Here is a 113,251-nt window from a genome sequence, read left to right on the forward strand (position 1 = left end):
GGGGGTCTCGTCTAGCTGGGGGGGGGGCCTCGGGGGGGGGGGGCGGGCCGCGGTGGGGGGGCCCCGGGGGGGGTGGGGGGGGGGGCCACAAAACCCCCCCCCCCCCCACCTCTTGAGAGAGAGCCCTGCCTTGCCCCACGCACGTATGCCCCGCCGACGACTCGCCCTCGCCGTCACCGCCGCCCTCGCCGTCACGGTGGGCACCCTGACGGCCGTCCCCGCCGTCGCGGCGACCGGGGCCGTCGCGGCCGCGGAGCAGACGCAGGCACAGCAGACCGCGCTGACGCTACTGCCCGGCTCCCTGGTCCTCGGCAACGGCCCGTCCGGCTTCCTGACCCGCCGGACCGAGGGCACCCAGTACGCCTACGCCTGGACGCGGTACGCGGACGGCGTCACGACCACGCTGCCGGCCACCGCGCCCACCAGCAGGTACGCGGGGACCCTCGGGAGCGACCACGTCGTGAAGTCGGAAGGCGCCGTCCACACGCTGTACGACATGGCCACCGGCGCCGACCCGGTCGTGATCGACACCAGTTCCCTCGGCACGTCCGCCCAGTTCGTCAGGCTGGCCGGCACCACCCTCGTCATGCGCGTCACCCGACCCGACGGCCGCGCCGACGTCCATCTCGTCACCAAGGCGGCGGGCGCCCTCGTGGACCGCGTGGTGACCGGGCTCCCCGCCGACGCCTCGGTCCGCCGCTACGAGATGAGCACGCCCGACACCCTCGCCCTCCTGTACACCGGCACGGTGGACGGCGTGACGGGGAGCCGCGTGGCCCTCGTCAACGTCGCCACCGCCACGATCGTCGAGGACCGCGCCGCCCCCGGCGCCGGTCTGAGCGGAGACGTCAGCGTGTCGGCCACACATCTGGCGTGGGCCGAGAAGTCCTCGTCCGACAGCTCCGCGACCCTCGCGGTGGCCCGCCGGGGCCAGCCCGAGGTCCAGCGCATCCCGCTCGGAACCGGGACGATGGTCACCGAACTGATGGGCGACTGGGTCACGTACGCGGTGGCCGGCGGGACCACGGCCTCCGTGCCCAACCCCCTCCACGCCCTGACGGCCCGCTCACTGGCCGACGGGCGGACGGTCAAGCTCATCGACACCGTGGACAGCGCCCCCCGCGCCGAGGCCGACGGCAGCCTCCTCGTCCAGGGCGGCACGGTCGAGCACGGCCAGGGCCTCTACCGGATCGCCCCCGGCGCCGACGGCACCCCGACCGCCACCCTCGTGGCGGGCACCGGCCTGCCGATCGTGCTCCAGCTGACGGGCCAGACGGTCCCCGACACCTTCGACTTCCGTACGAGCGACGGCGACGGCTACCTGACGTGGCAGTTCGCCGCACACACCGGCGCCAAGGTGGCGGTCGAACTGACCCACACCGCGACCGGCAAGCAGTGGACCAGCACGGCCACCGTGAACAGCGCCGGACGCGGCCTCGCGTACTGGACGGGCCTGTTCGACGACCACACCACCGCCACCAACGGCGCGTACACCTGGAAGATGACGGCGACGCCGACCAACGGCATCGGCGCCCCCGTCGAGCGGTCCGGCACGCTCACGGTCGACAGCGGGCAGGCCCCGCACGGCTTCTCGGACACCGGCTCCCCCGACCTGATCGTCCGTGAGGGCAGCTTCCTGTTCGTCTACGACGGCCGCCAGGCCCTCCAGCACGGCGCCCAGACCGAGCTGAAGGAGACGATCATCGGGGCGGGCTGGGACGCGTACGACCAGATCGTCACGCCCGGGAACGTCGCCGGCGCCCGGTACGCGGACCTCGTCGCCCGCGACAAGAACGGTGCGCTCTGGCTCCACACGGGCACCGGCAAGACGGCCTTCTCCGAGCGGACGAAGATCGGTGGCGGCTGGCAGATCTACAACAAACTCACCGCCGGCGGCGACCTCGACGGCGACGCCCGCCCCGACCTCGTCGCCACGGACACGGCCGGCGACCTGTGGCTCTACAAGGGCACCGGCTCCGCCACCGCGCCCTTCGCGCCGCGCGTCAAGATCGGCAACGGCTGGGGCATCTACAACAAGATCGTCGCCACCGGCAACATCGGCGGCGGCACGGCCGGCGACCTCGTCGCCCGCGACACCGCGGGCGACCTCTGGCTCTACCTCGGCAACGGCGACGGCACCTTCGCCGCCCGCACCCGAATCGGCGGCGGCTGGAACACGTACGACGAGATCATCGCCATCGGCGACGCCGACCGCGACGGCCGCCCGGACCTCCTCGCCAACGGCCCGGACGGCAGGAACGACGAGCTCGCCCTGTACTCGGGCACCGGCGACTGGAAGGTGCCCTTCGCCGCCCGGTCCTGGCTCTATGCCGCGCCGCCGCTGACCGGCTCGCAAAAGACCCTGTTCTGATCCCGACCTGATCCCCCCTCTCCTCGAACTCCCAGGAACGAGCGCGACCTTGATCCACGCACGTACGCCCCGACGGCGGCTCGCCGCATCGATCACCGTCGCGCTCGCCGTCACGGCCGGCGCCCTCATGGCGGGCCCGGCCGTGGCGCCAGCGGCCGCGGAGCAGGCGCAGACACAGCAGGCCGCGCCGACGCTGCCGCCCGGCTCCTTGGTCATCGGCAACGGCCCGTCGGGATTCCTGAGCCGCGGGAGCGAGGGCAGCCAGTACGTCCACCGCTGGACGCGGTACGCGGACGGCGTCACGACCACCCTGCCCGCGGGCACGTACGCGGGCAGCGTCGGGTCGGACATGATCGTGAAGTCCGAGGGGGCCGTCCACAAGCTGTACGACATGGCGACGGGCGCCGAGCCCGTCGTGATCGACACCGGCTCCCTCGGCGCCACCGCCACCTTCCACAGGCTGGCCGGCAGCACCCTGGTGATGTCGACCAAGAGAGCCGGCGGCGCCGACCTGCACCTCCTCGGCAAGCCGGCGGGCACGCTCGTGGAGCGCAAGGTTTCCGGCCTGGCCTCGGACGCCACCTTCCACTGGGTCAACATGACGTCACCCGACACCGTCATCCTCCTGTACTCGGGGACGGTGGGCGGGGTGTCCGGCATCCGCGTGGCCCTGGTGGACACCGCCACCGCGACGGTCGTGGAGGACCGCGCCATGCCGAGGGCCCAGACCTACTTCGACGTCACCGTGACCGCCGGCCACCTCGCCTGGGCCGAACGGGACTCCTCGACGGGTGCCCTCACCCTGGCCGTGGCGCGACGCGGCGAGCCCGACGTCACACGGACTCCCCTCGGCTCCGGATCCGAGCCCGGGTCCCGGCTCGTGCTCGAGTCGGCGGGAGGCGAGTGGGTGACCTACGGCGTGACCGGTGCGGCCACGGCCTCCGGCCCCAACCCCCTCCACTCGCTCACCGCCCGCTCGCTGAAGGACGGCCGGACGGTCAAGCTCCTCGACACCGTCCACACCCTGCGCGGTGGCGCTCGCGGCGAGCAGCTCGCGCAGGGCGGCACGCTCGAACACGGCGAGGGCGTCTTCCGGATCGCCCCCGGAGCCGACGGCACCCCGGCCGCCACGTTCGTGGCGACCACCGGCGTACCCCTCAGGCTCGACGTCGTGGAACAACGGGTGCCCTCGACCGTCGACTTCAGCAGCGGCGACGCGGACATGTGGTGGACGCTCAACCGCACCTCCCGCCTGACGTCGTACGTCGAACTGACCCACACCGCCTCCGGGAAGCGCTGGGCCTCGTACTCCGACGGGGAATCACGGCTCGCCTCAGCCACCTGGAAGGGCCTGTTCCGCGACTACACCGCCGCCTACAACGGCGCGTACACCTGGCGGCTGACCGTGAAGGCCACCAACGGCATCAGCCCCGGCGTCGTGCGGACCGGCACACTCACGGTCGCGAGCAAGCCACACCCGCACGACTTCTCCGACAGCGGCTCCCCGGACCTTCTGCTCCGGAGCGGCGGCAGCCTCCTCGCCGTCGACGGCCGCCGTGCCCTGCACTTCGGCCACTACTCGAACCCGTTGGAGAAGACGGTCATCGGCACCGGCTGGGACGCGTACGACCAGATCGTCACCCCCGGGAACGTCGCGGGTACCCGATACCCCGATGTCGTCGCCCGCGACAGGACCGGCGCCCTCTGGCTCCACACGGGCACCGGCAAGACGGCCTTCGCACCGCGCACCAAGATCAGCGGCGGCTGGCAGATCTACAACAAGCTCACCGGCGGCAGCGACCTCGACGGCGACACCCGCCCCGACCTCGTCGCCACCGACAAAGCCGGCGACCTGTGGCTCTACAAGGGCACCGGCTCCGCCACCGCGCCCTTCGCGCCGCGCGTCAAGATCGGCAACGGCTGGGGCATCTACAACAAGATCGTCGCCACCGGCAACATGGGCGGCGGCACGGCCGGCGACCTCGTCGCCCGTGACACCGCAGGCGTCCTCTGGCTCTACCTCGGCACTGGTAACGGCACCTTCGCCCCGCGCACCAGGATCGGCGGCGGCTGGGACCGGTACGCCGAGATCGTCGGAATCGGTGACGCCAACCGCGACGGCCGCCCCGACGTGGTGGTCAACGGGCGCTCGGGCGGCACGTACGACAGCCTCGCCCTCTACGGGGGCACCGGCGACTGGAAGGTCCCGTTCACGGGCCGCGTCGGCGTCTACACCCCGTACGACCTGACCAGGATGCCGTTCACCCTCTTCTGACCGACGCCGTCGGGACGGTCGCCCAGACCGTCTTGCCGACGCACCGGTCCTTCACGCCCCACGCCGTCGCGAGGGCGGCCACGAGCAGCAGCCCGTAGCCGCCCTCGTCCGGCTCCCGTGCCGGTGAGGGTCTCCGCTCCCCGCGTGCGTCGGACAGCTCGATCCGTACGTGGTCGTCGCCGCGCTCCATCCGCACCTCGAAGTCCCGGCCGGGCACCCGCCCATGCAGGGCCGCGTTGTTGGCGAGCTCGGCGACGACCAACTCGGCCGCCTCGGCGGCGGAGCCGGTCACGCCCCAGTCGTGGAGCTGCTGCACGGCGAGCAGCCGGGCCAGGCGTGCGCCCCGGCGCGTGGCCGAGAGCCGGAGCGTGAACTCACTGGTCGGGGTGATGGGTTCGGACTTCATGCCCCAGAGCCTGCTGGGTGCGACCTACCCTGAACAGCAGCGACGCGACGACGCTGAGTCACTGTGCGGGTGCGCCAAGAAGGCGGTACGGATGTCGGGGAACGTGGAGGAGAGGCCGGAACGGCCCTCCGAGGTGGACGGTACGGCGCACCTGTTTCGTGCGCTCGGGAAGATCATCAAGGTGCTGCGGAAGAACGCGGGCCTGAGCCAGGCGGAGCTGGCGGAGATCACGCATTGCGGCGAGGACCTGATCTCGGCGATGGAGCGGGGTGTACGGACACCCCAGCCGGACTTTCTGATCCGGGCGGACCCCGTGCTGAACGCGGGGGGCGTGCTGATCGCGGCGGTGGACGACGTCCGGGAGGCGCTGGCGAAGGTACGGGTGAGGCATCCGGACTGGTTCCGGAGCTTCGCGGGGGCGGAAGCGGAGGCGGTGGCCTTGCACTATTACGAAGTGCAGGCGGTGCCGGGCTTGCTGCAGACGGAGGCGTATGCCCGAGCCGTGATGCGCCACCGGCGGCCCGTCTGGGACGAGCAGACGATCGAGAAGTGGGTGGCCGACCGCCTGGCCCGTCAGTCGGTTTTCGACAAGTGGCCGCCGACGACGATCAGCTTCGTCCTGGAAGAGGCCATCCTGCGCCGCCCCACCGGCGGGCGGAGCGTCCATCGTGAACAGCTCCGTCGCATCATGGAGATCGCCAGTCGACGGACGGTCCACCTCCAGGTAATGCCGCTCAGTTGGGAGGAACACCCCTCGCTCGACGGTGCGTTCACGCTCCTCACGCCCAAGGGGCGACGGGAGGTCGCGTACACCGAAATCTACGGGCATCCCCGGCTGATCACCGACCCGGAAGAAGTACGCACGTACACCGAGCGCTATGGGATCATCCGGGCGCAGGCACTCACGCCCCAAGAGCCCCTGGAGTTGATCGAGAAGATGCTGGGAGAGCTATGAGCACCGTGGAACTGGCCTGGTTCAAGAGCAGCTACAGCAGCGGTGAGGGCGGCAACTGCATCGAAGTCGCCTATGACTGGCGGAAGTCCAGCTACAGCAGCGGCGAGGGCGGCAACTGCGTCGAGGTAGCCGCTCACCCCACCACCATCCACGTCCGCGACTCAAAGAACCCCGACGGCCCCCAGCTCGCCGTCTCCCCGACGGCATGGGCCGCTTTCGTGGACGTAGCATCGGGCGCATGACCAGCGGAAAGTTCGTTCTCTTCGACGTCGACGGCACCCTCATCGACGCCGTCGCCAACCAGCGGCGCGTCTGGCACGAGTGGGCCGCGCGGTACGGGCTCGACGGGGACGACGTGTACGCCGTCGCGCTGCGGACGCGGCCCGTGGAGACGTTCGCGGCCGTCGTGCCGGGCGCGGACCCGGACGAGTGCATCGCCCTCCTGCACGCGCTGGAGGACGAGGACGTCCGTACGGGTACGTACGCGGCCTTCGAAGGCGCGGTCGAGCTGCTGACCGCCCTGCCCGCCGACCGGTGGGCGCTGGTCACGTCGAACTACGAGCACCGGGTCCGGGGCCGGTTCGGGCGGACCGGGTTGCCGATGCCCGCGCTCGTCATCGACGCGGCCTCGGTGGCGGAAGGCAAGCCGTCGCCCGTCCCGTACCTGACGGCCGCCGAGAAACTGGGCGCGGACCCGGCGGAGTGTCTGGTGATCGAGGACGCGCCGTCGGGGGTCCGTTCGGGCCTGGCGGCCGGGATGACCGTCTGGACGGTCAACACCCCGGCCGCACACCCCGGGGAGCACCGCCACTTCCCGACCTTGGCGGAGGCGGCGCCGCACATCCTGGCGGAATTGGGGTAGGGCCGGTCTGGGTGACCGTGCCCGCACCAGCACCGCGCTCCTCGGAGGGCCTGCCCTCCCAGGTCAGCCGGCGGTGGAAGGTTCCGGCGCTGTACCACGCCTTCGCGTCCGGGGCGGTCGGAACCCAACCGCGGTTACGTCAAGCAAACTTGACCGCCATTCAGATCATCAGCCCCCTCAGCTACTGTGTGGCCCATGCAGGGGGAACCGGAAAACAACTCCAGTCCGGACGGTCTGAGCGGCAGCGGGGCCACCCCGCTCGAAGCGGGGGATCCTCGTCAGATCGGGGCGTTCAGGCTTCTCGGTGTGCTCGGATCCGGCGGTATGGGGCGGGTCTATCTCGGCGCCGTACCCGGCAAGTTCGCCGCGGTGAAGCGGGTCCTTCCCGTCCTCGCCGAGGACACGGACTTCCTGAACCACTTCGGGCACGAGCTCGACAACCTCGCCCGGCTGCCCGCCGGCGCCAACACCAGGCTCCTCGCCAGTGACCGCACGGCGAAGCCGCCCTGGTTCGCGACCGAGTTCATCCCCGGGATCACCCTCAACGAGGCCATCCGGCTGAACGGCGGCCCCCTGCCCGGCGAGGCCCTCTGGCGTCTCCTCCGCGACGCGGCCGCCGGGCTGCGTGTCGTCCACGGCGCCGACATGGTGCACCGCGACCTCAAGCCGTCCAACGTCATGCTCACCTCCTCCGGCCTCTCCCTCATCGACTTCGGCGTCGCCCGCGCCGCCGACCAGAGCCGCCTGACCAAGACCGGCATGGTCATCGGCACACCCGCCTACATGGCTCCCGAGCAGGCCGTCGCCGACCGGACGCTGACCGGCGCCGCCGACGTCTTCGCCCTCGCCAGCCTCCTCCTCTACGCCGCCAACGGCCGTCCCCCCTTCGGTGACGGCTCCGGGCCCGGCCTGCTCTACCGCGTCGTCCACGGCGAACCCGACTTCGGGCGCCTCGCCGAGACCGAGCCCGAGCTCGCGGAGCTCGTACAGAAGTGTTTCGCCAAGGACCCGGCGGACCGGCCGACCGCCGACGAACTCGTCGGGCTCGCCGGGGAACGCGCGGCGGGCGTTGTGTGGCCGGCGGCCGTCACCGAGCGGATCGACGAGCGGGCGACGTTCGCCGCCGGGGCTCCCACGGCCGAGCAGCTCGCCGAACTGGAGCGGACCGAGCCGGCCCAGGACGTGGCGACGACCCCCCTCACCCCGCAGGGCGACCGGGAGCCCGCGACCGCCTCGCCCGACCCCCTGGCCGTCACCGGAAAGGCCGGGCCCCGCAAGCCGCAGGGGCGCCGCAACCGGTTCGTCATGCTCGCCGTGCCCGTCGTCGTGGCGACCGGCACCACCCTGACCGTCGCCCTCGGCCCGTACGAGATAGGTCGCCTCGGCGCGGGCCCGGGGGCGTCCTCCGCGCCTCCGTCGACCGTGGCCTCGCAGCCGGCGGGCGTCCCTTCCTCGATCACGCCGGGCTCGCCGTCCGCGAAGTCCCCGGGTGCCACGCCCCCGGGTGCGAAGACGCCGTCGGCCAAGCCCCCGGGGGCCTCCCCCGGAGCCTCGCTCCCGCCCCTGCCCCCGCCCGCCGACAGCGGCGGTGGTGGCGGCGGTGGTGGTGGGGGTGACGTGGGCGGTACCGGAACCGTGCCTGGTGGCGGTGCCGGATCCGGCAGCGGGTCCGGAAGTGGCTCCGGCAGTGGGTCGGGAAGCGGCTCCGGTGGCGGAACGACCACCCGTCCCGCTCCCCGGCCGACGACCCAGAAGCCCGCGCCCCCGCCGTCCACCGGCGGTGCGGCGCCCTCGGGGACGTACTCCCTGCAGAACAGCTCCAACGGTCACTGTCTGGCGGAGAACGATGCCGGCTACGCCATCCTCGTCAACACGTACGAGTGCGGTTCCAAGCCCACCAACGGCGGCTACCTCGCCTACTCCTGGACCTACTCCCCCGCCGGGAACGGCACCTTCCGCCTGATCAGCAAGATCTCCGGCAAGTGCCTCCAGCCGTCGAGCTCCACCGTCACCGTCGCCGCCTGCAACGGCTCCGACGTCCAGTCCTGGAAGATCGGCACCTCGACGTCCTCCGGGCGGACCATCAAGAACGTGAACAGCGGCTACTGCCTGATCACCGGACCACCGTTCGTGATGACGTACACCTGCAACTCCGGTGACCGCGCCCATCTGTGGCGGAACATCCCAGCCCTCTGACAGCGGACGGAAGACCGGGACCGTCACCTCGCCGGAACGCGACCTCCAGCTCCCTCCCGATCCGGGGGCCGTCCTCGCTCCGGTGGATCGGCGTACGTGACCGATTCGCAACCGAAACCCCTCCCGGTCGAGACCCACTACGTGTACACGTCATTACGCTCAGCATTCATGGTCACCACCCCCCAGCAACCCTCCACCCACCCCGTGTACGTCATCGGCGCCGGTCCCGGCGGGCTCGCCGTCGCCGCCGCCCTGCGCGCGCGTGGCGTCCACCGGGTCGTCGTCCTGGAGAAGTCCGACGCCGTCGGCGCCTCCTGGCGCTCCCACTACGACCGGCTGCGGCTGCACACCACGCGGCGGCTCTCCGCCCTCCCCGGGCTGCGGATACCCCGTTCGTCCGGACGCTGGGTCGCCCGCGCGGACGTGGTGCGCTACCTGGAGAGGTACGCCGAGGAGCACGAGCTGGAGATCGTGACGGGCGTCGAGGTCTTCCGCGTCGAGCGGGCCGGTGCCGAGTGGATCCTCCACGCGACCGGCGGGCGGCGGCTGGTCGCGGGCGCGGTGGTCGTGGCCACGGGCTACAACCACACCCCGCACGTTCCCGATTGGCCCGGCCGTGACGCGTACGCGGGCGAGCTGAGCCATGCCCGCACCTACCGCAACCCGCAGCCGTACGCCGGGAAGGACGTCCTCGTCGTCGGCGTCGGCAACACCGGCGCCGAGATCGCCGCCGATCTCGCCGAGGGCGGCGCGAAGCGGGTACGGCTCGCGGTCCGGACCGTGCCGCACATCGTGCGCCGCACGACGGCCGGCTGGCCCGCCCAGCGCACCGGCATCCTGATCCGGCGCCTGCCGGTGCCCCTCGTCGACCGTCTCGGCCGCGTGCTCGCCCGGGTCGCGACGCCCGACCTCACGGCGTACGGCCTGCCCCGGCCCGACACGGGTGTGGCCACCCGCCAGCGCGAAGGCGCGGTCCCGGTGCAGGACGTGGGCCTGATCGACGCGATACGGGCCGGGAAGGTGGAGGTCGTCGCCGCCGTCGAGTCCTTCGAGGGCGACGAGGTGGTCCTCGCGGACGGGTCCCGCATCACCCCGGACGCCGTCATCGCCGCCACCGGCTACCGGCGGGCCCTCGAACCGCTGCTCGGGCACCTGGAAGGCGTCCTCGACGAGCGCGGACGCCCGGTGACGCACGGCCCGCGCAGCCCGCGCGAGGCGCCCGGCCTGTACTTCACGGGGTTCACGAACCCGATCAGCGGGATGCTCCGGGAGCTGGCGGTCGACGCGGAGAAGATCGCGCGGCGGGTGGCAAGGGCCGAACGAGCGGCGGCGAAATCGACGGCGAAATCGGGGGCCGCGTCAGGGTCGGGCGCGAAGTCGAGCACGAGATGACGACGGCGCCCCGCCCCCCAGGGGAGTGGGGCGGGGCGCCTGCTGATCCCGGGGGACGGGATCAGAACATGGAGAGGCCGTTCCAGCCCCAACCGCTCTTCACGCGCGTCTTCAGACCACCCGTGCCGTCCCCGTCGTACCGCCACAGCACACCAGCGCTGTCGCGGGCGAGGACGTCGGAGATCCCGTCGCCGGTGAGGTCGCCGACACCGGTCAGGGTGTAGCTCGACCAGCCCCAGCCGATCTTGTGGCGGCCACCCCGCTCGTAGCGGTAGAGGTCGCCGTTCGGGGCCACGCCGAGGTAGTTCTGGTAGCCGGACGCCGTGAACGCCCCGACGCCCGTCAGGCGGTAGCCGTTGTAGCCGTAACCGGCCTTCTGGCGGGCCTCAAGGCCTCCGCGACCGTCGCCCGCGTACTGCCAGAGGTTGCCCGAGGGGTCGATGGCCAGGACGTCCGGGTAGCCGTCGCCCGTCAGGTCGCCGACGCCGGTGAGCTTGAGGTCCTTCCAGCCACCGGTACCGATCCTCACCTTGCTCTCGAAACCGAACGTGTACCCGTCGAGCCGCCAGAGGTCGCCTGCGGCGTCCTGGACGAGCGCGTCGGGCCAGCCGCCCCTGTAGGGGAAAGCGTCGCCGTTGAGGTCGCCGACGGCGGTGAAGCGGTATCCCTTCCATCCCCAGTCACGCCTGATGCCGGCCTCTAGGGTGCCCGTGCCGGTGCCCTTGTAGGTCAGGACGTCGCCGGCGTGGTTCATGGCGAGGAGGTCGGCCTTTCCGTCGCCGGTGTAGTCGTGGCGGAAGGTGCCGTGGGGGCTCCAGCCGAACGGATTGGCCCAGGAGACCTGGTGGGCGCGCGTGCCGGGCGAGAGGACCGCGGGGGTGCTTCCGGGCACGGTGGCGCTGATGACGCGGGCTTCGCCGAGAGAGCCGCCGGAGTACGCGAGCTGGGAGCCCTCAGGGGACCAGTCGAGGAACGTGGCGTCCCCCTCGGCCAGGGTCTGCTCGCTGCTGCCGTCCAGGGCGCGGACCTTGACCGAGTCGCCGCTGTCGCCGGAGGCCGCGAAAGCGATCCGGTCGCCCTTCGGCGAGAACGCCGGGTACTGGCCCCGGGTGACCGGCTTCGGGTCGCCGCCCACGCGCGGGTCCCAGACGTGGATGACGCCGTCGCGGACGAAGGCGACGCGCCCGTCCCAGGCCACGTCGGCCTGGCTGTCCCGGGCGCCGTCCGGCGCGGGGAAGGCGGGGGCGAGACCGGGACCGTCGAGCTTGAGCCGCATGATCCGCGTCTCGGAGCCCGACCCGTTCGCGAAGCCCAGGTAGAGGGCCCTGCCATCGGAAGCCCAGTCGAGCGCGTCGAGCTTGCCGTCGGGCAAGTCGACGTCCATGAAGACGGAGCGCGCTTCGCTGCCGTCGGCGTAGGCGATCCAGACGTCGCCGAAGCCGCCCTCGTTGTTGATGAAGGCCATGCGCGTGCCGTCGGGCGAGAGGGCGACGTCGCCGATGTCGGCCCTGGGCAGGCCCACGCCGACGGGCACGATCTCACGCCGGTCGGTGCCGCTGGGGTGGGCGCTGACGATGGTCCTCATGCCGACGCCGTCGACGTTCTTGGACTCGGTGAAGACCACGCGGGGCTTCGGCGCGCCCTCGGCCGCCTGGGCCGGTGCCGTCGTGACCGCGGTGAGCGCGGCGGAGGACGCGAGCACGGCGAGCGCGGTGGCGAGGGCGCGGCGGCGGTCACGCGAGCCGGTGGTGCGGGTGGTGCTGTTCAAGGGGCCTCCTCGGACGGGGTCACAGGACTCCGTCGATTCGTGTCGTCCGAGGGGTGGGACAACCGGGTGACCCGAATGGTTGTGCAGAGGTCCGACGGACCGGTGGGTCACCGGTCGGAGTCCCGGCGGGGCCACCGGACCCCGATCGACACTTCCCGCTCCCCACTCATTTCTGACTGACCGTCAGTTCGGTGATTTGACTGGGCGTCGACTGTATACGGAGCGCACAGCGGGCGCCCGCTGACGTCCTGGTCGCCGAGGGCGGCGGTGACGCCGTGCACGACGACCGGGGCGCCTCGACGCAGGCGACCACGCGGGCGCGGACCTGCGGGGTGCGCCCGCGGCCGGTGCGGACCGGGTCGCGGGGGACGTGGCCCGGATGATCCGGCTGGGCGCGCAGCGGTTCGTCGGAGCGGTCATGGACTGCGAGAAGCCGGTGATCGCGACGGTGAACGGGACGGCGGCGGGATCGGGGCCGAGGGGGTGGCGAGCTTCGTGGAGCGGCGGGAGGCACGGTACGAGGGTCGGTAGCGGGGGCCTGCTCACCTGGGCCTTATGGTGTGCAGCGCATATGTCTGCCACTGCCGCTCCGGGGGGAACGGAATGCCCAACTCCGCGCGCTCGCGCAAAAAATCCCGAAGATCCGGAAGGCCCCTCCTTCTGGTTCCCGCCCTGCTGACGGCTCTGCTCAGCCCGCTGGTGCCGACGGGAACGGCGCTGGCGGTGACGCCGACGGTCCCGTCGACGGTCCCGTCGAGTGCCGCACCGGAACCGGCACTCGCACCGGAGCCCGCACCGGAACCGGAACTCGCCGCGACCGAGCCCGCGCCCGAGCCCTCCGCCACGACGGGCCCGACGCCGCAGCCGACGCCGACTCAGGACCCGACGCCGAACCCGACGCCGACGGCACCCACCGCCGCCCCCTGCCCCGCCCTGCCGCTCGCCCCGCTCGGCGGCCCCGGCGACGCGGTCGGACGCGTGGCGCTGGAGCCGAGCGGCACCGCCTGTTTCACGTTGACCGTGGAGAAGCCGGGCCTGCACCGGGTGCTCCTTGAGGGGCGACGCCCGTCCGTCACCCTCTCCTCCGGTGGGACGCCGGTCACGTGCGCCGTGGACTCCGGTCCCTGCGAGCTGGCCGCCGGCACGTACACACTGGGCCTCACCCTCGCCTCCTATCTGGCCGGCGGTGAGGCACGTGTCGCCGTCGTCCCGCTGATGGCGGGCCCCGGCTGCTCGGAGCCCATCAGTACCGACTTCGGCGCGGCCCCGGCGACGGGCACCTCCTCCGGCGAACTCGGCATCATCTGCCACGCGTTCACGGCCGCGCCGGGCGAGCTGATCAACACGCGCCTTCGCCCGGGTGCGTCCGCCAACATCCACGCATGGGTCACCGACGACACGGGCAAGCACCTCTGCAGCGTCGGCTTCGACTGCGTGCTGCCCCCCGGAGTAGGCGGCTACCGGGTCCTCGCGCACCTCAGCCCCTCGGGCGGCACCTACGCCGTCCCGTACACCCTGACGGTCCGGCAGCTCTCCCACCCGGTGGGCTGCGCGGTCGTGGGAGTGAACGCCTACGGCACGGCGCCGACGCAGCTGTCGCCCCCGGCCGAGTGCAAGGCGTTCACGCCGGCCACGACCGGCACGTACCAGGTGCAGGCCGTGACGGCGTCCGGCGCCGGGACCGCTCTCACGATGTACGCGCCGAGCGGACGGATCTGCGAGTACACGAACGGCTGCCCGCTGACCGCGGGCGTCACCTACACCCTGGTCACCGGCAGCACCGTACGGATCCTCGACCCGCGGTCGACGGACGGCTGCACGAACGACGTCGAGCTCGGGCACGCCCACCGGGGCGGCTTCTCCGCCGTCGGCGAGGTCGACTGCCTGAACCTGCCGGTACCGCGCGGCGCTCACCTGGCCGTCCTGAACGGAGACGTGCCGGGCGGGCCCGATACGGACCCGGACGTCACGCTCCTCGACGCGACCGGCGCCTCCCAGTGCGCCGGGGCGTCGGAGTACGTCCTGAGCACCTGCGTCCTCGGCGGAACCGCCCCGTACCGCGCGATCGTCAGGAACAGCACCAGCGACCCCGCCACCGGGGCCTACGCCCTCGCCTTCCACCGCACGGACGCGGCGAGCGGCTGCCGCACCTTTCAGGCCGGTGACTTCACCGCCACCTCCGCCCGGATGAGCGTGACGACCGGTGCGGACGCCTTCTCGGACTGCCTGACCATTCCGGCGGACGCGCACTCCGGGCGCGAACTGATCGACCTGCGGAACGTCTCCGGCGGCCCGGCGGGCTCGCTCAGCCTCTTCGACCAGAACGGCGCGCGGACCTGCTTCGACCCCGACGCCCCCGCCGACGTGCCCCAGGACGCCTGCGCCCTGACGCCCGGACTCACGTACACGGCCCTCGTCCACGGCGTGGACGCCCCCGCCGAATTCAGCCTCACGCGGCGGGATGTCACGGCCACCGCGCGTGGTTGCGTCGAGACCCCTGCCACGGCCGTCGGCCGTCCGTCCGCCGCCGGAGTCGCGGCGGCACCCGGCACCTTCGTGTGCCACCGGGTGACCACCCTCGACGCCCGGGACGTCCTGCACCTGGACTTCCGCGACGCCTCGTACCTCTCGGCCTGGCCGGTCGGCGTGTACAGGACGAACGGCTCGAAGGGCTGCGGCGACCTGTTCCCCGGCTGCGCGATCACCGGATCCACTCACTACCAGGCCGTCGTCGAGGTCCGGGACGGCACGAGCGCCGCGCCCGCCTACCGTGTCGACGCCCTGCGCATCGCCACGGCCGCCGGGCCCGCGCCCGAATGCGTCAAGGTCGCGAACGTCAGCTACGGCTTCGGACCTCTCGTCGCCACGCTGTCCGAGCAGAAGACCGCGGTCTGCGCCGCGCTGCCCACCGGCAACTTCGACCGCTTCGTGATGAGCCAGACTCCCGCCACGACCCTTCCGCAGACGCCGACTCCCCGGCTGTACGACCTGGCGAACCGCCAGGACGGCTGCGCCCGGCGGAGCAGCTCGTACTACGAGTGCGAGGTACCGCGGCGCGAGGACGACTGGTACCTGACGGCCCGGCCGACGGTCCTCGTGATCGGGATGCCTTCGGCGCCGGCGCAGTCCGCCGTGGCGCTGCAGGCGTCGTTCTCCTGCCGGCTGTCACTGTGCGGTACCGAGAAGCAGACCGTCGGCACCGTCACCCCCGGCACCGTCGGCGCCGGAAAGATCACGATGAAGGTCACCGGCACCGCACTGCACGAGAAGACCGCGGTGGAGGTCGTCGGCGGCACCTACCGTGCCCGGTCGACGACGGTCTCCGTCACGCCCGACCGCCGGAGCATGGACGTCTCGCTCGACCTGACGAGCGCGCCGCGCACCACGCTGAGCCTGACCGTGCTCACGCACGACGGCACGAAGTACGCGCGCGGCACCGTCACCGTCGTCGCCGCCCTCCGCGCCACCGTCGCCCCGTCCGTCACCGGCACCGCCGTCGTCGGCGGCACGGTGACGGCGAAGGCGGGGACCTGGACGCCGGTGCCGGACTCGTACGCGTACCAGTGGCGGGCGAACGGTGTCGCCATCGCCGGGGCCACGGCCGCCGCGTACACGGTCCCTGCCACGCTGCAGGGCAAGCAGCTGTCGGTGGCCGTGACCGCGCGGAAGGCCGGACATCCCGTCGTCACCGCGGCGACGGCCGCCGTGGTGGTGAAGGGCGTCGCACCCAAGCCGACCAAGGTGCCCTACTTCACCGGCGCCACCCGCGTCGGCGGCAAGCTGACGGCCGTGGTCGGCACCTGGTCGCCCGCGCCGACCTCGTACGCCTACCAGTGGCGGGCGAACGGCGTGGCGATCTCGGGCGCGACGGGGGCCACGTACGTCCCCGTCGCCGTGGTCCTCGGCAAGAAGCTGACGGTGACCGTGACGGCTCACCGCACCGGGCACCTGAGCGGGGGGTACACGACCGCCGGGTACACCGTCGCCACGGGCCTCGCGCCGAAGGCGACGGCGGCGCCGTACGTCACGGGCACGGTCCGGGTGGGGTGGACGCTGACCCTGAACCGGGGGACGTGGACGCCGGCGCCGACCTCGTACACGTACCAGTGGTACGCGAACGGGCGGGCGATCACCGGGGCGACGAGGACCACGTTCACGCCGACGAGCGCGCAGCGCGGTCTGCGGATCACCGTGAAGGTGACGGCCCAGCGGACCGGTCACTACTCCGGGGTCGCGTGGACGCCGTCCACGGTGGCGGTCGTCGGCTGACCCAGCGTTTCACGGCAGCCCCCGGGGCGGCGGTTCGCAGACCGCCCCCCGGGGCTTCCTGTCCGACGACCAGTCAACTGCAATACCTGACGTGATGGGACACGCGGGGATGGCGGCCACCGCCGTCCGACACCTGAGAGCGGCCGGTTCGCCGACGGCCGTGGAACCACTCCCCCGGCCGGTACTGCGCGCGGTACGGGAGGACGAGCGACCACCCGTCGATCGGGCCGCGTTCCGGCGCGTCCTCGGCCACTTCGCGAGCGGCGTCACGATCGTGACCGCCCTCGACGCGCCCGGCCCGACGGGCTTCGCCTGCCAGTCCTTCGCCTCGCTCTCCCTCGACCCGCCCCTGGTGGCCTTCATGGTCGCCCGCACGTCGACGACCTGGCCCCGGATCGCGGCGGCCGGCACCTTCTGCGTCAACGTCCTCGGCGCCGACCAGGGCGAACTGTGCCGGTCGTTCGCGGTGAGCGGCGCGGACAAGTTCGCGGGCGTGGACTGGACCCCGACCCCGGAGACCGGCTCCCCCCGCCTGCCGGGCGGGCCGGCCTGGATCGACTGCACGATCACCACCGTCCACGCGGGCGGCGACCACCTGATCGTGGTGGAGCGGGTCGAATGCCTCGGCACGACGGAGGACAGCGATCCGCTGCTCCTCCACCGGGGGCGGTTCGGGCGGTTCAGCTCCTAGCTTCCGGTCAGGGAGAGCCCCTGCGTCCGGGGGCGCCTGATCACCAGCGCCATCAGCGCCGCCGCCGCGCACAGCGCACCCGACGCGTACCAGACGACGTCGTACGAGCCGAAGACGTCTCGGGCCACGCCCCCCGCGAAGGCGACGACCGCCGCGCCCACCTGGTGGGAGGCGAGGACCCAGCCGAAGACGATCGCCGAGTCCTCGCCGTAGTGCTCGCGGCACAGGGCGATCGTCGGCGGGACCGTGGCCACCCAGTCCAGGCCGTAGAAGACGATGAAGAACAGCATCGGCGGGTGCACGGAGGGCGCGAGCAGCATCGGCAGGAAGAGGAGCGAGACGCCGCGGAGCGCGTAGTAGACGGCGAGCAGCCGCCGCGCGGAGAAGCGGTCGGTGAACCAGCCGGAGGCGATCGTGCCGACGACGTCGAAGACGCCGATCACCGCGAGGAGCCCGGCCGCCGCGGTGACGGGCATCCCGTGGTCGTGGGCGGCGGGCACGAAGTGCGTCTTGACGAGGCCGTTCGTGGAGGCGCCGCAGATCGCGAAGGTCCCGGCGAGGAGCCAGAAGGGCCCGGTGCGCGCCGCCTTGGACAGGACGGTGACCGCGCGGCGGGCCGCGCCCGGGACGGGGGCGGGCTTCTCGGCGTACTCCCCGCCGTACGGGGCGAGTCCGACGTCCGCCGGGTGGTCGCGGAGCAGCAGCCACACGAAGGGGACGACCGCGAGGGCGGCGAGGGACACCGTCACGGCGGCGGGCCGCCAGTCGTGGTGCTCGACCAGCCAGGAGAGCAGGGGCAGGAAGATCAGCTGTCCCGAGGCGCCGGCCGCGGTGAGGACGCCGGTCACCAGGCCCCGGCGGCCGACGAACCAGCGGTTGGTGACGGTCGCGGCGAACGCGAGGGCCATCGAGCCGCTGCCGAGCCCGACGAGGACGCCCCAGTAGAGGACGAGTTGCCAGGCGGCCGTCATCCCAACGGTGAGGAGCGAGCCGACGGAGATGATCGTCAGGGCGACGGCGACGACCCTGCGGATGCCGAAGCGGTCCATGAGGGCGGCGGCGAAGGGGGCCGTCAGGCCGTAGAGGGCCAGGTTCACCGAGACGGCGAAGCCGATGGTGCCCCGCGACCAGTCGAACTCCTGGTGCAGCGGCTCGATCAGCAGGCCGGGGAGGGAGGCGAAGGCCGCGGCGCCGATGATGGTGACGAAGGTGACCGCCGCGACGAACCAGGCGCGGTGGATCCGGGGGGTGAGGGGACCGGCCGGGCCTTCGGGCGTACGGGCGGGCGTCTCGGTTGTCTGGGCCATGCCACTGAGCCTTCCGTCTCCCCCACGTCCCGGCCATTGGCCCGGATGACAGGTTTGCAAAGGATCGGGACACCGCCCCTCGCGGACCGACCGACCGCCCGGACGCGATCCGGACACCGTCGCCACGCGGTCGGAACCCGTCGCCGACCGTCTTCACCCGGTCGGGACACCCGGCCGACCCGCCGTCTCCGCCCGCGGCAGCGTTCTGATCGGGCGTACCGCCAGGAGCGCCGCCACCACGAGCACCGCGATCCCCGCGCCCGCCGTCAGCACTGCCTCCGTGCCGACGGCCGCCGCCACCGGCCCCGACAGGGTGCGGCCGACGCCCATCATCAGGAGCGAGCCGGCCACGTCGTACGCGTGCATCCGGTTCAGGTCCTCCTGCGGTACGTGCGTCTGGACGGCCGTCGACCACATCACCAGCCAGAACGCGAAGGCCGCCCCGCCGGTGAACTGGCCCGCGCCGAGCAGGGCCACCGGTGCGCCGAGGCCCAGCAGGGCGAGGTTCACGGGAAGGCCGAGGAGCGCGACGGCGCCCGCCGCGAGGGGTGCGCGCGGGCGCAGCCGGAGGGCGAGCAGGCCTCCGGCGGCGCTGCCTGCGCCGTTGACGGCCATGAGCACGCCGTACGTGGCGGAGCCGTGGTCCGCGGTGACCAGGCTCGCGGTGAGCGGCACCATGGGTCCGGCGACGGTCAGCCCGTACACCGTCCAGATGCAGATGACTCCCCAGAGCCAGCTTCGGGCCTTGAACTCACGCCAGCCGCCGCGGAGTTCGGCTCTGAGCGTGTCGCGCCGCAGGGAGTCGGAGGGGAGGCGCGGGATACGCATGAGGGTGAGGCAGAGGGCGCTGACCGCGAACGTGACGCCGTTGACGGCGAAGGCGGCGCCCGCGCTCCACACGGCGACGAGCAGTCCGGCGGCGGCCGGGCCCGCCATGGTCATGAGGGCCTCGACGACCCGCAGGACGGCGTTGGCGCGCTGTACGTCGGGGGCGATGCGCGGGACGGTGGAGGCGACTCCCGGCTGGAAGAGGGCGGCGCCCATGCCCGCGGCGACGGAGAGCACGTACACCGCCCACAGCGGCGGGCTGCCGAGGGTGAAGGAGACGGCGAGGACGGCGGCGCCCGGCAGGCGCAGCAGATCGGCGAGGATCATCATGCGGCGGGCGGTGAACCGGTCGGCGAGGACGCCGCCGAAGAGGACGAAGAGCGCGAACGCGGCCGTCCAGCCGCCGAGCGCGTAGCCGACGGCGGAGCCGGGGTGGCCGGCACCGAGGAGTCCGGCGGCGAAGGCGACGGGAACCATGCCCTCGCCGAAGACGGCGACGCCCCGCGCGACGAAGAAGAGCCGGAACTCGCGGTTCCAGAGGGCGGGTGGCGCGGTGCGCGGCGTCACCGGGGCGGGAATCCGTTCGGGGGCCTCAGACTTGTACGTGTTGTCCGTCACGGACAGTCGGCCTATCACCCGCGTGGTCTGGACCACCAGTGAATTTCCGGAGGGAGCACCGCCCGTGCCCACGCCCCACCGCGTCGTCGTTCTCGCGCTGCCCGGTCTCCTGCCCTTCGAGCTGGGCATCCCGCACCGCATCTTCGGCCGCGCGCGCGACTCCGAGGGCCGGTTGCTGTACGAGATCGTCACCTGCGCCCCGGTCGCCGGGCCCGTGCAGACCGACGCCGACTTCTCCGTGTACGTCGAGCACGGCCCGGAGGCGCTCGGCACCGCCGACACCGTCGTCGTGCCCGCCTCGTACGAACTCGGCCCCGTCTACGACGAGGGCAGGCTCACCGACGAGCTGGCGGCCGCGCTCGGCCACGTGCGGCCCGGGACGCGGCTCGTCTCCATCTGCACCGGCGGGTACGTGCTCGCCGCCGCCGGTCTCCTCGACGGGCGTCCGGCCACCACCCACTGGTCCTCAGCCGAGCACTTCCAGCGCCTCTTCCCGCGGGTACGGGTCGACGCGGACGTCCTGTTCGTCGACGACGGCGACGTCCTGACCTCGGCGGGCGTGGCCGCCGGGATCGACCTGTGCCTGCACATCGTGCGCCGCGACCACGGCACGGCCGTCGCCAACGACGTCGCCCGCAGGACGGTCGTGCCGCCGCACCGGGACGGCGGCCAGGCCCAGTACATCGAGCGGCCCGTGCCGGAGCCCGGCACCCACACCACGACGGCCGCGCGCGCGTGGGCGCTCGCCCACCTCCACGAGCCGATCCAGCTGAGGGACCTGGCCGGGAAGGAGGCGATGAGCGTACGGACGTTCACCCGCCGCTTCCGTGACGAGGTCGGCATCAGCCCGGGCCAGTGGCTCACCCAGCAGCGGGTCGAGCGCGCCCGGTACCTGCTGGAGTCCACCGGCCTGCCCGTCGACCGGGTCGCGCGGGACGCGGGCTTCGGCACGGCGCAGTCGCTGCGGACGCACCTGATGAGCGCGATCGGGGTGACCCCGACGTCCTACCGCCGCACCTTCCGCCCCGGTGCGACCACGTCCTGACCGGTGGGGGCGGGGGCGCGGGTCATCCGCCGTTCCCCCACCGCTCCGATCGCCGTGAGCAGCACGGTGAGGCCGACGCCGTAGAGGATCGCCGTCGACGGGGCGACCACCTTGAGCAGGCCGCCCGCGAGGGTCCCGCTGGCGGCGTAACCCGCGCCGACCGCCGCGTACATGACCGAGTAACCGGCGGCGAGCATGGACGGCGGGAGGATCTCCCGCAGGGCCAGGTTCCGGCTGAGCATGGCGGGGGCCATGAGGAGACCGGACGCGGCGAGGGTGATCGCGATGCCGGCCGTCCAGGGCAGGACGGCGACGAGGGCGACCCCGGTGGACACGCCGAGGACCAGGACGACGGCCTGGACCGGCAGCGGTCCGGGCCAGCGGCCGCCCCGCAGGCCGTACACGAAGGCGCCGACGGCCGATCCGATCGAGAACCCGGCGAGCAGGGGCCCCGCCCAGCCGATACCGATCCCGCGCTGTTCCAGCAGGGCGGGCAGGATCAGTTCGGCGAGTGCGAGCAGGGTCAGGGCGCCGGCCCCGAGGACGTAGACGGGCCAGGCCCGCAGCAACGCCCGCCGCGACGCTGCCCCCTTCTCCTGCGGCTCGGCCGCCCACCCGACGGGCAGCAGCCACAGACCGGCCACCGAGAGGCCCATCAGGACTCCCTGGACGAGCAGCGGTACGGCGGGGTCGACGCCGAGCGCCAGGCCGGTGGCGAGCGCGGGCGCGGCCGCCCAGATCGCGAACACCAGCACCGACTCCATGCTCATGGCCTGGGTGACGGCCCGTTCCGGGACGAGGCTGGTGAGCAGGGCGCGCAGCCCGCCGGGCACGGCGCCGGGTCCGGCGCCGGCGAGCAGCGCGAGGGCGGCGAGGACGACGGGGTGGGCGCCGGGCAGGAGGCCGAGCCCGACGAACCCGACGGCGCCCACCGCGAGTCCGGCGGCGAGCTGGGGCCGGGCCCGCTCGGCGTTCATGCGCATGCCGAGGACAGGGGCGGCGATGATCTCGCCGAGCACGTACGCGGCGGCGAGCGCGGCTCCGAGCGAGTAGCCGCCCGGTCTTTCCCGGACGAGGAACACGAGCGCGAGCGGTGCCATCGCGACCGGCAGCCGGCCGGCGACGGTGACGACGGACCACACGAGGACGGGGCGGATGGCGAGCTCGCGGTAGGACATGCCAGGACCGTAACGGCCGTACACCCCTGGGGCCCAGCCCGTTTTTACGCCCGCGGTCAGAACGGGATCCGGAATCTCTGTCCACAGCCTGTGCACAAGAACGGCGGTACGCGTTCCTGCTCTCCGCGACGCCCGAGCCGTTCGTCGGCGCCACGGGCGCACCGGTGGCCCCGGTCGCCGTCCTCTGACGCCGAGACGTGAAGACGTGAAGACGCCAGGAGGCGGACACGAGGACGTGAACACACGGAGGTTCACGGGCGGCGGCGCGCTCGCGCGCGCCCCGAGCACGGCACGGCCGCCGCCACCCGGGCACGACCCGCACACGCCGAGGGCACACGGCCCTCGGCTCCCCTCGCCACGAATCGCTCACCCCAGGGTGGGCAAAACGTCATGAAACGTCAACAGTGCACCCGGCCGGGGGACACGGGGCCGCCCGGCGCCGACGTCAGGCCGGAGTCAGCGTCCCGCCCGGAGTCACGACATCCCCCGGAGTCACCGTCACCCCCGGAGTCACCCCATCCCCCGGAGTCACCGCCACCCCCGGAACAGGCACCGGCACCGGCACCGGCGAAGGCGCGGCCGGAGCCGGGTCGACCTCGCACCAGATGCTCTTGCCGACCCCCTCGGGCTGCCAGCCCCACCGGTCCGCGAGGCCGTCCACCAGCTCCAGGCCGCGCCCGTTGGTGGCGTCGCCCTCCGCGTGCCGGGGCCGTGGCGGGCGTTCACTCGCGTCGGCCACCTCGACCCGCACCCCGCCCTCCGCCGCGAACAGCATCCGCAGCACGGCCGGGCAGCCCGTGTGCACCACGGCGTTGGTCACGAGCTCGGAGATGATCAGCACCAGCGTCTCGGCCAGCGGCTCGTCATCCCGTATGCCCGAGCCGGCGAGCCGTGACCGGGCCCACCTCCGGGCTCGCCCCACCTCTGCCGGGTCCGGCCCGACCTCCAACTGCACCTGAAGCACCTGCACCGCTCACACCATCCGAACCGGCGGACACACCTTCACGGAACGTGATTCCCTTACGGGACAGCATGGTTGACGTACAGTCACCGCAACAAGCGCTTCGGGCATATTCCAGCGCGAAGGAGTACGCATGGTCCATACTGTGCGACGCACTCTGCGGGTAGTCGAACGCCGGGCGCGAGCGGCGGGCATTCCCGGAGCCGGAGTCACCTCGGGGGCGACACCGCGACGTTCGGGGCCGACGAGCACGCGCATCCCACGGAGCGTACCGGAGCCGGAGGCCGACTCCGGGCCGTGACGACCCCGCCGAAGGACACAACCCGATATCGACGTTCCGTGACCTGATGGGCGCGGAACGCCACAGGGCGGCGGCCGCCGTCTCCTCGGCCCCGCCGGCCCTCCCGGCGATCCCCCGCATCGAGACGCCGCGGAACACGCTCCCGCACAGGCTCAGGGAGAGATCCGGTCCGTCGCGATGAGGTCCGCCCTGGTGACGCTCACCGCGCCGGTGTCCGCCTCGTCGCCGCCCGGCCCGGCGAGCGGGCCGTCCACGGGCACGGGGTCCGTGCCGGTGAGCGCCGCCGCCCCGTCCTCGTACACCTCGAAGAGGCGGCGGACGCCGAGCGCGGCGAGCACCCGGCCGACGTGACCCTCCCGGTCCTCGGGCAGGACGAGCCGGAGCCGGCCCCCGCACGAACGCAACAGCCGACGGGCCGCGATCAGCATGCCCACACCGCTGGAGTCGCAGAACCGGACGGCGGACAGGTCGAGCACCAGGTCGTGACGGCCACCCGCGACCACGTCGTGGACGCGGCGACGTATGCGGGGGGAGGTGATCAGGTCCAGTTCGCCCCGGACGCGGAACAGCGTCCAGGAGCCGTGCTCGTCCTCGTCGACCTCGATCGTCGTCACGGGCGTCGCCTGCCCCACCCCCCACCTCCGAAACCACCGCGTCGAAGGATGACGCGTTCCTTACCACCCGGATCCCCGTCAAGGGCGCACTTGTGGCAAACAGAGGCGCGTTGTCGGTACGGCGCACTACGTTGGAGGAGAACCGGGGGCGCCGGAGGGAGCCGGGAGGGGCGGATGGCGATGGACACACCACCTCGCTGGGACCGCAGGATGCAGCAGCGGCTGGCACGCGGGGAGGCCGCCGCGCTCGGCGAGCTGTACGACCGGTTCGCCTCGCTGGTGCACAGCCTCGCCCACCGGGTCCTCGACGACGACGCCGCCGCCGACCAGATCACCCGCGAGGTCTTCGGCTACATCTGGGAGAACCCCGACGCGTACGACCCGAAGCAGGGCAGCATGCGCGCGTGGATCGCCAGGCTGACGCAGTCTCAGGCCGTGCACCGGCTGCGGCAGACCGAGGCGACGGCGTACGCGGAGACAGGCCGGGGCTCGGTGGAGGAGCTGGAGCAGAAGGTGCGGCGGGCCTCGGTCGCGGCCCGCGCCGACTACATCGTGACGTCCATGCCGACGCCGCTCAGGGCCGCGCTCGAACTGGCGTACTTCCAGCGGCGGGACTACCGCCAGACCGCCGCCGACCTCGGCGTCACCGAGGACGAGGCGCGGCGACGCCTCCGCCTCGGGCTCCAACTGCTGTCCTCGGCGAACACCCGGCACCCCGAGAGCGGCGGACCGCCCGGCTACGGACGGGCACGGTGACCGGGGCGAACGGCGACGCGGACGGCGTCGCACGCGCCCCGTGGGTGCCGGGGCCGCGCCGGGCGGCGGACGACCACGCGGACCTGACGGCGGAGGTGTACGGCACGGAGCCCGGGGAGGACCCGGAGCCCGAACCGGCGGTGCCGGTCCTCACCCACCGCGTGCTCGAGTCCCTGCTCGGGGCGTGGGCGCTCTCGGCGTGTTCGGCCGGGGAGACGCGGGCCGTCGAGGACCACCTCACGGCCTGCGCGCCGTGCGCGGACGAGGCCCTGCGGCTGCGTGACGCGGTGGCACTGCTGCACGAGGACCGGGACCTGGACCTCGACCCGCTGCTGCGGTCCCGGGTCCTGGAGAGCTGCCTCGGCCGTCGCCCGGCCCGCATCCCGATCCCCGGCTGGGTCACCCCGTACGACGCGGAGACGGCACGGCTCGACGCGCTGCTCCGGGACATCGGCGAGTCGGAGTGGCACGCGCCCGTACGGCTCAAGTGGTACGAGGAGGACCGGCTCGTACGGCGGAAGGCGACGGTCGCCGGTGTCATCGGGCACCTCCTCGCGGTGGACGGCCTGGTGTCGGCGGCGCTCGGCCTCGACGATCCGCTGGGCGCGGACACGCCCGAACTGTCGCCGGCCGAGCGGACGCATGCGTTCTGGGCGGGCCTCGACCGGCCGGCGAGCCGGACGCTGCGGGGGCCCTGGCGGGAGCAGAGCCACACCCTGATCCGCACGGTCTCGTTCGCGGGGCGCGGGGTGGCGGACCTCACGGTCACCTACAAGGACTTCGCGCTGCCGCTGCGGGACTCGCTCCTGGAGAGGGCGTTCGAGTGCTGGGTGCACGCGGAGGACATCGCGCAGGCGGTGGCGTACCCGTACGCGCCACCGAGCGGCGCGCACCTCCACGACATGATCGACCTGGCGGCCCGGCTGCTTCCCGCCGCCCTGGCGAACCGGCGCCGCGCGGGCCTCGCGTCCCCGGCCCGTCACCTGGTGGCGGCGGGCGCACCGGGCCGCTCGCTCCACCTGGAGGTGGAGGGCGCGGGCGGAGGCCACTGGTACATCGCGCTGGACTCCCCGGCCGCCGTCGGCTCGCCGGACCACACGGTGGCGCAGGTGGCGATGGACGGAGTGGAGTTCTGCCAGCTGGTGGCGGGCCATGTGCCCCCGGAGGAAGCGGCGGCGGGCCAGGACGGCGACCGGGAGGCCATCAGGGACGTCCTCTCGGCGGCGGCGTCCCTGAGCCGCTTGTAGCGCTCGCGCCCCGGGCGCGCCGGGCGTTGTCCGGGCGCGCGCCGGGCGTCGTCCGGCCGCGCCCCGCGGCGTTACGCGAAGACGACCGTGCGGCGGCCGTTCAGGAGGATCCGGTGTTCCGCGTGCCATTTGACCGCGCGGGCCAGTGCCTGGCATTCGACGTCGCGGCCGACCGCGACCAGCTGGTCGGGTGTCACCTCGTGGCCGACGCGCTCGACCTCCTGCTCGATGATCGGGCCCTCGTCGAGGTCGGCCGTCACGTAGTGGGCCGTCGCGCCGATCAGCTTCACTCCCCGCGTGTGCGCCTGGTGGTAGGGCTTGGCGCCCTTGAAGCTGGGGAGGAAGGAGTGGTGGATGTTGATGATCCGGCCGGAGAGCTGCTTGCAGAGGTCGTCGGAGAGGACCTGCATGTAGCGGGCGAGGACGACCAGCTCGACGTTCTCCTCCCGGACCAGGTCCAGGAGTTCCGCTTCCGCCGCCGCCTTCGTGTCCTTCGTCACCGGGATGTGCCGGAAGGGGATCCCGTAGGAGCCGACGAGCTCCTCGAAGTCGGTGTGGTTGGAGACGACCGCCACGATCTCGACCGGCAGCGCGCCGATGCGCGAGCGGAACAGCAGGTCGTTCAGACAGTGGCCGAATTTCGACACCATGAGGACGACCCGCATGCGCTCGTCGGCGCGGTTGATGTGCCAGTCCATCGTGTAGGCGTCGCCGACCGCGGCGAAGCTGGCCCGCAGTTTCTCGACGTCCACCGGGGCCTCGGCCGAGAAGTGGACCCGCATGAAGAAGAGACCGGTGTCCCGGTCTCCGAACTGCTGACTGTCCTCGATGTTGCACCCCGTGATGAAGAGGTAGCTCGACACGGCGTGCACGATGCCCTGCTTGTCGGGGCACGAGAGGGTGAGGACGTACTGGTCGGTCATCCTGTCAGCCTGCCATATCCGGGCGGGCGGGGTGACCCGCCGTCCGTCTGGCGGAACGCTCCGGGAGCGATGCGGGAAGCGGTTCGGGCAGCCAGCCAGGACCGGCTCACGACCGCGTCATGAGGCGGAGCACGTCCAGGGAGCGCGGAGGCGTGTCGGGGTCCTCGCCGTCGGCCTGCGCGAGCCGTACGTGGGCCTCGCGGGCGGCCCGCACGGCCTCGGGCCAGCCGGGGTGCTCCAGGTACGCGGAGACGGCGGCGTCGGGCCCGACCTGGTGCATGATGCGGAGCACCCGGAGGACGGCGACGTCGACGAGGGCGGCCTCGCCGGTGTCCCGGAAGATCGAGCCAACGTACTTCTCGGCGGACCAGTTGTCGAGCCAGGTGTCCTCGACGAGGCGGTAGACGGCGTCGGTGACGTCGCCGTACCCGTCGAGGCCCGCGAGCCAGGTCGTCTCGTGGAACCCGGGATCGGAGAGCATGTGCAGCGCCGAGCGCACGTTGCTGCGCCAGCGCCACCACGGCATGTCGTTGAGCGGCATGCCGCCCATGGTGGAGGAGCGACGGCCGCGACGGGAAGAGTTCACCGAACCGGAGACTGGACTGGACACGTTTCGATCGTACGTTCCCTTGTCCGGTAACCGGAGTCCGCCCCTCGCGACCCCGGCAATTCACCTTCAGGTCACCCACCGTTGAACCATGCTCACTCCCGCGTTACCCATGAGGCGGAAATGTGCATGACCATGACCGGTAGGCGACTGACCTCACTCCTCGCGTACGTCACGACCGCGGCGACGGGAGCCTCGTTGCTCACCGGTTGCGGCGTGCTCCCTGGAGCCACGGGGGGCTCCAGGGAGCCCGTCACGGTGATGACGTGGGCCCCCGACCAGACCCGGGCGACCAACATGCCCGGTATGCCCGCCATGGCGCAGGCCTACGCCCGGTGGATCAACTCCCAGGGCGGTGTCGACGGCCACGAACTGCGCGTCCTCACCTGTAACGAGCACAACACCAGCGCCGGCGCCGCGGCCTGTGCCCGCCGGGCCGTCCGCGAGAAGGCGGTCGCCGTCGTCGGCTCGTACAGCCAGAACGGGCGCGCCTTCATGGCCCCCCTGGAGGCCGCCGGCATCCCGTACATCGGCGGCTACGGCATATCGGAGGACGAGTTCACCAGCCCGCTCTCCTACCCCGTCAACGGCGGGCTCGCCTCCCTCATCGCCGGCCACGGCATGCAGCTCGCGGCGTCCTGCCGCACGGTCTCCCTCGTCCGGCCGGACACGCTGGCCGGCGACAAGCTTCCCGAGCTCCTCAACTCCGGACTGCGCAAGGCCAGTCACCGCAACGCCGTCGACATCCCGGCCGTCGAGGACGCGGCCGAGTACACCGCGCAGGCCGACCGGGCCCGCGAGAAGGCCGGGGACGAGGACGGCTGCGTCACCGCCGTGCTCGGCGAGCGCACCCAGACGTTCTTCGACTCCTTCCGCCGCCTCCCGGAGACCGACGCGGGCGAGGGCGAGCGCGGCGACGGCGACCCGGGCGGGAAGCGGGACGCCGTACGGATCTCGTCCGTCCTCGGCAGCGTCGGCCAGCCCGTGATCGACCGCACCGGCGGCGCCCGCAGCCCCTTCGAGGGCGCGTTCGTCACCGGCTGGTACCCGGAGGCGTCCGACAAGAGCTGGGCGCCGATGCGCAAGGTCATCCAGGAGCACGCGTTCGCCGACAACCGCGTCGACCCGGCCGACGCGGGCGTCCAGACCACCTGGATCGCGTACACGGTCCTCAAGGAGGTCGTCGAGGCCCTCGACGCCGACCGGGTCACGGCCACGCAGATCGCCCACGCGCTCGACCGGGGCGAGCGGATCGACACCGGGGGCCTGACCCCCGCCCTGCGCTGGAAGTACGAGGACCTGCTCGGCGCCCCCGGCTTCCCCCGGATCGTCAACCGCGAGGTGACGTTCCAGGTGGTCCGCCAGGGGCAGCTCGTGGCGCAGAAGCCCGGCTTCGTCGACGTCGGCGAGACCGTCCTCAGCGCCCCGTAGCCCCTCCTACAGCTGGGTGGGCTCGCGCTTCTCCAGTCCGTACCTCTCGGCGGTCGGGTTCCACAGATCGGCCGCCGTGCGCTTGGCCCGGGTCGCCTCGCCGCTCTTCGCGTTCGCCGCGGAGAGCTGGTTGGTCGAGCGGGCCTTGCCGTCCTTGCACGCCTTCTTGGCCTTCATCTGGACGGCCCAGGCCGCGTAGTGGTCGTCGGCGGACGCCGAGGCCTGCCAGGCCTTGGTGAGGGCCGCCGTCAGGGCGGCGCTGTCCGGGACCTCGTCGACGGACAGCGTCCGGAGCTTGGTGACCAGGCCCCGGCGCTGGTCGGCGGCGCCGCGCAGGTCGGCGGCCGCCTTGTCGAGGTTCTTGCACTGTTTGATGGACTCGACGGAGCTGATCACCGTGTCACGGCTGCTGCTGCTGGTCGCGAGCAGCTTGCTCAGCTCCCGCGCCTGCGGCTCCGCCGGGTCGGCCGGCTTCTCGGTGGGGGCCTCGCTGGTGGGCGGCGCGGAGGAGCTCGCCGCCACGTTCTGCCCGCCCGCCTTGGGGTCCTTCTCCTCGTCCCCGCCGCTGAGGAGCGCACCGGCGCCGAGGCCGACGACCGCGCAGCCGACGACGACGGCGGCGATCAGCGCGACCGGCGACTTGCGGCGCGGCGGCTCGGGCTCGCCACCGTCGTAGTAGGCGTCCTGGTAGGCGTACTGCTGCGGGGGCGGCGGCTGGTGGTGCTGCTGCGGCTGCTGGTACGGGGGCGGGGTGGTCTGCTGGTACGCCTGCGTGTGCGGCTGCGGCTGCGGCGCCCGGGGTGCCTCCGTACGGAAGAGGCTGTCGAACTCGGGGGGCGGCTGCCGCTCCCCGGGCTCCTGAGCCGGTACGGGGGCGATGTACTGGGTCGCGTCCGACGCGCCCGCCGGCCCGGAGCCGTGCTGACCCTGCTGCCCGTGGCCCTGCTGCCCGGGACCCTGCTGGCCCTGCTGGCCGTGCTGGCCGTGCTGTCCCTGCGCCTGGAGCGGCCCCGTGCCCAGGAACTGGGTGTGGGAGCCCCCGCCCTGCTGCGGCGGCACCGGCGCGATGTGCTGCGTGGCCTGCATGTCCCCGGCGGCCGGGGGCGGATAGCCGTACCCGGGCTGCGGCGCCGCCACCGGCGGCGGGTACCCGTACCCCGGCTGCGGAGCCGGACCGGGCGGCATCGCGCCCTGCGCCGGGTAGCCGTAGCCGGGCTGCGGCGGGGCGCCCTGCGGCGCGACCGGCGGCAGGTACTGGGTGGACTGCATGTCGGCGGCGCCGCCCGGCGTCGCCTCGGGGGGCAGCGGCTGCGCGGGCGGCAGCGGCTGTCCGCCCGGCGAGGCGCCGGCCGGACCCCAGGTGCCACCCCACGACTGTGCTCCCCCTTGGGCGTCCTGCGCGGGGGGCACCGCCGGGTACTGCGGCTCCGGACCCTGTCCGTTCTGCGTCACCGGGACTCCTACTGATGGACCTACGGAATCGACGGCCCACGCTACCGGGTACGCGCCGGGCTCCGCACACACGTGTGAGCCCGATTACACCCCCTTCTCCCGCGGTGCGGCTCCCACCTGGCACTACGCCGCGTACAGCTCCATCCGCGCCCCGAACTCCCGTACCACCGCCTCCCCCGCGTACGGCTCCAGGCGCTCCCTCAGGTCCTCCAGGTACTCGGCGCCGCGCGACGACCGCAGTGTGCTGAGGAGTTCGAGCGCCCGCGTCCCCGTGCGGCAGGCCTGCTCGACCTCCCGCTGCTGGACCTGCGCGGAGGCCAGCAGGGCGAAGCCGATCGCCCGCCGCCTCGCCCGCGTCGCCGGATGCCCGGCGATCGACTCCTCCGCCGCTCGCGCCGCCGCCTCCGCCTGCCCCAGGTCCCGGTAGCAGTGCGCCAGTTCGTCCGCCAGGTACGCCTGGTCGAAGTGGGCGATCCACGCCGGGTCGTCGCCCGCCTCCGGATCGGCCCGCTCCATGGCCCCCACGGCCCGCCCCGCCGCCTCCTCGAAGGCGCGGACGTCGCCGAGGAGGGCGTGCCCCCGGGCCTCCGCCGCGAAGAACATCGCCTCCGCCCGCGGCGGCACCTTCCCCCGCGCCCCTTCCTGCGCGGCCCGCGCCAACTGGGCGATCTCCCGGGGGTTTCCGAGCTGCGCGGCGAGATGGCTCATCGAGGCCGCGAGCACGTATCCGCCGTACCCCCGGTCGCCGGCGGCCTGCGCGAGCCGCAGCGCCTGGATGTAGTACCGCTGGGCCAGCCCCGGTTCGCCGGTGTCCACCGCCATGTACCCGGCGAGTTCGGTGAGTCGCGCGACCGCCCCGAAGAGCTGTCTGCCGATCGCCTCCCGGTAGGAGCCGGACAGCATGCCCGAGACGACGCTGTTGAGGTAGTGGACGACCACCGGGCGTACGTGCCCGCTGCCGAACCGCCGGTCGAGGTCGACGAGCGCGGCCGTCATCTCCCGTACGGCCGCGACGTCCGCGACACCGACGCGTGCCCCCGCCATCCGCGCCACGTGCGCGTCCGGGCCGGTGATCAGCCAGTCCCTGCTGGGCTCGACGAGCGCGGAGGCCGCGACCGTGGACCCGTTGAGGAAGTCGCGGCGGCCGACGTCGCTGCGCCACAGCTCGCAGACCTGCTCGATCGCCCCGGGCACGGTCGGCGCGAACTGGAGCCCCACCCCGGCGGCGAGGTTGCGGCCGTTGGCCATGCCGACCTCGTCGACCGTGACCGTGCGGCCCAGCTTGCGGCCGAGCGCCTCGGCGATGATTCCCGGGGCGCGCCCGCGCGGCTGCTGCCCGCGCAGCCAGCGCGCCACCGAGGTCTTGTCGTACCGCAGGTCGAGGCCGCGCTCCGCGCCGACCATGTTGACCCTGCGGGCGAGGCCGGCGTTGGAACAGGCCGCCTCCTGAATGAGCGCCTGGAGCCGTTCGTTGAGCTGGCGCGGAACGAGTGGCCTGGCTGCCATGAGTACCCCCTGAGGCCGTGCGGTGGTCACGAGAAGTGATCACTGCCCGGTGAATATCCGGTCAATGCCGATGTGAACACGCGAAACCGGACACGTCGGCCGCGACCTCGCACCGGCGCCCCCCTCTGTGCGTACCCACCCCCGCTCCCCAGCCCCCCGCGCGCCCCCGCCCGTGCACCGATGCGCCCCGCGTGCAGGATCGATGCCTCACACCGCGCGGCGCCCCGCCCGTAACCCCGGGTGACGGGGGAAGTTGTGTTCACCGTGGAAGAGACCATCGGAGTCACGGAAGCCGCACAGATCCCCAAGCAGCGGGGCGAGCAGCTGCTGGACAGCGCCGTGCGGTACGCGGAAGAGCGGCACTGGGACGTGTTTCCCGGGACCTGGCTGGAGGCCGTCGAGGGCAGGGAGCGCTGCTCCTGCGGCGCGGACGCGTGCGCCGTGCCCGGTGCCCACGCGGTCAGGCCCGACTGGTCGACCCAGGCGACCGGCAGCGGGGTCGGGGCGCGCCGCATGTGGACGAAGCAGCCGAAGGCGTCGATCCTGCTGCCGACGGGCCGCACGTTCGACGCGATCGAGGTGCCCGAGTCGGCCGGATTCCTGGCACTCGCCCGGATGGAGCGCATGGAGCTGACGCTCGGCCCGGTCACCTGCACCCCGGACCGCCGCATGTACTTCTTCGTGCTGCCCGGCGCCGCGACCAAGGTGCCGGACCTCGTCCGCAAGCTGGGCTGGGTCCCCGCCGCCATCGACCTCGTCACCCGCGGCGAGGGCCACTACGTGGCGGCGCCGCCCACCCGGATCGGCGGCTGCGGCGCGGTGCAGTGGGCCCGGCGCCCCACCCCGGCGAACCGCTGGCTGCCCGACGCGGAGGAGCTGATCAGCGCCCTCGCGTACGCGTGCGGCCGGGAGGCGGCGGAGGCGCGAAGCCGCAAGGAGTGACCCCGGGGCCCCCTGCGTGCTCCCCCTTAGGGTGGGGCCCGTACACACGGGGACGACCTAGGGGATGACAGACCATGCCTGACCAGGCATCTGACAGAGAGTTCGGCACGGCGGGCGCCGCACCGGCGGACGGTGCGGCGCCCGCCGTGCGCGTCGAGGGCCTGTGGAAACGATTCGGCGGGCAGATCGCGGTGAACGGGATCGATCTGGTCCTGCCCGCGGGCCGGTTCATCGGGCTCGTCGGGCCCAACGGCGCCGGCAAGACCACCACGCTCTCGATGATCACCGGACTGCTCCGCCCCGACCAGGGCCGCATCCACGTCGCCGGGCACGACGTGTGGGCCGACCCGGAATCGGTCGCCCAGGTCAAGGCCCGCATCGGCATCCTGCCGGAGGGCCTGCGGCTCTTCGAGCGTCTCTCGGGCCGTGAACTCCTCGCGTACAGCGGACGGCTGCGGGGGCTTCCGGGTCACGAGGTCGACAAGCGGGCCGCGCAGCTCCTCGACGTCCTGGATCTGACCGGCTCGCAGAACAAGCTGGTCGTGGACTACTCGACCGGTATGCGGAAGAAGATCGGGCTCGCGGCGGCGCTGCTCCACAACCCCGAGGTCCTCTTCCTCGACGAGCCCTTCGAGGGCGTCGACCCGGTCTCGGCGCAGACCATCCGCGGGGTCCTGGAGCGGTACACCGCGTCCGGCGCCACCGTCGTCTTCTCCAGCCACGTCATGGAGCTGGTCGAGTCGCTCTGCGACTGGGTCGCCGTGATGGCGGCGGGCCAGATCCGGGCGCAGGGGCCGCTCGCCGAGGTGCGGGGCGAGGCGCCCTCGCTGCAGGCCGCGTTCCTCGAACTGGTCGGGGCGAACGGGCGCGAGGCCGCCGGGGACTCGCTGGACTGGCTGGGCGGCGGGGCACAGCGATGAGCGCCGTGACGACCACTCCCGCGACCGCCGCCACCTCCCCCGTGCCGTCCCTCACGTCCGTCTTCGTACGGCTCAAGCTGTCGCTGCTGCGCAACGGCCTGAAGCAGTCGGGCGGGCGGACCGCCGCGTACATCGTCTCGATCGTCTTCGGGGTGGTCCTCGCCGCGGGGACGGTGCTGGCCTTCGTCCTGCTGCGGGGCAGCGCCGACGCCGGCACCGTCGCGGTCCTGATCACGGGGGTGACCGCGCTGTCGTGGGCGGTGATGCCGCTGTTCGTGCCCGGTGGCGACGAGACCCTCGACCCGTCGCGGCTCGTGATGCTGCCGCTGCGGCCCCGGCCGCTGATCCGCGCCCTGTTCGTGGCGTCCCTGGTGGGCGTGGGGCCCGTGCTCACCCTGTTCCTGGCGTTCGGCGCGGCCCTGTCCGTCGCGCACGGCGTCGCCGCCACCGTCGCCGCCGTCGTCGCCGTCCCGCTGACGGTCGCCGTGTGCGTGGCCCTGTCCCGGGCGGTGGCCGCCGCCAACATCCGGCTCCTCACCTCGCGCAAGGGCCGTGACCTGGCGCTGCTCAGCGGGCTCGTCATCGCGGTCGGCATCCAGGTCGTGAACTTCGGCGCGCAGCGCCTCAGCCGGCCCGGTGGTCTGACCGCCCTCGAACCGGCGGCGGCCGTCGTCGACTGGCTGCCGCCCGCCGCCGCGATCGGCGCGGTCGACGCGGCGAGCAGGGGCGACTACGTGACGGCGGCGGCCCGGCTGCTGCTCACCGCGGGGGTGCTCGTGGCGCTCGTGTACTGGTGGCAGCGGAGCCTGGAGCGGCTGATGGTCGAGCCGGACGGTTCGACGATCGGTGCGGCGTCCGACGCGGGCGGCCGCGAGAAGTCCACCGGTACGGGGCGGCTCGCCCGCGTGCTGCCGGACGGGCGGGACGGCGCCGTCATGGAGCGCAGCCTGCGCTACATGTGGCGCGACCCGAAGACGAAGGCCTCGTGGGTCACCTCGCTCGCCCTCGGCCTGATCGTGCCCCTGTTCAACGCCCTCCAGGGCACGGGCTCGATCTACTGGGCCTGCTTCGCTTCCGGCATGCTCGGGATGCTGATGTACAACCAGTTCGGGCAGGACACCTCGGCGTTCTGGATGGTCGCCCAGACCCTCTCGACGACCGCCGACGCGTACGCCGAACTCCGCGCGCGTGCCCTCGCGCTGCTCGTCGTCACCCTGCCGTACGCGGCTCTCGTCACGGTCCTCACGACGGCCGTCCTCGGTGACTGGTCGCGGCTTCCGGAGGCCCTGGGTCTGGCGTTCGCCCTGCTCGGCGCGATGCTGGCGACGGGCGCCGTGGCCTCGGCCTTCTTCCCGTACTCGATCCCGCAGGACAGCGGCTACAAGAACGTGGCGCCCGGACAGGCGGGTCTCGCCTGGATCTCCATCCTGGGCGGCATGCTCACGGCCCCGCTGCTGTGCGCGCCGCTCATCGGCGCGACGGTGTACCTGCATCTCTCCGACCAGCAGTCGCAGCTCTGGCTGCTGTTCCCGGCCGGGACGCTCTACGGCGCGCTCCTGGTGTGGGCGGGTCTGAAGCTGGCGGCTCCGCGTACGGCGGGGCGGCTGCCGGAGATCCTGGCGGCGGTGAGCAAGGGGTAGGCGGTGGGCGGCGGTACGCGCGCGCCTGCGTGCGTACCGCCGTGCCTCAGCCGGTGAACGACTCGGGACCGAAGCGGCCCCACACCACGAAGCCGATCAGGACGACGTAGCCGATGTCCAGTCCCATGAGCTTCAGCTCACCGCGCCGGATACGGGTGATCGCCGCCCCCACCATGAGGAGCAGCAGCCCGACGGCGGCCACCGGCACCAGGCCCGGGGCGATGTCGAGCACGGCGGGCAGGACCAGGCCCGTGGCGGCGAGGACCTCCAGGACTCCGATGGCCTTGACGCCCCCGGCGCTGAAGTCCTCGACCCACCGACCGCTGGGCCCGGAAGCGGCGATCCGCGCCTTCGGCGTGACCACCTTGAAGCCGCCGCCGGTCAGGAAGGCGAGGGCGAGCAGTCCGGTGACGATCCACAGGGCGAGGTTCATGGGACGTTCCTTCACGGGAGGGCGGTCACGGGGCGGCCGTCACGGGGCGGACGGCGGGACGGGGGCCGGAGGCCGGGGGCGGACGGAGCCGCTCGTCAGCCGAACTGGCCGGGCTGGTAGTCGCCGCCGGGCATCTGGATCATGGCGTTGCCCCGGTTGAAGGCGTTGATGACGGCGATCGCGGCGACGAGCGCGGCGAGCTGCTCCTCGTCGTAGTGCTTGGCGGCGTTCGCCCAGGCCTCGTCCGTGACCCGGCCGCCGTCGGCGAGGCGGGTCCCCTGCTCGGTCAGTTCGAGGGCCGCCCGTTCGGCATCGGTGAAGACGGTGGCCTCGCGCCAGGCCGCGACCATGTGGAGGCGCAGCTGGCTCTCACCGGCGGCGGTGGCGTCCTTGACGTGCATGTCGAGGCAGAAGCCGCAGCCGTTGATCTGGCTGGCGCGGATCTTCACGAGCTCCTGTGTCGCGGCGGGCAGCGACGAGCTCTCGAGGGCCCTGCCGGCCGCGATGATGTGCTTCCAGACCTTGCCGGCGATCGGGTTCTCGAACATGTTCAGGCGGGCGCTCATCGCGGGCTCCTCCGTCGTGGGTGGGTTACACACACAGGACGGAACGGGACCGGCGCGATGTGACACGGGAGGATGTGACGTGCGTCGCACGGGCGGGGAGGGGGGCGTCGACCGCGGCGAGGGCGTCACCGCGGGCGGGGTGTGACGGAAGCCGACGGGGGGTGAGGGTGGGTGCCGGGAACTACTGTCGCGGTCATGGTCGACCACAACACTCTCCGTGCCACCCGCGAGGCCTACGACGCCGCCGCCCTCACGTACGCCCGGATGTTCAGCGACACGCTGCGGGACAGGCCCCTGGACCGGGCGATCCTGGGCGCCTTCGCCGAACTCGTACGCGCGGGTGGGGGCGGCGGGCAGGTCGCGGATCTGGGCTGCGGGCCCGGTCACATCACGGCCCATCTGCACGAGTCGGGGCTCGCGGCGTTCGGCGTCGACGCCTCGCCCGCGATGATCGCGCTCGCCAGAGAGGCGTATCCGGACCTGCGGTTCGACGTGGGCTCGATGGCCGCGCTGGACCTCGCCGACGGCGAGCTGGCCGGCGTACTCTCCCGCTGGTCCGTCATCCACACACCCCCGTCCGAACTACCCGCTGTCCTTACGGAGTTCCGTCGGGTCCTCGCGCCCGGCGGCCATCTGCTGATCGGCTTCTCGGCGAGCGACGGCCCGGCCCACCCCACGCAGAGCTTCGACCACGCCGTCGCCACGGCCTACCGCTGGGCGCCGGACCACCTGGCCGCGCTGCTGCGCGAGTCCGGCCTCGTCGAGGTCGCTCGCCTGATCCGCGAGCCGGAGCCCACCGACCACCGACAGTTCCAGGAGGTCCAGCTGCTCGCGCGCAGGGCGGAGGATCCGAACGACAGGAGTTAGTCGCCGGTCGTGCCGTCGAGCATCTCGCGCAGGATGTCCAGGTGGCCGTTGTGGCGGGCCGTCTCCTCGGTGAGGTGGAGGAGGATCCAGCGCAGGTCGACCTTGAGTCCGTCGCGGACGGCTCGCTCGGCCCGGTCGTCCAGATCGCGCCCGGCGGCCAGTTCGCGGTACCGGGCGCTCTGTTCGGCGTACTCGTCGAGCAGCTGGGTGAGCGGGAAGTCGACGGCGATACGCATCTCGCGGTCGGGGTCCTCCTCGGTCCAGGGGCCCTGGTCCTCCTCGCCGAGGAAGACGACCTGGAACCAGTAGTACTCGACCCAGCGGAGGTGGTTGATCACCCCGCTCACGGTCATCAGCGGCGAGCCCGGCAGGAGTGCCCTGCGGGCGTTCTCCTCGGAGATTCCGGCGCACTTGGCGCGGGCGGTGTCGCGCGTGTAGTCGAGGAACGTGGTGAGCTGGGTGCGCTCGTCCCACGCGGGCGGTGTGTCGTCGATTCTGGTCATCGCGGGAAGCGTCCCCGATCACGGCGCCGGATGTCGAGGCATTTACCGACGGGCCCGGCCCGCCCCGGCCGGGCCCGATCGCACGCGGGCCCGAGGGAGGAAGGGCTCGCGGGCGTCGACCATCGCGGGCAGCGGCTTGCGCCAGACCGTCATGGGGGGCGGACCCACCGCTCGCCCGACACCCCCTGGGGTCTACGGCGTCAGGACGCCATTCAGGAAGGGCTCGATGGTCTCCGCCCATGCCTCCGGGTGCTCGTAGTGGAGGAGATGCCCGGCGTCGGGGATCTCCGCGTACGCCCCGTGGGGCAGCACCCGGACCATCTCCTGGGCCTCCGCGCGGCCCAACTCGCCGTCCAGGCCACGGACCACGAGGGTCGGGCAGCGGACCTGGGCGAGGGAGTCCCAGTGGGCGTCGTGCACCCAGGTCGCCCGGGAGGTCAGCATCTGCGCCGGGTCGAAGACGGGGCGCCAGCCGTCGGCGTGCGCGGTCATCACCTCGGCGAAGAACGCGCCCCGCGCCGGGTTGGGACGCTCCACCCAGGTGTCCTCCTCGCCGAACCAGCGGCGGACGGCGTCCAGGGACGGGAAGGGCGCGGGCCAGCCGCGGAACCAGTCCTGCCAGGCGCGCTGGGAGGCGGCGCCGAGAGCGGAGGCCCGCATGTCGCAGATGACGAGGGCGCGGACCAGGTCGGGGCGGTCGGCGGCGAGCTGCCAGGCCGTCAGGGCGCCCATGGAGTGGCCGACGAGGGTGACCGGGCCGAGGCCGAGCTGCTCGACGGCGGCGGCGGCGTCGGCGACGTACGCCTCGCGGGTGAAGGGGCCCGTGGCGGGTTTGTCGCTGGCGCCGTGCCCGCGCTGGTCGAGGGCGACGACCCGATGACCGCCGGTGAGCCGGCGGACGGCGGGGGCCCAGTGCCCGGCGTGACCCATCAGCCCGTGGAGCAGTAAGACCCCGGCCCCCGCGGCCTGCGGGGCCGCGTGCGGCACGGGGCCGGGCCCGGCGGCCTGCGCGGCCGTCGGCGGTACCGGACCGAGGCCCGCGGTTCCCCGGGTCGGCTGTGGTGCGGACCCCGGGCCGGTGGCCTGCCCCGGCGGCCTCGGGACGAGGCCGGGGGGCGTGCCCGGGGGCGCCTGGCGGGCGATCCTCGGGGTGGTGGCCGGCCCGGGTCCGGGCGTGAAGTCCCAGGCCGCCAGCCGTACGCCGTCGGCCCCGGTGACGTCGAGTCGTCGCGCCATCCCTGGCACCCCCTCTTGCTTCCCGTCGAACCACGCCAGACTATCGAACTCGCATTCGAAAATGCGCTCCTGCCACTCAACACCCCTCGTACGAGTGACAGGGCTCAAGGATTGACACCCGCTGCCGAGGGGAGATCTTCAACGGGAGGCGGACCGCTCGGGGAAATCGGTCCGAAGGGGACGACCTTGAGAGCTCGGGGCTCCAGGTCGGAACCGGGGAGGACAGGCCCCGGCGCCCGAGGGCGCCGGGGCATCCTGTCGTCCGGCCTCCCTCGCCCGCCGGGGCGAGCCGCACCCGGCGTACGGGAACCGTCCGTCGCATGGCCCCACCCCTCCCCGCGATCGCACCGCTCGACCCAGCGTGGCACGGCGAGGGCGCGCGCGTGGCCATTCCGGCGTAAATCGGGGCGCACGGAGGGAGGTTGCCCCTCAGGGCGACGGTGCCACGAGGTCGTGACCCCGGTTCGCGCCGCCGGAGCGGTCACGCGTACGCCCCCTACGGGACGCGGTCCGCGCCGACCGTCCGTCCCGTCCGCGACCCCGAGCGGCCGGGCGTCGCCGCCCCTTCCCGGGCGGGAAGGGAACGGCCGACCCGCGGCACGACCGGTCAGCGCTTCGCGACGAACACGTGCGCCGCGGTCTCCGCGTCCAGCTCCGCGGCCTCGCCGCTGCTGCCCACGAGGACACCGCCCGGCGACTCCGTCACCGACACCACGGAGCCGGGCTGCACGCCCGCGCGCCGCAGCGTGTACATCAGCTGGGCGTCCGTCTGGATCGGCTCGCCGATCCGGCGCACGACGACCGTCTTGCCGCCGCTCGCGTCCAGCTCGGCGAGCGACACCATCGAGTCGTCGAGGAAGGCCTCCGCCCCCGCCTTCTCGCCGAGCTCCTCGAGGCCCGGGATCGGGTTCCCGTACGGCGACTCCGTCGGGTGGCGCAGCAGTTCGAGCACCCGCCGCTCCACGGCCTCGCTCATGACGTGCTCCCAGCGGCAGGCCTCGGCGTGCACCTGCTCCCACTCCAGGCCGATCACATCCACGAGCAGGCACTCCGCGAGGCGGTGCTTGCGCATGACGCGGGTGGCGAGGCGGCGGCCCTCGTCGGTGAGCTCCAGGTGCCGGTCGCTGGCGACGGCCACCAGGCCGTCGCGCTCCATCCGGGCCACCGTCTGGCTCACGGTCGGACCGCTCTGGTCGAGCCGCTCGGCGATCCGGGCACGCATGGGGACCACACCTTCCTCCTCAAGCTCGAGGATGGTGCGGAGATACATCTCCGTTGTGTCGATCAGTCCGGACATACGTGCCCCTCGATGAGTCGTGCGCTGGCCCTTCACCAATACTGACGCATCGGACGGACAACCGGGCCGCACCGACCGAAGGGCGGTATTGACAGAGCAATGGTCCAGACCGCACCGTGATCGGCGACCAGGACACGACGGCGACGAGAAGGAGCTTCCGGAAATGGGCGACAGCGCGGGCGAGAGCAAGCTGGCCGGACAGTTCTTCGACGCGGCGATCGGCCTGCTGCAGGAGGTCCGCGACGGCGACTCCGCCGAGATCGCCGCGGCCGGGGCCGCGATCGCCGAGGCCGTCGCGGGCGGCAACCGGCTCTTCGCGTTCGGCGCGGGCCACTCCTCCCTCGCCGCCCAGGACGTGGTCTACCGGGCCGGCGGCTTCGCCCTCATGAACCTGCTCGCCGTCCCCGGCGTCGTCGGTGTCGACGTCATGCCGGCGACGCTCGGTTCCGCCCTCGAACGCGTCGACGGACTCGCCGGAGCGGTCCTCGACTCCTCCCCCGCCACGGCCGGCGACGTCCTGATCATCGTCTCCCTCTCCGGACGCAACGCCCTGCCGGTGGAGATGGCCATGAACGCCCGCGCCCTCGGCCTCACCGTCATCGGCGTCACCTCCGTGGCGTACGCGACGGAGACGAAGTCCCGGCACGTGTCGGGGACGTACCTCAAGGACCACTGCGACATCGTCCTCGACTCCCGGATCGCCGTCGGGGACGCCGAACTCACCCACGAGGGCATCGAGGCCCCGTTCGCGCCCGCCTCCACCGTCGTCACCAGCGCCCTCATGCAGGCCGCGATGGCCGCCGCCGCCGAGGAACTCGTCCGTCGCGGCATCGAGCCCCCGCTGCTGCGCTCCGGGAACGTCGACGGCGGGCACGAGTGGAACGGCCGCGTGATGACGGAGTACGGCGACCGGATCTTCTACCGGCACTAGGCATCGGACCGGCCCCGGGGCGGCCGGTCCGAACCAGGGATACGGGGCCGACCCGGAAGGGCCCGCCCGGCTCTACGTGCCGGACGGGCCCCGGGCCGTGTCGCCCGTGTCCAGGGCCGCCGCCACCCTCGTCGCCACCGCCTCCGCGAAGACCACGTCCTCCCGTTCGAAGGGTGCGCGGCAGGCCGCACGCAGGAAGGTGAGGACGCCGAGGGTCGTGGCGCGGGAACGGAGCACCACGCACACCGCGTGGGCCGCGTCGCCCGGCCACTGGTGGGCCTCCGCCCACACCTCGGCGGTACGGCCCGCGCTCGCCCGCACCGTGCCCACCCGGTCCCAGGCCTGGAGCGCCGGGTGCCTCGGGCCGTACCGGAGCGGGATGCCGCCGCCCACGACCGGCGAGGCGGGGCCGGGGGCGCCCGCGGGCGTGGCCAGGGCCCGGGTCAGGCGCCGCTCGCCCGCGACCCGGTCGACCAGGGCGTGGTCGGCGAAGCCGGCCAGGGCGAAGTCCAGCAGGACCGTCGCCGCCTCCGCCGGGTCCTCGCACTCCGCCGCCGCCGCGCCCGCCCGGTGCAGCTGGCTCCAGCGGAACCGCAGCCGGTCGGCCTCCCGCGCCGCGAGCCGCTCCTCCGTCACGTCCTGGAACAGCCAGGCCACACCCAGCGGAACCGGTTCCTCCGCCATCGGTGACGACAACCGCAGAAAGCCGCTGCGCCAGCACCGCCGCCGCTCCCCCGCGCCGGACCTGAGCGTGACCCACACCTCCGACGGCGCGGACGGGCTGCCCTCGGCGAGCACGTGCTGGAACGCGGCCTCCAGATCCTCCGCGCCCTGGACGACGACATCCCCGAGCGGGCGGCCGAGCAGGGCCGTACGGGCCGTCCCGAAGGCGCGGGCCGCGTGGCCGTTGGCCACGGCGGGGCGCAGGTCGGCGTCCACGAGGACGACTCCCCAGGAGGCGTCGTCGAACAGGGCCTCGCTGAGGGCCACCGACCGCTCCAGGTCGAGCTGGACGTGGACCTCGCTGAACGCGCAGTACACGCCCGCCGGGGCGCCGTCCGCCCCGCGCACCCCGGCGGCCTGGCTCCGCACGAGCACCCGGCCGCCGTCCTTGCGGAGCAGCGCCAGCTCGTGGACCTGCCGGCCGGGGCCGTTCATGGCGCCCATCACCCGGCGCAGCGTCTCCTCGGCGTCGGCGCTGCGCGCGGCCCAGCCCTCGAACCCGCGCCGCCCGACGGCCTCCTCCGCGGACCAGCCGAGGATCCGCTCGGCCTCGCGGTTCCAGTGCGTGATCGTCCCGTCGGCGTCCAGGGCGCAGAGCGCCGCGTCCATGCCGTCGAGCAGCGCGGCCAGCAGATCGGCCCCCGCCCCGGATACGGAAGCGGTCTCGCTCGCGGACCCCGTGAAAGCACTCATCCCGGCACCCCCCATACTGGGCCCATTCAACTGGAACGTGACGCAGAGCACATCCCGTTCGGCGAAAATGTTGCACCGCGGAAAACGAACGCGGGCACGCGCGCGCGAGGCGCGCGAGGGATCGGGCACGCGCGCCCTCAGGGCGCGAGGCGCTCCAGCCGCCAGACAGCGCCGCCCTCGCCGGCCCCTGCGCCCCCTCCGTCCCCCCCGTCCTCACGGACGTACCGCAGGCGGTCGTGGAGGCGGTTCTCGTGGCCCTGCCAGAACTCGACCGCGTCCGGGACGACCCGGATGCCGCCCCACTCCGGGGGGACCGGGACCTGGGCGTCCGCCGGGTAGCGGGCGGCCAGTTCCTCGTAACGGGCGAGGAGTTCGGCGCGGGAGGCGATCACCGACGACTGGGGGCTGGCCCAGGCGCCGAGCTGGGAGCCGTGCGGGCGCGTACGGAAGTAGGCGACGGTCTCGTCGCGGCCGACGCGCTCGGCGCGGCCCGTGACGACGACCTGGCGGGCCAGCGGGTGCCAGGGGAAGAGCAGCGAGGCGTACGGGTTGGCCGCGAGCTCCACGCCCTTGCGGGAGGCGTAGTTGGTGAAGAAGACGAAGCCGCCCCGGTCGTAGTGCTTCAGGAGCACCGTCCGGGAGGACGGCCGGCCGTCGGGGGCGGCGGTGGAGACGATCATCGCGTTCGGCTCGTGGATCGCCGGGCTCGCGGCGGTCTCCTCGAACCAGCGGGCGAACTGCGCGATCGGGTCGGGCGCCAGGTCGGCCGCCGAGAGCTCCGTGGTGCGGTACTGCTCGCGCATGTCGGCGGGATCCAGGCCCTCGTTCACAGGATCGGTCACGGGGCCATCCTGCCGCAGCGCCCCAGTGTGCCCGGCACCGCGTGCAGCCAATCCTTGATCGCCGGATCGGCGCAGTGTGCCGGATGTCACGCTTCCCCGCATCATCGGAACCGTACAGACTCTTGGGCTGGACGACTGTTGATTTCCCACCATCACCCACCGCCTGAGTGATCGATCATCGATAGAGGAGCCGCCTGATGTCCGACTTCGTACCCGGGCTCGAAGGAGTCGTCGCGTTCGAGACGGAGATCGCCGAACCCGACAAGGAGGGCGGCGCACTCCGCTACCGCGGCGTCGACATCGAGGATCTCGTCGGCCAGGTCTCGTTCGGCAACGTCTGGGGCCTGCTCGTCGACGGCGCCTTCAACCCCGGCCTGCCCGCCGCCGAGCCCTTCCCCATCCCGGTGCACTCCGGCGACATCCGCGTCGACGTCCAGTCCGCGCTCGCCATGCTCGCGCCCGTGTGGGGCCTCAAACCGCTCCTCGACATCTCCGCCGAGCAGGCCCGCGAGGACCTCGCCCGCGCGGCCGTGATGGCCCTCTCGTACGTCGCCCAGTCCGCCCGCGGCCAGGGCCACCCGATGGTCCCGCAGAGCGAGATCGACAAGGCCCAGTCCGTCGTCGAGCGCTTCATGATCCGCTGGCGCGGCGAGCCCGACCCGAAGCACGTCAAGGCCGTCGACGCCTACTGGACGTCCGCCGCCGAGCACGGCATGAACGCGTCCACGTTCACCGCCCGCGTCATCGCCTCCACCGGCGCCGACGTGGCCGCCGCGCTCTCCGGGGCCGTCGGCGCCATGTCCGGCCCGCTGCACGGCGGCGCGCCCTCCCGCGTCCTCGGCATGATCGAGGAGATCGAGCGGACCGGCGACGCCACCGCGTACGTCAAGCAGGCCCTCGACAAGGGCGAGCGCCTCATGGGCTTCGGCCACCGCGTCTACCGCGCCGAGGACCCCCGCGCGCGCGTGCTGCGCCGCACCGCCCGCGAGCTCGCCGCGCCGCGCTTCGAGGTCGCGGAGGCCCTGGAGAAGGCCGCCCTGGAGGAGCTGCACAACCGGCGCCCCGACCGTGTCCTCGCGACGAACGTCGAGTTCTGGGCGGCCATCGTCCTGGACTTCGCGGAGGTCCCGGCGCACATGTTCACGTCGATGTTCACCTGCGCCCGTACGGCCGGCTGGTCGGCGCACATCCTGGAGCAGAAGCGCACCGGGCGCCTGGTCCGGCCGTCCGCCCGCTACACGGGTCCCGGCCAGCGGGACCCGCGCGCGATCGAGGGTTACGCCGACATCGCCGGCTGACCGCCGGGATGCAGCTCGGGGTGCGCCTCGGGGTGCGCCTCCGGGTGCAGCTCGGGGTGCACCTCCGGGTGCAGGAGGAGCTCCGCGTGATGGCGTGCCGCGACCAGCGGATGGGCGCGGAGCTTCCCCTTCAGGGCGTTGCGCCCGTACTCGGCGAACAGCGGGTTCGCCGGGTCGGCCGTGACGCCGGGCGCCGTCTCCGCGTAGGGGAACGCCAGCGGGGCGATCCGGGCGTCGAGCCGCGGGTTGTAGAAGAAGGGCACGGAGAACCGTTCCGTCGCCCCGGGGGGCGAGACCACCCGGTGGTTCGTCGCGAGCAGGTAGCCGTTCGTGGCCACCTCGAGGAGCTCCCCGAGGTTCACGACGAACGCGCCCGGCAGCGGCGGCACGTCGTGGAACCTCCCGTCCTCCCTCTGCACCTGGAGCCCGCCCACCTGGTCCTGGAGCAGCAGGGTGAGGAAGCCGTAGTCCTTGTGCGCGCCGACGCCCTGGTCGTCGCCCTCGCCGCTGCTGCCCGGGTAGCGCACCAGCTTCAGCTGCGGGTGGGCGCGCGGGCCGAAGATGTCGTCGTAGAAGTCGGCGGGCGCGCCGATCGAGGCGAGCAGCTCGTGCAGCAGGCGCTCGGCGACGCCGCTGAGCCGCTCGATCCAGTGCAGGGCGGCCGTCCGCAGCTCGGGGAGCGCGGCGGGCCACTGGTTGGGACCTTCGAGCCACCAGTACGGGGCTTCCCAGGGCGCGGGGGTGTGCGCGGGGTGCTCGGCGCCGATGTCGAGCTGGTCGCGCCAGTCGCGTGCTCCGGCCGTGCGCTCGTCGCCGGTGCGGGTGTAGCCGCGGAAGTGCGGCGAGTTGATGTTGTCGAGGGCGAGCCGGTCGGCCTCGGGCAGCGCGAAGAAGGCGTGCATGGCGGAGGTGAGGGCCCGGGTCTCGGCCTCGGTCACACCGTGCCCGACGAGCTGGAAGAACCCGACGTCGTGGGCGGCGGAGTGGAGCTGCGCGTGGAGCAGCCGCCGCGCCTGGGGGCCACGGTCGGCCGCCGAGAGGTCGACGATGGGGAGCTGGGAGGAGTACGAGCTGTTCGTCATGGGTGCGTCCGCGGGGGTCTACGGGTGCCCGGGGCGGCCGCCGGGGGTGGGGCGGGGGCCACGGGTGCCGATCGGCTTGGGCTCTGACGAGGGACCCTGGGGGGCGGTGATGGGGCCCGGGAGGGTCAGGCGGAGCGGCGACAGCTCATGCTCGTGACGCGGACGAAGTCCACGTGGCGACGGCGTACGAGCGTAGGCATGGCACCAGAGTACTGCGGCGGAGCCGGAACGAGTGTGGCCCGGGTCACGTCGTGGCGCCCGCGGGCCGGGCCGTACGTGGGCGGCGACGCGCCCGTGAGCGGGATGTCGTCCGTCCCGCGTGACGCGCCGGGCGGGCGGGGTGTCCGTCCCCTGGGGCGCGCGCCTCGCTACACCAGCGCCTCGTCCAGGAGTCGCGCCCACTGCGCCACCACCCGTTCCCTGCGGGTGCGGTCGTCGGTCAGGAGGGTCGCGAGGCCCAGGCCGCGGGCCATGTCCAGGAGGCCCTGGACGGTCTCGCGGACGCCGGGGCGGGTCTCGTCGGCGCCCAGGACCTCGACGGCGACGCGGTGGGACTCCCGGCCGACGCGGGCCTCCAGGTCGGTGACCCGGTCGCGGAGCTGGTCCTCGGCGGCGGCGGCCACCCACAGGTGCAGCGCGGCCCGGAAGAGGGGCCCGGTGTACAGGTCGACGAGGGCGGCGACGGCCTCGTTCCGGTCGCGGGACGGGAGCGCCCGCAGCGCCTGGGAGCGTTCCTCGGCGACGTACTCGACGGCGGCCGTGAACAGGTCCTCGCGGGTCGGGAAGTGGTGCTGGGCGGCACCGCGCGAGACACCGGCCCGTTCCGCGACGACGGCGACCGTGGAACCGGCCCAGCCGTGCTCGGCCAGGCAGGCCACGGCCGCCTCCAGGAGCCGCTGCCGGGTGGCGCGGCTCCTGTCCTGCTTGGGTGCGGTCACAGCCGCCATGCGGGGTCCCGTCGTTCGAGGAAGGCCGTCATCCCCTCGCGCGCCTCGGCGGAGGCGAAGAGCGTGGCCGATTTCCGCACCAGGTCCTCCGCGTCGCGCTCGAAGGTCTCCAGGACTCTAGCGGTGACCAGCAGCTTCGCCTCCCGCAGGCCCTGCGGGGAGGCGGCGCGCAGCGAGTCGAGGATGCCGTCGAGTTCCTCGGCGGGGGCCGTGACCAGGCCCATGGCGATCGCCTCCGGGACGCCGAAGCGCTCGCCCGTCAGGTAGTGGCGGGAGGCGGCGCGCGGTTCGAGCTTCGGGAGGAGGGTGAGGGAGATGACGGCGGGCGCGACCCCGATCCGTACCTCGGTGAGGGCGAAGTCCGCCTCCTGCCCCGCCACCACGATGTCGCAGGCGCCGAGCAGGCCGAGACCGCCGGCCCGTACGTGTCCCGTGACGTGCCCGACGACCGGTTTCGGCAGCTCGACGACCTGCCGGAGCAGGTCGACGAAGGTGTACGGGCTCGGTGGCGCCTTCAGGTCGGCGCCCGCGCTGAAGGTGCCGCCGGTGTGGGTGAGGACGACGGCGCGGACCGCCGGGTCCTTGCCGCAGTCGGTGAGGGCGTCGGCGAGTTCGGCGACGAGCGGCGCGGAGAGCGCGTTGCGGTTGGCCGGGGAGTCCAGGGCGAGGGTGGTGATGCCCCGCTCCTCGGTGATGGTGACCAGGGTCATGTGCGGTCCCTCAGTTCCCTTCGGAGGATCTTCCCTGACGCTGCCCGGGGGACGCCGTCGACGAACTCGACGGCGCGGATCTTCTTGTACGGGGCGACCCGGGCGGCGACGTGCGCCATGACGTCCTCGGCGGTGAGGCCGGGCGCGGCCGGCTGGCGTACGACGAAGGCCTTGGGTATCTCGGTGCCGTCCGCGTCGGTGACGCCGATGACCGCGGCGTCGGCCACGCCCTCGTGGGTGAGGAGGAGCGCTTCGAGCTCGGCGGGGGCGACCTGGAACCCCTTGTACTTGATGAGTTCCTTGACGCGGTCGACGACGAACAGCCAGCCGTCGGCGTCGACCCGGCCGACGTCGCCGGTGTGCACCCAGCCGTCGGCGTCGATCATGGCGGCGGTGGCGTCGGGGCGGCCCAGGTACCCCTTCATGACCTGCGGTCCCCGGATGGCGATCTCGCCCTCCTCACCGGGGGCGGCGTCCTTCGACGGGTCGTCGAGGGACAGGATGCGCATCTCCGTGGAGGGCAGCAGTCGGCCGACGGTTCCGGGCGGGGGGTTCTCGGCGTCGAGCGGGACGACGTGGGTGCCCGGGGACAGTTCCGTCATGCCGTACGCCTGGAGGATCGGCGGCAGTCCCAGCCGCGCCGAACAGGCCTCGGCGAGGGCCGCGTCGAGCGGCGCGGCGGCGCTCACGATGTACTCCAGGGAGGACAGGTCGTAGTCGGCGACGGCCGGGTGCTTGGCGAGGGCGAGCACGATCGGCGGAGCCACGGACAGGCCGTTGATGCGGTGCTTCTGGACGGCGCCGAGGAAGGTGTCGAGGTCGAAGCGGGGGAGGACGACGACGGTGGCGCCCTGGCGGAGGGGCGCGTTCATGAGCGCGGTGAGGCCGTAGATGTGGAAGAACGGCAGCACGGCGAGGATGCGGTCCCCCGGCCCCATCGGGATGAGCGGTTCCAGCTGGGCCAGGTTGGTGGCGATCGAGGTGTGCGTGAGCATGACGCCCTTGGGGACGCCGGTGGTGCCGGAGGAGTACGGCAGGGCGGCGATGTCCCGGTCGGGGTCGATGTCGGTCTCGGGCACGGGTCCGGTGGAGCCGAGGAAGGCCTGCAACGACCGTACGGTCATGCCGTCGGGGCCGTGGCCCCCGGGCCCTTCCGGCGCCTGGTCGCAGACGAAGATCTCCTCGACGCCGCCGGCGAGTTCGGCCGCCGCGCGGGCGGCCGCGAGCAGCGGCGACACGGTCACGATCCAGCGCGCGGCGGAGTCCCGGAGCTGCTTCGCGAACTCCTCGGGCGTGGCGAGCGGGTGCACGGTCGTGACGGCCGCACCCGCGCGCGTGGCTGCGTAGAAGGCGAGGGGGAACAGCACGGTGTTGGGGCTGTGCAGCGCGAGGACGTCCCCCTTCCGCACCCCCACCTCGGCGAGTCCTGCGGCCACCCGCCGGTGGAGGGCGTCGACCTGCGCGTAGGTGAGGGTGAACTCCCCGGTCCCGTCGATCAGGGCGGGCGTGTCGCCGCGCTCTGCGGCGCGCCCGAGCACCACGTCGTGGATGGGGAGGGAGACGGTGGACACGTTCTCGTACTCACTGTGGAACACCATGCGTTGCCCCCTGAGCGGTGGAAGGTGGTTGGCGGGACGGGTCGTCAGCCCTCGCAGGCGACGCCGTCGCCGTCACGGTCGAGGTGCCTGCCGTATCCCGGTTCGCCCCGGTGGACGGGGGCGGCGCCGGCGGCGCGGACGGCCGTGCAGTTGCGGTAGTAGGTGCTGCCGCCACCGGAGGACGTGTCGTCCTCGGCGTCCTGGGTGGGCGCGGGCGCCCGGGTCCGCGTCGGCTCGGGGGCCGGGGTCGGGGTCGGGGTCGGCTTGTGGAGCACCTCGTTCGGCGACTTCGGGCACGGGACGCCGGGTGCCGTCAGGTACACCACCGGGACCGTGGACGTGATCGGCGCACCGGCGTCCGGGCGCTGGAAGCAGACCGTCCACGTGCCGTGGTCGGCGGGGAGGTCGACGTCCTTGTAGGCCCCGTAGGCCCGGCCCAGGTTGTCGGTGATGAGCTCCTCGGCGCCCGCGTAACTGCCGCCGACGAGCCGGGGCATGGCCGCGACCGTCCTGGTCGGGGTGGGGGTCGGCGTGGGGGTGGGGGTCGGCGTCTGCGTCGCGGCGGCCGTCGACACCGGCTGCGGAGCGGGTTTCGCGTCGTCCTTCGTCTCCTCCGGCCCGGAGAGGAGGAAGGACAGCAGGAACCAGAGCGCGGAGAGGACGGTCGCCACGATCTTCTGCGACTGCTTCCAGAGGCTCGTCCACACGAGGGCTATGCCCGCGGGCGGGAAGACCACCAGCAGGACGATGATCAGGGCGGGGTGCTGCCACCACCGTCGGACGGGCGCGGGGGTGTACGGGAGGAAGGGCGGTGGCGGTTGCACGGGCGTCTCTCCTGGGGAGTGTGAACTGCGCGTGTGCGAAGTGCCGAGATCGTACACAGCATGTACACAACTGACGACCCTCCGTGCGGATTCGAGACGTGACCGGAAGCCGCGGGGAGCGGAAGGCCCCCGGCTCGGGCGGGTTCAGTACGACTTGGGCAGCCCCAGGGAGTGGGCCGAGACGTAGTTCAGGATCATCTCCCGGCTGACCGGGGCGATCCGGGCCACCCGGGACGCCGTGATCAGGCGGGCGAGGCCGAACTCCTTGGTGAGGCCGTTCCCGCCGAGGGTGTGGACGGAGGTGTCGACGGCCCTCACGCAGGCCTCGGCCGCCGCGTACTTGGCCATGTTCGCGGCCTCCCCCGCCCCGGTGTCGTCCCCCGCGTCGTACAGCCGCGCCGCCTTCGCCATCATCAGGCGCGCCAGCTCCAGCTCGATGTGCGCCTGGGCCAGCGGGTGCGCGATGGCCTGGTGGGCGCCGATCGGGGCCTTCCAGACCTGGCGCTCCTTCGCGTACGTCACGGCCTTCGCGAGGGCGTACCGGCCCATGCCGATCGCGAACGCGGCCGTCATGATCCGTTCCGGGTTGAGCCCCGCGAAGAGCTGGAGCAGGCCCGCGTCCTCGTCACCGACGAGCGCGTCGGCCGGCAGGTGGACGTCGTCGAGGGTCAGCTCGAACTGCTTCTCGTTCGCGTCGAGTTCCATCTCGATGTGCCGCCGCCGGAAGCCGGGGGCGTCGCGCGGGACGACGAAGAGGCACGGCTTGAGGGTGCCCGTGCGGGCGTCGGACGTGCGGCCCACGATGAGGGTCGCGTCGGCGATGTCGACGCCCGACACGAACACCTTCCGGCCGCTCAGGACCCAGCCGTCCTCGGTGCGGGTCGCCGTGGTCGTGATGCGGTGCGAGTTGGAGCCCGCGTCCGGCTCCGTGATGCCGAACGCCATCGTCCTCGTACCGTCCGCGAGGCCCGGCAGCCAGGCCCGCTTCTGTTCCTCCGTGCCGAAGCGGGCGATGACCGTGCCGCAGATCGCGGGCGACACCACCATCATGAGGAGCGGCGCCCCGGCGGCCCCCGCCTCCTCCAGGACGACCGACAGCTCGGCCATGCCGCCGCCCCCGCCGCCGTACTCCTCGGGCAGGTTCACCCCGAGGTAGCCCAGCTTGCCCGCCTCCGCCCACAGGGCCGCCCGGTCGAAACCGGGACCGTGGCGCCGCCCGAGCGCGGAGACGGCGGCGCGGAGCGCGGTGAGCTCTTCACTCTCGATCATGGTGCTCATACGGTCTGGTCCTCCTGTGCTGCGGTCGGGGCGTCGGTCTGTACGGGTGCCTGTGCCGGCGGCTGTACGGACGCCTGCTCGGGGGCCTGTACGACGGCGAGCAGGGCGCCGACCTCGACCTGGCGGCCGGGGGTGGCGTGGAGAGCGGTGAGCCTGCCGGAGGCGGGGGCGGTGACGCGGTGCTCCATCTTCATGGCCTCCAGCCACAGCAGCGGCTGCCCCGCCGCGACCCGGTCGCCGACGGCGAGACCGTCCGCGACCCGGACGACGGTGCCGGGCATGGGCGCGAGCAGGGAGCCCGGCTCCCGGGCCGTCGTCGGGTCGGGGAAGCGGGGCCGGGCGGTCAGCCGGTGGGGGCCCGCGTGGACGGTGTCGCCGTACCGGGCGACCTCGACGTCCCGTACGACTCCGCCCACGTCGAGGCGTACGCGGTCGGGGGCGGCGCTCACGACCCGTACCCCGGCGGGTGCCGTGACCTCGTAGCCGCCGCCCCGCGTCGGCCGGTAGCGGACCTCGTGCTCCCCGTACGTCTTGATCTGGTCCTGCGAGGGGAGGTTGCGCCAGCCGCCGCCGAACCTGCCGGTGTTCCCGGCGGCGTCCGCGAGCGCGGCGGCGACGGCGGCGTACGCCTCGCCGTCCCGGGGGCGGGTCAGGACGTCCGGGTTCCGCCCGTAGAACCCGGTGTCGAGCAGGTCGGCGTCCAGGAACTCGGGGTGCCGCAGGGAGGCGACCAGCAGGTCCCGGTTGGTGACCGGCCCGTGGAGCACGGCGCGTTCGAGGGCGTGGGCGAGCTTGCGGGCCGCTTCGGCGCGGGTCGGGGCGTGGGCGACGACCTTGGCGAGCATCGGGTCGTAGCGGACACCGATGGTGTCCCCGGAGACGTACCCCGTGTCGACCCGCAGCCGCCCCTCCCGGGAGACGCCTCCCCGGGGGGCGCCCTCCTGCGGAAGGTCGAAGCGGTGCAGGACACCCGTCTGCGGTGCCCAGTCCCGCGCCGGGTCCTCCGCGTAGAGACGGGCCTCGATCGCGTGGCCGTACGGGACCGGCGGCTCGGGGGGCAGGGCGCGGCCCTCCGCGACCGCGATCTGGAGGGCGACGAGGTCGACCCCGTACACCTCCTCGGTCACCGGGTGCTCGACCTGGAGGCGGGTGTTCATCTCCAGGAAGTGCGCCCGGCCGTCTGCGACGAGGAACTCGACCGTGCCCGCGCCGACGTAGCCGACGGCCTTCGCCGCCCTGACGGCCGACTCCAGGAGGGAGGCTTCGAGCGCGGCGGGCAGGCCCGGCGCCGGGCACTCCTCGACCACCTTCTGGTGGCGGCGCTGGAGCGAGCAGTCGCGGGTGCCGAGCGCCCAGACGCCGCCGTGCGCGTCCGCGAGGATCTGCACCTCGACGTGCCGGCCGTTCTCCACGTACGGCTCGACGAACACCTCGCCGTCCCCGAACGCGCTCTGAGCCTCGGCGGACGCCGCCCGCAAGGCGCTGTCCAGGTCGCCGAGTTCGCGGACGATCCGCATGCCCCGGCCGCCGCCGCCCGCCGCCGCCTTCACCAGGACGGGCAGGTCCGCCTCGGTGACCTCGCTGAGCGGGGCGATCCCGAGGAGTTCCTTCGCCCGGGTCTTCGACGCCATCGCCTCGATCGCCTCCGGCGGCGGGCCGATCCACACCAGGCCCGCGTCGATCACGGCCCGCGCGAACCCGGCGTTCTCGGAGAGGAAGCCGTATCCGGGGTGGACGGCGTCCGCGCCCGCCGCGAGCGCCGCCTTCACGACCAGGTCGCCCCGCAGGTACGTGTCCGACGGCGCCGCCCCCGGCAGGCGTACCGCCGCGTCGGCCTCGCGGACGTGCAGGGCGTCGGCGTCCGCGTCCGAGTGGACCGCGACGGTGGAGATGCCGAGGTCACGGCAGGTGCGGAAGACCCGGCAGGCGATCTCGCCCCGGTTGGCGACAAGGACGGTGGACATCACGGAGGTCATCTGGGGCCTCACATTCGGAAGACGCCGAAGCCGCCGTGCGCGCCCTCGACCGGTGCCGTGTGGATCGCGGAGAGGCACAGTCCGAGGACCGTGCGGGTGTCGCGGGGGTCGATGACCCCGTCGTCGTAGAGCCGTCCCGAGAGGAACATGGGCAGGGACTCGGACTCGATCTGCGCCTCGACGAGCGCGCGCAGACCGGCGTCGGCCTCCTCGTCGTACGGCTGGCCCTTGGCGGCGGCGCTCGCCCTCGCCACGATGGACAGGACGCCGGCGAGCTGCTGCGGGCCCATCACGGCGGACTTGGCGCTCGGCCAGGCGAACAGGAAGCGGGGGTCGTAGGCCCGGCCGCACATGCCGTAGTGCCCGGCGCCGTAACTGGCCCCCATGAGGACGGACAGGTGGGGGACGCGGGAGTTCGACACCGCGTTGATCATCATCGCGCCGTGCTTGATGATGCCGCCCTGCTCGTACTGCCTGCCCACCATGTAGCCGGTGGTGTTGTGGAGGAAGACCAGCGGGACGTCCCGCTGGTTGGCGAGCTGGATGAACTGCGCCGCCTTCTGCGACTCGGGGCCGAAGAGGACGCCCTGGGCGTTGGCGAGGACGCCGACGGGGTAGCCGTGGAGGCTCGCCCAGCCCGTCACCAGGCTCGGCCCGTACAGCGGCTTGAACTCGTCGAAGTCGGAGCCGTCGACGATCCGGGCGATCACCTCACGCGGGTCGAACGGCGTCCTGAGGTCGCCCGGAACGATCCCGAGGAGCTCGTCCTCGTCGTACGTCGGGGGCGCGGCGAGATCCTGCCGACCGGTCCGGCCGGTCGGATCGGGATGGGCCTTGCGGTGGTTGAGGCGGGCGACGATCCGGCGGGCCTGGCGGATCGCGTCGGTCTCGTCGACGGCGTAGTGGTCGGCGAGCCCCGACGTACGGGCGTGCATCTCGGCTCCGCCGAGGGACTCGTCGTCGCTCTCCTCCCCCGTCGCCATCTTCACCAGCGGCGGCCCGCCGAGGAACACCTTCGAGCGCTCCTTGATCATCACGGTGTGGTCGGACATCCCGGGGACGTACGCGCCACCGGCCGTGGAGTTGCCGAAGACGACCGCGACCGTGGGGATGCCGGCGGCGGAGAGGCGGGTGAGGTCGCGGAAGAGCGCCCCGCCGGGGATGAAGATCTCCTTCTGGGAGGGCAGGTCGGCGCCACCGGACTCGACGAGCGAGATGACCGGCAGCCGGTTCGCGAACGCGATCTCGTTGGCCCGCAGGGCCTTCTTCAGCGTCCACGGGTTGGAGGCGCCGCCGCGCACAGTGGGGTCGTTGGCGGTGATCAGGCACTCGACGCCCTCGACGACCCCGATCCCGGTGATCAGGGAGGCCCCCACGGTGTAGTCGCTGCCCCAGGCGGCGAGCGGCGACAGCTCCAGGAAGGGGGTGTCGGGGTCGAGGAGCAACTCGATCCGCTCACGGGCGAGCATCTTGCCGCGCTTGCGGTGCCGGGCGGTGTACTTCTCACCACCGCCCGCGAGGGCCTTGGCGTGCTCGGCGTCGAGCGCGGCCAGTTTGTCGAGCATGGCGGCGCGGTTGCTCCGGTACTCGGTCCCGCCGGTGTCGAGGGCGGAGGCGAGGACGGTCACGGGGTCCCTCCGGGGGGTTGTCGGGGGTACGGGGTCACGGCAGCCGCCCGGGCAGGGGGGTCACAGGAGCCGTGCCGGTACGTCGAGTTCGCGGGAGCGGAGCCATTCGCCGAGGGCCTTGGCCTGGGGGTCGAAGCGGGCCTGGGAGGCGACGCCCTCGCCGAGGATCCCCGCGACGGTGAAGTTGAGCGCGCGGAGGTGCGGGAGGACGTGCCGGGTGACGGGCAGGGCGGCCGTCTCCGGGAGGAGTTCCCCGAGCTTGTCGACGGTGAGGGCGTGGACCAGCCAGCGCCATTCCTCCTCCGTACGGACCCAGACGCCGACGTTGGCGTCGCCGCCCTTGTCGCCGCTGCGGGCACCTGCGATCCGGCCGAGGGGGACGCGCCGTGCGGGCCCTTCGGGGAGCGGATCGGGGAGGTCCGGTTCGGGTACGGGTTCCAGTTCCCGGACGCGCACCTGAGGGTGGATCGCCATGCGGCTGCCGTCCGGGAGGACGGCCGTGTGCGGGACATCGGCGGCCGGTACGTACGAGGTCGCGAAGACGCCGTAGGGGGCGCCCCTGCCGGGTGGGGCGGTGACGTGGAAGCCGGGGTAGCTCGCCAGGGCCAGTTCGACGGCCCCTCCGGTGAGGGCCCGGCCGACGGCCTCGGGACGGGGGTCACGGACGACGAGCCGCAGCAGGGCGCTCGCGGTCTCCTCGGTGCCGGCGTCGGGCCGGTCGGTGCGGACCAGCTCCCAACGGACATCCCTGGGGCGGGACGTGGCGAGGGCGTCCTCGATCTGGTCGCGGACCAGTCGGGCCTTGGCCTCGATGTCGAGGCCGGTGAGGACGAACACCACCTCGTTGCGGAAGCCGCCGAGCCTGCTGAGCCCGACCTTGAGCGTCGGGGGCGGCGCCTCACCCCGTACACCGTCGATCCGGACCCGGTCGAGGCCGTCCTGGGTGAGGCGGACGGTGTCGAGCCGGGCGGTCACGTCGGGGCCGGGGTAGCGGGCGCCGGCCGTCTCGTACAGGAGCTGCGCCGTGACCGTGCCGATGTCGACGAGGCCGCCGGTGCCGGGGTGCTTGGTGATCACGGCGCTGCCGTCCGCGTGGAGCTCGGCGAGCGGGAAGCCGGGGCGGCGGAGGACCTCCGGGTCGTGGTCGCGGAAGAAGGCGTAGTTGCCGCCGGTGGCCTGGGCACCGCACTCCAGGACGTGCCCGGCGACGACCGCGCCGGCGAGCCTGTCGTACTCCTCCGGGCCCCAGCCGAAGTGCCACTGCGCGGGCCCCGTGACGAGGGCGGCGTCGGTGACCCGGCCGGTGACGACGACATCGGCACCGGCGGCGAGACAGGCGGCGATGCCGGCGCCGCCGAGGTAGGCGTTGGCGGCGAGGACGCCGTCGGTGGCGGGCAGCCGGTCGCCCTCGACATGGGCGACCCGGGTCGGCAGGCCGAGCTTCGCGGCGAGGGCGCGCAGGGCGTCGGCGAGCCCGGCGGGGTTCAGTCCGCCCGCGTTGGCGACGATCCGGACCCCGCGCTCGTGGGCGAGTCCGAGGCCCTCCTCCATCTGGCGCAGGAAGGTCTTCGCGTACCCGGTGGCCGGGTCCTTGAGCTGGTCGCGGCCGAGGATCAGCATGGTCAGCTCGGCGAGGTAGTCGCCGGTGAGGACGTCGAGTTCACCACCGGTGAGCATCTCGCGGACGGCGTCGAACCGGTCGCCGTAGAAACCGGAGGCGTTCCCGACACGGAGGACCATCAGGCCCCCTCGGGGGCGGTCGTCGGGGCGATCCCGGGGCCGGCGGAGGGCGTGGGGGCGGGGGCGGGGGCGGGCGCCGGGGTGGGGGTGGGGCTGGTGCCCGGCGTCGGGGTGGGGGTGGGGGCGGCGGCGGTCGTCGGGGGCCGGCTCGCCCCGGTCCCGGTCCGGGTCCGGGTCCGGTCGGCGTCGGTCGGGGCCCGGTCCGTTCCCGCCGCCGGGGCCCGCCCCGTACCCGCCGGCCCCGCGAAGGCCTGGGCGATGGTGAGCCACTGCTCGGCGTCGGGGCCGTCCGCCACCAGGGCGGTGTCGGCGCGGTGGGTGCGCTGGGTGACGAGCAGGCAGAAGTCGAGGGCGGGGCCGGTGACCTTCTGGGCGGCGCCCTCGGGGCCGTACGTCCACATCGCCCCGTCGGGGGCGCGGAGTTCGACCCGGAAGGGTTCGGCGGGGGCGGGGAGGCCCCGCACCAGGAAGGCGTAGTCCCGGGCGCGGTGGCCGATCCAGGCGACGTGCCGGAGGCGGGCGGTGGGCTCGCGGACGACCCCGAGGGCGTCGGCGATGTCCTGGCCGTGCGCCCAGGTCTCCATGAGCCGGGCCGTGGCCATGGCGGGGGCGCTCATCGGCGGCCCGTACCAGGGGAAACGCGCGCCGGGCGGCACCGCGCGCAGGGCTTCCTGGAGCTTCTCGCGGCCCTCGCGCCAGCGGGCGAGCAGTTCGGCCGGGGGCAGCTTCGCGCCCTCCTCGGCGCCCTCGTCGACGAAGCGGTCGGGCGCGGCGAGCGCCTTCGCGGTCTCGGCGGCGAAGGCGTCGGCGTCGGTGGCGGCGAGGAGGGCGGCACGGTCGGTCCAGGCGAGGTGCGCGATCTGGTGGGCGAGGGTCCAGCCGGGTGCGGGGGTGGGCGCACCCCACGTCCCCGGCGGCAACTCCCCCACCATGACGTCGAGTTGGGCACTCTCGTCGCGCAGGTCGTCGAGCACGGCGACGGGGTCGGACACGGTGCGCTCCCCTCGAGGGACGGGCGTTCACGGTCACGGGCCTTCGCCGAGGAGCATGGCAGTGACCCCAGAAACAATCAAGCGTGCTTGCTTGAGAATCTCTTGTGCCCCGAGCCGAGACGAAGACCGCCGTCGCGGCCGCCTCCGTCGCCACCGTCGCCGTCGCCCGCGTCGCCGTCAGGCTGCCACCGTCGCTCTCCTCAGGACGCGATGACCCGTCGAGGCCGATCCACCAGCTCACCCCCGCAGTTGGGGCAGACCCCCGCCATGGCGTCGGCGCACGGAACGCAGAAGCTGCACTCGTACGAACAGATCCGCGCGGGCCCGTCAGCCACCAGGGCCGCCGTCTGGCACCGCTCACACCGGTCCCGCATCTCCAGAGCCACGGTCGGCCCCCTCCCTCGTAGGACTGCGAACGAACACTCCATGGTCCGCACCCGCCCCGAGCACCCTCCACACCCCGGACGGCCAAAGATCAACGGAATCGGGTCACCACCTGACCAGGCAGAACGCAAAGCCGCGCCGTCGGCCCGCCGGTCCGTATACATCTCGGCACCTCGGGGCGAGGACGCCGGGACTACTGCTGGGCCCACCACGTCCCTACCGCCCCCGTGGTTGTGGTGACCAGGGCGACGAGCCATGCGGCGGCGTCGTGCAACGGCGCGCGACGGGAGCCAGAGGATGCACCGCAAGAGAAAGCGGGGAATAGCGCGAGGGAGGTATCGGAGGGTCAGGGGGACGTACACGAGCATGCGGGATCCCTATTCCGTGCCAAGACCCCCGAGGATCTTTCGGCTCCGCACACCAGGAATGTCAGCCGTGCGCGTGCCGTATCGGCGGCGTGAACGCCCTGCGGGGCCAGGTACCGGGCGCCCGCGTCACCCGACCAGGCAGAACGGATGGCCCGCCGGGTCCGCGTACACGCGCCAGCCCCTCCTGCCGTCCCCCTCGTCCAGGACGGTCGCGCCCCGGGCGAGGACGTGATCCTGGGCCGCGTCCAGGTCCGGGACGCCGAAGTCCAGGTGGAACTGCTGGGGGCGCTCCGGGTCCGGCCACGTCGGCGGGCGGTGGTCGGGGACGCCCTGGAAGCAGAGGACGAGGCCGCCGGGCGTGTGCAGGGTGGACCAGGCCGCGTCGAGGGACCAGCGGCGGTCCGGCCGGTCGACCTCGCCGCCGAGCACCGAGGCGTAGAACTCGGCGAGTTCGCGGGGTGCGGGGCAGTCGAGCACGACGCACTGCAGTTCAGCGATCATGCGTCAGATCCTAGGGCCGCCCGGGAGACCGGGACCGGCCCTGACCTTCCGGCCCCGCCCTCGGGGACACCCCCCGGGGCCGGAATTGGCTGGCCGGTCGTTCCCCGTGGCCCGTAGCATCCGCCCATGGTCGAGGACACAGCGGCAGCGGTGGCGGAGCGGGCCGCCGGGGAGACCCCCGGGGCGGGGGACACGGGACCGGCCCGGGAAGTGTGCTGGCGCGGAAGGACCGTCGCCTTCGCGTCGCTCGACGTCGACGACGCGGAGCTGGTGCACGCCTGGCGCGTCGATCCGGTGACCGCCCACGAGATCGGCGCGTGGCCGCGTTCCCTGTCCGCCGTACGCGACCGCATCGAGCGTGACCGCGACGACCACGACCGCGACGACTTCCTCGTCCTGCTCCCCGACGGCACCCCGATCGGTCACACAGCCCTGATCGATCAGGACCTGGTCGACGGTACGGCCGAGATCATGCTGATGCTGGACCCCGACCACCGGGGCCGGGGCTACGGCCCGGACGCCGTGGACGCGCTGGTCGACCTCGCCTTCGGTGAACTCCCCATGCATCGCGTCCAGGCCGTCACCCACACGACCAACACCGCGGCCCTCGGTGTCCTCGCCCGGGCCGGGTTCGTCCAGGAGGGGGTGCGCCGCTCCGCCTGCCTGCACCGGGGCCGCCGCTACGACGTCGCGGTACTGGCCCTGCTCCGGGACGAGTGGCTGGCACTCCCCCGCCCTCGGTCCTGGGAGGCGCCGGTCACCGGCCGGTGAGCCGAGCCGGCATTCCTCCCCGGGGTCCCGGGCGGGCGCTGCCGCCCAGGACCGCCGCCGCCACCGCCCGACGGGCTGAGGCGGCCGGAGGGCACGGACGCGCCGCGCCCGCCCGTACGGGAACTACGCGCCGCTCCTGACCTGCGTCCGGACCGCCCCGATGCTCGCCGCTATGACGAGGGCGATCGCGAGGGCGTCGAGGGCGGCCAGGGCCTGGCTGAGGACGAGGAAGCCGGCGGCTGCCGCGATGGCCGGTTCCAGGCTCATCAGGATCGCGAAGGTGGGGGCGGGCAGGCGGCGCAGGGCGAGGAGCTCCAGGGTGTAGGGCAGGACCGAGGACATCAGGGCGACGACGAGGCCGAGGCCGATCGTCGACGGTACGAGCAGTCTGTCGCCGGCCTCCACGATGCCGAACGGCAGGCTGAGGACGGCGGCGAACGCCATCGCGAGCGCCAGCCCGTCCGCCTGCGGGAAACGCCGGCCCGTACGCGCGCTGAAGACGATGTACGTCGCCCACATCGCTCCGGCCGCGAGCGCGAAGCCCGCGCCGAGCGGATCGAGGCGGTCGAAGCCGCCGCCGCCGAGGAGGACGACGCCGCCGAGGGCCAGCCCGGCCCAGAGCAGGTTCACCAGCCGGCGCGAGGCGATCACGGAGAGGATCAGCGGGCCGAGCACCTCCAGCGTCACCGCGGCGCCCAGCGGGATCCGGTCGACGGACTGGTAGAAGAGGATGTTCATGCCCGCCATCGCGGCGCCGAAGGCGACGATCGTCCCCCAGTCCGCCCGCCCGTAGCCGCGGACCTTGGGCCTGCACACGATCAGCAGGACGGCCGCGGCCAGCAGGAGCCGCAGCGTGACGACCCCGAGGGCGCCCGCGCGCGGCATGAGCAGGACGGCGACGGCGGAGCCGAACTGTACGGACAGCCCGCCCGCGACGACGAGCGCCACGGGCCCGAGCCGGTGACCCGCCGCCCCCCGCGCGGGACCGCCGAGCGGCTCCGCGCCGACGGCCGCCGCCACCGGGGCCGCTTCCTTCACCGGACTGTCCACCGACCACTCCTCCACATCACACCGCACGTACGACAGGGTTCGACCGAACCCCCTCAGGTTTAACAGACTGTACTTGCAGTGCAGAGTAATGCACTACCCGATGACGGAACCTCTCCCTCCCCTCCCACGCTACGAGCCCCCGCGCGGCACCGGAAATGCCGGTTGCGCTGCGGTTATGCTCCGGACGCATGAGCATCGAGCTGCGCCACCTCCGCTGCTTCCTCGCCATCGCCGAGGAGACCAGCCTCACCAGGGCGGCCGCCCGGCTCCACCTCACCCAGCCCGCCGTCTCCCGTACCCTCGCCACGCTCGAACGGCACCTCGGCGCCCGGCTCGTCGACCGCTCCACCCACCATCTCGCCCTCACCGCCGAGGGCCGCGCCTTCCAGGACCGGGCCGCGGCCGCCCTCGCCGCCTTCGAGGCCGCCGTCGACCCGGCCGGGCTCGGCCACCGGCCGCTGCGCCTCGGCCACGCCTGGTCGGCGTTCGGCCCCTCCACCACGCCCCTGCTCCGACGCTGGCAGCGCGAGCACCCCGAGACCCCGCTCGAACTCCTCCGCGTCGACGACCGCACCGCCGGCCTCACCCGCGGCGAGGTCGACGCGGCCCTGCTCCGGGGCCCCGTCGACGCGCCCGGCCTCGCCACCGAGGAGCTCACCACGGAGGAACGCGTCGCGGCCGTACCCTCCGACAGTCCCCTCGCCGACCGGCCCCGGCTCACCCTCCACGACCTCGCCGACGGCACCGTCGTCCTCAACACCGTCTCCGGTACGACCACCCTCGCGCTCTGGCCACCCGCCACCCGCCCCGCGGCCACCGTCACCGTCGCCAACACCGACGACTGGCTCACCGCGATCGCCGCCGGCCGGGGCGTCGGCGTCTCCTCCGCCTCCACGGCCGCCCTGCACCCCCACCCGGGCGTCACCTACCGCCCGCTGTCCGACGCACCCCCGCTCCCGGTGGTCCTGGCCTGGCGCGACGCGTTCCCGCACCCGGCCACCGGCGCACTGGTGGCGATGGCCCGCGAGATCGTCAGCGGGCGCTGAGCGCGCCCCGCACGCGCGGAGGATGCCGTCCGTGACGGACTCCCGCCGCACCCCCGCACGACCACGTGCCCCTTCACGCCGGCGGGTGGCCACTCACGGCCTCCGCCGCGGCCGCCCTGCCTCCTACGAGCGTCGAAGCCACTCGCTTCGGGTGAGTTCGTACTCGACTTCGCCCTGCTCGGAGCCTTCGATCGCCTCCGGCCAGTCGCCGGTGAAGCCGCGGAGGAACGACAGGCCCGCCTTCTCCATCACGCGCCGGGATCCCGCGTTGACCGTCATCGTGTTCGCGGTCACCCGCTCCACGCCGAGGTCCGTGAATCCCTTGCGGATCAGGGCCCGGGATCCCTCGGTGGCGTAACCGCTGCCCCAGGCCGCCTTGTTCAGCCGGTAGCCGAGTTCCACCACGGCGGGGCTGTCGTCGTCCAGGGGGCGGAATTCGAACCAGCCAAGGAAGGCCCCGGTGGCCTTCTCCTGCGCGGCCCAGTAGCCGTGGGTCCCGAAGCACGGGTACGTGTGGAGGAGCCGGGGCAAGGTCCGGTCCTGGATCACCTCGCGGCTCGTGGGCCGGCCGCCGGTGATGAAACGCATGACGTCCGGGTCGCCGTCCAGTGCGACCAGATGGTCGACGTCGGCCTCGGTGAACGCGCGCAGTACGAGCCGGTCGGTCTCCAGGAAGATGGTCATCCCGCGATCCTCACCACCGGCAGCCGCGCCCGCCACCGGATATCGACAGCGGTCCGGTCACACGAGGTGACGAGTTCCGCACGTCCCCGGAACCTCCGGCCGCCCCTCACGGAATCACCCCGGTACGTCGGAGACCCCCAGCCCCTCCCCCAGCACCTCCGCCAGGTGCCGCCCCCGGACGCCCCCCACGTCCCCCATCTGCGTCCTGCACGAGAAGCCGTCCGCCAGGACCACCGCCTCCGCCGGGGCGTCACGCAGCGCCGGGAGCAGCTGGTCCTCCGCGCAGGCCACCGACACCTCGTAGTGGCCCGGTTCGAAGCCGAAGTTGCCCGCGAGGCCGCAGCAGCCTCCCGCCAGCTCCCCCGTCAGTCCCGCCCGCTCCCTGAGCCGGCGGTCCGCCGCGTCGCCCAGGACCGCGTGCTGGTGGCAGTGCGTCTGGCCGGTGACGGGTCGGTCCAGACGCGGCGGGTCCCAGTCCGGCGCCAGCGTCTCGAGGGCCTCCGCGAACGTCCGGACCGACGCGGCGACACGCGCCGCCCTCGGGTCGTCCGGCAGCAGTTCCGGCAGGTCGGACCGGAGGGTCGCCGCGCACGAAGGCTCCAGGACCACCAGGGGCCTCCCGCCCCCCGTGACCCTCGCACGCCCCTCGGCACCCTCGCCCCTCACGGCGCCCTCACCGCTCTCCAACACGTCCAGCATCCGCCGCATCACCCGCCGGGCCGCCCCCAGCTGCCCCGTCGACACGTACGTGAGCCCGCAGCAGACCCGGCCCGGCGGCAGCGCCACTCCCAGTCCCGCCGCCTCCAGGACCCGGACCGCCGCTCTGCCCACCTCCGGTGCCAAATGGTCCGTGAACGTGTCCGGCCACAGCGTCAGGTCCGCCCGGCGGGTCGGCTCCCGGTCCGTGCCGGGGCGCGGCGTCGCCCGGCGGGTCGGCTCCCGGTCCGCGAACCAGGACGTGAAGGACCGTTCCGCCACGCGCGGCATCGTCCGCTCCGGGGTCACCCCCGCCAGCCTCGCCGCGAACGGCAGCCCCATCACCGGGTTCAGCGCCCGCCCGAAGAGGCCGAGCCAGCGCGGCAGCCCGCCCATCGTCCAGTGGGAGCGCGGCCGCCGCAGGAAGCCGACCGGGCCCGCGTAGTGCCGGTCCAGGAACTCCGCCTTGTACGCGGCCACGTCGACGCCCACCGGGCAGTCGCTGCGGCAGCCTTTGCAGGACAGGCACAGGTCGAGCGCCTCCCGCACCTCCTCCGAGCGCCAGCCGCCGGTGACGACCTCGCCGAGCGCCATCTCGTGCAGCAGCCGCGCCCGCCCCCGGGTGGAGTGCTTCTCCTCCCCCGTGGCCCGGAACGACGGGCACATCACCCCGGGGCCCGGACTCGGTCCCTCCACACGGCACTTGGCGACTCCCACGCACCGGGCGGCGGCCCTCCCCACCCCCACCACCGGAAGCCCGGTGAAGCGGAGCCCGGAGTCCAGCGGCTCCGGCCTCACGAGCATCCCCGGGTTCAGGACCCCGTCCGGGTCCCACACGTCCTTCACGGCACCGAACAGGCCGACGAGCTCCGCCCCGTACATCTTCGGCAGCAATTCGGCCCGCGCCTTGCCGTCGCCGTGCTCCCCGGAGAGCGAGCCGCCGTGGGCGACGACCAGGTCCGCCACCGCCTCCGAGAACCGGCGGAACTCCCGTACCCCCTGCTCCGTCCACAGGTCGAAGTCGATCCGGACGTGGACGCAGCCGTCGCCGAAGTGCCCGTACGGGACTCCCCGGAGACCGAAATCGGCGAGGAGCGCGCGGAACTCCCGCAGGTACGCACCGAGTCGGGCCGGTGGCACCGCGCAGTCCTCCCACCCCGGCCAGGCCTCGCCCCCGGGCAGCCGCGTCGCCGTGCCCGCCGCGTCCTCCCGGATCCGCCACAGCGCCCGCTGCCCGGCCGGGTCCCGCACCAGGGCCGCGTCGAGGGCGTCCGCGGCCCGCACCAGGCGCCGGGCCGCCCCCGCCCCGTCGACCTCGCAGAACAGCCACGCCCCGCCCCTCGGCAGCCCTTCCGCGCCCCGTACGAGATCGGCCGCCATACCCTCCACTGTCAGCGGGCCGTACGCCAGGAGCCCCGCCGCCGCATCGGCCGCCGCGCTCTCGTCGGCGTACCCCAGGACGACGAGCACCGGTTCCTCCGGCAGTGGGACGAGCCGTACGGTCGCCTGCGTCAGCACTCCGAGCGTGCCCTCGCTGCCGCAGAACGAGCGGGCCACGTCCGCGCCCCGCTCGGGAAGCAGCGCGTCGAGCGCGTAGCCGGAGATCCGGCGCGGCAGGCCCTCCGGGTAACCGGTCCGCAGCAGGGCGAGGTTGGCGCCGCCGAGATCGAGGAGTCCGGGCGGCGCGCCCCGTCCGTCCCGCCCGAGCGTCAACCGCGCGCCACGTGACGTCACCACATCCAGCGAGCGCACGTTGTCCGCCGTGGTCCCCCAGGCGACCGAATGCGCCCCGCAGGCGTTGTTGCCGATCATGCCGCCGAGGGTGCAGCGGCTGTGCGTGGACGGGTCGGGTCCGAAGGTCAGCCCGTACGGCCGTGCCGCCTCCCGCAGCCGGTCGAGGACGAGCCCCGGCCGGACGACGGCCGTCCGCTCCTCCGGGTCCAGGGAGACCAGGCGGTTCATGTGCCGTGTGAGGTCGAGCACGACGCCGGTACCGGTGGCCTGGCCGCCGATGGACGTCCGATGTCGTCGGCGTCGCGCGGCGCGACCGTGCCGACCGGAACACGCCGGTAGTTGGAGGCGTCCATCGAGGTCAGAGCCCTGGCGGTGGTCGAGAAGTCGACGTCTCCCGCGACGGCGGCGCGCAGGTCGGAGGCGAGACCGGACGGGTGTTCCTCGTGTGTTCCCACAGTCCCAGGATGTCTCAGTGCTCGTCTCATCGGGCGGACATCCGGCGACCGGCCCCTTCCCGACCCGATACTCTCCGCCTCGTGGCTGATATCGAGATTCCCGCTGACATCAAGCCCGCCGACGGCCGTTTCGGCGCGGGCCCCTCCAAGGTGCGTACGGAGGCGCTGGACGCCCTGGCCGCCACCGGCACCTCTCTCCTCGGCACGTCCCACCGCCAGGCTCCGGTCAAGAACCTGGTCGGCGAGGTTCGTACCGGCATCCGCGACCTCTTCTCGCTCCCCGAGGGCTACGAGGTGATCCTGGGCAACGGCGGCTCCACCGCCTTCTGGGACATCGCGACCCACGGTCTCATCGAGAACAAGTCGCAGCACCTCACCTTCGGCGAGTTCTCCTCCAAGTTCGCGAAGGCCGCGAAGCTGGCCCCGTGGCTGGCGGAGCCGACCGTGATCTCCTCCGACCCGGGCACCCACCCGGAGCCGGTGGCGGAGGCGGGCGTCGACGTCTACGCGTACACCCACAACGAGACCTCCACCGGTGTCGCCGCCCCGATCGAGCGGGTCGCGGGCGCCGACGAGGGCGCGCTCGTCCTGGTCGACGCGACCTCCGGCGCGGGCGGCCTCCCGGTCGACATCACCGAGACGGACGTCTACTACTTCGCCCCGCAGAAGTCCTTCGCGGCCGACGGCGGCCTGTGGCTCGCCGCGTTCTCGCCGGCGGCCCTGGAGCGGGCGAAGAAGATCCACGAGTCGGGCCGGCACGTCCCCGAGTTCTTCTCGCTGCCGACGGCGATCGACAACTCGCTGAAGAACCAGACGTACAACACGCCGGCGCTCTCGACCCTCTTCCTGCTCAACGAGCAGCTGAAGTGGATCAACGGCCAGGGCGGTCTGGACTGGGCCGTGGCCCGGACGAAGGAGTCCTCGGACGCGCTGTACGGCTGGGCCGAGGAGTCCAAGTACGCGTCGCCGTTCGTCACGGACGCGGCGAAGCGCTCGCAGGTCATCGGCACGATCGACTTCGCGGACGACATCGACGCGGCGGCGGTCGCCAAGGTGCTGCGCGCCAACGGGATCGTGGACACCGAGCCGTACCGCAAGCTCGGCCGCAACCAGCTGCGGATCGCGATGTTCCCCGCGGTCGACCCGGCGGACGTGCGCGCGCTCACGGCCTGCGTCGACCACGTGATCGAGAAGCTGTAACACCCCGTCGTACGGAGGGCCCGGCGTCGGACACGACCGATGCCGGGCCCTCCGCCGTGTCCGGCGGGCTCAGCCCGACTGGGCCTTCACGTGGTCGACGACCGCCGTGAACTCGGCCGTCGGTGAGAACTCCACGACGTCGGTGTCCTCAAGCGCCTCGGGGGCGTGGCCCGGGCCCCAGTAGTAGGCCTGCCCGGCCTCGTAGATCTCCTCGCCGGACGCGGTCCGCATCCTGATCCGGCCGTGCAGGAGGTACCCCCAGTGAGGGCACTGGCACAGATCGCCCTCCAGGCCCTTGAGCGCCGGGGCCATGTCGGTGCCCTTGGGGAGGTGGATGAAGGCGACGCTCATGTCGCCCCCGGCCACCTGCGTACGGAAGTCCACGCCGCCGCCCTCCATGGCGACGGGGGTGTCCTCGCGAGTGAATCCGGTCATGGTTCCTCCACGGCTCGTCCCCGGCCTGTCGGCCTGTCCGGTCTCCTTCCAGTCTCGACCCGCGACCTCGACCGCGCCCGGTCGCCGCGGGAGGGGTCCGTCAGCCGCGGCGAAGAAGGCGCTTGATGCCGAAGACGAGCACGAAGGCGCCGGCGAGGACGAGGAAGCCCACCGTGGCGCTACCGCCCTCCCCGTCGGCCGCGGGCGACTGCGGGGACGTCGGCGCGCCCGGGGTGTCCGCCGGCTTGTCCGAGGGGCGCGGCGCGGTTTCCCGACGGTCCACCCGGACGACCCTGCTGCCCTGTCCCTCCGAGCCGAACATGAACGCCGAGCCGTCCGTCGTGTACGTCACCGACTCCGCCTGCCCCTGGAAGGGGGCCCCGACGGAGGTGCCCTCGCCGTCCGGACGGCCGTTCTTCCAGACGTACTCCCTGGCGCTGAAGTAGCCGCGCAGCAGGAGCCGGTCGCCGGCCGGCGAGAACGCGCCGTCGGTCACCCACGGGACCTCGCCGATGCGCCGGAACACGTTCGTCCCCGACGAGGAGAGCTTCTCGGGGCCCGCGTACAGGCCGCCGCCCTCCTCGTTCTTGCTGGCGATGTACACCCGGCCGGTCTTCGGATGCACCATCAGGGCCTCGGCGTTGCGCGCCCCGTCGGCGTACTTCACGACGTACTGCCGGGCCGCCACCTTCTGGTCCTTGAGGACCTTCGGCTCGGGGAAGCGGTAGATCCAGACGTGGTCCCAGGTGCCGTCGAGGTTGTCGCCGATGTCTCCGACGTAGAGGTCCCCGTCCGGGCCGACCGCGATGGCCTCCATGTCCCGGGGGGTGCCGACGCCCCGCAGGGTCAGGGTCGCGACCGTCTTTCCCGTACGGGAGTCGATGCCGTAGATCAGGGGCGCGTCCTGGTCGTTGTGCGTCCAGTAGATCCCGGGGTGGGCCCGGCTCGCGGCGATGCCGCTGGACTCGGTGACGCGGGAGTCCTCGATCGTGAAGTCCCGGTCGGGCTCCGGCCCTTCGGCACGGGCGTGACCGGCCGGGAGCAGCACCAGGGCCACCGCCGCGCCGAGAGCGCACAGAGCAGATCGCATGTCCCCCAGCCTGCCACGAAGCGGGACCGGGCGGCCGGTCGGCTGCCCCTGAAACCTGCTTGACCAGCGTCGGGGTCGGTGTAGGGCGGGTGGGGGGGCCGTTCAGGGGGCTGGGGCCGCGTCGGTCCCGGGCCGGTGTGGGGGCCGGCGTGAGGTTTCCCGGCCCCGAGGGCCGGAAACCCGTTTGACCCCCGCCGGACACGCTGTCAGGGTCGCGCCCATGTCTCCCTCCGCCGCGCCGGCCCCCGGTTTCTCCGCGCACACCTTCCCCGCACCCGACGGCACCCTGCTCGCCTACCACGATTCCGGTCCCGGGACCGGGGAGCCGTTGATCTGTCTGCCCGGCGGGCCGCTCCAGGACTCCGTCTATCTCGGCGACCTCGGCGGCCTGTCCGCGCGCCGGCGGCTGATCCGGCTCGATCTGCGGGGGACGGGCGGCTCGGCGGCGCCGGACGACCCGGACTCGTACCGCTGCGACCGGCTCGTCGAGGACGTGGAGGCGCTGCGGGTGCACCTCGGGCTGGACACGATCGATCTCCTCGGGCACTCGGCGGGCGCGAACCTGGCCGCGCTGTACGTCACCCGGTACGCCGAGCGCGTCGGCCGGCTCGTCCTCCTCACCCCGGGCACGGCGGCCGTCGGACTGGACACGGCTCCGGAGGAGCGGCTCGCGGCGGCGCGGCTGCGGCGGGACGAGCCGTGGTTCGGGCCCGCGTACGCCGCGCTCCAGGAGGTCACGGCGGGGCGCGGGACGGCCGAGACGTTCGGGGCGGTGACGCCGTTCTTCCACGGGACGTGGGACGAGGCCGCGCGGGAGCGGCACGCGGCCGGGGCGCGGCAGCGCAACGAGCCGGCCGCATCGGTCTACGGGGGCGAGGGCGTCTACGAACCGGCCGCCACGCGCGCGGTGTTCGCGGAATTCGGGCGGCCGGTGCTCGTCGTCGCCGGGGAGGGCGACGTGAACACGCCGGTGCCGACGGCCACCGCGTACGCGGCTCTTTTCCCGAAGGCCGGGATCGCGGTCGTCGCGGGAGCCGGGCACTTCCCGTGGCACGACGACGCCGAGGGGTGCGCGGCGGCGGTGGAGGCCTTCCTGAACGCGTGACGTGGCCGGGGCGGGGCCGTGGCCCGGATCACGTCGCAGGTCAGGGAGGGCGTCCGCGATGATATGACCATGCGTTTTCTGTTCGTCGGCGACAGCATGACCATCGGACGCGCCGGCGACTGGACCTGGCGGTACCGCATGTGGCGGCACCTGGAGTCCACCCTCCCCGGCGGGTACGAGATCGTCGGCCCGCGCACCGGTCTGTACGACCCCGCCGCCGACGCCCCCGTCTCGGCCGCCTACGCCGACCCGGACTTCCCCGCCCACGCCCGGCGCCATCTGGCCGGCTGGGGCGAGGGCTGGCTCCACATGGCGCCCGCGATCGGGGAGACGGTCACCGCGACCGGCGCGGACGTGCTGCTCGTCTCGCTCGGCCTGATCGACCTCGGCTTCTACACGAACAGCGACCAGACCGAGGAGAACGTACGGGCCTTCGTCGCGGCCGCCCGGACCGCGAACCCGCACGTGCGGGCCGTCCTCCTGCCGGTCATACCCAACGTGCGCGCCGGGTACGACGCCCCCTTCGCCGCCGAGTGCGCCCGCTTCAACGAGCTCCTCGCGAAGGCGGTCGCCGACCTGGACACGCCTGCCTCGCCGCTCCTGCTCGCGACGGTCCCGGCGTCGTACGACCTCGGCGCGGACACCTACGACGGCACCCACCCGGGCCCCGCCGGCGAACACAAACTGGCCGCCGCCTTCGCGGACGGGATGCACCGGGCGTGGGGCCTGGGCGGCCCCTACGAGCTCTCTCAGGCGGCCCGGGTGAGGCGGTTCGCGAAGGTCGAGAGGGTGTAGGCGCCGATGCCGAGGACGACCTCCAGGGCGTTGCGGCGGGTGTAGCCGGCCTTCTGGAAGGCGGCCAGCTCGTCGTCGCCGACGGCGCCGGAGGTGGCGAGCACCTGGAGGGTGAACGTCCTTACGGCTTCGAGGCGTTCGGGGTCGGGTGCCGGGCCGAGGGCGGCCATCTTGGCCTCGTGCATGTCGACGCAGAGGTGGCACTGGTTGCGGGCGGCGACGATCAGGATCACCGTCTCGCGGGAGTGCGGGTCGAGGGTGGTGGACTCGAAGATCTGGCTGAGCTTCAGGAAGCCGTCGAGGGTCTCGGGGGACTCCTTGAGGAGGGCTACGGCGTTGGCGGTGCGGGCGGGCAGGTCCACGGACAAGGCGTCTCCAGATGTGCGGGGCCGGGCGAGAGGATAGAATCGACAACATGGTTGACCATGTCGATGGAGATAAAGTAAACCAGGTTGTCGATTGGGGCAAGGGGGTAATTGCTTCGACAGACGCGTCGGGCACCGGTCGGGACCTCGGGCCCGCCACGACGTCGGGCGGCGAACCCGTCGGGGCGGCTGTCGCCGCCCCGGGCAGCACTCCGGGCCAGGGTCCGGGCCACGGCCCCGGTGGCGGTCCGGCCGGTACGCCGGGTTACGAGCTTCCCCTGCTCCTCTTCGGCGGCTTCCGCACCCTGATCGACCGGCTGCACACCCGCCTCGCCGCCGAGGGCCACCCCGAGCTGCGGCCCGCCCACGGCTTCGCCATGCAGGCCATCGGCGGCCGGGGCGCCACCGCCAGCGAGATCGGGCGGCACCTCGGCGTCTCCAAGCAGGCCGCGGGCAAGACCGTCGACCGGCTGCTCGCCCTCGGGTACGCCGACCGCGCCGACGACCCCGCCGACGCCCGCCGCAAACTCGTCCACCTCACCCCGCGCGGCCACGAGGCCCTCGCCCGCTCCGCCGCGATCTTCGACGAACTGCGCGCGGAGTGGGTCGCGGCCCTCGGCGCGGACCGCGTCCGGGACATCGAGACGTCCCTGCGGAACGTCGTCCCCGCGGAGACGGCGTTCCGCCTGGACGCCACCAGCTGGCTCGGCGCCCCCTGAACCCCTACGGGATCACCAGGCGAAGGCCTCCGGGGAGGGGCCCGGACCCGGGAAGATCTCGTCGAGCTGGGCCAGGAGCTCCTCACCCAGCTCCACCTCCAGGGCGCGCAGCGCGCTCGTCAGCTGCTCGGGCGTACGCGGGCCGACGATCGGACCCGTCACGCCCGGCCGGGTGAGGAGCCACGCGAGGGCCGTCTCACCCGGTTCCAGTCCGTACTTGTCGAGCAGGTCCTCGTACGCCTGGAACTGCTTCCGCGCCGCCGGGTCGGCGAGCGTGGCCGCCGCGCGTCCTTCCGTACGCCGCCTGCCCTCGGTCTCCTTCTTCAGGACGCCGCCGAGGAGGCCGCCGTGGAGCGGGGACCAGGGGATGACCCCGAGGCCGTAGTCCTGGGCGGCCGGGATCACCTCCATCTCGGCGCGCCGCTCGTAGAGGTTGTAGAGGCACTGTTCGCTGACGAGGCCGACGGAGCCGCGCCGGGCGGCGGTCTCGTTGGCCTGGGCGATCTTGTAGCCGGGGAAGTTGGAGGAGCCGGCGTAGAGGATCTTGCCCTGCTGGACCAGGACGTCGATCGCCTGCCAGATCTCCTCGAAGGGGGTCGAACGGTCGATGTGGTGGAACTGGTAGAGGTCGATGTAGTCGGTGCCGAGGCGCTTGAGGCTGCCTTCGACGGCCCGGCGGATGTTCAGCGCCGAGAGCTTGTCGTGATTGGGCCAGGCCTCGCCGTCGGCGCCCATGTTCCCGTACACCTTGGTGGCGATGACGGTCCTGTCGCGGCGGCCGTCGCCCTTCGCGAACCAGGAACCGACGATCTCCTCCGTGCGGCCCTTGTTCTCACCCCAGCCGTACACGTTGGCGGTGTCGAAGAAGTTGAGCCCCACGTCCAGCGCCGTGTCCATGATGGCGTGACTGGTGGCTTCGTCCGTCTGGGGGCCGAAGTTCATCGTCCCGAGGACGAGACGGCTGACCTTGAGTCCGGTGCGTCCGAGCTGCGTGTACTCCATGGACGTCAAGCCAACTGCTTCGAGTGCGCTCGAAGCAAGGGGGTGCCCGCGGGGCGGCGGGCGACGCGCGCCCCGCCTACAGGCCGGTCACGGAGGCCACCGCGATGATCGCGAACATCAGTACGAGCACGCCGGCCATGATGCGGTTACGGGTCTTGGGATCCACCCTTCGAGGCTAACCCGCCCGGACGTCCCGCCCGCCCCCGGCTCCCTCGAGGGGCCAGCCGCCGACCCTCTCGTACCGCGGCTGCTCACCCGGCACCCCGCTCACCGGCAGGTTCGAGCGGACGAGCGCCAGCTCGGCCACCTGCCACCGCGTCCCCTCGAAACCGTCGAGCACGTCCAGGAACGGACGCAGGTCCACGTGGTCCGTCCGCCCGCGCCCGAGCGTCAGGTGCCCCTGGTAGCGGCGGTGCTCGTCCATCGGGATCCCGGCCCGGCGCGCGGCGGCGTCCGCGCGCTCGGCGAGCAGTCGCAGCTCGTCCAGGTCCCCGGCGACCCCGGTCCACAGCGCGCGCCGCCCGAAGTGCCCGCCGCCGTGCAGCCGCAGCGGGAACGGCGGGGTGCGGTGCGCGGCCCTGGCGAGCCGGGCCCGCAGCTCGGGCAGCCGCTCCTCGTCGACCTCGCCCATGAAGGCGAGCGTGAGGTGCCACCCGGGCCGCGAGGTCCACCGCAGCCCGTCCGCCCCCGGGAGCCGGTGCAGCCGGTCCACGACGTGCGTGAGCTCGGCCAGCTGCTCCGGGGGCGGCAGGACGGCGGCGAAGAGCCTCATGGGGAGAGTCTGGCAGCCGCCCGGCCGGACCGGCTCTCAGAAGAGCTGGTTGTACGCCGTCTCGGCGGGGGCGACGCCGGTCCCGGTGGCGGACCGGGGCGCGAACGGGACGTTGTAGTCGCCCGTACCGGGGTAGAAGTAGGTCGCGCCCGCCGGCGTCCGGGCGTAGACGTCGGGGCGGCCGTCCTTGTTGCCGTCGCCGATGCCGACGATGTCGGCGTACACCTGCCAGCCGCCACCGATCCGCGTGCGCGGCGCGAACGTGCCGTCGCCCTTGCCGAGGTACGTCCAGAGCACGCCGTCTGGTGGTCCCGACGGCGAGCCGGGTGCCCGGATGACCTTGGAGTCCCCGTCCGCGTACCGCGTCCAGCGGACGACGTCGTCGGCGTCCCGGGTGAGGAAGCCGGTGGTGCCCGCGCCGATCAGCGAGCCGCCCGAGGCGAGGAACGGGACCTGGATCGGGGCGGCCCGCACCGCGGTGAGAGCGGCGGCCGCCGGTGCGGGTGCGGCGGTCGCGGCCGGGGCGGTGAGCGAGGCGGTCGTCACGGCGGCGAGCACGACGCCCACCGGGATCACGAGACGGCGATACGACGAAGCTGTACGCAAGGTGTATTCCTCCCCAACCCGATGTATACGCCCCTTACGACCAGCGAACTCCTCGAAGGGTTGTGCGACGTGATCGAGCGAGGAAGATCGAGACCGACGAGCGCACGCACGAAGGCGGACCGGCCGGACGACGACGGGAGGCCCCGGCCCCGGCGGACGCACACCCACCGCCCGGCCACCCACCAGGCCGCCGCCCGCCCCAGGGCTACGCCGCCGTCGCCAGCCGCTCCCGTGCCACGAACCGCACCTGCGGGTGGCCGTGGCGCCAGGCCATCGCGACCTTGAGGCCGCCGATCTTCGCGAGCACCAGGCCGACGACGACCGCCGCCACCAGCGAGATCACGCCGCCAGTGGCGAAGCCGACGCGGGCGCCGTACGTGTCGGTGATCCAGCCGAGGAGCGGCGCGCCGATCGGGGTGCCGCCGGCGAAGACCATCATGTAGAGGCTCATCACGCGGCCCCGCATGGCCGGGTCGGTCGCCATCGTGACGGCCGAGTTGGCGGTGATGTTGACCGTGAGGCCGATCATGCCGATCGGCACGAGCAGCAGCGCGAACAGCCAGAACGTCGGCGACAGGGCCGCCGCGATCTCCAGGACGCCGAAGACCCCGGCCGCGAGGACCAGCATCCGCAGGCGGGTCGAGCCGCGCCGGGCCGCCGCGAGGGCGCCCACGAGGGAGCCCGCGGCCATGAGGGTGTTGAGGAAGCCGTACGTACCGGCGCCGACGTGGAAGACGTCGCCGGAGAAGGCGGTGAGCCAGATCGGGAAGTTGAACCCGAACGTGCCGATGAAGCCGACGAGGACGATCGGCCAGATCAGGTCGGGCCGTCCGGCCACGTACCGCAGTCCTTCCCGCAGCTGGCCCTTGCCGCGCGGGGCGCGTTCCACCTTGTGGAGTTCGCCGGTCCGCATGAGCAGGAGGCTCACGAGGGGGGCGAGGAAGGACAGGCCGTTGAGGAGGAAGGCCCAGCCGCTGCCGACACCGGCGATGAGGACACCGGCGACGGCGGGGCCGACGAGCCGCGCGGACTGGAAGTTCGCCGAGTTCAGGGAGACGGCGTTGCGCAGTTGGGCGGGGCCGACCATCTCGGCGACGTAGGCCTGCCGGGCCGGGTTGTCGACGACCGTCACCATGCCGAGGAGGAAGGCGATCAGGTAGACGTGCCAGACCTGGATGTGGCCGGAGAGGGTGAGGACGGCGAGCGCGAGGCCGCAGACGCCGAGGGCGGCCTGGCTGACGAGCAGCAGGTTCCGCTTCGGGTAGCGGTCGGCGATGACACCGCCGTACAGGCCGAAGAGCAGCATCGGCAGGAACTGCAGTGCGGTGGTGACGCCGACGGCGGCGGCCGAGCCGGTGAGGCTCAGGACCAGCCAGTCCTGGGTGATGCGGGCCATCCACGTGCCGGTGTTGGAGACGATGGCTCCGGTGAAGAACAGCCGGTAGTTGCGGATGCGGAGCGAGGAGAAGGTTTCCCCCCGCCCACGGGTCTTGAGGGTGGGTTTGTGGACGGGTGCGGAGTCTGCTCCGGGTCCCGTACTCAAAATGCGTTCGCCTCCTCGGCGCGTGGACTACAGGTGGGCGAGCTTCTCCAGGACGGGGGCCGCGGCGCGCAGCTTGGCCCATTCGTCCTCGTCCAGACCTTCGGCGAGGGTGGCCAGCCAGGCGTTCCGCTTGCGGCGGGACTCTTCGAGCATGGCCTCGGCCTGCTCGGTGGGGCTGACGACCTTCTGCCGGCGGTCGTCGGGGTGCGGCTCCAGCCGGACCAGTCCCTTGGCTTCGAGCAGCGCGACGATACGGGTCATCGACGGCGGCTGTACGTGCTCCTTGCGGGCCAGCTCACCGGGGGTGGCGGAACCGCAGAGGGCGAGGGTGCCGAGCACCGACATCTCGGTGGGGCTCAGCGACTCGTCGACGCGCTGGTGCTTGAGGCGTCGGCCCAGTCGCATGACGGAGGAGCGGAGCGCGTTCACGGCCGCGGCGTCGTCGGCGGTGCCGTGGGACAGGTCAGGCATGTTCGTTAGCCTAACTCATTACCCTGTCTAAATACCAGCCGGATCGCGTCGGCGTCGCACGGATCACACCCGCACCTGGCGGCACACATGGCAGCACAGCGCCGGGCAGATCACACTCCGGTCTCCATGTATCACCCGAACGAGTGAGCCGGATCCAGAAAGTGACGCGAAGAGGCCCCGGCTGCCCCGACCCTGAACGACATGGGATCGACAGTGCTCAGCCTGCGCATCGACGGTGAGCTGCTCGACCGGCTCAGGAGCCACGCCGCGAGAAGAGGAATGAGCGTCCAGGACTATGTCGTCCGGACGCTCATTCGGGAGGATTTCGACGAGCGGTTCCAGACCGCCGTCGACGAGACGGAGAGGTTCTACGGGCAGTCCGACGAAGCGGGAGGCGAGACGGACGACGCGGCGGCCGTCCCGCCCCGGCATCACGCGAGGCCGGGCGCCGGCATCGCGTAGCGGTTACCGGATCACGTGAGGCCGAGCGCCGGCATCGCGTAGTAGAAGACGAAGACCGCCGACACGACGTACATGGCCACCGGGACCTCACGGCCCCGGCCGGCAGCCAGCCGCAGAACGCTGAACGCGATGAAGCCGATGCCGATACCGTTCGTGATCGAGTACGTGAACGGCATCATCACCATCGCCAGGAACGCCGGCACCGCGATGGTGAAGTCGCTCCAGTCGATGTCCTTGACCGAACCGGCCAGGATGAGGAACCCGACCGCGAGCAGCGCGGGCGTCGCCGCCTGGGACGGGACCATCGTGGCCAGCGGTGTGAGGAACAGCGCCACCGAGAACAGACCGCCGGTCACGACCGAGGCGAGACCCGTGCGCGCACCCTCGCCCACGCCCGCCGTGGACTCCACGAAGCAGGTGGTGGCCGAGGAGGAGGTCGCGCCGCCGGAGGCGACGGCCAGGCCGTCCACGAGCAGGACCTTGTTGATGCCGGGGAAGTTGCCGTCCCTGTCGATCAGCTTGGCCTCGTCGCCGACGCCGAGGATCGTGCCCATGGCGTCGAAGAAGCAGGAGAGCAGCACGGTGAAGACGAAGAGGACGCCGGTCAGGTAGCCGACCTTCGCGAAGCCGCCGAAGAGGCTGACCTCGCCGACCAGGCCGAAGTCGGGCGAGGCGACCGGGTTGCCGGGCCACTCCGGGGTGGTCAGACCCCAGGAGGGGACGGTCGCGACCGCGTTGATCACCATCGCGACGATCGTCATGACGACGATCGAGATGAGGATCGCGCCCGGCACCCTGCGGATGATCAGGGCGAGGGTGAGGAGCGCGCCCAGGACGAAGACCAGGACCGGCCAGCCGGTGAGGTGGCCGTCGGCGCCGAGCTGGAGCGGGACGGTGGTGTGCGCGGCGTCGGGGATGCGGGAGACGAAGCCCGAGTCGACGAGCCCGATCAGCATGATGAAGAGGCCGATGCCGATCGCGATGCCCTTGCGCAGGCCGACCGGGACGGCGTTCATCACGCGCTCGCGCAGACCGGTCGCGACGAGCAGCATCACGACGACACCGGCGAGGACGACCATGCCCATGGCGTCGGGCCAGGACATCTTCGGCGCGAGCTGGAGCGCGACGACGGTGTTGACGCCGAGGCCGGCGGCGAGGGCGATCGGGACGTTGCCGATGACCCCCATGAGGAGCGTCGAGAACGCGGCCGTGAGGACGGTGGCCGTGACGAGCTGGCCGCTGTCGAGCTGGTGGCCGTACATGTCCTTGGCACTGCCGAGGATGATCGGGTTCAGCACGATGATGTAGGCCATCGCGAAGAAGGTGGCGAAGCCGCCACGCACCTCGCGGGCGACGGTCGAACCGCGCTCGGAGATCTTGAAGTAGCGGTCGAGGCCCGAGACGGGGGCTTCGGGGCCCTCGGGGGAGGAGGCCTTGGCGGCGGCCGTGGTGCTCATGGGGTGGGGTTCCTCTTCGGAGAAGTCCTTTATTGGCGGTTCATACGAAGGAAACACGCCAGAGGCAAACCGTTTCAGTATGAACACATGAACGAGCGAGCGTCTATCTCCGCGCGTAGATGAGAAACGCGGCCACCTAGACTGGCCCCATGGCGAAGTGGACACCGAAGCACGAGGCACCCGAGCCCCTCGAAGGGCCCGTCGTCAGCACCGTCACCGGCGGCACCATCCTCTGGTTCGTCCTCTTCCTCGTCCAGGTCCCGTTCTACGGCTGGTTCGACGACCGGGACCTCACCTGGTGGGTGTGGACCTGCCTGGCCGGCGCGGGTCTCGGCCTGATCGGCATCTGGTACGTACGGAAGCGCGAAGCGGCGATCAAGCGCCACGAGGCGGCGCGGTCGGCGGGGGCGGGATCCGCCCCGGAGACGACACCGGGGGCGTAGCCGACCCGGACCGGGGGCGTCGGCACGTGGCAGCCCCGGACCCGGCGCGTCGGCGCGTAGCCGACCCGGACCCCGGGCCCTGCGCACCCCCGACCCCGACCCGGGGCATCCGCGCGTAGCACCTGGGGACCATTCCCCTCCTCCCACGGTCTGATCTTCGTCCTTCCCGGCGGGTGAACGCCCCGTTCCGGCCGTACCGTCGAGAACATGACTCAGCGGGCGAAGATCGACACGGACGGCAGGGAGACCGAGGCGGCCGACCCGCCCGTCATCCACCGCGCCGCGGGGCTCACCTCGGCCGAGGTCGCCGAACGCGTCGCGCGCGGCCAGGTCAACGACGTCCCCGTACGGAGCTCCCGCTCCGCGACCGACATCGTCCGCGCCAACGTCCTCACCCGCTTCAACGCGATCATCGGCGTGCTCTGGGTGATCATGCTCGTCGTCGCGCCGATCCAGGACAGCCTCTTCGGCTTCGTCATCGTCGCCAACACCGGCATCGGCATCATCCAGGAACTCCGGGCCAAGAAGACCCTCGACGGACTCGCCGTCATCGGCGAGTCCAAGCCGACCGTCCGCCGCGACGGCGTGACCGCCGAACTCTCCACCTCCGAGATCGTCCTCGGTGACCTGATCGAACTCGGCCCCGGCGACAAGGTCGTCGTCGACGGCGTCGTCGCCGAGGCCGACAGCCTGGAGATCGACGAGTCGCTCCTCACCGGCGAGGCCGACCCCGTGGTGAAGAAACCCGGCGACCCGATGATGTCCGGCTCGTTCGTCGTCGCCGGCGGCGGCGCCTTCACCGCCACCAAGGTCGGCCGCGAGGCATACGCGGCGCAGCTCGCGGAGGAGGCCTCCCGTTTCACGCTCGTCCACTCCGAGCTGCGGTCCGGCATCTCCACGATCCTCAAGTACGTGACGTGGATGATGGTCCCGACCGCGATCGGGCTGATCATCAGCCAGCTCGTCGTCAAGGACAACGACCTCAAGAACTCGATCGCCCGCACGGTCGGCGGCATCGTCCCGATGATCCCCGAGGGCCTGGTCCTGCTCACCTCGGTCGCCTTCGCCATCGGAGTCGTACGCCTGGGCCGCAAGCAGTGCCTCGTGCAGGAACTGCCCGCCATCGAGGGCCTCGCCCGCGTCGACGTCGTGTGTCTGGACAAGACGGGCACGCTCACCGAGGGCGGCATGGACGTCACCGAGCTGCGCATGCTCGACGGCGCGGACGAGACGTACGTACGGAAGGTGCTGGGGGCCCTCGGCGAATCCGACCCGCGCCCCAACGCCTCCCTCCAGGCCATCATCGACGCCTACCCGGAGACGGTGGAGTGGCGGTGCACGGAGGCGCTGCCGTTCTCCTCGGCCCGGAAGTACAGCGGCGCGGCCTTCAGCGAGGGCGACGGCGAGAACTCGACCTGGCTCCTGGGCGCCCCGGACGTACTCCTCCCCGCCGACGACCCGGTCCTCACCGAGATCGACCACCTCAACGAACAGGGCCTCCGGGTCCTCCTCCTGACCCGTACGACCCGCGAGCTCGACGACCCCGAGGTCGCCGCCGACGCCCGCCCGGCCGCGCTCGTCGTCCTCGAACAGCGGCTGCGGCCCGACGCCGCCGACACCCTCGCCTACTTCGCCGACCAGAACGTCGCCACCAAGGTCATCTCGGGCGACAACGCGGTCTCGGTCGGCGCGGTCGCCGCGAAGCTCGACATGGCAGGCGCGGAGAACACCGTCGACGCCCGCACCCTCCCCACCGACCGGGAGGAGATGGCGAAGGTCCTCGACGAGAACGCGGTCTTCGGCCGGGTGTCCCCGCAGCAGAAGCGGGACATGGTGGCGGCGCTCCAGTCCCACGGCCACACCGTCGCCATGACGGGCGACGGCGTCAACGACGTCCTGGCTCTGAAGGACGCCGACATCGGCGTCTCCATGGGTTCGGGATCGGAGGCGACGAAGGCGGTCGCGCAGATCGTCCTGCTGAACAACAGCTTCGCGTCCCTGCCGTCGGTGGTGGCGGAGGGCCGGCGGGTCATCGGCAACATCACCCGCGTGGCGACCCTGTTCCTGACGAAGACGGTCTACTCGGTGCTCCTGGCGGTCCTGGTGGTCTGCTCGCAGGTGGAGTACCCCTTCCTCCCCCGCCACCTCACGCTGCTGTCCACCCTGACGATCGGCGTCCCGGCGTTCTTCCTCGCGCTCGCCCCCAACAAGGAACGCGCGCGGCCGAACTTCGTACGGCGGGTGATGCGGTACGCCATCCCCGGCGGCGTCATCGCGGCGGCGGCCACCTTCACCACGTACCTCCTGGCCCGGCACCACTACAGCGGCGCAGGCGCTCTGGAGGCCGAGACCAGCGCCGCCACCCTCGCCCTCTTCCTGGTCTCCCTGTGGGTCCTGGCGATCATCGCCCGCCCGTACACCTGGTGGCGCCTCGCCCTGGTCGCCACGATGGGAGGCGCCTTCCTCCTGGTGCTGATCGTGCCCTGGCTCCAGGACTTCTTCGCCCTGAGGCTCGTGGGCACGACCATGCCGTGGGCGGCGGTCGTCATCGCGGCGGCGGGCGGCCTGCTCCTGGAGGTCACGTGGCGGTGGGTGGACCGCAGGTTCCCGGCGTAGGGGCGACCGCGCGAGAAGCCCGGATCCGACCGGTCAGGACCTGCGTTTGACGGCAGCCCGGCGCGGGGCTGCACTGGATGCATAGGCGCTGCGGCGACTCCGCGTGAGGGAGAACGGCGATGACCACCACGGACACGTTCGACCTTCTGCAGCCGTACAGGATCGCCGAGGAGACGTTCGTCATCCCGTGGGCCCTGGAGGCCCCGCCGGTCGGCCACTTCCCGATGAACTCGATGGTGATCCGGGGAGCGGAACCGGTCCTCGTCGACACCGGGGCGCCCGCGGTGCGCGCCCAGTGGCTGGAGGCGGCCTGGTCCGTCGTGGATCCCCTGGACGTACGGTGGATCTTCCTCACCCACGACGACCGCGACCACGCGGGCAACCTGCTGGCGGTCCTCGCCGCATGCCCGAACGCGACCCTGCTGACGACGTGGTTCTCCCTCGGCCGCATGGCCGAGGAGTGGGAGACGCCCATCAACCGGTGCCGTTTCATGATCGACGGCGACACGATCGACGCGGGCGACCGCACCCTGGTCGCCAAACGGCCGCCCCTGTACGACAACCCCACGACCCGCGCTCTCTTCGACCGGAAGAGCCACGTCCTGTGGTCCGTCGACACCTTCGCCACGAACGTACCGGCCCCGATGCCCGAAACGGCGGCGCTGTCGCCGGACGACTTCCGCGACGGCCAGTTCTTCGGCGGGAGGCTGGTCGCTCCCTGGGTCGCGCTCCTGGACCCTCAGAAGTTCGGGAGCGTCGTCGACGACTTCCAGCACATGGACGCCGAGGTCATCGCCGGCTGCCACTGCCCGGTCCTGCGCGGCCCCCGGATCCCCGAGGCCTACGACCTCCTCCGTCGGCTCCCCGGGATCCCCCCGTGGACGGAGTTCACCCAGGCCGACCTGGACCAGTGGATGGCGGACGCCGAGAGCTCGGTTCCGCCGGAGCAGCCCCGACCGTCGGGGACGTGAGCGGCGTCCTCCTCCGCCCGGGCCTCCTCGTCCAGCAGATCCCGGACGCTCACCCCGGCGAGACGACGCACGTGCGCGGGCGGCAGGGCGGCGGTGAGCGAACGGACCACCCGCTCCGGGGGTGGCCACCCCCGGGCACCGGGCAGGCAGGGCCGCCCCGGAGCCTCCCCCGGCCTCAGTCGAACCAGCGGTCCCGTGCCAGTTCCGTCGTCCTCGACGGGTCCTCCAGGAGGGCTGCCACTTCGAAGCGGCGGGGCCACTGGCCTGCGGACCAGGCCAGGGCGGCCGCTACGCCCTCCAGGGTGGAGGCGTGGATCACGCCGTCCGGGGTGCGGCGCCAGTCGAGTTCCGTGTCCGCCGCCCGGAGTTCCTCGTGCTCGATGTACGAGGAGGGGGTGGCCGGGCCCAGGAGGGTGCGGATCGCGTCCGGGACCTCGTGTTCCTCGCCCTCCGTCGTGACCTCCGCCTCCACCGTCTCGCTCAGCCGGCGCACCTGGAGCAGTTCCGCCAGGTCCGCCGCGCGGGACGGCGACACCGGGAGCAGGGGCAGGTCGGCCGTCAGGGGCAGGAGGTCCGGGGCATCGGCCACCAGGGCCTCCGAGGCGTCGACGACGACGAGGGTGCCGTCCACGACCGCCCGCAGTTCGTCCGGGAGGGTCACCTGTTCCGGGTCCAGGTCCGCGAGGGCCGTGTACAGAGCGTGGAGTTGCGTGGCCGACACCTCGCGGTCCGGGTCCGCGAGGCGGGTCAGGAGTTCCGCCGCGCCTCCCGGTTCGTCGAGGAGGGCCGCGACCGAGGTGCGGACGCCCAGGGCGCGGAGGACCTGCTCATCCTCGAAGCCGGTGGCGTCGGCGGAGTCGTACAGGCCGATGAGGAGGGGGTCCGTGCCCGCCGCGCGCAGTCCCGCCGGGCGGCGGCCGTCCAGGACCGGGTGGTCGCGGAGCCACCACGCCGTGTACGAGCGGACCGTCTCGGTCGTGCCGTCCGGGAGGAGGACCCGTACGGGCTGGGTCAGGGCGTCGCGGAGCGGGGGCCGGGCGAGGAGCGCCAGCGCCTGCGGCCAGGCGTCGTCGTCGACGAGGTCCAGGTCCCGTACCGCCACGATCTCCGTCGCCACCGGCGGCACGGGCGATTCGGGGAGCCGGTCGAGGACGTCCTCGCACCACACGTCGACCGCGTCGAGGAGTCCGGCGTCGTCCGGCTCGGGGTAGTCGCCGTCGCGTGCTTCGACCTCGTCCGGGTCGAGGAGCAGGTCGGTGGCGCGGACCAGGGCGAAGGTGGCGAGGACTCCGCAGGCGGCGAGGGGCTGTTCGCCCCAGCGTGCGGCCAGGTCGGCGTCCACGTGGGCCAGTTCGTCGGCGCGCATGAGGGAGGCGAAGGGGGAGCCGGGGAGGACCAGTTCGCCCGCTGGGGAGAGTTCGCCGTCCTCGTCGGGGAGGGCGAGCGCGCCCAGCCAGGGCTCCTCGCCGGGCTCCAGGTCCGCGTCCCGTACGAGGGTGAGGACGGTCTCGGCGAGTTCGTCCGCGTCGAGCGCGTCCCCGTCCTCGTCCCAGATCTCGCCCGCGTCGAGGGAGGCCGCGACGGCCGCCCTCACCTGCGGGGTCGTCAGGACCGCGCGGGGCGTGGCGGGCAGGGCGCCCAGCTTCTCCAGGAGCGGGTGGGCGGCCTCGGGGTGGGCGACCTTCAGGCCGAGCCGGGTCAGTTCGGCGGGCGTCCTGTCCTGCGGCAGGAGGACCTGGCGGGGGCCGATGGCCGTACGGATACGGGCGCCGCCGCCCTCCTGCGGCTCCGCGAGGGGGACGGGGAGGCCCGTCAGGCGGTCCGGGTCGACGCCGGCGAGGGAGTCGTACAGGCGCCACCACCACGTCGGGGCCCGGTCCACGCCGGCGAGGCGGTCGATCGCCTCGGTCAGGGGGACACGGCCGACGCCGAGCGTGCGGAGCTCCGGGCGCCGCTCCAGGCCCGCCGGGAGGAGCGTCGGGAAGACCTCCGCGAGGACGCCGACGGTGTCCGCGCCCGCGCCCTCCGCGACCTCGGCCTCGATCGGGCGGAGCGCCGGGAGTTCCTCGGTGGGGGCGGCGGGCGCCAGGAACGCGACGCGCGGCAGCCGGTCGAGGATCGCCTCGCGCAGCGCCCCGTCGAGGGGACCCTTGCCGAGCGGGCCGGGGACGAGGTCGAGCGTGGCGGTGGTCACCGGCTGCCAGTCGGCGAGGAGTTCGGCGTACGCGTCGGCGGCGCGCTGCACGAGGAAGTCGGTGAGCGGTCCGGGCGCCGGGTGCCGTCGCGCGGTGTCGAGCGGCAGGGAGGCGATGAGGAGGGCGGGGATGCCGAGTGGTTCGTCGGTGGGGGTGGGGGCGTGCACGACGGGGGTCGTACGGGGGTAGCGGGGGGCGCCGTCGGCGTCCACGGGTACGGCCCAGGTGACGGACCAGTGGGGGCGGAGGCGTTCCTCGACCGGGCGGTCCTTGAGGAGTCCGGCGTCGAGGGGGCCGCCGTGGGTGACGGTCCGCCAGCGGTGGACGCCGGTGGCGGTGTCCTCGATCCGTACGTAGCCGTCGTCGTCGGAGCGGGTGAGGGTGCGTACGCCCTCCGGGGTCTCGACGACGATCTCGGCGAGACCGGGGAGGGTGAGGAGCAGGGCGTCGTCGACGGAGTCGAGGAGCCGTTCGGCGAGGTCACGGGCGGCGGTGTCGCGGAGGGGGAGGACGACGACCGTGTCGTAGCCCTCGGGGGCCGAGCCCTCGGCGGGCAGCGGGAGGCGCAGGAGGGGTACGTGGCCGTCGCGGCGGCGCAGTTCGTCGCCGAGGCCGGGGCTGCGCCCCGCGGCGTCGGCGGCGAGTTCGCGGGCTTCGGCGAGGGACCAGCGGACGCCGCCGTGGCGGCCGAGGACGGCGGGCTCGTCGGTGACGGCGAGGACGGCGGCGAAGCCGACGCCGAAGCGGCCGACGGCGCCGTGGGTCTGCTCGCGCTTGGCGGAGGCGCGGAGCGTGGAGAGCGACTCGGCGCCGGCGGCGTCCAGGGGGGCGCCGGTGTTGGCGGCGGCGAGGGCGGCGGGGCCGTCGGGGTCCGCCGGGTGGAGGGTGAGGCGCAGGCGGCCGGGGACGCCGGCGCGGTGGGCGGCGTCGGCGGCGTTCTGGGCGAGTTCGACGACGAGGCGGTCGCGGTAGCCGCCGAGGGCGAGGTCCTCCTCGGCGTTGGCGTCCTCACGGAACCGGGCGGGGGAGGCGCCCCAGGCGTCGAGCACGCCCTGCCGGAGCCGTGCGGTGCCGAAGGGGTCGGTTCCGTCGGTCGTCGTCCGGACGCTGACGCTCACGTCTGACTCCACTCTGCGGTGCGGGGCGCGGGGGGGGGGGGGGGGGGGCGGGTGCCGGACCCGAAGGTCCGGGCCCGAAGGTACCGCGCTCCGACCTGCCCGTGCGCCCGGGCACGTCCCGCTCCCGGGGCGCGCGGAAGCACGTCCCGGGGGTGTGGGGCAGGCGCGGACGCAGGGCGGCTACGAGTGGCCCAGGTCCTCCGAGAAGTCGTCCGGTTCCGTCGTCGAGCCGGAGTCCTTGGGCGGGCGGAGGGGGAAGGCGTCCGTGGCCATCGAGTCGTGGACCGGGGGCGCCGGGCGGGGCGGGGTCGGCATGATCGCGGCTTCGGAGTGGCCTCCGCAGCCGTACGCGAGGGAGACGACCCGGCCGTCGGCGGGGGCGAACTCGTTGGCGCAGACGCCGAAGCCCTGCTTGAGGGAGCCGGCGAGCGGCACGAGGAAGGCGCAGGACTCGCAGGTGGCGGGGGCGGCCTGGGCCATCGGGGTGCGGGGGCCGAAGGCCTCGTCCCAGCGGTCGGCGGCCAGGTGGAGGCCGTACCGGGACAGGACGCGGGCCCGGCGGAAGCCGAGGTCCTCGGCGACGGCGGCGATGGCGCCGCGCGAGGGCACGCGGGTGACGATCTCCGCGTCCTCGACGTCGAGGTGGTCCGTCAGCTCCTCGGACAGCGCCGAGTTCGGCGGCGGCGCGTCCTCGCCGGTGTAGCCGGGCTCCAGGCGCAGGTCGTCCTCCTCGGTGGGGAGGAGGTCGCCGGGGCCCATGTCCCCGGGGCGCAGCCGCTCGCTCCAGGGCACCCACTCGGGGGCGAGGAGGGCGTCGGAGCCGGGCAGCAGGACGGTTTCGTCAAGGGTGATGTTCTTGGCGCGGGAGGCGCGGGTGACGGTGACCGCCCAGCGCCAGCCCCGGTAGCCGGGTTCCTTGGACTCGAAGTAGTGGGTGACGACGCGGTCACCCTCCGCGACGACTTCGACGTGTGCGCCGACGATGCCGGGGGCGGCCGCCTCCTCGGCGGCCTCCCGCGCGAGGTCTACGGCCTCGGCGCACAGGCGGTCGGGGATACGCGTGGCTCGCGGGGTACGCGGGGTACCGCTTCGCGTCGTCGCAGCACTCACAGGTCTCGCTTCTCTCCTACGCCGTCTCACGGGTGCGCCGGCCGAGGGGCGGGAGCGAAGCCACGGGCGGCGGGCGGAGCGGACCTGTGGGCCGCATCGACGTCCGCGCACCCGACGTGTCTCGCTTGTCTCGGGCACACCTATCGTCATCCATTCTGCGGGATGCCGAAGAGGCGCGCGGCCGAGAGCTTCCGCCGGTGACGCGCTACGCACGCTACCCCGTTCGCGGGCCTCAGCCCACCTGCCCGCCCCAAGTGGCCCGGATCACGGGTGGCCGCAGGGCCCGCCGGGGCGGGTCCGAACCCGTCGGCGGGGCACCTCCGGGGCGTCTCGTCCGCCGCGCCACGGTTCGTCCGGCGTGCGCGTGGGGCACTATGACGGGGTGGCAGCCGCACGGTCTCCCGCACGATCCGAAGATCATGCCGGACCGCTCCGCCGAGCGGGCCGGTTGGTCGGTCGTGCCCTGCACCTGCCGTTCACGGGGACGGCGCGGGGCATCAGGAAGGCCACGCACGCGCACGGGGCGGGCGAGTCCGGGCTCGGGAAGCTGATCGAGCTGCACGCGGTGAACGGCGCCGGGGACGTCATGATCACGGTCGCTCTCGCGTCCACGGTCTTCTTCTCGGTGCCGACGGACGAGGCCCGGGGGCGCGTGGCCCTGTATCTGGCCGTCACCATGGCGCCCTTCACGCTGCTCGCCCCGGTGATCGGTCCGCTTCTGGACCGCATCCCGCACGGGCGGCGGGCGGCGATGGCGGGGGCGATGCTCACCCGCGCGGTCCTCGCGATCATGATGTCGGGGGCGGTGGCGACCGGAGGGCTCGAACTGTATCCGGCGGCGCTCGGCGTCCTCGTGGCGTCGAAGGCGTACGGGGTGGTGCGCAGCGCGGTCGTGCCACGCCTGCTCCCACCGACGTTCTCGCTGGTCAAGGCGAACTCGCGGGTGACCCTCGCCGGGCTGCTCGCGACGGGGGTCGCCGCGCCGATCGGCGCGGGGCTCCAGATGGTCGGGCCGGGCTGGCCGCTCTACGGGGCGTGTGCGCTGTTCCTGCTCGGGGCGTTCTGGGCGTGGCGGATGCCGCCCAAGGTGGACTCGGCGAAGGGTGAGCGGCGGGCGCACCTGCTGACGCACGGCGAGAAGAGACCGAGCCTGCGGACGGTGGGGCCGTCGGTGCTGCACGGTCTGGCGGCGAACGCGGCACAGCGCATGCTCTCGGGTTTCCTGATCTTCTTCCTGGCGTTCCTGCTGCGGGAACACCCGCTGTCGGGGCAGAGCGCCGCCGTGTCGCTGGGCATCGTGGGCGTGGCGGCGGGCGTGGGCAACGCGTGCGGGACGGCGGTCGGGTCGCTGCTCCGGGACCGGGGCCACGGTCCCGAGGTGATCATCGCCACGATGATCAGCGTGGTGCTGGGTACGGCGGTCTGTGCGGCGGTGTTCTTCGGCGGGGTGATGGTCGCCGTCCTGGGCGCGGTCGCCGGCCTCACCCAGGCCCTGTCGAAGCTGTCCCTTGACGCGCTGATCCAGCGGGACGTGCCGGAGGTGGTGCGGACGTCGGCGTTCGCGCGTTCGGAGACGGCCCTGCAGATGGCGTGGGTGGTGGGCGGGGCGATCGGTATCGCGCTGCCGCTGAACGGGACGCTGGGCATGGCCGTCGCGGCCGGGATCCTCGGCCTCGGCGCGCTTCTCGCGGTACGCGGCCTGCTGGGCGCGGCCCGCCGCCGGCCGGGGTCGGAGGGCCGTCCGAAGGCCCGGGTGGCGTAGGCCCGTCCCGGACCGGAGGGCGGCACGCCGTACCCCCGCGTGGCGCGGACGCGGCGGCCCGATAGCCTTCGGCTCATGACCGTTGCGTTCTTCTCCGGCTCGCGCCGCCGGGCCGCCGTCGCCCTCGGGGCCGTCTCCGCCGGGCTCCTCGTACTCTCCGCCTGCGACAAGCCGACTCCGCTCGCGACCCTGACGGTCGGGACCGACTCGGTCCACTCCGAGGCCGCCTGCTACAACGACGGCGACGCCATCAAGGAGTCGCAGATCCAGCAGTGCCTCAACAAGAAGGCCGAGAAGTCCATCTCCGTGGCGATGGACGACAAGATCCGCTTCGGGGTCGACCCCGAGATCGCGGACAACGGCTGGACCATCTTCCTCGGCGGCCAGCAGGCCGAACCCGAGCCGTACAAGAAGACGTACCGGACCATTCCGGCCAGCGCCTTCTTCTCCAGCCAGACCGGCGAGGCCACCGACAAGGCCCAGGTGACCATCGTCGAGAACACCGGCAAGAAGCTGACCGGTGTCTGGCACTTCCAGCTGAAGAAGGAATCCTGATCCTCCGGTGCCCCACCGGATCCTGATCGTGACGGCCGTGGCGGCGGAGGCGGACTCCGTCACCGCCGGCCTCGGCCTCGACGGCCCGGAACTCCTTCCGCTGCCGGGGGGTCTCGTGCTGCGCCGTCACAGGGACTCCGTCCCCCGCCCCGCCAGGGGCGATGCCCCGGCCGACGTCCAGGTCGACGTCCTGGTCGGGGGGGTCGGTCCGGCCGCCGTGGCCGCGTCGACCGGGACCGCTCTGGCGTACGCGTCGCTGACCGGAAGCGGCGCGGGCCGCCCTTATGACCTGATCGTCTCCGCCGGGATCGCCGGCGGATTTCCCTCCCGCGCGCCCGTCGGCTCCGTCGTCGTCTCGGCGTCGATCGTCGCCGCCGACCTCGGCGCCGAGACCCCCGACGGCTACCTCGCCGTGGAGGAGCTCGGTTTCGGGCGGTCCGCGCATCCCGTGCCGGAGGCCCTGACCGGCCGTATCGCCGCCGTCCTGGGCGCCGGGGGCCTGCCGCACACCGTCGGGCCCGTGCTCACCGTCTCGACCGTCACCGGTACCGCCCGCCGCGCCGCCGCACTCGCGGAGCGCCGTCCGGGGGCCGTCGCCGAGGCGATGGAGGGCTTCGGCGTCGCCGAGGCCGCCGCCGCGTACGGCGTCCCCGTCGTCGAGATCCGGGCCGTGTCGAACGCCGTCGGGCCCCGGGACCGGACCGCCTGGCGCATCGGCGAGGCCCTGGAATCGCTGGGGCACGCCTTCCGGCTGCTCGGCAAGACCGTCTTCGTGGAGCTGGAGCCGTCGTGACCAAGCTGAAGATCGCCTACTCGCCCTGCCCGAACGACACGTTCGTCTTCGACGCCTGGGCCCACGGCCGCGTACCCGGCGCCCCCCGCCTCGACGTGACCTTCGCCGACATCGACGTCACCAACGGCTGGGCGGAGAGCGGCACCGACACCCACGACGTCCTGAAGGTGTCGTACGCGGTGCTGCCGTGGATCCTCGACGAGTACGCGCTGCTGCCCTGCGGCGGCGCCCTCGGCCGCGGCTGCGGGCCGCTGGTCCTCACCCTCCCCCACTCCCGGCTGCGCACGAGCGGGGGGACCCCCCTGGCCGGGAACGGCGCCGATCTCGCGGGGAAGACCGTGGCGGTGCCGAGCGAGCGTTCCACCGCGTACCTGCTGTTCCGGCTGTGGGCGGCGGAGAACGTGCCCGGCGGGGTCGGGGACGTCGTCGTGATGCCGTTCCACGAGATCATGCCCGCCGTGCGCGACGGGAAGGTCGACGCGGGGCTCGTCATCCACGAGGCCCGCTTCACGTACCAGAACTACGGCCTGCACTGCCTCGCCGACCTGGGCGAGCACTGGGAGTCCACGACCGGCCTGCCGATCCCGCTCGGCGCGATCGTCGCCCGCCGCTCGCTCGGCGCCGAGACGCTCCAGCGGCTCGCCGGGGCCGCCCGGGCGTCGGTACGGATGGCCTGGGACGACCCGGCCGCCTCACGGCCGTACGTCCTGGAGCACGCGCAGGAGATGGACCCCAAGGTGGCCGACCAGCACATCGGCCTCTACGTCAACGAGTTCACCGCCGACCTCGGCGAGCACGGCTACGCGGCGGTCCGGGGGCTGCTCACCCGCGCCGCGGCCGAGGGACTCGTACCGCCCCTCGGCCCGGACGCGCTGTCGTTCCCGTAGGGCCGGGTCCGCCGCGCCCGCCCTACACGTCGAGCTGGTCGGCGACCGCCCGCAGCAGCCCCGCGATCTTGGCGCCCTGGGTCTTCTCCGGGTAGCGGCCACGCTCCAGCATCGGCGTGATGTTCTCCAGGAGCGTCGTCAGGTCCTGCACGATGGACGCCAGTTCGTCGGGCTTACGGCGCTGCGCCGCGGCGACGGACGGCGTCGGGTCGAGAACGACGACGGACAGCGCCTGGTCACCCCGCTGACCTGCGACGACGCCGAACTCCACCCGCTGACCCGGCTTCAGTGCGTCGACTCCGGCAGGGAGCACCGACGAGTGGACGAAGACGTCGCCGCCGTCGTCACGGGAGAGAAAGCCGAAGCCTTTCTCGCTGTTGAACCATTTGACCTTGCCGGTAGGCACGTCTGTCCTCGTCCTCGTCCTCGTCGATGGGGATAGCGAACAGCGGGTCGACCGCCCCGCCGGCACCAAGGCTAATGGTCCGGAGGCCGGTGACAAGACGTCGCCGATGTGTTCCTGTGGCCTGGGAACTACCCTGGCGGGATGCGTAGTGAAACCCCCGCCGCACCGGTGAACGACAGCGCCCCGGGTGACGGCCTCGTCAAGGCCGGTGTCGTCGTCTTCGCCGTCGGCGCACTGGCGACGCTGGTCACCGTGGCTCCGCTGTTCCTCGGCACCGATCCGTTCCCCACCGTCGCGTACTGCGTCTCCATGCTGATGGGGGTCGGCTTCGCGCTGGCCGGCGCCGGGGTGCTGCGGTCGATCGCCGCCCAGCGGCGCCAGGCCCGGGGCGGGCAGGCCGCGCCCGCTCAGGCCAGGTAGCCCTCCCACCAGGCACGGAAGTCCGTCAGGTCCGCCAGGACCACGTCCGCGCCCGCCTCCTTGAGCTCCTCGGCGGTGCAGGGGCCGGTGGCGACGGCCACCGAGAGGGCGCCGGCCTTCGCCGCGCCGCGGACGTCACCGAGGTGGTCGCCCACGTACACCTGGGCGCCGTGGGCGCGCAGGGCCTCCGCCTTGCCCTCGGCCCACAGGCCGCCGGCGACCGCGTCCGGCTCCATGCCGAGGTACGTGAGGTGCAGTTCGGCGTGCGGGCCGTTCTTCGCGGTGACGACGATCGTGCGGCCGCCCGCCTCGCGGACGGCTGCGATGGCGTCCCGGGCGCCCGGCATCGGATGCGAGGGCGCGATCGCGTACGCCGGGTACAGCGCCCGGTAGCGGGCCGTCATCTCCGTGACGTGCTCCTCGGGGAACCAGTACGCCATCTCGTGTTCGAGAGGCGGACCGAGACGGGTCACGACGAGGTCCGCGTCGATCACGGCACCGGTGTCGGCCGCGAAGGCCTCCCAGGCCGCCTTGATGCCGGGGCGGGTGTCGATCAGCGTCAGGTCGAGGTCGAAGCCGACGGTGAGCGGGGACGCGGGCGGGGGCGGGGTCGCGGGGGTCGTCATGGGGCCCATTCTGGGGGACCTCCGGGCCGGTCGTCCCCAGGTGGGTGCTGCTTACACTGAGGCGGGCCTCACCGGCCGAGCCGTACCGAACCCGCACCGCCGCCGCACCACCCGATGGGTCCTGATGCCAGCCGCTTTCCGTACCAGACGGGTCCTCGCGACCTCCGCGGCTCTCGTCGCCCTCCTCCTCGCCGTCCTCCTCAGCCTGGCCGTCGGCGCCCGCGCCATCGCCCCGTCCACGGTGTTCGACGCGCTGCTGCACGGCGGTACCAGCCCCGATGCCGAGGTCGTACGGCAGCTCCGCGTCCCCCGGACCCTCATCGGGCTGATGGTCGGCGCCGCGCTCGCCCTCGCCGGCACCGCGCTCCAGGGCATCACCCGCAATCCGATCGCCGACCCCGGCATCCTCGGCATCAGCCAGGGCTCCTCCGTCGGCGTCGTCCTCGCCATCGCCTTCTTCGGGGTGCACAGCCTCACCGGGTACGTGTGGTTCGCGTTCGCCGGCGCCGCGCTCGCCGCCGTCGCCGTCCACGCCATCGCCTCCAGCGGGCGCGGCGGGGCCACGCCCGTGAAGCTGGCGCTCGGCGGGGCCGCGATCAACGCGCTGCTGCTGTCCGTCACCACCGGAGTCCTCACCACGAGGGCCTCCGCGCTCGACGAGTTCCGGTTCTGGCAGATCGGCTCCCTCGACGGCCGTGACGCCCAGCTCGTCGGCCAGATCTGGCCCTTCCTGTTCGTCGGCGCGGTCCTCGTCGTGTCCGTGGCGCGCGGGCTCGACGCGCTGGCGCTCGGCGAGGACGTCGCCAAGGGGCTGGGGCAGCGGGTCGCGACCGTGCGGATCGTCGGCGGGGTCGGCGCGACCGTCCTCACCGGGGCGGGCGTGGCCGCCGCCGGGCCCGTCGCCTTCGTCGGCCTCGCCGTCCCGCACATCGCGCGGGCCGTCGTCGGCTCCGACCACCGCTGGGTCCTGCCGATGGCCGCCGTCATCGGGCCGGTGATGCTGCTCGTGGCGGACGTCGCCGGGCGGGTCGTGTTCCCGCCGGGCGAGGTGCCGGCCGGGGTGATGACCGCGCTCATCGGCGTTCCGTTCCTGGTCACCCTGGTACGCCGGAAGGCGGTGCCGGCGTGAGGACGACCCGAACGCCGGAAGGCGGGCCCGACGGGGGCGTGAGCCGTACGCCGGAAGGGGGTGCCGGTGTGGGCACGGCCCTCCCGCCGGAAGGCGGTGCCCGCGTGGGCGCCGTCGGGCTCAAGCCCGACGGGTACGGGCTCGTCCGGGTCCGGGGGGCCTCGTTCCTCGTCCACCGGCGCTCCGCCCTCGTCGCCCTGGGCCTGCTGCTGCTCCTGGCCGCGGCCTGCGTCGCGTACCTCTGCGTCGGTGAGCGGTTCGTCGCGCCCGGCGAGGTCGTCCGCATCCTGCTCGGGCAGGATGCCCCGTCGACGTTCGTCGTCGAGGAGCTGCGCGAGCCCCGGCTCGTCGTCGCCCTCGCCGTCGGCGCCGCCTTCGGTGTCGCCGGCGCCCTCATCCAGACCGTCGCCCGCAACCCGCTCGCCAGCCCCGACATCATCGGCATCAGCCAGGGCGCCGGAGCCGTCACCGTCGCCGCGATGACCTTCGGCCTCACCTCGTACACCGTGCTGCCGTACCTCTCCATCGCCGGCGGGGTGCTCGCCGCCGCGCTCGTGTACGCGTTCGCCTGGCGCGGCGGGCTGCACGCGACCCGGTTCGTCCTCATCGGCATCGGCTTCGCGATCGCCCTGCGGTCCCTCACCACCCTGTTCATGACCAAGGGCGACTACCTCGTCGCCCAGCAGGCGCAGATCTGGATGACCGGCTCCCTCAACGGGCGCGGCTGGGACGAGTCCGCGCCCGTCCGCTGGACGCTGCTCCTCCTGCTGCCCGCCGTGCTGTGGGCGGCCCGCGCCCAGCGGACCGTGTCCCTCGACGACGACACGGCGACCGCGCTCGGCGTACGGCTCGGCCGGGTCCGGCTCGGGCTCGTCGCCGTCGGCGTCGTCCTCGCGTCCGTGGCGACCGGGGTCGCGGGGCCCGTCGACTTCGTGGCGCTCCTCGCCCCGCAGATCGCCCGCCGCATGACCAGGACCGCGCAGATCCCGCTGCTCTGCTCGGCGCTCACCGGCGCCGCGATCGTGGTCCTCGCCGACCTGCTCGGCCGTCGGCTCCTCTCCCCCGTCGAACTGCCGGTGGGAGTCCTCACGGCGGCGATCGGCGCCCCGTATCTGATCTGGCTCATCGTCCGGAGCCGTACGGAAGGCAAGGCATGACGAGCAGGCTGACCGCGCGCGAGCTGACCCTCGCCTACGAGGACCGCACCGTCGTCCACGAACTCGACCTCGCCGTCCCCGACGGGAAGGTGACCGTCATCGTCGGCCCCAACGCCTGCGGTAAGTCCACCACCCTGCGGGCCCTCGGCCGGCTCCTGAGGCCGGCGGGCGGCGCGGTCCTCCTCGACGGTGAGGAACTGGCGAAGCTGCCGACGAAGGCGATCGCCCGATCCATCGGGCTGCTGCCGCAGACCCCCGTCGCGCCCGAGGCGATCACCGTCGCCGACCTGGTGTCGCGCGGCCGGCAGCCACACCAGGCCTGGTGGAGGCAGTGGTCGGAGGAGGACGAGCGGGCCGTCTCCGACGCCATGGCCCGTACCGACGTGACCGCGCTCGCCGACCGGCCCGTCGACGCGCTCTCGGGCGGTCAGCGACAGCGGGTGTGGATCGCGATGGCTCTCGCCCAGGAGACGGACCTGCTCCTCCTCGACGAGCCGACGACCTACCTGGACATCGCGCACCAGGTGGAGGTCCTCGACCTGGTGCGCCGCCTCAACCGCGTACGCGGCCGGACCGTCGTCCTCGTCCTCCACGACCTGAACCAGGCGGCCCGGTACGCCGACCACCTGATCGCCATGAAGGCGGGGCGGGTGGTCGCGGAGGGCCCGCCGGCGGAGATCGTCACGGAGGAGCTGGTACGGGACGTCTTCGGCCTGACGTCGATCGTCGTCCCTGACCCGGTGACGGGGTCACCCCTGGTGGTGCCGGGGGCGCCGTGGGGGGCGGGGGTGGAAGTGGAGACGGGGGCGGGCTGAGCGCGGGGACGGCTGGGAGGCCCGGCACCGCGCCCGCCCCGGCGGGGTGGGCGCCGGGGCGGGGTGCGCCCGGCGGTTCAGTGCCTTCTGGCGCGCCACAGCAGGAACAGCGCGGACGCGATCGCCGCCCCCCGGAGCGTCCACGGCCAGGTCTCAGAGATCGCCGCGCCCATCGCCTCTCCCCCCGCCGTCACCGGTTCGCCCCAGCGGCCCTCCACCCGGCCCCACAGCCAGGCGACGCCCGACGCGGCGGCGAGGCCCGGGATGACCAGGACGGCGGTCTTGACCTCACCGGGGGTCAGGCGGCGGGAGGCGTACGCGAGGAGCCAGCCTCCGGCCAGCGCGATCAGCGAGCCGAAGACGGCGCCGCCGAGCAGCAGGAGCGCGGCGAGGAGGACGAAGGGGCTCCGGACGCGGAGACGGGAGACGGGCGCGGCGGCCTCGGGCGCCGGTTCGGGCTCCGCCACGGCGGCCTCGCGCCTGCGGCGTCGGGGGATACGGGCGAGGCGGCGGCGCCCGCCCGGCCCGGGCGACTCCCCCTTCCCGTCCGCCCCGCCTGCCCCGGCCCCGGTCTCGTCCTCGTCCGGGGCAGGCGGTTCGAAGAGGTCCGGGCGCTCGACCCCGCCGACGAACCCCGCGAAGCCCTCCCCCGGGTCGGCGGCGTCGGAGCGCCACCAGTCCGGCTCGACGGCGGCGACGCCGTCACCCGCCGCGCCGTCCCCGGCCATGCCGTCAGCCGCCGCGCCGGACCTCGCCACGGCGGACCCCGGCCTGGCGGACCGCGGCGCAGCGGACCCCGACCTGGGGGACCTCGCCGCAGCGGACCCCGGGCCGGCGGACCTCCGCGCCTCGCCCGACCGCGCCTCCCCGCCCGGCCCCGCCGCCTCGCCCGGACCTCCCGCGTCCTGCCCCGCCGCCGCGGACCCCGGTCCGGGGTCCGCCCGCCGTGCCCCGCGCGCCCGCCCGCGCGGCTTCGGGACGGACGGTGGTTTTCCGGGGGCGCCCGCTCGTTCCACCACCTCGTCCGGTGTGCCGAGGGCGCCGAGGATGCCTCGTACCGCCGTCGGGCTCTCCTCGCCGTTCGTGGCGCGCTGCCGGTCGATCTCGTTCCGGAGCGTCGACACCAGCCGCATCCGGTCGTTCGCCGGCAGCTGGCGCTGCTGGGCCAGGTCGCCGACCCGGCTCAGATAGTCGTAGACCAACTGGTCGCTCTCGATCCCCACGGTGCCCCTCCACGGCCGGTTCGCCCGGTACGGCCCGACGTTAGCGCCTGGACAGCGGCTAACGTGGGGCGGATGGGGATCGGTGAGCTCGACCGGGAGGCGCACGTGCCCGAGGTAACTGGCGCCGCCGCGGCGCCCCGCACACTCGCGGAGGCGCTGCGCGCACGGGGTGACGAGGGGCTCGCCGCGTTGCTGCGGGCCCGGCCGGACCTGGTGAGTCCCGTGCCGAACGACCTGACGCAGCTCGCGACCCGGGCCGGAACGCGGGGTTCGGTGGTGCGGGCCCTGGAGCGGCTCGACCGGTTCGCCCTCCAGACGGCGGAGGCGCTCGCCGTCGGCCCGGACCCGACCCCGTATCCCGTACTCCTGGCGTTGCTGTCCGGCGACGAGGGGGATCCGGAGATCGAGGCTGCGCTGCCGGGCGCGGTGGCGATGCTGCGCGAGCAGGCGCTCGTGTGGGGTGAGGACGACCGGCTGCGGCTGGTGCGGACGGCGCGGGAGCTGCTGGCGCCGTCGGCGCAGCATCCGTCGCCGACGGGTCTCGGGCCGACGGTCGCGGAGGCGACGTCGGGGATGTCGCCGGGCCGGGTGCAGGAGATCGTCGCGGCGGTCGGGTTGCCGGCGACGCACGATCCGGTGTCGGCGGTGGCGGTCCTGACGGAGCTGTTCACGGACCGGGCGCGGATGGGCGCGCTGCTCGACACGGCGTCCCCCGAGGCGTTGGCGGTTCTGGACCGGCTGGTGTGGGGTCCGCCGTACGGCGAGGTGACGGCGAACCCGGCGCCTCCGGTGCGCTGGCTGCGTGACCGGGGCATGCTGCTTCCGGTGTCGGCCCGGACGATGGTGCTGCCGCGTGAGGTGGCGTTGCATCTGCGGGGCGGTCGGGCGCACCGGTCGCCGGAGCCGGTGCCGCCGGCGCTGGGGGTGGTGCGCGAGTACCGTCCACAGGTGGTGGACAGTGCCGCGGCCGGGCAGGCGCACGTGGCGCTCGCGACCGTCGAGGAGCTGCTGAAGTCCTGGGACAGGGGCGGCCCGCAGGTGCTGCGCGCGGGGGGTCTCGCGGTGCGGGACCTGAAGCGGACGGCGGCGACGCTCGACGTGACGGAGGAGACGGCCGCGTTCTGGCTCGAACTCTGTTACGGGGCGGGGCTGCTGGCCTCGGACGGGGAGGCGGACGAGCGGTACGCGCCGACGCCGGCCTACGACCACTGGCTGGACCTGCCGCCCGCCGAGCGGTGGGCGCTGCTCGTCACGCCGTGGCTGACGGCGACCCGCACGGCGGGGCTCGTCGGCGGGCAGGACGCGAAGGGCCGTACGCTCGCCGCGCTCGGCCCCGATCTGGACCGGGCGCCGGCGCCCGAGGTCCGGCACCGGGTGCTCGCGCTCCTGGCGACGCTGGCGCCGGGGTCCGCCGTCGACCCGGAGACGCTGTTCGCCCGTCTCCGGTGGGAGCGGCCGCTGCGGGGGGCGGCGCAGGCCGCGTCGGAGGGCGACGGCGTCGGGGCCGGGGATCTGCGGTCGCGGCTCGCGCGCTGGACGCTCGCCGAGGCGGAGTTCCTCGGGCTCACGGGCCGGGGCGCCCTGTCGGGTCCGGCACGGGCACTGCTGAACCTGCCGCTCGCGGAGGCAGCGGCGGCCACGGCTCCGGGCGGTGGCGTCGAGCTGTCGGTGGCGGCCGACCGGGCGGCGGCCCTCCTGGCGCCGCTGCTGCCCGAGGCCGTCGACCACGTCCTGCTCCAGGCCGATCTGACGGCGGTGGCGCCGGGGCCGCTGCGGCGCCCGCTCGCCGACGCGCTCGCGGTGCTCGCGGACGTGGAGTCGAAGGGTGGCGCGACGGTCTACCGGTTCACACCCGGGTCCGTGCGGCGGGCGCTCGACTCCGGCCGGACGGCGTCCGACCTGCACGACTTCCTGAAGGCGCACTCGCGTACGCCGGTCCCGCAGCCGCTCGCGTACCTCGTCGACGACGTGGCGAGACGGCACGGGCATCTGCGGGTGGGGGCGGCGTCCGCGTACGTGCGGTGCGACGACGACACGGTCCTCGGCGAGATCCTGGCCGACCGGCGGTCCGCCCCGCTCGGGCTGCGCCGCCTCGCGCCGACGGTCCTCGCGGCGCAGACGGACCCGACGTCGCTGCTCGACGGGCTGCGGTCGATGGGGTACGCGCCGGCCGCCGAGTCCGCGGAGGGCGACGTCCTGATCACCCGCGCCGACGCGTACCGCACGCCCCCCCGTACGGCTCCGGTGCCGGTGCCCGACGGGCCGCCGGCACCCGACACGACGCTGCTTGGCGCGGCGGTCCGGGCGATCCGGGCGGGCGACCGGGCGTCGACGGCGGTACGGAAGGAACCGGCGGCGGCGACGGCGGCGGGTGCGCTCCCCCGCACCTCCGCCGCCGAGACGCTCGCGACCGTGCAGGCCGCCGCGATGACCGGCTCGGCCGTGTGGATCGGTTACGTCAACGCGGACGGCGCGGCGAGCCAGCGGGTCATCGCCCCGGTCCGCGTGGAGGGCGGTTTCGTGACGGGCTACGACCACACGGCCGACGAGGTCCGCACGTACCCGCTGCACCGCATCACGGGCGTGGCGGAACTGGCCGACGACCAGGTGTGAGGGGCGGTCCTCGTCAGCGGCGGGGTGGGGACGTTCCCGGCGCCCGCGTGCTCGTCCACGGTGCTCCCCGTGCTCGGGTGCGCGCATCAGGCACACTGGAGGATTGGCCGTTACGGGAACGGCACGGTGTCGGAAGGACCTGATCACGTGAGTGGACCGCTCATCGTCCAGAGTGACAAGACCCTGCTCCTGGAGGTCGACCACGAGCTCGCCGACGCCTGCCGCAGGGCCATCGCGCCCTTCGCGGAGCTGGAGCGGGCCCCTGAGCACATCCACACGTACCGGCTGACGCCGCTCGGGCTGTGGAACGCCCGGGCCGCCGGGCACGACGCCGAGCAGGTCGTCGACGCGCTCGTCGAGTACTCCCGCTATCCCGTGCCGCACGCGCTGCTCGTCGACATCGCCGAGACGATGGACCGGTACGGGCGGCTCACCCTGTCCAAGCACCCCACCCACGGGCTCGTCCTGACCAGCACCGACCGGCCCGTCCTGGAGGAGATCCTGCGGTCGCGGAAGGTGCAGCCGCTGGTCGGGGAGCGGATCGACGCCGACACCGTCGTCGTGCACCCCTCGGAGCGCGGGCAGATCAAGCAGACGCTGCTGAAGCTGGGCTGGCCGGCCGAGGACCTCGCCGGGTACGTGGACGGCGAGGCGCACCGGATCGACCTCGCGGAGGACGGCTGGGCCCTGCGCCCGTACCAGAAGCAGGCCGTCGAGGGGTTCTGGCACGGCGGTTCCGGGGTGGTCGTGCTGCCCTGCGGTGCGGGCAAGACGCTCGTCGGGGCGGGGGCGATGGCGCAGGCCAAGGCGACCACGCTCATCCTCGTCACCAACACCGTGTCCGCCCGGCAGTGGAAGAGCGAGCTGGTGAAGCGGACGTCGCTGACCGAGGACGAGATCGGCGAGTACAGCGGGACGCGGAAGGAGATCCGGCCGGTCACCATCGCCACGTACCAGGTCCTCACGACCAAGCGGAAGGGCGTCTACCCGCATCTGGAGCTGTTCGACTCCCGGGACTGGGGCCTCATCGTCTACGACGAGGTGCATCTGCTGCCCGCGCCCGTCTTCAAGTTCACCGCCGACCTCCAGGCCCGGCGGCGCCTCGGCCTGACGGCGACCCTGGTGCGGGAGGACGGGCGGGAGTCCGACGTGTTCTCGCTGATCGGGCCGAAGCGGTTCGACGCGCCGTGGAAGGAGATCGAGGCGCAGGGCTACATCGCGCCCGCCGACTGCGTCGAGGTCCGGGTCAACCTGACCGACTCGGAGCGGCTCGCCTACGCGACCGCCGAGGCCGAGGAGAAGTACCGCTTCTGCGCGACGACGGCGACGAAGCGGAAGGTGACGGAAGCGCTGGTGAAGAGGTTCGAGGGGCAGCAGATCCTCGTCATCGGGCAGTACATCGACCAGCTCGACGAGCTGGGCGAGCACCTGGACGCGCCGGTCATCAAGGGCGAGACGTCGAACGCGCAGCGGGAGAAGCTCTTCGACGCGTTCCGTACCGGCGAGATCAGTGTGCTCGTGGTGTCGAAGGTCGCGAATTTCTCCATCGACCTGCCGGAGGCGACCGTCGCGATCCAGGTGTCGGGCACGTTCGGTTCGCGGCAGGAGGAGGCGCAGCGGCTCGGCCGGGTGCTGCGGCCGAAGGCCGACGGGCACCAGGCGCACTTCTACTCGGTGGTCGCCCGGGACACCATCGACCAGGACTTCGCGGCGCACCGCCAGCGGTTCCTGGCGGAGCAGGGGTACGCGTACCGGATCGTCGACGCGGACGAGCTGCTGGCGCCGTGAGGTGACCGGGGTCGGGGCCGTCGGGTCGGGGCCGTCGGGTCGGGGTCGGGGCGCCGTGAGGCGGCCCTCGTCAGGGCCCGGCCGCGCGTCCCCCGTCAGTCGGGCTCCGATGCGTACCGGGGGCGCGGGTTCCTGACCCCGGCCTCCGGTGGGCCGTAGTCGCCGAGGAGGGTGACTGCGGCCGCGGCGCCGCCGAAGGCGCGGATCGCGCGCAGGGCGGTGCCGAGGGGGCGGACGCGGGGGCGGGGGATCGAGGTCACGAGGGTGAACGTCGTCGCGGTCATGCTTCCATGATGGAATCCGGACATTCCGAACACATCGGCCTGGGGGTGGAACCGGGGTCCCCCTCACGTCGGACCTTGCCCCCTACGGGTACGAACGGCCGAAAACGATTCGCGGCCCGCTCCCGCGCGGAGTTACACTCGCCAGCTTCCCCGCCTCCCTCCTTGTGGAGCGCCGCCGCCCGGTCGGAAACCGGCGGCCACCTCGACGTGTCCGCGTATCCACCTGCCCGGAGGCTTCACCGTGCCCGTTTCCGACGATCCCCTCGCGCGTGAGCGCGCCCATCTGACCTCGTCCCGTGCCGCTCTGCGCGCGATGCGCGAGGACGTCGAGGCGCTCGACATCAAGGACGTCACGGCGAACTGGGTCAACTCGCTCGCGCTCGGGCGGATGATCGAGGACCGCATCAAGGCGCTGGCCGACCTCTCCGACCTCCCGCTGTTCTTCGGGCGGCTCGACTACCTGCACACCACGCAGGAGGGGCAGCGCTTCTACATCGGGCGGCGGCACGTCCACGACGCCGACGGCGACCCGATGGTGATCGACTGGCGGGCGCCGGTATCGCAGCCGTACTACCAGGCGTCGAAGAAGGACCCGCAGGACGTCGGGCTCCGTCGCCGCTTCGGGTACACGGGCGGCGAACTCACCGCGTACGAGGACGAGCACCTGTCAGACCCGGACGAGCTCGAGAAGACCAGCCGGCTGCTTCAGGCGGAGATCGAGCGGCCCCGTGTCGGTCCGATGCGGGACATCGTCGCCACGATCCAGCCGGAGCAGGACGGGATCGTCCGCTCCGGCCTCTCGGGGACCGTGTGCGTGCAGGGAGGCCCCGGTACCGGGAAGACGGCCGTGGGCCTGCACCGGGTCGCCTACCTCCTCTACGCCCACCGCGAGCGGCTCGCCCGCACCGGCACCCTCGTCATCGGGCCGAACCGGTCCTTCCTCCACTACATCGAGCAGGTCCTGCCCGCCCTCGGCGAGTTGGAGGTCAGCCAGGCGACGGTCGACGACCTCGTCGGGCACGTCGAGGTGCGGGGGACGGACGAGGCGGCGACGGCGGTCGTGAAGGGCGACGCCCGGATGGCGGAGGTGCTGCGGCGGGCGGTCCGCTCGCACATCGCGCTGCCGAAGGAACCCTTGATGGTGGTGCGGGGTTCGCGCCGCTGGCGAGTGCCCGCGCACGAACTGGAGGAGATCGTCAGGGAGTTGATGGAACGCGACATCCGCTACGGGGCGGCCCGTGACGCGCTGCCGCAACGGATCGCGCACGCCGTCCTCGTCCGGATGGAGCAGGCGGGCGAGGCGCCCGACGACCGGGTGCAGAACACGGTCGCCCGGAACCCGGCGGTGAAGGCCGTCGTCAAGGAGTGCTGGCCGCCGGTGGAGCCGGCGAAACTGGTGCTCAGGCTGCTGAGCGACCGGGAGTTCCTCGCGGAGCACGCGGAGGGCCTGCTGACCGAGGACGAGCAGAAGCTGCTGCTCTGGGCGAAGCCGGCCCGGAGCGTGAAGACGGTGAGGTGGTCGGCGGCGGACGCGGTCCTCATCGACGAGGCGCGGGACCTGGTGGAGCGGACCCACTCGCTCGGGCACGTCGTCCTCGACGAGGCGCAGGACCTGTCCCCGATGCAGTACCGGGCGGTGGGCCGGCGCTGCACGACCGGGTCGGCGACGATCCTCGGCGACCTGGCGCAGGGGACGACGCCGTGGGCGACGGCGAGCTGGGCGGAGGCACTCGGGCACCTGGGGAAGCCGGAGGCCGTGGTGGAGGAGCTGACCGCCGGTTTCCGCGTGCCGCGTGAGGTGATCGCGTACGCCTCGCGGCTGCTTCCGCACATGTCGCCGGGGCTCGCGCCGGTCGAGTCCGTACGGGAGAACCCCGGGTCGCTCGTCGTGCGCCGCACGGACACGCTGGACGCGGACGTGGTCGCGGCCTGCGCCGAGGCCCTGGAGCACGAGGGTTCCGTCGGCCTGATCGCGGCGGACGCGCGGATCGCCCCGCTGGCGGAGGCGCTCACGGCCGCCGGTCTCCCGTACCTCGCGCCGGGCGAGGAGACGACGGCCGAGTCCCGGCTGACGCTGGTCCCGGCGTCGCTCGCGAAGGGCCTGGAGTACGACTACGTGGTCCTGGACGACCCGGCGGCGGTCGTCGACGCGGAACCCGACGAACGCACGGGCCTGCGCCGTCTGTACGTGGCCCTGACGCGCGCCGTGTCGGGCCTGACCGTCGTCCACTCGGCGCCGCTGCCGGAGCAGTTGGAGCGGGGATGATCCGCGCGGCGCGACCTCGCGGAGGACCGGTGAGTTTCCCCGTCGTCTCCGGTCCTCAGTGATAGTTGCTGCTGAGCACCAGTCATGATCCGAACGGGAGAACCCAGATGCGCACCCTGATCAGTTCCGCCTTCGTCTCGCTCGACGGCGTCGTGGAGGCCCCCGGCGGGGAGTCCGGCTACCGGAACGCGGGCTGGACCTTCAAGGACATGGAGTTCCTCCCCGAGGCGTACGGCATCAAGGGCCGCGAGCAGGAGGAGGCCTCGGCGATGCTGCTCGGGCGGGTCAGCTACGAGGCGTTCAGCGCGGTGTGGCCGGACATGGAGGACTTCGCACAGTACAAGGCGATGCCGAAGTACGTGGTGTCCACGACCCTCACCGAGGACGGCCTCGTCGACAACTGGGGCGAGACCGCGATCCTGCGCTCGCTCGACGAGGTCGCCGCGCTGAAGGAGACCGAGGGCGGGCCGATCATCATGCACGGCAGCGCGAGCCTCAACCGCGCGCTCTCGGACGCCGGGCTCATCGACCGCTACCACCTGCTCGTCTTCCCGCTCCTGCTCGGCGCGGGCAAGCGGCTGTTCAGCGGCACGGACAAGGACGCGCAGAAGCTGAAGCTCGTCGAACACGAGGCGTACGCCAACGGGATGCAGCTGAACGTCTTCGACGTCGTCCGCTGACCCTGAGCCGAGAGGTCGCGGAGCTGAGGGGTCGCGGTCCTGGGCGGGTCCCGGACCTGCGGGGTCAGAGCGTGGCGTACTCCGCGAGGGCCTCGGTGCGGGTGCGGTGGGCGACGGCCGCGAGGACCGGGTTCGTATCGCGGTAGTCGTGCTCGGTCACCAGGCCCCAAGCCAGGGCCCAGCCCCGCCCGCGCGCCCAGGTCGCGTCGTCGGCGCGGGCCGCCTCGCGGAACAGCGGGCGGGTGTCCGCCGTGAGCAGGGTCCAGGCGGGCATCATGTCGCAGGCCGGGTCGCCGGTGCCGAGGCCGCCGAAGTCGATGACGGCGCTGAGCCGGCCGTCGCGGCCGAGCAGGTTGCCCGGCAGCAGGTCGCCGTGGACCCAGACGGGAGCGCCGTCCCACTGCGGGAGCCGTAGGACCGACTCCCAGGAGGCAGTGGCCAGTTCCGCGTCGACCAGGCCGGCGGCCCCGAGGTCGCGGACGGCGCGCGGCAGGTCGCCGTCCTCCCAGTCCGTGACGGGGCCGCCCCGGAAGGACGGCGGTCCCCCGCTCGCGTCGACGGTACGCAGGGCGGCGCCGAAGCGGCCGAGTTCGACGGCCGCGTGGGCGAGGTCGGTGAGCGGCACGTCGTACGTGTCGTCCCCGTCGAGCCACCGGTAGACGGACCAGGGCATCGGGAAGTCCGGTCCCGCCCCGGCCCGCCCCACCGGGACGGGGACGTCCAGCGGCAGGTGCGGGGCGAGCCGGGGCAGCCAGCGCTGCTCCTTCTCGACCTGTCCGACCGCGTCCGGGACGCGGGGCAGCCGTACGACGAGGTCGTCGCCGAGCCGGAACATGGCGTTGTCCGTGCCGGCGGAGTCCACGGCCCGAACCGCGAGCCCGGCCCACTGCGGAAACCGGTCGGCGACGAGCCGCTCGACGAACACGGTGTCGATGTCGAGTGCGCCGGATCGCATGGGGGTGGCTGCCATACGGGGCAGGCTAGCGACCGTCTTCCGCCCCCGGCGAGGGGTTATCGGCGGGGGCGGAGGGCGGCGCCGGGCGGGGTGGACGGGCGCGTCCGGACCCTGCGGGCCGGGCGGGCCGGCCCCGGGCCCGGACCGGCGCGAGGAGTCGGGCGGGCCGGTCCGGCGCGAGGAGTCGGACGGGCCGGCGCGCGGTGTGGGCCCGGCCCGGGCGCGAGGAGTCGGGCGGGCCGGTCCGGCGCGCGGTGTGGGCTCGGCCCGGCGCGCGGTGTGGGCTCGGTCCGAGGGTCCGGCCGTCTCTGCGCGGTGGGTCAGGTCTCAGGTCAGGCGTCGAGGGCCTCTCGCCAGACGCGGACCGCGTCCGCCGAGACGGGGGCCGTCCAGCCCTGGGGGCGGGCCGCGCCGCCGATGTGGAAGGCGTCGAGGCCGGCCGCCCGGAGTTCCGGGAGGTGGTCGAGGCGCAGGCCGCCGCCGACGAGGATCTGGGCCTCGTAACCCGGCTCGCCGGACCGGGCGGCCTCGGCCGCGAGGGTGGTCATGCCGTCGTCGACGCCGGTGGCGGCGCCCGCCGTGAGGTAGGTGTCGAGGCCGGGGAGGTCGGCGAGCCGCTTGCGGAGTCCGTCGCGGTCGGCGGCCCGGTCGATCGCCCGGTGGAAGGTCCAGCGGGCGCCTTCGAGGGCCGCGATGAGCCGCTCGACGGCCACGAGGTCGGGTTCGCCGTCCGGGGTGAGGAAACCGAGGACGAACTCGTCGGCGCCGGCTTCGCGCAGTTTGAGGGCCCGCCCGACGAGGGCGTCGACGTCCCCGGCCGCGAATCCGTCGGTGAGGCGGAGCATCACGCGCAGCGGGATGTCGACGGCGGCGCGGATGGTGGCGAAGCCGATCCGGGACGGCGTGAGCCCGTCCGCCGCCATGTCGCTGACGAGTTCGAGCCGGTCGGCGCCACCGGTCTGGGCGGCGACCGCGTCTTCCTCGTCGAGGGCGATCACCTCAAGGACTGCACGGTTGCTCATCGAGGCCCATTTCTCCATAAATGACGGCTACAGGTCTAGTCCAATGACCAGCCTAGCCGTGCGAGTGGTCTTCCGCATCGTGCCCCGCCTCCCCGGCTGCGGGAACATCCGCCTTCGCGCTGCCCGTGGCGACCGTGAAGGCCGCCGTGCGGACCTTGCCGCCGTGCTGGAAGTCGAGGAACAGGCGGTAGGTGCCGGGGCTGGGCGCCGTCGCCGTGAAGGAGACGTCCGGGCCGGGGCCGCCGTCGTTCGGGTGCACGTGGAGGTAGGCGAGGTCGCCGCCGCGCAGGGCGACGAGGTGCCCGTACGCCCCGAGGTACGGCTCCAGGTCGGTGACGGGCTTGCCGCCCTTGGTGACGGTGAGCCGCAGTTCGCCGGCCTTGCCGGGGTTCAGGGTGCCGCCGAGCCGGACCTGGTAGCCGTCGACGGTCGCGGTCGGGTTCACGGCGGGCAGCGGCTTCGGCGCGTACGCGCCCGGGACCGCGAGGTCCGCACCGAGCGTAATGCCCTTGGCTCCGGGCGCGGCGGGCTTGAAGTCCGCGAAGGCCTTGTATCCGCCGGCGGCGGGGAGGTCGACGGGGGTCGTCCAGGTGCCGTCCGGGGCCTTCACCGGGTGCAGGTGGCGGAAGGTGCCGAGGTCGCGCGAGGCGACGATGAAGTGCAGTTCCTTGCCGTGCTCGGTGGCGAAGGCGGTGACCTTCCGGCCGGCCGCGTCCTTGACGGAGAACTTCAGGACGCTCCGGCCGACGGCGGGTGTCGGGGTCTCCAGGACCAGGGTGTAGCCGTCCTGGGAGACCTGGAGGCCGCCGGGGAGGTTCGCGGCGGCCGGGGTGCCCGTGGCCGCGCCTTCGTCGTGGCCCGCGTGCCCGTCGGCGGCGGCGCTCTTCGAGGGGGCGGGCGCGGTCGCGTGGTCGCCGTGGTCGGCCTTCTTCGGCTCCTCGACGGGGCCGACGCCCCTGCCGACCCCGTACGCGGTCCCGAAAGTCGCGGCGAGCGCGGCGGCGAAGGCGGTGATCCTCAGTCCGGTGTTCATGACTGCTCTCCCGTGCGTGGGTGGCGTGGTGAACCGTTCGATGCACTTCACCATACCCCTGGGGGGTATCAAGTCAAGTCGAGCGGGCGCTTGCGTCAGATACCACCGGGGGGTATACATGGACTCACGACCGAATACCCCCCAAGGGTATCTGGTGAAGTGGAACCGACCGAGGAGGAAGCCATGGGCTCCTGCTGCACCCCTGACAACAGCTGCTCGACCACCACGGAGACCACCGCCGTCGCGGTCGCCGACAGCACCGTCACGGTCTACGCCGTCTCCGGCATGACCTGCGGCCACTGCAAGACCGCGATCACCAAGTCCGTCGGCGTGCTCGACGGCGTCATCTCCGTGGACGTCGACGTCACCGGCGGCCTGGTGACCGTGACGACGGGCGGCGAGCCCGACGACGCCGCGATCACGGCGGCGGTCGACGACGCGGGCTACGACCTCACCGGCCGCGCCTGACCCCTGGTCCCCCCTCGACCGCCGGGGCCCGCCCACCACGCCTACGAACGCTTCACCCCGGGACCGGCGCGTGAGCCGAAGGGCGCGCCGGGGGAACAGGGACGAGCGCGCGGAACCTCCCGAGGAACGAGGGAGGCGAGCACGGTCGTCCCTGTGAGCCCGGCCGAAAGCGCCCGGAGGTGAACCGAGCCCAAGAAAGAGGAGCAGGAAATGACCACGACCACTCCGGGCACCGCCCAGGTCGAGCTCACGATCGGCGGCATGACCTGCGCCTCGTGCGCGGCCCGTATCGAGAAGAAGCTCAACCGTATGGACGGGGTCGAGGCCACCGTCAACTACGCCACCGAGAAGGCGAAGGTCACCTTCGACGCGGACGTCGACGTCGCCGACCTCATCGCCACCGTCGAGGCCACCGGCTACACCGCCGCCGAGCCCGCGCCCCCGAAGTCCGAGACCCCCGACGGCGGCGGCCCCACCGACGAGGAGAAGGCGGACGAGGAGCTGCGGCCCCTCAGGCAGCGGCTCGTCACCGCCGTCACGCTCGCCGTCCCGGTCATCGCGATGGCGATGGTCCCGGCGTTCCAGATCGAGTACTGGCAGTGGCTGAGCCTCACGCTGACCGCGCCGGTCGTCGTGTACGCCGCGTGGCCGTTCCACCGGGCCGCCTGGACCAACGCCAGGCACGGCGCCGCCACGATGGACACGCTCATCTCGGTCGGCACGATCGCCGCGTTCCTGTGGTCCCTGTGGGCGCTGTTCTTCGGCACCGCCGGTACGCCGGGGATGACCCACCCGTTCGAGTTCACCATCGCCCGCAGTGACGGCGCCGGGAACATCTACCTCGAAGCCGCGGCCGGCGTCACCGCCTTCATCCTGGCCGGCCGGTACTTCGAGGCCCGCTCGAAGCGCAAGGCGGGCGCCGCGCTCAAGGCGCTGATGCAGCTGGGCGCCAAGGAGGTGACCGTCCTCAGGAACGGCCGCGAGGTCACCGTACCGACCGCCGAACTCCAGGTCGGGGACCGGTTCCTGGTTCGCCCGGGCGAGAAGATCGCCACCGACGGCACCGTCGTCGAGGGCTCCTCCGCCGTGGACGCCTCCATGCTCACCGGCGAGTCCGTACCGGTCGAAGTCGGGGTCGGCGACTCCGTCACCGGTGCCACGCTCAACGCCGGCGGCCGCCTCGTCGTCGAGGCCACCCGCGTCGGCTCCGACACCCAGCTCGCCCGCATGGCGAAGCTCGTGGAAGACGCGCAGAACGGCAAGGCCGCCGCCCAGCGCCTCGCCGACCGCATCTCGGCCGTCTTCGTCCCCGTGGTCATCGCCCTGGCCCTCGGCACCCTCGGCTTCTGGCTCGGCACCGGACAGGGCCTCACGGCCGCGTTCACCGCCGCCGTCGCCGTCCTGATCATCGCCTGCCCCTGCGCCCTCGGCCTCGCCACCCCGACCGCCCTCATGGTCGGCACCGGGCGCGGCGCGCAGCTCGGCATCCTCATCAAGGGACCCGAGGTCCTGGAGACGACCCGCAAGGTCGACACGATCGTCCTGGACAAGACCGGCACCGTCACCACCGGCCGGATGACCCTCATCAAGGTCCACACCGCCGAGGGCGTGGACGAGAAGGACGTCCTGCGCCTCGCGGGTGCCCTTGAGCACTCCTCGGAGCACCCGATCGCGCAGGCCGTCGCCACCGGCGCCGCCGCGAAGGTGGGGACGCTCCCCACGCCCGAGGACTTCGCGAACATCCCCGGCCTCGGCGTCCAGGGTGTCGTCGAGGGGCACGCCGTCCTCGTCGGCCGGGAGAAGCTCCTCGACGAATGGGCGATGGCGCTCCCCGCGGGTCTCAAGTCCGCGAAGGACGAGGCCGAACGGGCCGGCAAGACCGCCATCGCGGTCGCCTGGGACGGCCGGGCCCGCGCGGTCCTGGAGGTCGCGGACGCCGTCAAGGAGACCAGCCCCGAGGCGATCCGCCGGCTGCGCGCGCTCGGCCTGACCCCGATCCTGCTCACCGGCGACAACAAGGCCGTGGCCGAGGCCGTCGCCGCCGAGGTCGGCATCGACGAGGTCATCGCGGAGGTCATGCCGCAGGACAAGGTCGACGTCGTCAAGAAGCTCCAGGCGGAGGGCCGTTCGGTCGCGATGGTCGGCGACGGCGTCAACGACGCCGCCGCGCTCGCCCAGGCCGACCTGGGTCTGGCGATGGGCACGGGCACGGACGCCGCCATCGAGGCCGGCGACCTCACCCTCGTACGGGGAGACCTGCGGGCCGCGGCCGACGCCATCCGGCTCTCCCGCAAGACGCTCGGCACGATCCGCTCCAACCTCTTCTGGGCCTTCGCCTACAACGTCGCCGCCCTGCCGCTCGCCGCGGCCGGACTGCTCAACCCGATGATCGCGGGCGCCGCCATGGCCTTCTCCTCCGTCTTCGTGGTCGGCAACAGCCTGCGCCTGCGGGGCTTCCAGGCCGCCGACCGCTGACGACCCGTCCTTCCCGGTCCATCTCCGAGGGGCCCGCCGCGGCCGGTCACGGACAGCACGAGGAAGAGCCTGATCGGCGCCCTCTCCGACACCGACCCGCGGATGTCGGGGAGCCGGCGAGAGAAACCTCCGCCCGGGCCGAATCCTTTCCGGGCCGCCCCGGCTCTTATCCGCGTACCGGCCGAACGGGCCGGTGGAACCGGGAGGGAACACTCATGATGGTCACCGGCCTCGTCGTGATCGGAGCGCTGCTCGTGGGGGCGTGCGCCTGGCACCTGACACGGCGCTACCGGGGACGGAACTGACCGGCGTACGGGGAACGGGTGGGACCAGCGCATGAACCGACGCTTTCCCTGGCCGGACGAGCGGCTGATCAAGGCAGCTCAGGACGGCGACATCACGTCGCTCACCACCGTCGTCATGGAGTCGCAGCCCCATGTGCGCAGGTTCGCCCTGTCCCTGTGCGCCTCGCCGCAGGACGCGGAGGACGCGGCCCAGGAGGCGCTGATCATCCTGTACCGGAAGATCGGCACCCTGCGGGCCACGGGCGCGCTCGCCTCGTGGATGTTCCGGATCGTACGGAACGAATGCCTGCGACACGTAAGGCAGTTGGCCTCGCGGAGCGACTCGGCACCGGCAGGACCGGACGCGCCGCCCGTACCGGGGGCGCCGACGGAACCGTCCGCCGAGGACGCGGTGCTGCGCAGGCTGGAGGCCGAGCGGATCGCGGCCGCGGTGAGCGCCCTTCCCCGCGACCAGCGGCAGGTCCTGATCCTGCGGGACGTCCAGGGCCTGCCGGGCAGGTCCGTGGCCCGTTCGCTCGGCCTGAGCGACGCGGCGATGAAGTCACGGCTGCACAGGGCGCGTACGGCACTGCGCGACGCCCTGACGACCACGACACCCACCGGCTGACCGGCGTCCGGCCGCCCGACAGGAGGAAGCACCGATCGTGAACACCACGCAGCACGAACCGAGTTCCCCGCCCCGGACCACCGTACGGTCCCCGGCTCCGCCCCCGTCGAACTTCGCCAGCAGGTCCGTCCCGCGCCATCTGGCACGCGGCGCGATCGGCCTCGGCCTGATCGTCGGCTCGATCGCCCTCGTCCCCGTCGCCGGCCCGGCCACCCTGCTGGCCGCTCCCCTGGCCCTGATCGCCTTCCGCGGCTGTCCCACCTGCTGGATGGTCGGCCTGGCGCAGACGATCTCCCGGGGCCGCTGGGAGCGGCAGTGCGAGGAGGGCGTCTGCACCTTGGCGAAGGCGCGGCCCTGAGGGAGGGGGCGCTGCGGGAGCGGCAGCGGCCGGGGTCACCCCTGCTCGGCGATGCGCTTGACGGCGGCGAGACGCCGGTCCCAGTCGGAGGCGAGGGCCGACATCCAGCGGGCGGTCGCGTCGAGCGAGGCCGGGCGGACCGCGTAGCGGACCTCCCGGCCGACGCGGGTGGAGGAGACGAGCCCGGCGGCGTCGAGGACGGTCAGGTGCTTGACGATCGCCTGGCGGGAGACGGGGAGACGCGCGGCGAGGGTGGTCGCGGTGGCCTCCCCCTGCTCGGCGATGAGGTCGAGCAGCCGTCGCCGGGTGGGATCGGCGAGCGCCCCGAACACGCCGTCGGCGACGTCTGCTCCGGGCGGGGACTGAGGCGGAGTCCCGGCTCCGGGCTCGGGCGGGGGCGGGGGCTCGGCCCCGGACCCGCGCTCGACTCGGGGCTCACCCCCGGACCCGCGCCCGGCCCCTGCCCCCGGCCCGGACCCACGCCCGTGCTGGGTCCGAGACTCAGCCCCTCGCCCTGCCCCGGCCGCCGGCCCGGACCCACGCCCGTGCTGGGTCCGAGGCTCAGCCCCTCGCCCTGCCCCGGCCCCCGGCCCCGCCGCGCTCTCCGAGCCGCCCGCTCCTCTCGGGTCCTGCGTCACTGCGCCGGCTGTTCGGCGCGCTTCTTGAACGCGTCGAGCACCTGCGGCCAGCCGCCGCTGTTGTCGCGTACCGCCTGGGTCCGCAGTTCCTCCGACCCGGGCAGTGCGGCGAAGCCGCTCTCGACGACGCGGAGCCGGGTGCCGCCGCCCTCCTCGGTCAGGGTGAACTCGACGAGGGTGGTGTTGTCGTCGGTCAGCTCCTGCCCGGAGAAGGCGCTGGCCCAGCGGTACGCGACGTAGGTCGGCGGCTCGACCTTCTCGACGCGTACGGGGAAGTCGCCGTGGACGGAGTTCCGGGCGAGCATCGACTCGCCCTCGCGGGCCACGGTTCCGGCGACGCTCGCCTCGTCGGCCACCCAGAACCCGGGCTGGGCGACGAGGGTCCAGACACGTTCGAGGGGCGCGTCGATGAGGGTCTCGCGTTCGATCCGGTCCTCACTCATGGGGGACTCCTTCTTCGCGTAGGAAGCGCCACACGCCAGCGGACGCAACCCCAGGGTTGCACGTCCCCGTACTCATCGCAACCGTACGGTTGCACTTCCTGGAGTCGGAAGCCGGGAGCCCGGAAGCGCGGACGCCCGGAGCCCGGACGGTCACCACACCACCCCCTCCCCCACCAGCCGCACCGCGAGCACCACAGTCAGCGTGCTCGACGCGAGTGTCGTGGCCAGCCTCCCCCGGGTCCCCGTCAGGATCTGGCCGAGGAGGGTGCCGCCCAGGGCGAGGAGGAGTTGCCAGCTGGCGGAGGCGGCGAGGGCCGCGAGGACGAAGGCGGTGCGGTCGGCCAGGCCCACGGGGGCCGAGGGGCCCGTCGCGAGGATCAGGGCGGCGAAGTAGATCACCGTCATGGGGTTGAGGATCGTGATGCCCAGGAAGGTGAGGAACGCACGGGCCGGGGTGAGGACGGTCCCGTCATCACGGGAGGCGAGCCCGCCCGCCCGGTAGGCGGCGAGCGCCTGCCAAGCCGCCCGCGCGGCGAGCACCACGAGCACGGTCACGGAGGCCCAGCGGAGCGGGTCCATGACGGGCGCGAGCACCGGGACGAGCGCGGAGCCGCCCGCCACGGCCAGGAGGGCGTACACGCCGTCGGCCGTGGCGACACCGAGGGCCGCGCCGACGCCCGTACGCCAGCCGGTACGGGCCGTGACGGCCACGAGATAGGCGCCGACGGCGCCGACCGGGATCGCGATGCCGTAGCCGGCCAGGAGGCCGGCCACCACCGCGGCGGTCACGCGACGGCGGGGATCGCGCCTCCGGGGGAGCCGGGCTGCTGCTGCCGACGGTAGGCCGAACCGTCCTTCGTACGGGCGAGGAAGCCGCCGACGACGAGATACCGCCGCAGGGCGGGGAAGTCCTCGTGCACGGTCAGGAGGGCCTGGTTGACCTCGGGCTCGCGGTAGTCCCGACCGACGACGAACAGCGTCTCGGCAAGGTGCGCGAGAAGGGCCTCACGGCGGGCGGGCCTGCGGGGGATCGCCTTGAGGCGCCCGTCGGAGGAGAAGAGGTCCGCGACGGGGCGGGAGGGCTCGGCGGAATGATGACTGCTCATGGCGGTGAAGCCTGACGGCGGCGCCCCCGACCCGCAAAGGGTTTTCACACCGCCACCACCACGGTGTGCGGGGCCGCTACTTCGGCTCGGGCCGCACCATCACGCTCACCGCTTCCTGCACCGTGTGCAGGATCGTCCGGGTGCCGTCGCGCTCGAAGATCGACCGCCCCTTCTCCATGAAGGCCCGGAAGTCGTCCTCGGACTCCCAGAAGTCCACGACCCGCCACCCCCCGCTCCCGTCCGGCCCGGCCGCGTGCGCGATGAACCCGGCCGGCGGAAACCACTCGGTGGCCCGGAGCTGCCGCGTGGTCTCGTCGTACTGCTCACGGGTACCGCCGGGAATCTCGATGGTGACGATGACGGGCATCGGGCTGCTCCTGTACGTGGCACGGGGGTACGGGGGTCCCGCCCAGCACACCAGCGGTGCCCGGCCCCCGCACGGCGGCGGACCCGAACGAGCGAGGTCACGCGGGCGTGACGGACGTACGGACGTCGAAGGCCGCCCCCTCCTACGCGTGGATCTCGCCCACCAGCATCCTGAGCGTGAGGCTGTGCTTCTCCGGCGGCAGCGCCGCCATCGCCCGGGCCGCGTACGTCACGCCCCCGGCGCGGTCCCCCGACCGTGCCAGCATCAGGGCCCGGTGCAGC

At 73.3% G+C, this 113,251-nt stretch carries 97 protein-coding genes and 7 pseudogenes (1 of these 104 running past the window's edge); 47 read left to right on the plus strand and 57 right to left on the minus strand.

The window, feature by feature from the left end:
• Positions 1-130 precede the first annotated feature (130 nt).
• Entirely contained in the window at positions 131-2,371 is a 2,241-nt protein-coding gene (locus tag ACFWV2_RS05175) for an FG-GAP repeat domain-containing protein (protein ID WP_384401850.1), read from the plus strand.
• Positions 2,372-2,420: 49 nt separating this feature from the next.
• Positions 2,421-4,646, plus strand: a complete 2,226-nt coding sequence (locus ACFWV2_RS05180) for an FG-GAP repeat domain-containing protein (protein ID WP_384401853.1) — start codon at positions 2,421-2,423, stop codon at positions 4,644-4,646.
• On the opposite strand, the gene ACFWV2_RS05185 is transcribed toward ACFWV2_RS05180, so the two are convergent.
• Positions 4,633-5,052 (minus strand): ATP-binding protein, encoded by a 420-nt coding sequence (locus ACFWV2_RS05185; protein WP_384401856.1) that lies wholly within the window; start codon positions 5,050-5,052, stop codon positions 4,633-4,635. The two genes, ACFWV2_RS05180 and ACFWV2_RS05185, sit on opposite strands and share 14 nt — an antisense overlap.
• Before the next feature lie 91 nt (positions 5,053-5,143).
• Here ACFWV2_RS05185 and ACFWV2_RS05190 point away from each other — a divergent pair, with 91 nt between their 5' ends.
• The 5 genes from ACFWV2_RS05190 to ACFWV2_RS05210 all read left to right on the plus strand — a co-directional run bounded on the left by ACFWV2_RS05190 (position 5,144) and on the right by ACFWV2_RS05210 (position 10,457).
• Positions 5,144-6,007 carry a helix-turn-helix domain-containing protein gene (locus tag ACFWV2_RS05190; RefSeq protein ID WP_384402475.1) on the plus strand — a complete coding sequence of 288 codons (864 nt, stop codon included), beginning with the start codon at positions 5,144-5,146 and terminating at the stop codon, positions 6,005-6,007.
• On the plus strand, positions 6,004-6,249 hold the full coding sequence (locus ACFWV2_RS05195; RefSeq protein WP_384401859.1) for a DUF397 domain-containing protein: 246 nt from the start codon (positions 6,004-6,006) through the stop codon (positions 6,247-6,249). Before ACFWV2_RS05190 ends, ACFWV2_RS05195 begins: the two co-directional genes overlap by 4 nt.
• Entirely contained in the window at positions 6,246-6,869 is a 624-nt protein-coding gene (locus ACFWV2_RS05200; RefSeq protein WP_384401862.1) for an HAD family hydrolase, read from the plus strand. Before ACFWV2_RS05195 ends, ACFWV2_RS05200 begins: the two co-directional genes overlap by 4 nt.
• A 195-nt stretch (positions 6,870-7,064) precedes the next feature.
• Positions 7,065-9,065 (plus strand): protein kinase, encoded by a 2,001-nt coding sequence (locus ACFWV2_RS05205; protein WP_384401865.1) that lies wholly within the window; start codon positions 7,065-7,067, stop codon positions 9,063-9,065.
• A 168-nt stretch (positions 9,066-9,233) separates the two neighbouring features.
• Entirely contained in the window at positions 9,234-10,457 is a 1,224-nt protein-coding gene (locus ACFWV2_RS05210) for a flavin-containing monooxygenase (protein WP_384401868.1), read from the plus strand.
• A 61-nt stretch (positions 10,458-10,518) separates the two neighbouring features.
• Here ACFWV2_RS05210 and ACFWV2_RS05215 read toward each other — a convergent pair whose 3' ends face one another.
• Positions 10,519-12,225 (minus strand): hypothetical protein, encoded by a 1,707-nt coding sequence (locus tag ACFWV2_RS05215; RefSeq protein WP_384401870.1) that lies wholly within the window; start codon positions 12,223-12,225, stop codon positions 10,519-10,521.
• Between the two features lie 313 nt (positions 12,226-12,538).
• Between ACFWV2_RS05215 and ACFWV2_RS05220 the strand changes: the two are divergent.
• The 3 genes and pseudogenes from ACFWV2_RS05220 to ACFWV2_RS05230 all read left to right on the plus strand — a co-directional run.
• Positions 12,539-12,700, plus strand: a pseudogene (locus ACFWV2_RS05220) (enoyl-CoA hydratase/isomerase family protein); the annotation flags it as partial.
• Positions 12,701-12,924: 224 nt separating this feature from the next.
• Positions 12,925-16,494, plus strand: a complete 3,570-nt coding sequence (locus tag ACFWV2_RS05225; protein ID WP_384401873.1) for a hypothetical protein — start codon at positions 12,925-12,927, stop codon at positions 16,492-16,494.
• 94 nt (positions 16,495-16,588) lie between these two features.
• On the plus strand, positions 16,589-17,185 hold the full coding sequence (locus ACFWV2_RS05230; RefSeq protein WP_384402478.1) for a flavin reductase family protein: 597 nt from the start codon (positions 16,589-16,591) through the stop codon (positions 17,183-17,185).
• Here the strand turns inward: ACFWV2_RS05230 and ACFWV2_RS05235 are convergent.
• Both ACFWV2_RS05235 and ACFWV2_RS05240 read right to left on the minus strand, forming a co-directional pair.
• Entirely contained in the window at positions 17,182-18,492 is a 1,311-nt protein-coding gene (locus ACFWV2_RS05235; RefSeq protein WP_384401876.1) for an MFS transporter, read from the minus strand. The genes ACFWV2_RS05230 and ACFWV2_RS05235 overlap by 4 nt on opposite strands.
• Before the next feature lie 153 nt (positions 18,493-18,645).
• Positions 18,646-19,944: an MFS transporter gene (locus ACFWV2_RS05240; protein WP_384402481.1), complete on the minus strand. Its 1,299-nt coding sequence runs from the start codon at positions 19,942-19,944 to the stop codon at positions 18,646-18,648.
• Between the two features lie 58 nt (positions 19,945-20,002).
• Between ACFWV2_RS05240 and ACFWV2_RS05245 the strand changes: the two genes are divergently transcribed.
• Entirely contained in the window at positions 20,003-20,983 is a 981-nt protein-coding gene (locus tag ACFWV2_RS05245) for a GlxA family transcriptional regulator (RefSeq protein WP_384401879.1), read from the plus strand.
• Here ACFWV2_RS05245 and ACFWV2_RS05250 read toward each other — a convergent pair.
• On the minus strand, positions 20,944-22,161 hold the full coding sequence (locus ACFWV2_RS05250; protein ID WP_384401882.1) for an MFS transporter: 1,218 nt from the start codon (positions 22,159-22,161) through the stop codon (positions 20,944-20,946). The genes ACFWV2_RS05245 and ACFWV2_RS05250 overlap by 40 nt on opposite strands.
• Positions 22,162-22,226: 65 nt before the next feature.
• Between ACFWV2_RS05250 and ACFWV2_RS05255 the strand changes: the two are divergent.
• A pseudogene (locus ACFWV2_RS05255) lies at positions 22,227-22,349 on the plus strand (cyclase family protein); the annotation flags it as partial.
• A 257-nt stretch (positions 22,350-22,606) separates the two neighbouring features.
• Here the strand turns inward: ACFWV2_RS05255 and ACFWV2_RS05260 are convergent.
• A complete protein-coding gene (locus ACFWV2_RS05260) occupies positions 22,607-23,131 on the minus strand; it encodes an ATP-binding protein (RefSeq protein ID WP_384401885.1) in 525 nt (174 codons plus the stop codon).
• Between the two features lie 567 nt (positions 23,132-23,698).
• Positions 23,699-24,037, minus strand: a pseudogene (locus ACFWV2_RS05265) (STAS domain-containing protein); the annotation flags it as partial.
• Positions 24,038-24,211: 174 nt separating this feature from the next.
• On the opposite strand from ACFWV2_RS05265, the gene ACFWV2_RS05270 reads away from it, so the two are divergent.
• The gene (locus ACFWV2_RS05270) at positions 24,212-24,793 is read left to right on the plus strand and encodes a sigma-70 family RNA polymerase sigma factor (protein WP_384401888.1); all 582 of its coding nucleotides are present in this window, start codon (positions 24,212-24,214) and stop codon (positions 24,791-24,793) included.
• Positions 24,790-26,040, plus strand: a complete 1,251-nt coding sequence (locus ACFWV2_RS05275) for a zf-HC2 domain-containing protein (RefSeq protein WP_384401891.1) — start codon at positions 24,790-24,792, stop codon at positions 26,038-26,040. The genes ACFWV2_RS05270 and ACFWV2_RS05275 overlap by 4 nt, the downstream gene beginning before the upstream one ends.
• A gap of 71 nt (positions 26,041-26,111) precedes the next feature.
• Here the strand turns inward: ACFWV2_RS05275 and purU are convergent, their stop codons facing one another.
• Both purU and ACFWV2_RS05285 read right to left on the minus strand, forming a co-directional pair.
• The gene (purU, locus tag ACFWV2_RS05280) at positions 26,112-26,963 is read right to left on the minus strand and encodes a formyltetrahydrofolate deformylase (RefSeq protein WP_384401894.1); all 852 of its coding nucleotides are present in this window, start codon (positions 26,961-26,963) and stop codon (positions 26,112-26,114) included.
• A 106-nt stretch (positions 26,964-27,069) separates the two neighbouring features.
• The gene (locus ACFWV2_RS05285) at positions 27,070-27,513 is read right to left on the minus strand and encodes a hypothetical protein (protein WP_384402484.1); all 444 of its coding nucleotides are present in this window, start codon (positions 27,511-27,513) and stop codon (positions 27,070-27,072) included.
• A gap of 192 nt (positions 27,514-27,705) precedes the next feature.
• Between ACFWV2_RS05285 and ACFWV2_RS05290 the strand changes: the two genes are divergently transcribed.
• Entirely contained in the window at positions 27,706-29,001 is a 1,296-nt protein-coding gene (locus ACFWV2_RS05290; RefSeq protein ID WP_384401897.1) for an ABC transporter substrate-binding protein, read from the plus strand.
• Positions 29,002-29,007: 6 nt separating this feature from the next.
• Here ACFWV2_RS05290 and ACFWV2_RS05295 read toward each other — a convergent pair whose 3' ends face one another.
• Both ACFWV2_RS05295 and ACFWV2_RS05300 read right to left on the minus strand, forming a co-directional pair.
• Positions 29,008-30,453 (minus strand): hypothetical protein, encoded by a 1,446-nt coding sequence (locus tag ACFWV2_RS05295; RefSeq protein ID WP_384401900.1) that lies wholly within the window; start codon positions 30,451-30,453, stop codon positions 29,008-29,010.
• A 123-nt stretch (positions 30,454-30,576) separates the two neighbouring features.
• The gene (locus tag ACFWV2_RS05300) at positions 30,577-31,959 is read right to left on the minus strand and encodes a transcriptional regulator (protein ID WP_384401903.1); all 1,383 of its coding nucleotides are present in this window, start codon (positions 31,957-31,959) and stop codon (positions 30,577-30,579) included.
• A gap of 255 nt (positions 31,960-32,214) precedes the next feature.
• On the opposite strand from ACFWV2_RS05300, the gene ACFWV2_RS05305 reads away from it, so the two are divergent.
• The 3 genes from ACFWV2_RS05305 to ACFWV2_RS05315 all read left to right on the plus strand — a co-directional run bounded on the left by ACFWV2_RS05305 (position 32,215) and on the right by ACFWV2_RS05315 (position 35,461).
• Positions 32,215-32,901 carry a bifunctional DNA primase/polymerase gene (locus ACFWV2_RS05305; protein WP_384401906.1) on the plus strand — a complete coding sequence of 229 codons (687 nt, stop codon included), beginning with the start codon at positions 32,215-32,217 and terminating at the stop codon, positions 32,899-32,901.
• A gap of 74 nt (positions 32,902-32,975) precedes the next feature.
• On the plus strand, positions 32,976-33,821 hold the full coding sequence (locus tag ACFWV2_RS05310; protein WP_384401909.1) for an ABC transporter ATP-binding protein: 846 nt from the start codon (positions 32,976-32,978) through the stop codon (positions 33,819-33,821).
• On the plus strand, positions 33,818-35,461 hold the full coding sequence (locus ACFWV2_RS05315; protein ID WP_384401912.1) for a transporter: 1,644 nt from the start codon (positions 33,818-33,820) through the stop codon (positions 35,459-35,461). Before ACFWV2_RS05310 ends, ACFWV2_RS05315 begins: the two co-directional genes overlap by 4 nt.
• 46 nt (positions 35,462-35,507) lie before the next feature.
• On the opposite strand, the gene ACFWV2_RS05320 is transcribed toward ACFWV2_RS05315, so the two are convergent.
• Both ACFWV2_RS05320 and ACFWV2_RS05325 read right to left on the minus strand, forming a co-directional pair.
• Positions 35,508-35,894, minus strand: coding sequence for a DoxX family protein (locus ACFWV2_RS05320; RefSeq protein WP_384401915.1), 387 nt, complete (start codon positions 35,892-35,894; stop codon positions 35,508-35,510).
• Positions 35,895-35,989: 95 nt separating this feature from the next.
• Positions 35,990-36,460: a carboxymuconolactone decarboxylase family protein gene (locus ACFWV2_RS05325; protein ID WP_384401918.1), complete on the minus strand. Its 471-nt coding sequence runs from the start codon at positions 36,458-36,460 to the stop codon at positions 35,990-35,992.
• A 195-nt stretch (positions 36,461-36,655) separates the two neighbouring features.
• Between ACFWV2_RS05325 and ACFWV2_RS05330 the strand changes: the two genes are divergently transcribed.
• The gene (locus ACFWV2_RS05330) at positions 36,656-37,327 is read left to right on the plus strand and encodes a class I SAM-dependent methyltransferase (RefSeq protein WP_384401921.1); all 672 of its coding nucleotides are present in this window, start codon (positions 36,656-36,658) and stop codon (positions 37,325-37,327) included.
• Here the strand turns inward: ACFWV2_RS05330 and ACFWV2_RS05335 are convergent.
• The 3 genes from ACFWV2_RS05335 to ACFWV2_RS05345 form a co-directional block, all read right to left on the minus strand.
• Positions 37,324-37,830 carry a DinB family protein gene (locus tag ACFWV2_RS05335; RefSeq protein WP_384401924.1) on the minus strand — a complete coding sequence of 169 codons (507 nt, stop codon included), beginning with the start codon at positions 37,828-37,830 and terminating at the stop codon, positions 37,324-37,326. The genes ACFWV2_RS05330 and ACFWV2_RS05335 overlap by 4 nt on opposite strands.
• Before the next feature lie 192 nt (positions 37,831-38,022).
• Entirely contained in the window at positions 38,023-39,066 is a 1,044-nt protein-coding gene (locus ACFWV2_RS05340) for an alpha/beta fold hydrolase (RefSeq protein WP_384401926.1), read from the minus strand.
• A gap of 607 nt (positions 39,067-39,673) precedes the next feature.
• Positions 39,674-40,363 (minus strand): metal-dependent transcriptional regulator, encoded by a 690-nt coding sequence (locus ACFWV2_RS05345; protein WP_360794837.1) that lies wholly within the window; start codon positions 40,361-40,363, stop codon positions 39,674-39,676.
• Between the two features lie 163 nt (positions 40,364-40,526).
• Between ACFWV2_RS05345 and ACFWV2_RS05350 the strand changes: the two genes are divergently transcribed.
• Positions 40,527-41,294, plus strand: coding sequence for an SIS domain-containing protein (locus tag ACFWV2_RS05350; RefSeq protein ID WP_384401930.1), 768 nt, complete (start codon positions 40,527-40,529; stop codon positions 41,292-41,294).
• Between the two features lie 72 nt (positions 41,295-41,366).
• On the opposite strand, the gene ACFWV2_RS05355 is transcribed toward ACFWV2_RS05350, so the two are convergent.
• Together ACFWV2_RS05355 and pdxH are read right to left on the minus strand one after the other, a co-directional pair.
• The gene (locus tag ACFWV2_RS05355) at positions 41,367-42,710 is read right to left on the minus strand and encodes a PAS domain-containing protein (protein ID WP_384401933.1); all 1,344 of its coding nucleotides are present in this window, start codon (positions 42,708-42,710) and stop codon (positions 41,367-41,369) included.
• Positions 42,711-42,847: 137 nt separating this feature from the next.
• Positions 42,848-43,513 carry a pyridoxamine 5'-phosphate oxidase gene (gene pdxH, locus ACFWV2_RS05360; protein WP_384402487.1) on the minus strand — a complete coding sequence of 222 codons (666 nt, stop codon included), beginning with the start codon at positions 43,511-43,513 and terminating at the stop codon, positions 42,848-42,850.
• 236 nt (positions 43,514-43,749) lie between these two features.
• On the opposite strand from pdxH, the gene ACFWV2_RS05365 reads away from it, so the two are divergent.
• The gene (locus ACFWV2_RS05365; RefSeq protein WP_360794828.1) at positions 43,750-44,850 is read left to right on the plus strand and encodes a citrate synthase 2; all 1,101 of its coding nucleotides are present in this window, start codon (positions 43,750-43,752) and stop codon (positions 44,848-44,850) included.
• A gap of 74 nt (positions 44,851-44,924) precedes the next feature.
• Here the strand turns inward: ACFWV2_RS05365 and ACFWV2_RS05370 are convergent.
• The 12 genes and pseudogenes from ACFWV2_RS05370 to ACFWV2_RS05425 form a co-directional block, all read right to left on the minus strand.
• Positions 44,925-45,932, minus strand: a pseudogene (locus tag ACFWV2_RS05370) (isopenicillin N synthase family dioxygenase); the annotation flags it as partial.
• Positions 45,933-46,300: 368 nt separating this feature from the next.
• Positions 46,301-46,879, minus strand: a complete 579-nt coding sequence (locus ACFWV2_RS05375; RefSeq protein WP_384401937.1) for a TetR/AcrR family transcriptional regulator — start codon at positions 46,877-46,879, stop codon at positions 46,301-46,303.
• Entirely contained in the window at positions 46,867-47,589 is a 723-nt protein-coding gene (locus ACFWV2_RS05380) for an enoyl-CoA hydratase family protein (RefSeq protein WP_384401940.1), read from the minus strand. The genes ACFWV2_RS05375 and ACFWV2_RS05380 overlap by 13 nt, the downstream gene beginning before the upstream one ends.
• A complete protein-coding gene (locus tag ACFWV2_RS05385) occupies positions 47,586-49,187 on the minus strand; it encodes a 4-coumarate--CoA ligase family protein (RefSeq protein WP_384401943.1) in 1,602 nt (533 codons plus the stop codon). Before ACFWV2_RS05385 ends, ACFWV2_RS05380 begins: the two co-directional genes overlap by 4 nt.
• Before the next feature lie 44 nt (positions 49,188-49,231).
• Positions 49,232-49,369: pseudogene (locus ACFWV2_RS05390) on the minus strand (excalibur calcium-binding domain-containing protein); the annotation flags it as partial.
• 786 nt (positions 49,370-50,155) lie between these two features.
• Positions 50,156-51,289: an acyl-CoA dehydrogenase family protein gene (locus ACFWV2_RS05395; RefSeq protein WP_384401946.1), complete on the minus strand. Its 1,134-nt coding sequence runs from the start codon at positions 51,287-51,289 to the stop codon at positions 50,156-50,158.
• On the minus strand, positions 51,286-53,256 hold the full coding sequence (locus ACFWV2_RS05400; protein WP_384402490.1) for a biotin carboxylase N-terminal domain-containing protein: 1,971 nt from the start codon (positions 53,254-53,256) through the stop codon (positions 51,286-51,288). Before ACFWV2_RS05400 ends, ACFWV2_RS05395 begins: the two co-directional genes overlap by 4 nt.
• 17 nt (positions 53,257-53,273) lie before the next feature.
• The gene (locus ACFWV2_RS05405; RefSeq protein ID WP_384401949.1) at positions 53,274-54,893 is read right to left on the minus strand and encodes an acyl-CoA carboxylase subunit beta; all 1,620 of its coding nucleotides are present in this window, start codon (positions 54,891-54,893) and stop codon (positions 53,274-53,276) included.
• Between the two features lie 60 nt (positions 54,894-54,953).
• Positions 54,954-56,633 (minus strand): acyclic terpene utilization AtuA family protein, encoded by a 1,680-nt coding sequence (locus ACFWV2_RS05410; protein WP_384401952.1) that lies wholly within the window; start codon positions 56,631-56,633, stop codon positions 54,954-54,956.
• A gap of 215 nt (positions 56,634-56,848) precedes the next feature.
• Positions 56,849-57,625, minus strand: a pseudogene (locus ACFWV2_RS05415) (TIGR03084 family metal-binding protein); the annotation flags it as partial.
• Positions 57,626-57,825: 200 nt separating this feature from the next.
• Positions 57,826-58,011: a DUF1272 domain-containing protein gene (locus tag ACFWV2_RS05420; RefSeq protein ID WP_384401955.1), complete on the minus strand. Its 186-nt coding sequence runs from the start codon at positions 58,009-58,011 to the stop codon at positions 57,826-57,828.
• A gap of 492 nt (positions 58,012-58,503) precedes the next feature.
• Entirely contained in the window at positions 58,504-58,878 is a 375-nt protein-coding gene (locus ACFWV2_RS05425; protein WP_384401958.1) for a VOC family protein, read from the minus strand.
• A 126-nt stretch (positions 58,879-59,004) separates the two neighbouring features.
• Between ACFWV2_RS05425 and ACFWV2_RS05430 the strand changes: the two genes are divergently transcribed.
• Positions 59,005-59,649 carry a GNAT family N-acetyltransferase gene (locus ACFWV2_RS05430; protein WP_384401961.1) on the plus strand — a complete coding sequence of 215 codons (645 nt, stop codon included), beginning with the start codon at positions 59,005-59,007 and terminating at the stop codon, positions 59,647-59,649.
• 123 nt (positions 59,650-59,772) lie between these two features.
• Here ACFWV2_RS05430 and ACFWV2_RS05435 read toward each other — a convergent pair whose 3' ends face one another.
• Entirely contained in the window at positions 59,773-60,699 is a 927-nt protein-coding gene (locus ACFWV2_RS05435; RefSeq protein ID WP_384401964.1) for a DMT family transporter, read from the minus strand.
• Positions 60,700-60,887: 188 nt separating this feature from the next.
• Between ACFWV2_RS05435 and ACFWV2_RS05440 the strand changes: the two genes are divergently transcribed.
• A complete protein-coding gene (locus ACFWV2_RS05440; protein WP_384401967.1) occupies positions 60,888-61,745 on the plus strand; it encodes a LysR family transcriptional regulator in 858 nt (285 codons plus the stop codon).
• Positions 61,746-61,868: 123 nt separating this feature from the next.
• Here ACFWV2_RS05440 and ACFWV2_RS05445 read toward each other — a convergent pair whose 3' ends face one another.
• Both ACFWV2_RS05445 and ACFWV2_RS05450 read right to left on the minus strand, forming a co-directional pair.
• Complete coding sequence (locus tag ACFWV2_RS05445) at positions 61,869-62,429, minus strand: GNAT family N-acetyltransferase (protein ID WP_384401970.1); 561 nt, start codon at positions 62,427-62,429, stop codon at positions 61,869-61,871.
• Between the two features lie 114 nt (positions 62,430-62,543).
• Positions 62,544-65,344 (minus strand): annotated as a pseudogene (locus tag ACFWV2_RS05450) (FAD-binding and (Fe-S)-binding domain-containing protein).
• A gap of 51 nt (positions 65,345-65,395) precedes the next feature.
• On the opposite strand from ACFWV2_RS05450, the gene serC reads away from it, so the two are divergent.
• A complete protein-coding gene (gene serC / locus ACFWV2_RS05455; RefSeq protein WP_384401973.1) occupies positions 65,396-66,514 on the plus strand; it encodes a phosphoserine transaminase in 1,119 nt (372 codons plus the stop codon).
• A gap of 69 nt (positions 66,515-66,583) precedes the next feature.
• Here serC and ACFWV2_RS05460 read toward each other — a convergent pair whose 3' ends face one another.
• Both ACFWV2_RS05460 and ACFWV2_RS05465 read right to left on the minus strand, forming a co-directional pair.
• The gene (locus ACFWV2_RS05460) at positions 66,584-66,949 is read right to left on the minus strand and encodes a hypothetical protein (RefSeq protein ID WP_384401976.1); all 366 of its coding nucleotides are present in this window, start codon (positions 66,947-66,949) and stop codon (positions 66,584-66,586) included.
• Between the two features lie 100 nt (positions 66,950-67,049).
• Positions 67,050-68,039: a WD40 repeat domain-containing protein gene (locus ACFWV2_RS05465; protein WP_384401979.1), complete on the minus strand. Its 990-nt coding sequence runs from the start codon at positions 68,037-68,039 to the stop codon at positions 67,050-67,052.
• A 220-nt stretch (positions 68,040-68,259) separates the two neighbouring features.
• Here ACFWV2_RS05465 and ACFWV2_RS05470 point away from each other — a divergent pair, with 220 nt between their 5' ends.
• Positions 68,260-69,144 (plus strand): alpha/beta fold hydrolase, encoded by an 885-nt coding sequence (locus tag ACFWV2_RS05470; RefSeq protein ID WP_384401982.1) that lies wholly within the window; start codon positions 68,260-68,262, stop codon positions 69,142-69,144.
• A gap of 69 nt (positions 69,145-69,213) precedes the next feature.
• Positions 69,214-69,939, plus strand: coding sequence for a GDSL-type esterase/lipase family protein (locus ACFWV2_RS05475; RefSeq protein ID WP_384401985.1), 726 nt, complete (start codon positions 69,214-69,216; stop codon positions 69,937-69,939).
• Here the strand turns inward: ACFWV2_RS05475 and ACFWV2_RS05480 are convergent.
• A complete protein-coding gene (locus ACFWV2_RS05480) occupies positions 69,894-70,307 on the minus strand; it encodes a carboxymuconolactone decarboxylase family protein (RefSeq protein ID WP_384401988.1) in 414 nt (137 codons plus the stop codon). The genes ACFWV2_RS05475 and ACFWV2_RS05480 overlap by 46 nt on opposite strands.
• A 47-nt stretch (positions 70,308-70,354) precedes the next feature.
• Between ACFWV2_RS05480 and ACFWV2_RS05485 the strand changes: the two genes are divergently transcribed.
• Complete coding sequence (locus ACFWV2_RS05485) at positions 70,355-71,023, plus strand: MarR family winged helix-turn-helix transcriptional regulator (RefSeq protein WP_384401991.1); 669 nt, start codon at positions 70,355-70,357, stop codon at positions 71,021-71,023.
• A gap of 12 nt (positions 71,024-71,035) precedes the next feature.
• Here the strand turns inward: ACFWV2_RS05485 and ACFWV2_RS05490 are convergent, their stop codons facing one another.
• The 5 genes from ACFWV2_RS05490 to ACFWV2_RS05510 form a co-directional block, all read right to left on the minus strand.
• A complete protein-coding gene (locus tag ACFWV2_RS05490) occupies positions 71,036-72,025 on the minus strand; it encodes an aldo/keto reductase (protein ID WP_384401994.1) in 990 nt (329 codons plus the stop codon).
• Positions 72,026-72,200: 175 nt separating this feature from the next.
• On the minus strand, positions 72,201-72,797 hold the full coding sequence (gene thpR / locus ACFWV2_RS05495; protein WP_384401997.1) for an RNA 2',3'-cyclic phosphodiesterase: 597 nt from the start codon (positions 72,795-72,797) through the stop codon (positions 72,201-72,203).
• A 36-nt stretch (positions 72,798-72,833) separates the two neighbouring features.
• Positions 72,834-73,403, minus strand: a complete 570-nt coding sequence (locus tag ACFWV2_RS05500) for an FG-GAP repeat domain-containing protein (RefSeq protein ID WP_384402000.1) — start codon at positions 73,401-73,403, stop codon at positions 72,834-72,836.
• Positions 73,404-73,608: 205 nt separating this feature from the next.
• The gene (locus tag ACFWV2_RS05505) at positions 73,609-74,946 is read right to left on the minus strand and encodes an MFS transporter (protein ID WP_384402003.1); all 1,338 of its coding nucleotides are present in this window, start codon (positions 74,944-74,946) and stop codon (positions 73,609-73,611) included.
• 27 nt (positions 74,947-74,973) lie between these two features.
• A complete protein-coding gene (locus ACFWV2_RS05510) occupies positions 74,974-75,417 on the minus strand; it encodes a MarR family transcriptional regulator (protein ID WP_360794739.1) in 444 nt (147 codons plus the stop codon).
• Positions 75,418-75,618: 201 nt separating this feature from the next.
• Here ACFWV2_RS05510 and ACFWV2_RS05515 point away from each other — a divergent pair, with 201 nt between their 5' ends.
• The gene (locus ACFWV2_RS05515; RefSeq protein ID WP_384402006.1) at positions 75,619-75,879 is read left to right on the plus strand and encodes a hypothetical protein; all 261 of its coding nucleotides are present in this window, start codon (positions 75,619-75,621) and stop codon (positions 75,877-75,879) included.
• An 11-nt stretch (positions 75,880-75,890) separates the two neighbouring features.
• Here the strand turns inward: ACFWV2_RS05515 and ACFWV2_RS05520 are convergent, their stop codons facing one another.
• Positions 75,891-77,336 carry an NCS2 family permease gene (locus tag ACFWV2_RS05520; protein ID WP_384402009.1) on the minus strand — a complete coding sequence of 482 codons (1,446 nt, stop codon included), beginning with the start codon at positions 77,334-77,336 and terminating at the stop codon, positions 75,891-75,893.
• A gap of 149 nt (positions 77,337-77,485) precedes the next feature.
• On the opposite strand from ACFWV2_RS05520, the gene ACFWV2_RS05525 reads away from it, so the two are divergent.
• The 3 genes from ACFWV2_RS05525 (at position 77,486) to ACFWV2_RS05535 (ending at position 81,366) form a co-directional block, all read left to right on the plus strand.
• Entirely contained in the window at positions 77,486-77,779 is a 294-nt protein-coding gene (locus tag ACFWV2_RS05525; RefSeq protein ID WP_384402012.1) for a DUF2530 domain-containing protein, read from the plus strand.
• 207 nt (positions 77,780-77,986) lie between these two features.
• Entirely contained in the window at positions 77,987-80,395 is a 2,409-nt protein-coding gene (locus ACFWV2_RS05530; protein ID WP_384402015.1) for an HAD-IC family P-type ATPase, read from the plus strand.
• A gap of 119 nt (positions 80,396-80,514) precedes the next feature.
• Entirely contained in the window at positions 80,515-81,366 is an 852-nt protein-coding gene (locus ACFWV2_RS05535) for an MBL fold metallo-hydrolase (RefSeq protein ID WP_384402018.1), read from the plus strand.
• Positions 81,367-81,541: 175 nt separating this feature from the next.
• Here ACFWV2_RS05535 and ACFWV2_RS05540 read toward each other — a convergent pair whose 3' ends face one another.
• Entirely contained in the window at positions 81,542-84,691 is a 3,150-nt protein-coding gene (locus tag ACFWV2_RS05540; protein WP_384402021.1) for a sacsin N-terminal ATP-binding-like domain-containing protein, read from the minus strand.
• A gap of 168 nt (positions 84,692-84,859) precedes the next feature.
• The gene (locus ACFWV2_RS05545; protein WP_384402024.1) at positions 84,860-85,789 is read right to left on the minus strand and encodes a DUF3027 domain-containing protein; all 930 of its coding nucleotides are present in this window, start codon (positions 85,787-85,789) and stop codon (positions 84,860-84,862) included.
• A gap of 364 nt (positions 85,790-86,153) precedes the next feature.
• Between ACFWV2_RS05545 and ACFWV2_RS05550 the strand changes: the two genes are divergently transcribed.
• The 4 genes from ACFWV2_RS05550 to ACFWV2_RS05565 all read left to right on the plus strand — a co-directional run bounded on the left by ACFWV2_RS05550 (position 86,154) and on the right by ACFWV2_RS05565 (position 89,786).
• On the plus strand, positions 86,154-87,551 hold the full coding sequence (locus ACFWV2_RS05550) for an MFS transporter (RefSeq protein ID WP_384402493.1): 1,398 nt from the start codon (positions 86,154-86,156) through the stop codon (positions 87,549-87,551).
• Positions 87,552-87,626: 75 nt separating this feature from the next.
• Positions 87,627-88,106, plus strand: coding sequence for a DUF2771 domain-containing protein (locus tag ACFWV2_RS05555; protein WP_384402027.1), 480 nt, complete (start codon positions 87,627-87,629; stop codon positions 88,104-88,106).
• Positions 88,107-88,113: 7 nt separating this feature from the next.
• The gene (locus ACFWV2_RS05560; protein ID WP_384402030.1) at positions 88,114-88,899 is read left to right on the plus strand and encodes a futalosine hydrolase; all 786 of its coding nucleotides are present in this window, start codon (positions 88,114-88,116) and stop codon (positions 88,897-88,899) included.
• Positions 88,896-89,786, plus strand: a complete 891-nt coding sequence (locus ACFWV2_RS05565) for a 1,4-dihydroxy-6-naphthoate synthase (RefSeq protein ID WP_384402033.1) — start codon at positions 88,896-88,898, stop codon at positions 89,784-89,786. Before ACFWV2_RS05560 ends, ACFWV2_RS05565 begins: the two co-directional genes overlap by 4 nt.
• A 22-nt stretch (positions 89,787-89,808) precedes the next feature.
• Here the strand turns inward: ACFWV2_RS05565 and ACFWV2_RS05570 are convergent, their stop codons facing one another.
• Positions 89,809-90,192 carry a cold-shock protein gene (locus ACFWV2_RS05570; protein WP_384402036.1) on the minus strand — a complete coding sequence of 128 codons (384 nt, stop codon included), beginning with the start codon at positions 90,190-90,192 and terminating at the stop codon, positions 89,809-89,811.
• A 141-nt stretch (positions 90,193-90,333) separates the two neighbouring features.
• Between ACFWV2_RS05570 and ACFWV2_RS05575 the strand changes: the two genes are divergently transcribed.
• A complete protein-coding gene (locus ACFWV2_RS05575; RefSeq protein ID WP_384402039.1) occupies positions 90,334-90,612 on the plus strand; it encodes a hypothetical protein in 279 nt (92 codons plus the stop codon).
• On the opposite strand, the gene ACFWV2_RS05580 is transcribed toward ACFWV2_RS05575, so the two are convergent.
• Positions 90,600-91,247, minus strand: a complete 648-nt coding sequence (locus ACFWV2_RS05580; protein WP_384402042.1) for an HAD family hydrolase — start codon at positions 91,245-91,247, stop codon at positions 90,600-90,602. The two genes, ACFWV2_RS05575 and ACFWV2_RS05580, sit on opposite strands and share 13 nt — an antisense overlap.
• A 115-nt stretch (positions 91,248-91,362) precedes the next feature.
• Here ACFWV2_RS05580 and ACFWV2_RS05585 point away from each other — a divergent pair, with 115 nt between their 5' ends.
• From ACFWV2_RS05585 to ACFWV2_RS05595, 3 genes are all read left to right on the plus strand, one after another.
• Complete coding sequence (locus tag ACFWV2_RS05585) at positions 91,363-92,367, plus strand: FecCD family ABC transporter permease (protein ID WP_384402045.1); 1,005 nt, start codon at positions 91,363-91,365, stop codon at positions 92,365-92,367.
• A 68-nt stretch (positions 92,368-92,435) separates the two neighbouring features.
• Positions 92,436-93,524 carry a FecCD family ABC transporter permease gene (locus ACFWV2_RS05590; protein ID WP_384402048.1) on the plus strand — a complete coding sequence of 363 codons (1,089 nt, stop codon included), beginning with the start codon at positions 92,436-92,438 and terminating at the stop codon, positions 93,522-93,524.
• Positions 93,521-94,339: an ABC transporter ATP-binding protein gene (locus ACFWV2_RS05595; RefSeq protein ID WP_384402051.1), complete on the plus strand. Its 819-nt coding sequence runs from the start codon at positions 93,521-93,523 to the stop codon at positions 94,337-94,339. The genes ACFWV2_RS05590 and ACFWV2_RS05595 overlap by 4 nt, the downstream gene beginning before the upstream one ends.
• 77 nt (positions 94,340-94,416) lie before the next feature.
• On the opposite strand, the gene ACFWV2_RS05600 is transcribed toward ACFWV2_RS05595, so the two are convergent.
• The gene (locus tag ACFWV2_RS05600) at positions 94,417-95,562 is read right to left on the minus strand and encodes a hypothetical protein (RefSeq protein ID WP_384402054.1); all 1,146 of its coding nucleotides are present in this window, start codon (positions 95,560-95,562) and stop codon (positions 94,417-94,419) included.
• A 72-nt stretch (positions 95,563-95,634) separates the two neighbouring features.
• On the opposite strand from ACFWV2_RS05600, the gene ACFWV2_RS05605 reads away from it, so the two are divergent.
• Together ACFWV2_RS05605 and ACFWV2_RS05610 are read left to right on the plus strand one after the other, a co-directional pair.
• On the plus strand, positions 95,635-98,175 hold the full coding sequence (locus ACFWV2_RS05605; protein WP_384402057.1) for a helicase-associated domain-containing protein: 2,541 nt from the start codon (positions 95,635-95,637) through the stop codon (positions 98,173-98,175).
• A gap of 147 nt (positions 98,176-98,322) precedes the next feature.
• Complete coding sequence (locus ACFWV2_RS05610) at positions 98,323-99,963, plus strand: DNA repair helicase XPB (RefSeq protein ID WP_360794676.1); 1,641 nt, start codon at positions 98,323-98,325, stop codon at positions 99,961-99,963.
• 95 nt (positions 99,964-100,058) lie between these two features.
• Here ACFWV2_RS05610 and ACFWV2_RS05615 read toward each other — a convergent pair whose 3' ends face one another.
• Positions 100,059-100,247 carry a hypothetical protein gene (locus tag ACFWV2_RS05615; RefSeq protein WP_384402061.1) on the minus strand — a complete coding sequence of 63 codons (189 nt, stop codon included), beginning with the start codon at positions 100,245-100,247 and terminating at the stop codon, positions 100,059-100,061.
• A gap of 241 nt (positions 100,248-100,488) precedes the next feature.
• Here ACFWV2_RS05615 and ACFWV2_RS05620 point away from each other — a divergent pair, with 241 nt between their 5' ends.
• Positions 100,489-102,513 (plus strand): HelD family protein, encoded by a 2,025-nt coding sequence (locus tag ACFWV2_RS05620; RefSeq protein WP_384402064.1) that lies wholly within the window; start codon positions 100,489-100,491, stop codon positions 102,511-102,513.
• 107 nt (positions 102,514-102,620) lie between these two features.
• Positions 102,621-103,193, plus strand: coding sequence for a dihydrofolate reductase family protein (locus tag ACFWV2_RS05625; RefSeq protein WP_384402067.1), 573 nt, complete (start codon positions 102,621-102,623; stop codon positions 103,191-103,193).
• Positions 103,194-103,257: 64 nt separating this feature from the next.
• On the opposite strand, the gene ACFWV2_RS05630 is transcribed toward ACFWV2_RS05625, so the two are convergent.
• The 3 genes from ACFWV2_RS05630 to ACFWV2_RS05640 form a co-directional block, all read right to left on the minus strand.
• Positions 103,258-104,163, minus strand: coding sequence for an aminoglycoside phosphotransferase family protein (locus ACFWV2_RS05630; RefSeq protein ID WP_384402070.1), 906 nt, complete (start codon positions 104,161-104,163; stop codon positions 103,258-103,260).
• Between the two features lie 317 nt (positions 104,164-104,480).
• Positions 104,481-105,170: a copper homeostasis protein CutC gene (locus ACFWV2_RS05635; protein ID WP_384402073.1), complete on the minus strand. Its 690-nt coding sequence runs from the start codon at positions 105,168-105,170 to the stop codon at positions 104,481-104,483.
• Positions 105,171-105,222: 52 nt separating this feature from the next.
• A complete protein-coding gene (locus tag ACFWV2_RS05640) occupies positions 105,223-106,203 on the minus strand; it encodes a hypothetical protein (RefSeq protein ID WP_384402076.1) in 981 nt (326 codons plus the stop codon).
• A gap of 183 nt (positions 106,204-106,386) precedes the next feature.
• Here ACFWV2_RS05640 and ACFWV2_RS05645 point away from each other — a divergent pair, with 183 nt between their 5' ends.
• From ACFWV2_RS05645 to ACFWV2_RS05660, 4 genes are all read left to right on the plus strand, one after another.
• On the plus strand, positions 106,387-106,671 hold the full coding sequence (locus ACFWV2_RS05645) for a heavy-metal-associated domain-containing protein (RefSeq protein WP_384402496.1): 285 nt from the start codon (positions 106,387-106,389) through the stop codon (positions 106,669-106,671).
• A gap of 210 nt (positions 106,672-106,881) precedes the next feature.
• Positions 106,882-109,146 (plus strand): heavy metal translocating P-type ATPase, encoded by a 2,265-nt coding sequence (locus ACFWV2_RS05650; RefSeq protein ID WP_384402079.1) that lies wholly within the window; start codon positions 106,882-106,884, stop codon positions 109,144-109,146.
• Positions 109,147-109,584: 438 nt separating this feature from the next.
• Positions 109,585-110,058 (plus strand): RNA polymerase sigma factor, encoded by a 474-nt coding sequence (locus ACFWV2_RS05655; protein ID WP_384402499.1) that lies wholly within the window; start codon positions 109,585-109,587, stop codon positions 110,056-110,058.
• 37 nt (positions 110,059-110,095) lie between these two features.
• Positions 110,096-110,416, plus strand: coding sequence for a hypothetical protein (locus ACFWV2_RS05660; protein WP_384402082.1), 321 nt, complete (start codon positions 110,096-110,098; stop codon positions 110,414-110,416).
• A 35-nt stretch (positions 110,417-110,451) separates the two neighbouring features.
• Here the strand turns inward: ACFWV2_RS05660 and ACFWV2_RS05665 are convergent, their stop codons facing one another.
• From ACFWV2_RS05665 to ACFWV2_RS05690, 6 genes are all read right to left on the minus strand, one after another.
• The gene (locus tag ACFWV2_RS05665; RefSeq protein WP_384402085.1) at positions 110,452-110,748 is read right to left on the minus strand and encodes an ArsR/SmtB family transcription factor; all 297 of its coding nucleotides are present in this window, start codon (positions 110,746-110,748) and stop codon (positions 110,452-110,454) included.
• 302 nt (positions 110,749-111,050) lie between these two features.
• Positions 111,051-111,497: an SRPBCC domain-containing protein gene (locus tag ACFWV2_RS05670; protein WP_384402088.1), complete on the minus strand. Its 447-nt coding sequence runs from the start codon at positions 111,495-111,497 to the stop codon at positions 111,051-111,053.
• A 150-nt stretch (positions 111,498-111,647) separates the two neighbouring features.
• Entirely contained in the window at positions 111,648-112,286 is a 639-nt protein-coding gene (locus ACFWV2_RS05675; protein ID WP_384402091.1) for a LysE family transporter, read from the minus strand.
• A complete protein-coding gene (locus ACFWV2_RS05680; RefSeq protein ID WP_384402094.1) occupies positions 112,283-112,603 on the minus strand; it encodes a DUF2087 domain-containing protein in 321 nt (106 codons plus the stop codon). The genes ACFWV2_RS05675 and ACFWV2_RS05680 overlap by 4 nt, the downstream gene beginning before the upstream one ends.
• A gap of 76 nt (positions 112,604-112,679) precedes the next feature.
• On the minus strand, positions 112,680-112,970 hold the full coding sequence (locus tag ACFWV2_RS05685) for a hypothetical protein (RefSeq protein ID WP_384402097.1): 291 nt from the start codon (positions 112,968-112,970) through the stop codon (positions 112,680-112,682).
• Between the two features lie 142 nt (positions 112,971-113,112).
• A protein-coding gene (locus ACFWV2_RS05690) for a helix-turn-helix domain-containing protein (RefSeq protein WP_384402100.1) crosses the window boundary here: on the minus strand, positions 113,113-113,251 show its end. It continues 965 nt past the right edge of the window; the window shows 139 of its 1,104 coding nt (coding positions 966-1,104); the start codon falls outside the window, past its right edge; it ends in the stop codon at positions 113,113-113,115.

Origin of the sequence: Streptomyces sp. NPDC058671, assembly GCF_042716475.1 — a bacterium.
GTDB lineage: Bacteria > Actinomycetota > Actinomycetes > Streptomycetales > Streptomycetaceae > Streptomyces.

Coding starts and splice junctions, on each gene's coding strand:
- ACFWV2_RS05625 (WP_384402067.1), top strand. CDS start 102,621: ATGCGCACCCTGATCAGTTCCGCCTTCGTCTCGCTCGACGGCGTCGTG.
- ACFWV2_RS05615 (WP_384402061.1), bottom strand. CDS start 100,247: ATGACCGCGACGACGTTCACCCTCGTGACCTCGATCCCCCGCCCCCGC.
- ACFWV2_RS05445 (WP_384401970.1), bottom strand. CDS start 62,429: ATGACCATCTTCCTGGAGACCGACCGGCTCGTACTGCGCGCGTTCACC.
- ACFWV2_RS05585 (WP_384402045.1), top strand. CDS start 91,363: ATGCCAGCCGCTTTCCGTACCAGACGGGTCCTCGCGACCTCCGCGGCT.
- ACFWV2_RS05195 (WP_384401859.1), top strand. CDS start 6,004: ATGAGCACCGTGGAACTGGCCTGGTTCAAGAGCAGCTACAGCAGCGGT.
- ACFWV2_RS05375 (WP_384401937.1), bottom strand. CDS start 46,879: ATGGCGGCTGTGACCGCACCCAAGCAGGACAGGAGCCGCGCCACCCGG.
- ACFWV2_RS05200 (WP_384401862.1), top strand. CDS start 6,246: ATGACCAGCGGAAAGTTCGTTCTCTTCGACGTCGACGGCACCCTCATC.
- ACFWV2_RS05475 (WP_384401985.1), top strand. CDS start 69,214: ATGCGTTTTCTGTTCGTCGGCGACAGCATGACCATCGGACGCGCCGGC.
- pdxH (WP_384402487.1), bottom strand. CDS start 43,513: ATGCGCGAGCAGTACCGCACCACGGAGCTCTCGGCGGCCGACCTGGCG.
- ACFWV2_RS05290 (WP_384401897.1), top strand. CDS start 27,706: ATGACCGGTAGGCGACTGACCTCACTCCTCGCGTACGTCACGACCGCG.
- ACFWV2_RS05385 (WP_384401943.1), bottom strand. CDS start 49,187: ATGGTGTTCCACAGTGAGTACGAGAACGTGTCCACCGTCTCCCTCCCC.
- ACFWV2_RS05685 (WP_384402097.1), bottom strand. CDS start 112,970: ATGCCCGTCATCGTCACCATCGAGATTCCCGGCGGTACCCGTGAGCAG.
- ACFWV2_RS05680 (WP_384402094.1), bottom strand. CDS start 112,603: ATGAGCAGTCATCATTCCGCCGAGCCCTCCCGCCCCGTCGCGGACCTC.
- ACFWV2_RS05335 (WP_384401924.1), bottom strand. CDS start 37,830: ATGACCAGAATCGACGACACACCGCCCGCGTGGGACGAGCGCACCCAG.
- ACFWV2_RS05640 (WP_384402076.1), bottom strand. CDS start 106,203: ATGAACACCGGACTGAGGATCACCGCCTTCGCCGCCGCGCTCGCCGCG.
- ACFWV2_RS05185 (WP_384401856.1), bottom strand. CDS start 5,052: ATGAAGTCCGAACCCATCACCCCGACCAGTGAGTTCACGCTCCGGCTC.
- ACFWV2_RS05430 (WP_384401961.1), top strand. CDS start 59,005: ATGGTCGAGGACACAGCGGCAGCGGTGGCGGAGCGGGCCGCCGGGGAG.
- ACFWV2_RS05395 (WP_384401946.1), bottom strand. CDS start 51,289: ATGAGCACCATGATCGAGAGTGAAGAGCTCACCGCGCTCCGCGCCGCC.
- ACFWV2_RS05575 (WP_384402039.1), top strand. CDS start 90,334: ATGCGTAGTGAAACCCCCGCCGCACCGGTGAACGACAGCGCCCCGGGT.
- ACFWV2_RS05515 (WP_384402006.1), top strand. CDS start 75,619: ATGGGATCGACAGTGCTCAGCCTGCGCATCGACGGTGAGCTGCTCGAC.
- ACFWV2_RS05465 (WP_384401979.1), bottom strand. CDS start 68,039: ATGCGATCTGCTCTGTGCGCTCTCGGCGCGGCGGTGGCCCTGGTGCTG.
- ACFWV2_RS05460 (WP_384401976.1), bottom strand. CDS start 66,949: ATGACCGGATTCACTCGCGAGGACACCCCCGTCGCCATGGAGGGCGGC.
- ACFWV2_RS05555 (WP_384402027.1), top strand. CDS start 87,627: ATGACCGTTGCGTTCTTCTCCGGCTCGCGCCGCCGGGCCGCCGTCGCC.
- ACFWV2_RS05345 (WP_360794837.1), bottom strand. CDS start 40,363: ATGTCCGGACTGATCGACACAACGGAGATGTATCTCCGCACCATCCTC.
- ACFWV2_RS05440 (WP_384401967.1), top strand. CDS start 60,888: ATGAGCATCGAGCTGCGCCACCTCCGCTGCTTCCTCGCCATCGCCGAG.
- ACFWV2_RS05230 (WP_384402478.1), top strand. CDS start 16,589: ATGGGACACGCGGGGATGGCGGCCACCGCCGTCCGACACCTGAGAGCG.
- ACFWV2_RS05635 (WP_384402073.1), bottom strand. CDS start 105,170: ATGAGCAACCGTGCAGTCCTTGAGGTGATCGCCCTCGACGAGGAAGAC.
- ACFWV2_RS05350 (WP_384401930.1), top strand. CDS start 40,527: ATGGGCGACAGCGCGGGCGAGAGCAAGCTGGCCGGACAGTTCTTCGAC.
- ACFWV2_RS05190 (WP_384402475.1), top strand. CDS start 5,144: ATGTCGGGGAACGTGGAGGAGAGGCCGGAACGGCCCTCCGAGGTGGAC.
- ACFWV2_RS05425 (WP_384401958.1), bottom strand. CDS start 58,878: ATGATCGCTGAACTGCAGTGCGTCGTGCTCGACTGCCCCGCACCCCGC.
- ACFWV2_RS05510 (WP_360794739.1), bottom strand. CDS start 75,417: ATGCCTGACCTGTCCCACGGCACCGCCGACGACGCCGCGGCCGTGAAC.
- ACFWV2_RS05650 (WP_384402079.1), top strand. CDS start 106,882: ATGACCACGACCACTCCGGGCACCGCCCAGGTCGAGCTCACGATCGGC.
- ACFWV2_RS05270 (WP_384401888.1), top strand. CDS start 24,212: ATGGCGATGGACACACCACCTCGCTGGGACCGCAGGATGCAGCAGCGG.
- ACFWV2_RS05380 (WP_384401940.1), bottom strand. CDS start 47,589: ATGACCCTGGTCACCATCACCGAGGAGCGGGGCATCACCACCCTCGCC.
- ACFWV2_RS05355 (WP_384401933.1), bottom strand. CDS start 42,710: ATGAGTGCTTTCACGGGGTCCGCGAGCGAGACCGCTTCCGTATCCGGG.
- ACFWV2_RS05210 (WP_384401868.1), top strand. CDS start 9,234: ATGGTCACCACCCCCCAGCAACCCTCCACCCACCCCGTGTACGTCATC.
- purU (WP_384401894.1), bottom strand. CDS start 26,963: ATGACCGACCAGTACGTCCTCACCCTCTCGTGCCCCGACAAGCAGGGC.
- ACFWV2_RS05315 (WP_384401912.1), top strand. CDS start 33,818: ATGAGCGCCGTGACGACCACTCCCGCGACCGCCGCCACCTCCCCCGTG.
- ACFWV2_RS05530 (WP_384402015.1), top strand. CDS start 77,987: ATGACTCAGCGGGCGAAGATCGACACGGACGGCAGGGAGACCGAGGCG.
- ACFWV2_RS05285 (WP_384402484.1), bottom strand. CDS start 27,513: ATGGGCGGCATGCCGCTCAACGACATGCCGTGGTGGCGCTGGCGCAGC.
- ACFWV2_RS05235 (WP_384401876.1), bottom strand. CDS start 18,492: ATGGCCCAGACAACCGAGACGCCCGCCCGTACGCCCGAAGGCCCGGCC.
- ACFWV2_RS05310 (WP_384401909.1), top strand. CDS start 32,976: ATGCCTGACCAGGCATCTGACAGAGAGTTCGGCACGGCGGGCGCCGCA.
- ACFWV2_RS05485 (WP_384401991.1), top strand. CDS start 70,355: ATGGTTGACCATGTCGATGGAGATAAAGTAAACCAGGTTGTCGATTGG.
- ACFWV2_RS05300 (WP_384401903.1), bottom strand. CDS start 31,959: ATGGCAGCCAGGCCACTCGTTCCGCGCCAGCTCAACGAACGGCTCCAG.
- ACFWV2_RS05250 (WP_384401882.1), bottom strand. CDS start 22,161: ATGTCCTACCGCGAGCTCGCCATCCGCCCCGTCCTCGTGTGGTCCGTC.
- ACFWV2_RS05205 (WP_384401865.1), top strand. CDS start 7,065: ATGCAGGGGGAACCGGAAAACAACTCCAGTCCGGACGGTCTGAGCGGC.
- thpR (WP_384401997.1), bottom strand. CDS start 72,797: ATGAGGCTCTTCGCCGCCGTCCTGCCGCCCCCGGAGCAGCTGGCCGAG.
- ACFWV2_RS05670 (WP_384402088.1), bottom strand. CDS start 111,497: ATGAGTGAGGACCGGATCGAACGCGAGACCCTCATCGACGCGCCCCTC.
- ACFWV2_RS05535 (WP_384402018.1), top strand. CDS start 80,515: ATGACCACCACGGACACGTTCGACCTTCTGCAGCCGTACAGGATCGCC.
- ACFWV2_RS05525 (WP_384402012.1), top strand. CDS start 77,486: ATGGCGAAGTGGACACCGAAGCACGAGGCACCCGAGCCCCTCGAAGGG.
- ACFWV2_RS05340 (WP_384401926.1), bottom strand. CDS start 39,066: ATGGCGCGACGACTCGACGTCACCGGGGCCGACGGCGTACGGCTGGCG.
- ACFWV2_RS05365 (WP_360794828.1), top strand. CDS start 43,750: ATGTCCGACTTCGTACCCGGGCTCGAAGGAGTCGTCGCGTTCGAGACG.
- ACFWV2_RS05325 (WP_384401918.1), bottom strand. CDS start 36,460: ATGAGCGCCCGCCTGAACATGTTCGAGAACCCGATCGCCGGCAAGGTC.
- ACFWV2_RS05520 (WP_384402009.1), bottom strand. CDS start 77,336: ATGAGCACCACGGCCGCCGCCAAGGCCTCCTCCCCCGAGGGCCCCGAA.
- ACFWV2_RS05330 (WP_384401921.1), top strand. CDS start 36,656: ATGGTCGACCACAACACTCTCCGTGCCACCCGCGAGGCCTACGACGCC.
- ACFWV2_RS05605 (WP_384402057.1), top strand. CDS start 95,635: ATGGGGATCGGTGAGCTCGACCGGGAGGCGCACGTGCCCGAGGTAACT.
- ACFWV2_RS05470 (WP_384401982.1), top strand. CDS start 68,260: ATGTCTCCCTCCGCCGCGCCGGCCCCCGGTTTCTCCGCGCACACCTTC.
- ACFWV2_RS05580 (WP_384402042.1), bottom strand. CDS start 91,247: ATGGGCCCCATGACGACCCCCGCGACCCCGCCCCCGCCCGCGTCCCCG.
- ACFWV2_RS05410 (WP_384401952.1), bottom strand. CDS start 56,633: ATGGTCCTCCGTGTCGGGAACGCCTCCGGTTTCTACGGCGACCGGTTC.
- ACFWV2_RS05630 (WP_384402070.1), bottom strand. CDS start 104,163: ATGGCAGCCACCCCCATGCGATCCGGCGCACTCGACATCGACACCGTG.
- ACFWV2_RS05595 (WP_384402051.1), top strand. CDS start 93,521: ATGACGAGCAGGCTGACCGCGCGCGAGCTGACCCTCGCCTACGAGGAC.
- ACFWV2_RS05320 (WP_384401915.1), bottom strand. CDS start 35,894: ATGAACCTCGCCCTGTGGATCGTCACCGGACTGCTCGCCCTCGCCTTC.
- ACFWV2_RS05490 (WP_384401994.1), bottom strand. CDS start 72,025: ATGGAGTACACGCAGCTCGGACGCACCGGACTCAAGGTCAGCCGTCTC.
- ACFWV2_RS05645 (WP_384402496.1), top strand. CDS start 106,387: ATGGGCTCCTGCTGCACCCCTGACAACAGCTGCTCGACCACCACGGAG.